Raw genomic sequence first — 115,343 nt, 5'->3', positions numbered from 1 at the left:
TCTCCCGAGTCTCGTGCCTGTTCCAGAGTCAGCAGACGCTCGGCACTGAAGGTGAGGTCGTAACCGAGCATCCAGCGTTTGCCCTCCATGGGATGCAGATAGGTCAATACATGATGCTCTGCCGCGTAGCGGTCAGCATCGGGTTTCAAGGTGAAATCAGGATAACCCTGGTCATCGATCGACCGGTCGCTGCGCACCGAGCGGATGAATTCGTGCAGGATATGGTGCGGTACGCGTGGCACCCAGCCAACAGCGAAAACTTCGGGGAAACTGTTCTCCAGATCGATCGATTCCAGGTACGCCTGGAAATCTCGCCTGCTGACATACTCCGCGCCTTCATGAAGAGAGCGAACACCTCTCAGCAGCAACTTCTGGTTCTCCAGTGCATCACCAATGCGCGAGGCCAGCACATCGCTGCGACGTGCGAATTCCTCCATCCGCTCTCTGTGGATATTGCGATACACGGTGTTCACGGCAAACGCCGTCAGAATCAATCCCACCAGACACACGGCAGCGGGCAAGGCCAGCTGGCCGTTGCCGTTAGTTCTCCATCTGAAGCCCGCATCGATCATGCGGGCATTACCGCAAGTAACGCACCAGGTGGACCCACCTGGAGAAAGTAACTGCTACGGCAGGCTTCGCATCTCTTCGCCGGTGGCCTGCACCACTGGCGGACTGCTCCACACAAGGGAGTACAGCAGCTTGTAGGCGGAATTCATCGCAAGATCATTTATGGTGACATCCGTGCTGATCGCTGCATCAGCCGGTGACAGCGCAAACTGTGCCGGATTGGTGGATGAGCTGATGGCCAGAACACACAACACACCGCCGACAGAGGACAGCATCAATGCACCCGGTACCGACAGCCGATAGCGCAGAAAGCGACGCACTTCCATACGCCCCCAGAAGGCGATCAGGATCAGCAGACACAGGAAGGCGGCAACCACCAGTGGCACGGCCTGTTCAGCCAGCAGTGTTTTCACGATACTGGCCGGCTGCTCGATGCTGCTCAGCAGTTGCACATCGGGCCGCAGCCCGCGGGTTTCCAGAAACCAGGGAGTAATCAGCTCTGTCAGCATCACCAGCAACAGCCCCCCCAGCATGAATCCGGTAATCAGGAACTTGGCCAGGGGGCGGGTCCGGGTCATCATTGCCAGCACGCCACCCAGAATCAGCGGCACGATACAGATGATCCCGACCAGTGCCAGATCAAACCTCAGCCCCTGTATGAACAGCGGCATGACCGTGGCATCCGTCACCTCGATTCTGGAGAACTGCCACAGCGCATAGGCTGCCCGGATCACGGTAAGCAGAAACACCAGTGTCAACGCGAACAGCAGAAATTGGCGAAACAGGTGCGACGCCGGCAACTTGGACTTCATGTTCTCCGCAAATGGCTGACTTTACCGCCCCGGATTATATCAGCCACTCAAGGGCAGAAGCGCAACACCACCACGCTCCGAGACTGGCAGACTTGATTGCCGCTGACTTCGATCGCTCCCTGTTCCGGCTGCGCCGTATCGATCTCGACAACCCACCGTGTACCTGCCAGCTGTTCGGCTTCGAGAGGAAAGTCCACTTCCTTGTCACTGCCGTTGAACAGCAACAGCAAGGTATCCGACGGTTCGATCGACTGCCCTGCCGGAATGGCGTCTCCCATCAATTGCAGTCCGACAAATCCGCCATTGAGACAATGCCAGTCCGCTTCGCTCATCGCGTTTGCCGTCTTGTTCAACCACACGACATCGGGAAGAGCGCAACTCGCAGAGCGATGTTCGCCATGCAGATACCAGGGTCGTCGCAGTACGGGCTGGTTTCTGCGCAAGGCAATCAGGCGCTGGGTAAACACCTGCAGCTGCTGCGCTTCCGGTGTATCCGTCCAGTCGATCCAGGTCGTGGCATTGTCCTGGCAATAGGCATTGTTGTTGCCACGCTGAGTGCGATTGCGCTCGTCTCCACCCAGCAACATGGGCGTCCCCTGAGAGAGGAACAAGGTGCTCAACAGATTGCGTTGTTGTCGCGCCCTGAGCTGATTGATGGCCGGATCATCGCTATCACCCTCAACACCATGGTTGTTCGAATGATTGCTGCTGTGACCATCGCGATTGCCCTCACCATTGGCCTCATTGTGCTTGTGCAGATAACTCACCGTGTCGCGCAGGGTGAAGCCGTCATGTGCGGTAATGAAGTTCACCGTGGCTGACGGAGTGCGACCCTGCCACTCGAACAGCGAACTGCTGCCCAGGAGACGATCGGAAAAATCCGGCAGAACGTCCGCTCCGGAATTCCAGAATCGCCGGGCTGTATCACGGAACTGATCATTCCACTCCGACCATCGTGGTGGAAACTGCCCCAGCTGATAGCCGCCCGGGCCGATATCCCAGGGTTCCGCTATCAGCCTCACATCGGCCAACTGTGGATCCTGTGCCACGGCATCGAAGAAGCCTGAGCCTCGTTCGAATCCATGCAGCTCGCGTCCGAGAATGGAGGCGAGATCGAAGCGAAATCCATCGACCTCCATGTCGTTGGCCCAGAACCTCAAGCTGTCCATGACCAGCTGCAGCACCCGGGGATTCTCGAGCGCAAAGGTGTTGCCCGTGCCACTGTCATTGACGTAATAACGCGGATTGCGCTCCAGGCGATAGTAGGACAGATTGTCTATCCCTCTGTAACACAAGGTTGGCCCCTGCTCGTTACCCTCTGCCGTGTGGTTGTAGACCACATCCAGAAACACTTCCATGCCAGCCTTGTGCACCGCCTTGACCATGTCCCTGAACTCGGCCACCGCATCATCGGTAAAGGCATAGCGTGAATCCGGAGAGAGAAAACCCAGACTCTGATATCCCCAGTAATTCACCAGTTCCTTCTTCACCAGAAACTCGTCGTCGGGAAAGGCATGCACCGGCAGCAGCTCCAGCGCGGTCACGCCCAGCTTTTTCAGATGCGACAGAACCGCCTTGCTTCCCAGCGCCTTGTAGGTACCACGACGTGCCGCGGGTATCTGCTTCTGCAGTGCGCTGATTCCCTTGACGTGTGCTTCATAGATGACCGAATCACACAGTGACGGTCGTTGCCGGCGTTCACCACTCTGGTTCAGGTGCGGTGCGTGTTTGCGATGGTTGCGTGCATGGGCAGGCACAACCACGCTCTTGGGTACGAAGGGAGAACTGTCTCGCTGGTCGAAGGACAGATCCAGATCTGCATGCCCTCGAATATAGCCGAAATTCGCATCGTTCCAGATCAGTTTCCCGTGCAACCGGCGGGCGTAGGGGTCCAGCAGAAGCTTGTGCGGGTTGAAACGGTGACCATTGGTCGGCTCATAGGGTCCATGCACCCGGTAACCATACAAGGCTCCCGGTCGGATGCCCGGCAGGTAACCGTGCCAGACGTTGTCCGTGCACGCAGGCAACTCCAGTCGCTGTACTTCCTGCTCCCCCGTACTGTCGAACAAGCAGAGTTCGACACGGCTCGCATGTCTCGAGAACAGCGCGAAATTCACGCCCTTGCCATCGCTGGTAGCTCCCAGCGGCCAATTGCACCCGTCAAGCATTGTCAGATTGTCTCCCGGTCTGGCAATTCGATGGGCTGCAGACGCCAGATATCCCGGTTGTAGTCCTGCATGGTGCGATCCGTCGAGAACCGGGCACTACAGGCAGTATTCATGATGCTCTTGCGTGTCCAGCCAGCGGTATCCTGCCAGGCGGCTTCGACCTGCTGCTGACTGTCCAGATAATCCGGCAAGTCGGCAACTGTCAGCCAGGCATCATGAGGGCTGCGCGCAGCGTCGATGACACCGCGTACCAGTTCCGCCTCACCGGCATCGAACAAACCGCTGTCAAATGCCTCGAAAATACGTGTCAGCCGTGCATCCCCGGCAATGATCCTGGATGGTGCATACCCCTGCCTGACACCATCCACCTGGTCTACCGACAATCCGAACTGGAAGAAATTCTCACTGCCGACAGCCTCCAGTATCTCGACATTGGCACCATCCAGGGTACCGATGGTCACCGCACCGTTCATCATGAACTTCATGTTGCCCGTACCGGAAGCCTCCTTGCCCGCGGTGGACACCTGCTCGGACAGATCGGCTGCGGGACAGATCACCTCCATGGCGGATACATTGTAGTCCGGCAGAAAAACCAGCTTGAGCCTGTCGGTAGTGCGCTTGTCGCCATTGATGACACTGGCAACATTGTTGATCAGCTTGATGATCGATTTCGCCATGTAATAACCGGGCGCAGCCTTGCCGGCAATCAGGACAAGCCGGGGAACATGATCCTGACCGTCCAGCAGATCCAGATAGACATGAACCGCATGCAGGGTACAGAGCAGCTGCCGTTTGTACTCATGCATGCGTTTTACCTGAACATCGAACAGCATGTCGGCGCTGACCTCAATGCCCGTGCGCTCGGCAACCAGCCTGGCCAATGCCAGCTTGTTGCGGTTTCTGACCTCGCGCCATCGTGCCTGTAAGGCCTGTTCATCCGCCAGCGGTACCAGTTGTTCGAGTAGCTCCATCCTGCCTGTCCAGGACTCCCCCAGAGTGCTGTCCAGCAGGCTCTTCATGCCAGGGTTGCAGTAAGCAAGCCAGCGTCGCTGAGTCACGCCATTGGTCTTGTTGTTGAACCGGGTCGGCCACAGGCGATTGAAATTGGCAAACAGGCCTTCCTTGAGCAACTTCGAATGCAGGGCTGCGACCCCATTGATGGAAAAACTGCCAACGATCGCCAGGTGTGCCATGCGCACCACCGGCTGTGCGTCGAACGAGACGATGGACATCTCGGCATGTTGTTGCAGCTGACCGGGCATGGCTTGTTCCACTTCTTCCAGAAAGCGCCGATTGATTTCCTGGATGATTTCGGTCGGCCGTGGCAGCAGAGCGCCAATCATGTCCAGCGACCAGCATTCGAGCGCTTCGGGCAACAGGGTGTGATTGGTGTAGGCCATGACCCGGGTCGTGATGGACCAGGCTTCGTCCCAGGACAGTCTGTGATCATCGACCAGCAGACGCATCAATTCGGCAACGGCAAGACTGGGATGTGTATCGTTGAGCTGGAAGCAGTGGGCGTCGGCAAACCCCTGAAAACCGTCGTTGTGCAACAACCAGATTCGCAGGGCGTCCTGCAGACTGGCCGATACCAGAAAGTATTGCTGGCGCAAGCGCAGCACCTTGCCGTTTTCACTGGCATCATTCGGGTAGAGCACCATCGTGATGTTTTCTGCCGCATTCTTGGCAGCCACCGCTTCGGTATAGCCCCCGGCATTGAATTCATGAAGGTTGAACTCATCGGTAGCGGACGAGTTCCACAGTCGCAAGGTATTGACGATGCCGTTGTCATGGCCCGGCACAGGTACATCGAACGGTACGGCGCGAACGTCATCGGTATCGACCCAGCGATGAATGATGTTGCCATTGAGCTCGGTGATCAGGTCGACGCGCCCGCCGAAACGCACCCGACAGCTCAGCTCCGGTCTTTCCAGTTCCCACACATGCCCCTCACTGAGCCAGCTGTCGGGGCGCTCTATCTGGAACCCCTTGTCGATGGACTGCCGGAACATGCCATAGCGATAACGCAAGCCGTAGCCGGTGACCGGCAGAGCCAGGGAGGCACAACTGTCCAGAAAGCAGGCGGCCAGACGCCCCAGCCCGCCGTTGCCCAGACCGGCATCGGCTTCCAGTTGTTCGGTCTGCTCCAGCGTGAGGCCGAGTTCCTCCAGTGCCTTCCCGAGTTCATCCTGCAGATCCAGATTGTGCACGGCGTTGCGCAGTGCCCGCCCCATCAGATACTCCATGGACAGATAGCAGGTATGCCGTTGAACGCCGGACTCCACTGCCTGGCGAGTTGCCAGCCAGCGCTCCATCATTCGATCACGCACGCTCAGCGCTACCGCCTTGTAGAGAAAGTGCGCAGCGGCGTGATCGATGTCTCGACCCAGCGTCCGACCGAAATGATCGATCACTGACTGCCTCAGGGCATCCTTGTCGTTCTCCAACGCAATCCGATCGTCTGTCCAGATATCGTCGACGGTTACCATTGCCTGAGCAGTACCCGGCAGTTCGGCGGCTGTACTCCTGTTTGTGGAATTCATGATTTTGTCAAGGCGGTTGGTTGAACACACTGTAAATGATTGGCTGCTGAAATGATCGGGTAAAGTCAGACAGATCCCGTATGCATTCTTTTCACAACAGCTTTGCCAAGAGGATGTCGAATTGGTTAAGCTGGGCCCAACGTAACCAGGGTGACGGAATGAGCATCATAGAGGAAAGACAGATATCACGGCTGACAAGAGACACGTTGGCTCTGATTCTTGCTGGTGGCCAGGGAAGCAGGTTGCATGAACTGACTCAATGGCGGGCAAAACCCGCAGTGCCGTTTGGCGGCAAGTTCAGAATCATCGACTTTGCCTTGTCGAACTGCATCAATTCGGGTATACGGCGCGTGGGGGTGGCAACGCAGTACAAGTCGCATTCACTGGTACGCCATATCAGTCGCGGCTGGTCCGGCTTCAAGGCCGAGTTCGGAGAGTTCGTCGAGATCCTGCCCGCCTCGATGCGGGTGGACGAAGGCTGGTACAAGGGCACTGCCGACGCGGTCTACCAGAATCTGGATATCATCCGCACACACCAGCCCAGATTCGTGATGGTGCTCGGTGGAGATCACATCTACAAGATGGACTATGGACCACTGATCTCTGCCCACAACAATCGTGAGGCAGACATGACCTTGTGCTGCGTGGAGGTGTCGGTTGAAGAAGCTGCCGGTGCGTTTGGCGTGGTGAAGGTGGACACCGAGGGGCGTGTTCTCGAATTCCAGGAAAAGCCGGCTGAACCCGCCGAAATTCCGGGCAAACCGGGACGCGTTCTCGCCTCCATGGGCAACTATGTGTTCAATACCGAGTTCCTCTATCAGGAACTGATACAGGATGCCGACGCGGAAGGCAGCTCGCATGATTTCGGCAAGGACATCCTGCCCCGTATCGTCGACTCTCATAACGTATTTGCCTTCAGACTCGGCGATGACCAGCCCAACAGTACGGCCCAGCCCTACTGGCGGGACGTTGGCACTCTGGATGCCTTCTGGGAAGCCAACATGGAATTGGTGGACTTCGAACCCGAGCTTGATCTCTACGACACCAACTGGCCGATCTACACCTACCAGATGCAGTTGCCATCGGCCAAGTTCGTGCACGATACCGCCGACCGTCGAGGCATGGCCATCAATTGCATCGTCTCGGGCGGCTGCATCGTGTCCGGCGGCAAGGCCAGCCGCTCGCTGTTGTTCAGCAATGTGCGGCTACGTTCCTACAGCAACGTCGAAGACTCGGTCATCATGCCCGATGTCGAGATAGGACGAAATTGCACGGTCAAGCGCGCCATCATCGACACTGGCACAATACTGCCCGAAGGCACCGAAGTCGGCGTGGATGCCGAGGCAGATCGGGCCAAGGGGTTTCGAGTGACGGACAGTGGCATCACCCTGGTCACGCCAGACAATTTCGGACAGAAACTGCATTTTGTTCGCTGATCGGACTCATCACCAGGACACTCGAGGTATGACTTTCTCATGACCCATATCTGCATGCTGGCGGCAGAAAACGACGTGATCCCCGGTGGCAAGGTGGGTGGTATCGGCGATGTCGTACGCGATATCCCGAAGGCACTGGCCAGACAGGGGGCCAGTGTGACGGTTCTTGTCCCGGCCTACGGTGCCTTTCACCAACTGCCGGGCGCGACGCTGCTGGGTGTGTGCACCGCCGTGTTTCGCGGACGCACCGAACGCATCGAGATCCATGAACTGTTTGCAGGACGAGACAAGGGGGTGCGCTACCTGGTGGCGCACCACCCCCTGTTCGCCGCGGGAGGCAAGGGTCGCGTCTATTGCAACGACGATGCCAACCAGCCCTTTGCCACCGATGCCAACAAGTTCGCACTGTTCTGTGTGGCCAGCCTGCAGGCACTGAAGGAAGGGTTGATTGCGTCAGTGGATGTGCTGCACCTGCATGACTGGCATACCGGTCTGGCGGCGGCGCTACTCAAGTATGACCCCGACTACCAGTCACTCAAACCACTCAAGGTCGTCTTCAGCATCCACAACCTGGCCCTTCAGGGTATACGACCGTTCGCCGAACACGAATCATCATTGCAAGGCTGGTTCCCGCACCTGCGGTACAACCCGGTCGATCTGGCAGATCCGCGCTGGCCTCAATGTGTCAATCCGATAGCCACCGCCATTCGCATAGCCGATGTCGTGCATACAGTCTCCCCTACCTACGCCAGGGAGATCGTGGAGGCCAACGACCATGCGAGAGGTTTTCATGGTGGCGAAGGGCTGGAGCGTGATCTGCAGCAGGCCGCCAGCCTGGGAAAACTGACCGGCATCATCAACGGTATCGACTACGACATCCCGGCTGCGCCACGTCTTGACTGGACCGGTTTCATGCGCAGCGCGGCAGATGAAATGCTCAGACTCATGGCGCGTCGTCCGGATCTGAGGTCGCTCGATTACGTGGCGCATCAGCGGCTGCTTCGCTGGCAACAGCAGACCAGGCCAACACACATCATCACCGGCGTGGGACGCCTGACCGATCAGAAGATGGCCTTGTTGCTGCAGCCTCTGCCCGATGGCCGGATACCACTGGATATCATGCTCGACTCCCTCGAGGGCCGCGGCATGCTGCTGCTGCTGGGTTCCGGTGATGCGGGACTGGAGCAGCATTGCCGAACCATCGCGGCACGACACTCGCACTTCCTGTTTCTCAACCAGTACTCCGAAACGCTGTCCAATCTGCTTTTCAGCAATGGTGATCTTTTCCTGATGCCCAGCTCCTTCGAACCTTGCGGAATCAGTCAGATGCTGGCCATGAGGCAAGGACAACCGGTACTCGCCCATGCGGTGGGCGGACTGTGCGACACCATCAGCGACGATGTGGACGGTTTCCTGTTTTCAGGGGATTCCATGCCGGCTCAGGCTACTCAGATGCTGGAACGTCTGAACAAGGTACTGGCGCTGAGAGAGAAAAAGCCTGACGATTACCGTGATATAGCCACGCGCGCCCGGGCGCAACGCTTCGAATGGCACGACAGTGCCTCCCGCTACCTCTCGGAACTGTACTCATGAATTGCATTCTAGGTCACGCCGAAGTCAATGCCATCGTCGAAGGCCGCCACCCGGAACCCTTTTCGGTACTCGGTCAGCACCCGATTGGCGAAGAGGCTGTCGAGAGTCTGGGGGGGCGGGCTGTCATCCGTACCTTTCAGCCACATGCCGATACCGTATCGGTCATCGACGATGAAGGTCAACGCATCCCCATGGAACGGGTCCATCCTCACGGACTGTTCGAGGTCGTCTGTGCAGACACCATCGGTCCCTATCGTCTGGAACTGTCTCGCGAAGAGAACGACTGGGAGATCATCGACGCCTACTCCATGACATCCCCCATGGGCGAGATGGATCGCTACCTGCTCAATGAAGGTACTCACCAGGAGCTCTACCAGGTGCTGGGTTCCAACCCCATGCAGTTTCAGGGGGTGGCCGGCGTCGAGTTTGCCGTCTGGGCACCCAACGCTCGCCGGGTCAGCGTGGTGGGAGACTTCAACGACTGGGACGGGCGACGCCACGTCATGCGATCGCACCCCGGCAGCGGAGTCTGGGACATCTTCATTCCTGCCGTTGGCAATGGTGCACTCTACAAGTTCGAGATCGTGGCCGCCGATGGTCGTCTGCTGCCGCTGAAACACGATCCCTACGCACCGTATTTCGAACAACCACCAGGCAATGCCTCGATCGTCTTCGAAAGCCGTTTCATCTGGAGTGACGATGACTACCAGGAAAACCGGAAGTCGCTGGACATGCGCCACCGCCCCATGTCCATCTATGAGGTTCATGCAGGATCCTGGCGCCTGAATCTGCATGGTGACTCCCTGACCTACGTCGAGATGGCCAAGACACTCCTGCCTTATGTCATCGAGAACGGGTTTACCCACATCGAACTCATGCCCATCACGGAGCATCCCTTCGACGGGTCCTGGGGCTATCAGCCCATCGGCCTGTTCGCTCCCACCTCGCGCTTCGGCAGCCCGGATGATTTCCGGCACTTCGTCGACGCCTGCCACGCCGAGGGAATCGGCGTCATCATGGACTGGGTTCCTGCACATTTCCCGACGGATGCCCATGGTCTGGGCGAATTCGACGGCACTCATCTGTACGAGCATGCCGACCCCAGACAGGGCATGCATCAGGACTGGCAGACCCTGATCTACAACTTCGGCCGGGCCGAGGTCTCCAACTACCTGTTGAGCAATGCGCTTTACTGGATACGTGAATTCCACCTTGACGGCCTGCGTGTCGATGCCGTGGCCTCGATGCTGTACCTGGACTATTCCCGCGAACAGGGTCAATGGATTCCCAATCGTTATGGTGGTCGTGAGAACCTGGAAGCCATCGAGTTCCTGAAGCGCATGAACATACTGGTTCATGCCGAAGGCGGCATTACCCTGGCGGAGGAATCCACCAGTTTTCCGGGCGTCAGCCACCCGACATACAACAACGGTCTCGGCTTCACGTTCAAGTGGAACATGGGCTGGATGCACGACATGCTCGATTACATGAGCAAGGATTCCGCCTACCGCAAGTATCATCACAACAGCCTGACCTTCGGCATGATCTACGCCTTCAGCGAAAATTTCTGCCTGCCCTTCTCGCATGATGAAGTGGTCTACGGCAAGGGCTCGATGATCAACAAGATGCCCGGTGATGACTGGCAGAAGTTTGCCAATCTGCGGGCACTGTACGGCATGATGTGGAGTTATCCGGGCAAGAAGCTCAATTTCATGGGCGGTGAAATAGCCCAGTATGGCGAGTGGCAACACAGCGGCAGCATCCAGTGGCATCTGCTGGATCAGGCCAAGCACCAGGGAATCCTGAAACTGGTCCGCGACCTCAACCATCTGTACAGCCAGCACCCGGCGTTGTACGAGACCGACTGTGACTCGGAGGGCTTCGAATGGATAGACTGCGATGATCATGAACAGAGCGTGATTTCGTTCTATCGCTACTCTGCCGATCGCAAGCGCAGTTGCATCACGATCTGCAACTTCACTCCGGTCATACGCACGCAGTATGTCATCGGAGTCAACGAGGCCGGCCATTATCGGGAACTGGTCAATACGGATGCGGAGATCTACGGCGGCAGCGGCCAGAGCAACCAGAGCGCAACGGAGACGGTGGTCAGCCCTGGTGATGCCGAGGATGAATCTGCAGACGAACAGCAGCCGGGGCAGGCCATCCAGGCGTATGAAGAACCGGCGCACAATCGACCTGCCAGCCTGAAGCTCACCTTGCCTCCCCTGGCTGTGCTGATACTCGAACATACCGGTCCGGGCTAGCACGACTGGCTAGCCCTGCGATACACTGCGCGGCTATGGAGACGAACCTGTACAGGCGGGCCATGCCCGGCTGTCGGTGGATCAGCGCGACTTCCAACCTCGACGGTTGCGAAGTCGTGTTGCGTTCAGCGATCCCGGGGCGTGTCCGCACCATCGGATACCGGTACTGCCAAACATGAAGAAATTGCTCGTTCTTGCCCTGCTGGGCCTGATTCTCGGCGCTGGGGCATGGAAAGTTCAGAATCCGGACGGAACGTTCGACGATGCCCGCAGCCAGGCCGTCGCGCTGGGAGAACGCCTGAATTCCGGCGTGCAGGCCGTTCTCCAGCCCGGGCAGACAGATACTCAAGCGCAGCAGCAGACACTGGAAGAGAGACTGGCGTTGCTGGAAGAATCGATTGTCGCTGACAGCAGTGACAATCTGCCAACCGCCGTGAACGAACTGACCGAAGTGGCACAGGATGCCGAAGCGGGCAACGCTGCCAATGTGGTCAGACTCGATGCCATCGACAGCCGCCTGGCGCTGCTGGTTCGCCGAATTGACGAGCAGGCTGTCGAGCAAGGTCTGCAACAGATTCGGGATACTGTCGACACGCTGACGGAGGATGTTGCCTCCCTGCGTCAATCGTCGGACGATCGTGAAGCCTCCGTCAGCAGCGAGCTGGCGACAGTCAAGGAGCAGATCACGGCGCTGGACCTGCGACTGGACACACTGGCAGCGACCCCGATTGCCGCGACATCAGAGGGCGATGTCGACGCCACCGGCAGCCCCGGACTGGCTGCCACCCTCGATGAAAGATTCCGGGCACTCGAGTCACGTCTGAGTACAGCCAATTCGGATTCACGCCGGATTGCCACGCTCAGCGAACAACTGGCAGCGGCTCGCGAGGAGATCAGTCAACTGCAGCAATCGACAGCGTCCAACAGACGCAATGTCAATCGCCTCGATGGGTCGGTGACACAGCTGCGTACCGCCGGCGAGTCCCTGTCCATCGATGCCGTGCAGGCCGAGATCAGCGATCAGCTGGCATTGGTACAGTCTCAGGTTGACAGTAGCGGCGCCATCGGTAATACCGCGGCCTTGCAAGGCCTGCTGGACAACATCCGCAAACGCATCGAGGAACTGGGTACACGTGTTCAGGAGCTGCCCGCATCATCACCCGAAGCCGGCAACGCCCAGGACATGCAGAGCACTCTGGAATCCCGGATGGTCTCGCTCGACGAGCGTCTGCAGGAGATCGGCGGTGCAAATCCCGATCTTGCCGATACCCTGTCAAGCGTGCAACAGAAGGTCGATCAACTCGCCTCCAGCGACTTCGTCACACGCGACGACTTGCGTGAGCAGACCGAACCACAGGCCGTTCAGTACAAGATCTATTTCGATCGCAACAGTGTGCAGATCACTGACGCTGCCGCCACCGTACTGGATTCCTTCATCACGCAGGAAAAGAACCGCACCACCGGCGTCTCCATATTCGGATTCACCGACAGACTGGGCTCGGCCACGTACAACCAGCAACTGGCTCTGCAACGTGCCACCAATGTGCGCTCCTACCTGATCCAGAATGGCTTCGATTACACCAAGATCAAGGCACTCAACGGATTGGGAGAAGACGCCGCAGCCGCAGTGCTGCCTGACAATGCCGACGACGCCCAGCAACGAGTCGTGGTGCTGTACGCCACTCAGCCGTAGCCAGCCGCGGCAGTATCGTCATGCCGGTTCCGTCGATGCGTGAACCGGACAGACCCGGCAGCTCGCCGATGGCTGTGGACTTTTCGGCCATCTGCCTGCCACTCACGCGCAACGAACGTCTCCGGAGAACCCCATGACGAGCATGAGCATTCAGGATAACGATTGCCTGCTGATCATCGATGTACAGAACGACTTCTGCAGCGCAGGCTCTCTGGCAGTTCCCGACGCCGAGGCCATTCTGCCGCTGATCAATGAACTGGCTCCGCAGTTTTCCACCGTGGTCCTGACCCAGGACTGGCACCCGGCCGGACATTCAAGCTTCGCCAGCAGCCACCCTGACAAGCAAGCCTTCGAGACGATCACCCTGCCCTACGGGGAGCAGACGCTTTGGCCGGATCACTGCATCCAGGGTAGTCGGGGGGCAGACTTTCATCCGGACCTGCAATGCAACAGTGCACAGCTGATCATTCGCAAGGGTTTTCGATCGGCAATCGACTCCTACTCGGCCTTCTACGAAAATGATCACACGACCACCACCGGGCTGACCGGATACCTGCGACAACGCGGTATCCAGCGGCTCTTCTGCGTTGGCCTGGCACTTGACTATTGCGTCCGCTATTCGGCACTGGATGCCCGACGCGAAGGGTTTGATGCCGTCGTGCTGGAACAGGCCTGCAGAGGTATCGATATCGAGGGTTCGAATGAGGCCGCGCGCGCAGCCATGCGCGACGCCGGCGTCATCATCGCCTCATGAACCTGCGTGGCAACTCGGCGTTCTGGGACAGGCGCCGATACGGGGACAGATCATGCGTGCCTGTTTCTCGATGCCCCGGTTGAGCCATTCGATATTCAGCAATTTGGCCGTCTGCTGCAGCTCCTTGCGGATCGCGGCCGGAATGGCCACCGACCCGCCATTTTCGTTGCAGGCCGCCCGGAGACTCGCAGCCAGGGATGCAGCATCGGCACCCTGAGCCTCCAGTGCCGGGTTCACATCGATGCCCGCACACAACACATGCTTGTTGCCGGACAGATCGCTGACATTGACCGACTCGCAGCAGAAGATACGCGGTTCCGATCCCACATCCATGACCGAGATCTGCGCTGAGGCCTCGTCGGTATCGGCATTGATCATGCGGAACACGGCCCAGTGCTGGCAGGGGTCCTGCACCATCCGCATGTTTCCCCAGGGCAACGGAATCCCGTTGCCACGATAGACAGCCAGCAGCTGGCCGGGGGGATAGGCATCGAAATAGTGCCAATGCGGGTATGAGGACACGACCGTCATGCGCCGCATGACCACCGCTGTCGTGACGTCCAGCATGTCCCCGACATTGATGTCGTGCGCCCGCTGTTCCAGCAGTCGGCGAAACGGCACCTTGGGACACAGCAAGGCACCCGCAAAGAAACTGCACTCGAAATCGCGCCAGGCATGCACGATGTCCTGTGTATTGACCGCACTGGATGTGTCGACATCGAGACCGGTAGCGAAACGCGTATCGATGGCACCCGGCCCGGTGGTGGCAACGCTCTTGACACCATCACCATCATGCAAGACCTTGTGCCCGATATACAGCGCCAGATCGTATTTGAGACGCGCCGGCTGCGATTGCATCAGCTTGTTGACGTGAATGGTGGAGGGTGCTTCGAAGAAGGAACGCACGACGGTCTTGTCCCTGAGCACCTTGGCACCGATGGCTGTCTCCGGCACCTTGGTGAACCACTTGATGCGCATGCCCATGTCCTTGCAGATATCGGTCAATGCGTCCAGGCTCAATGGCATCTGCTTCTTGCCGACCGCTTCTGCCGCACGTTCCAGCTCGGGGAAGTGATTCTGGTTGTTCTCCTGATGCGCCCGGATCAGCAGATGAGCGAACTGTCTGCCGGATACGCCAGTCTGCGACAGCATTTCCGGGATGGCGTTCTGCAGGATCTCCCTGGAAAAAAGAAATCCCGGCTCCAGTGCCATGCCCCGCATGCCGCCACGACTGCCCTTGTCAGGAACGATCGCCGCCTCGTCGGGAACATCATCGAGAAACCAGCGGATATCCTTCTGGAAGACTTCCGCAATCACGGACAGCATGCGCGCGCTGGGGTGACGCTTGCCACGCTCGATCATCGACAGATAGGAAACCGAGGGCGCCGATTCTGCATCGACCTTGACACAGCGAGCGGACAAATCATCCATCGTCAGATTGTTGCGCTTGCGCAGATTGCGAATCTTGGTGCCGAGAAAATGGGCATTCCGGATCGCAGAGGCGCTGGACATGGACTCACCTGTTTTGTGAAATTGACAATGTGAAATTTCTTTAGTGAAATTCTAGTTCATTTTTCGAGTCACTGCCGTTAAGGTTTACATGAGCGCAAGTCACAGGTCTCGTGACCTGAAAGAACCTTCACATCGTCGGAACAGCCATCATGGGCACACAACAGTCATTCAGAACGTCCACCAGCTGGGATCAGGCCGTCTCCATGCTGGACCTCAGTTTCCCGCTGGCCGACGGTTCCCACGGGAGTGTCGCTGCCTATCTGCTGCACTTCGACCACCTGGCGGCCATCATGGTCGATGGCAGCGTGACCGCCTTGCGCCGCCCCGCCCAGTTCATCGAAGCCAGCGGCAACCCGGAGGCACCACAGAGCATCCTGCTGGAGCAGCAGGGTATCCAGGTGGAAATCGAGACCGTCACCCGCAAGGTCACCGCCACAACGGATGATCCGCAGCACCGCCTGCAACTGCTGACCACGCTGGACTGACTCTGCCGCAGCAGGCCCGTGTGGGGAAACGCGACACTTTTCCCCACCGCTTGATTTCGAGGAGTTTAAGTACGACCATTGGGAGTTATCTCCTCGACTGTGAAACTCCCGATGACCGACCACAGGCCTACTGTGATTTACACACTGACGGACGAAGCCCCGGCACTCGCCACTCACTCGCTTCTGCCGATCATCCAGACCTTCACGGGTGCAGCTGGCATCTCGGTGGAAACCCGTGACATCTCGCTCGCTGCGCGTCTGCTCAGTCAGTTCAATGATCACCTGAACGAAGACCAGCAGACCCATGACGCTCTGGCGGAGCTGGGTGAGTTGGCGACCCGCGCGGAAGCCAACATCATCAAGTTACCCAACATCAGTGCCTCCATCCCCCAGCTCAAGGCCACGATTGCCGAACTGCAGTCAAGGGGCTACAAGGTGCCGGACTATCCGGATGACCCGCAGAGCGAGAAGGAGCGGGACATTCGACAACGCTACGACCGCGTCAAGGGCAGTGCCGTCAATCCGGTGCTGCGCGAAGGCAATTCGGACCGACGCGCACCGGCAGCGGTCAAGAACTATGCCCGCGCCAATCCACATGCCATGGGTGCCTGGTCGAGCGAATCCCGTTCACATGTATCTCACATGGACGGCGGCGACTTCTTCTCCAATGAACAGTCCGTCACGATCGCCGAGGCCGGCACGATTCGTATCGAGCACGTCGACGTCGATGGCAATGTCGCAGTACTGAAACCGGATTTCGCTGTCTCCGCCGGTGAAATCGTCGATGCCACCTTCATGAGCCGTGCCGCCCTGCAGTCCTTCTTTGCCGAGCAGATCAGACAGGCAAGGGAACAGGGAGTGCTGCTGTCCTTGCACCTGAAAGCCACCATGATGAAGGTATCCGATCCCATCATCTTCGGTCACGCGGTACGCAGCTATTTTGCCGATCTGTTCGAACAGTACGGAGACATCCTGGAAGCGGCCGGAGCTGATGCCTGCAATGGTTTCGGCAGCGTACTGGATGCCATCGAATCACTGCCTGCCGATCAGCGGGACGCCATCGGCCAGTGTGTTCGCGAATGCCTCGACCAAGGCCCGGCGCTGGCCATGGTCAATTCCGACAAGGGCATCACCAATCTGCACGTACCCAGCGACGTCATCGTCGATGCATCCATGCCCGCCATGATTCGCACCTCGGGGAAGATGTGGAACAGCGACGGCCAGTTGCAGGACACGAAAGCACTGATTCCCGACAACAGCTATGCCGCTGTCTATCAGGAGACCATCGATTTCTGCCGTGAGCACGGCGCATTCGATCCTGCCACCATGGGGACGGTACCCAATGTCGGCCTGATGGCACAGAAGGCCGAAGAGTACGGCTCGCACGACAAGACCTTCGAGATTGCTGCCGATGGCACGGTCCGGGTGGTGGATGGCAGCGGTTCGATCGTGATGAGCCATGCCGTGCAGACCGGAGATATCTGGCGCATGTGCAACGTCAAGGATGCTCCGGTGCGGGACTGGGTCAGGCTGGCCGTATCCAGGGCTCGTGCTACCGGCAGCCCCGCCATCTTCTGGCTCGACAATGCCCGCGCGCATGATCGCCAGCTGATCGACAAGGTCAGCCACTATCTGCAGGAGCACGATACCCAGGGCCTGAACATCAGCGTCATGTCGCCGGGTGAGGCCACGCGTCACACTCTCGACAGACTCAAGGCCGGCAAGGACACCATTTCAGTCACCGGCAATGTGCTGAGAGACTATCTGACCGACCTCTTCCCCATCCTGGAACTGGGCACCAGTGCCAAGATGCTGTCCATCGTGCCCTTGATGCAGGGCGGTGGCCTGTTTGAAACCGGTGCAGGCGGTTCCGCTCCCAAGCATGTCGAGCAACTGGTGGAAGAGAATCACCTGCGCTGGGATTCATTGGGTGAATTCCTTGCGCTGGCTGTCTCACTGGAACATTTCGCCAACACCGCCGGTATCGAACGCGCCCGCCTGCTGGCAACGACTCTGGATACTGCCACCAGTCAATTGCTGCTGGAAGGCAAATCCCCCTCGCGGCGAGTCAATGAGCTGGATAACCGCGGCAGCCACTTCTACCTGGCGCTGTACTGGGCCCAGGCTCTGTCACAGCAGGATGAAGATCCGGCACTCAAAGCACAGTTCAGCCCGCTGGCAAAGGCGCTGCAGGACAACGAGTCAGCCATTGTCGATGAGCTCAATGCGGCTCAGGGCAAGGCCGTGGATATCGGCGGTTACTACTTGCCGGACATTGCAAAGTGCGAAAGCGTGATGCGACCCAGCGCCACCTTCAACGCGCTGCTGGCCGACTTCTGATCGGCCGTCCCGTCCAGCCACGACGAGTGACGGGAAGCTGTCAGGCGGAAGGTGCTTCTGCCCTGCAGCTTCCCGGCGTTGGGGGCTCCAGGCGCTTTCGCGGTTTCAGCCGCGCCCGGAAATGCCTGCCCCGTTCGTGAGTGAGTCCGATGCTCAGGGCAGCAGAGCAAGCTCGGATTCCACATCCTTGAGTGTTGGCAAATCGGCTCCGTGTCGCGAGCAGGTGATGGCAGCCGCTACCGCTGCGAAGTCCACGGCAGACTGCAGATCGGCAGCTGCAACATCCAGCTTGCCCGCGTTCATGCAGCCATTGGCTTTCAGCCAATGCAGGCTGGCTGCCTGAAAGGTATCACCGGCGCCAACGGTATCGGCCACGGTGATCTTCAGAGGTCGGGACCGACACTGTCGCCCATCAGCACTGTAGATGGTCGCACCACTGCTGCCTTCGGTCACCACGACAACGCTTGCACCAGCCGAAATCGTGTCCGCTGCAAACGATTCCAGCGATTTGTCTTCACCCAACAGGGTTGCAATATCCTCGTCACTGGCCTTGACGAAATCGGCCACTGAAGAGAATACGGCAAATGTTTCACGCCAGATATCGATATCGGGCTCTACCGTGGGACGCAGATTGGGATCATAGGAAATGATCCGCTGACCCGCTTCCCGCCTGGCCAGCGCCTGCAGGGCGCGACTGGTGTCTCCCACAGCCGTCGAGTAGGAGGCAAAATGCAACAGGTCGAGCGACTCGGGGAAGCTCGAGGGCAGCTCGTCGATCTGCATGGACAGATCTGCGGTGTTGTCGGTGTAGAAGGCATAGTTCGCCGACCCGTCCGCATTGGTCTTGATCATGGCCAGGGTACTGTTGAGTTCGGTAGGCAGCACCCAGTCCGGTCGGATGTCATTGTCTCGTATATAGGCCGAGATCTGCTGACCAATGAAATCCGTGGAATTCTTGCACAGGAATCCGGCTTCGTTACCCAGACGGGACAGGCCCACGGCAACATTGAATGGCGAGCCCCCGACATGCCCTTGCAAGGCAACCTTGCCGGCACTGTCGGTTGCTTGATTGAACAGGTCGACCAGAATATCGCCACAGCTGATGAACATGACTTGTATTTCTCCAGTGATCTTGCAACAGGCCTGATGAACAAGGCCGGGGGTTTCAGGCTTGCAACAACTCGAATTCGATCATTTCCGCATCAGTCTGCTCTGGCGACACACCCAGGCACAAGACGCCTCGACCATCCAGCACGATGGAATCGCGCCGAACCAGAAACGGCAATAGCGAATCCTTGCGCACAAAAGTGCCGTTGGTACTTTCATCCTGCATCAGGAACTGGCCATTGCGAAAACGGATCCGGGCATGATGTCGGCTCGCCTCATCGTTGCTCACGGCAATATCATTGTCGCTTGCCCGTCCCAGGCTGATTTCAACTTGCTCGGCTCCAGCATATATTATCCTGTTTCCATGACGAATCTGCAGCCGTTGCTCGGGTGATGTCGATTTCTCGAACTCCTGCCTTGACGCCAGGCGGGTCACGGCAACGGGTTGATCCTGCCAATGCAGGCGGTGTACCGTGAGCAATTCCGCTACTCCCTTTACCTCGATGGAATCGGCCCCTGACAGAAAGGGCTGGTAGCAGTCAGAGAGCTGTTCAACGGCATCGGCCGTCGCCATGATCTCGTCCACTCGAGAGAATTCGGCGACTCTGGCAGCAATATTCACGGCATGGCCGTAGACATCGCCGTCATCGGGAATGACCAGACCGCTGTGAAAGCCGATACGCACCGAGACAGGCATGTCCCTGTGCACCCGCTGAATATCCCTGGCACCCAGAAAGGCCTGATCGGGCGTCTCGAAACTGGCCAGTACCGAATCACCCACGGTACGCAGCACGGTTCCCTGATTCTCGCTCACTGCCTTGCGCATGCAGGCCAGGCTCTCGGCCACCAGCCGATGCGCACGGGCATCCCCTTCACGCTTGTAAAGGGCTGCGCTGCCACCGATATCGGCAAACAGTATGGTCAGCGGACGAGGTTCGGTACTCATGTTCAGATCAGGAGTTTCTGGCTCATGCGGAATCCAGCGAACATGGTAGCGCAAGGGGCCCGCCAACGGGCGTAGCTGCTATCATGAACGATCCCACAGCCTGTATCGAATGGTCGTCAACATGGTTGAACTCGTTGCCGTAGATTACGCCGCTGCCGACGCCGAGCAGCAATTTGTCCAGTCCCTGCGAGATACCGGATTCGGTGTCCTGCGCAATCACCCGATCGAGCAGAGTGCCGTGCAGGATATCTACCGCCACTGGACGGATTTCTTCAACAGCGACGAGCCGGACAACTTTCTGTTCGATCCGCAGAAGTATGACGGGTTCTTCCCCAGAGCCATGGCAGAAACGGCCAAGGGTCACACGGTGCGCGATATCAAGGAGTATTTTCACTACTACCCCTGGGGTCGCTGCCCGGATGCACTGAAGGCAGAAATCGATGCCTATTATCAATCCACCATCGAGTTCGCGGCAAAGCTGCTGGGCTGGATCGAGAACCAGACGCCCCCCGAGGTGGCAGCCGGTTATCGGGAACCCCTGTCCAACATGATCAATGGCAGCGAACAGACCCTGCTGCGTATCCTGCACTATCCGCCCATCGAGGACGGAGTGATGCCAGGCGCCATCCGTGCCGGCGCTCATGAGGATATCAACCTGATCACGCTGCTGCCCGCGGCCAACGAACCCGGCCTGCAAGTCAAGGCTCGTGACGGCAGCTGGCTGGATGTGCCTTGCGACTTCGGCAACCTGATCATCAACATCGGCGACATGCTGCAGGAAGCCTCTGGCGGATACTTCCCGTCCACCACGCACCGCGTCATCAATCCCGATGGCCAGGACTCCCGTCGTGCCCGCATCAGCCTGCCGCTGTTTCTGCACCCACGACCCGACGTCGTCCTGTCCGACCGGTATACCGCTGGCTCCTATCTGCAGGAGAGGCTCGAAGAGCTCAGAAGCTCTGACAAGAAGTAGGCAGCAGTAGCACACTCCCCTGTCATCCCTGACCCTGGATCCGCCCCCATGGTCAGACGCTTACACCAGGGCCCGGCTCTTCGCAGGGCCTCAACCACCGAAGAAGAAAAATGACACAGATCGCACTCGTTACTGGAGCAGGTTCCGGCATCGGCCGGGCGTCCGCCGAAGCACTCGCCCTTGCCGGTTTTCACGTGGTCCTGACCGGCAGACGTGAGTCAGCCTTGCTCGACACGCAGTCCCTGTCGACAAAACCGGAAAACATGAGCGTCATCAGCTGTGATGTCACTCAGGAGGATTCGGTGAATGCCTTGTTTGCCACCATCGAGGCCAGACATGGACGCCTGGATGTCCTGTTCAACAATGCCGGTACCAATGTGTCCGCCATGACCATCGATGAACTGTCCGTCGAACAGTGGCAACAGGTCATCAATGTCAACCTGCACGGTGCCTTCCTGGCCGCACGAGGGGCATTCACGCTGATGCGCAAGCAATCACCACAGGGTGGCCGCATCATCAACAACGGCTCGATCTCCGCTTATGTTCCACGCCCCGGTTCCGTACCCTACACGGTATCCAAACATGCCATCACCGGCCTGACGCGGACCCTGTCACTCGACGGCCGTCCCTTCGGCATTGCCTGTGGTCAGATCGACATCGGCAACACGGCCTCCAACATGACCGAGCAGATGAATTCCGGGGTACCGCAGGCTGACGGCTCCATCAAGCCGGAACCTACCATGGACACACAACATGTCGCCGATGCCGTCGTGAACATGGCCTCCCTGCCGCTGTCTGCCAATGTTCAGTTCATGACCATCATGGCAACCAACATGCCGTTCATCGGCCGAGGCTGAATTCCTCCAGGGTATGCTTGGCGAACTCCCGGCCGACTTCCTCGTATCGGTAGAACGTCAGGCAGCCCAACGCTTCCAGATCCGCGCTTTCATCCCGAAAGCGTGTGGCCACGGAGATGGTCTTGTCGAAATTCAGCTCGCGGGCCAATCTGGCCACGCGCAGATGTTCACGATGATTGCTGAGACAGACCAGTATCAGATCGCACTGGGTCAGTCCGGTACGTTCCCAGAAGTCCCGGTCTGACGCATCGCCATGCACACAGGGCCAGCCGGCCTCTTCCAGCTCCTGCGCTGCCGTGTAATTTTCCTCGATGCCGACGATATCGCGATGACCGGCCTCCCTCAGCGCATCGAAGGCACTGCGACCGATGCGCCCCATTCCCAGAATTGCCACTTTGGCATCACCTATGGAACCGATGATCTCTTCCGGCAGCCGCTCGGGTTTCTCGAAGCGACGCAGGCGATCACCGTAGCGTATGTACAGCTCATGGGCCTTGCGGTTGATCGGAATCGCCAGCACATAGGAAAAGGCCATGCTCAATGCCAGCGTGGTCAGCCATTGTTCCCGCAACACACCCGCCTGCTGCGCGATGGCAGCCACGATCAGACCGAATTCGCTGTAATTGAACAATGCCAGACTGGTGAACCATCCGGTTCGAGCACGCAAACCGAAGAACGTCAGCAAGGCAAAATAGATGATGGGCCGCAGCGTGATCAGAATGCCCAGCACGATGGCAATGTAGAGCAACTCGAGGCGCGGTATGCCGTAATAGCCGATCTGCAGAAAGAAGCCAATCAACAGCAGGTTCTTCAGTCCGAGCAACTGGTCATACAGTTCCTTCGACTTGGCCTGATGCGAGCGGGCCAGCAGAACCCCCATCATCAAAGCACCCAGCCCACCCTTGAGCCCTACCCACTGGAATATCTCGGCGGCTCCGAAGGCAAACACCACCCCGGAGAGCAGCAGCAATTCACCATGCCCGATCATGCCCATCAGGTATCTGAACACCGGAATGAGCAAGGGCAGTGACAGCAGGGCCAGTGCCCAGGGAGTCGGCCAGTGGCCGGAGGTGGCCACCAGATAGACGACAGCCAGTACATCCTGCACCACCAGAATACCGATGGCGATGGAGGCGTAGAACGATGCAGTTTCGCCGCGCTCCTCGAACAGCTTGATGGCCAGTACCGTACTGGAAAACGACAAGGCGAAGGCCAGCGTGATCGGTCCCGCCGCATGCACGAATCCCAGAGGTTCATAGACCATGCCGATCAGGTAGATGACGGCCGTGGTCAGCGGCACGGCAATCACCATGTGCAGCACCGCCGAGCCCCACACGTAGCGGGGTGTCAGATCACGCAGATTGAGCTTCAGGCCGATGGTGAACAGCAGCAACAGAATACCGGCATCAGCCAGCGGCGCGAGCGCCTCACTGGAGCCATATCCCAGTGCATTGCCGGTAAAGCCTGCCATCAGGTAACCGAGCAAGGGGGGATAGCCAAGCTTGCGGAAAATCAGTCCCAGCAAGAAGGCCAGGGCAATGACAAGTGGCTCCATGAGGTCAATCTACTCCGTGGTCATGTCGGTATCGGCGCAGCAACCGCGGACATGAGCGAAGCGGATCACGAGACCTGCATGGGCATCGACTCTGACACCAGGGTGACCCAGTACTGACAGCCATAGCGAAGGGCGTCATCGTTGAAATCGTATTTCGGATGATGCAGGTTCGCAGAAGGGCCATTGCCCATGAAAATGAAAGCTCCCGGTCGTTCATTGAGCATGTAGGAGAAATCCTCGGCGCCCATCATCGGAGGTCTGTCCGGATCCACCTTGTCGCTGCCCACCACCTTGCCGGCCACCTCCACCACGAAGTCCGTCTGTCTGGCGTGATTGACCGTCGGCGGATATCCATCCCGGTAGTCGACTTCCGCCTCGGCATCGAAGGCCCGGGCCGTGCGAGTGGCGATATCGATGATGCGCTGCCTGGATACCGTACGAACCTCTTCATCGAAAGCGCGCAAGGTACCGCGCATGTGCACCGTCTGCGGAATGACATTGTAGGCTGCCCCCTCCACTTCCAGCGTCGTGACGGATACCACCAGCGGATCGGTCGGCTTGACGCCTCGCGACACAATGCTCTGCAGCGCCAGCACGATATGGGAAGCCACCACCACCGGGTCGATGCAGACATGAGGCATGGCGGCATGCCCGCCCCGCCCCTTGACCACGATATCGAATTCATCGGCACAGGCCATCAGAGGGCCCGGACGAATTGCGAACTCTCCTACCGGCAGGTTCGGCATGTTGTGCAGACCATAAACCTCCTGGATGCCGAAGCGCTTCATCAAACCGTCTTCCACCATGGCAAGGCCACCGCCACCACCTTCTTCGGCCGGCTGGAAGATCACGATGACGGTTCCGTCGAAGTTACGGGAATCGGCCAGAGAACGCGCAGCTCCCAGCAGCATGGCCGTGTGCCCATCATGACCACAGGCATGCATGTGACCCGGCGTCTCGGAGCTCCAGGGCGCACCGCTGTCTTCCACGATGGGCAGAGCGTCCATGTCAGCCCGTAGTCCGATGATCTTGCCGGAAGCTTGCGAACGACCCTTGATGATGCCCACGACGCCGGTACGTCCGACGCCTTCAACCACCTCATCCAGACCGAAGTCGCGCAGCTTGTCGGCGACAAAGCCTGCCGTGCGCTGCACCTCGTAACCCAACTCCGGATGACGATGGATATCACGACGCCATTGCGTGATCTCGGGAAGAAGATTGTCCAGTCTGTCAGTGCTTCTCATGATCGTCATACTCGCGTGCGTGGGAACGTGCCGGATCAGGACTTGGGCTGATAACGTCCGCCGTTGGCCTCGGACCACGCCAGGGGATCGTTCAGGAAGGCCTCGACGGCGTCGTGGGTCTCGTCGCTGAAGTGACCCGCCTTGCGCGAAGCTGCCAGCACATCCCACCAGGTTGCCAGATAATGAAGCTGCAGACCGGCCTTGTCCAGATTTTCAGGCGTCTGCTTGAAGATGTCGTAATAGAAAACGACCAGTGTGTGGTCAACCACGGCGCCGGCTTCGCGAATGGCTTCGGCAAAGCTCAGCTTGGAGCCACCATCGGTGGTCAGGTCCTCGACCAGCAGAATCCGTTGACCCTCACGGATATCCCCCTCGATACGCGCATCACGACCGAAACCCTTGGGCTTCTTGCGCACATACTGCATGGGCAATTGCATGCGTTCGGCGATCCAGGCTGCAAACGGAATACCGGCCGTCTCACCGCCAGCCACGGCATCGAAGGCCTCGTAGCCGACGTCTCTGACCAGTGTGGACACGGCAAAATCCATCAATGTGGAGCGGATTCTGGGGTAGGAAATCAGCTTGCGACAATCGATGTAGACGGGACTGGCCAATCCCGACGTGAAGATGTAGGGCTCATCACTGCGAAAGTGTACCGCCTGGATTTCCAGCAGCATGCGAGCGGTGATGGCTGCCATTTCCTCGGGCGAGGCATATGAAGTTGTAAACATGGTTCAGGGCGATGTCTGCGGTTGCAAGAGGTGGTTCGGAATGGCCATGCCGAGCCCGCCAACGATGGTCGAGCCTGCCGTGTCAGGCATCACGGTCGTGCAGCTGTGCCGGGTTCCGAACATGGAATCAGATCACTTCCCAGTAGATGGGACGGGCAGGATCGAACGGCATGACGCACTCGTCGCCGACCTGCACGGGTGGAGGCAAGGGACTGGCGTTGCCGGATTTGCGCAGGGTCATGCTGGCATCATTCGGTGCCAAGCCATACCAGCGCGGACCGTTCAGGGATGCGAAGGCCTCCAGCTGATCCAGTGCACCGGCTTCTTCGAAAACGGCTGCCAGGCACACCATGGTGTTGGCCGCATTGAATACCCCGGCGCAGCCACAGTCACTTTCCTTGGAGGAACGCGTATGGGGTGCACTGTCGGTACCGAGAAAGTAACGCTCATCACCACTGGTAGCCGCCTTGACCAATGCCAGCCGATGTTCTTCGCGTTTGGCTATCGGCAGGCAGTAGTAGTGTGGCTTGATCCCGCCAACCAGCAGATGATTGCGGTTGATCATCAGGTGATGGGTGGTCAGCGTCGCGGCCAGGTTCCTGTCATTGGCAGCCACGTACTCCACACCATCGCGCGTCGTCACGTGTTCCATGACCACACGCAGTTCCGGCAGCTCTTGGCGCAAGGGCTCGAGTACGGTCTCGATGAAACGCGCCTCTCGATCGAAGATATCCACCTCCGCGTGCGTCACTTCGCCATGTACGCACAGGACAATGCCATGCTGCGCCATGGCCTCGAGTACCGGCATGACTCTGCTCAGATCGGTTACACCCGATGCCGAATTGGTGGTGGCCCCGGCAGGATACAGCTTGACGGCCAGGATGGTGCCGTCGGCAGCCGCCTGCACGACATCGGCGGCCTCGGTGGTATCCGTCAGGTACAGGGTCATCAATGGCTTGAAGCCGGAATCGGGCAAAGCGGACTGCACGGCCTGCTCGATGCGGTTCCGGTATTCCCGGGCGGCTTCTCCGGTTGTCACCGGGGGTACCAGATTGGGCATGACCAGCGCACGACCGAAATGGCGTGCCGAACTGGCTACCACCGCTTCGAGCATCGCGTCATCGCGCAGGTGCAGGTGCCAGTCGTCGGGCTGTCTGAGGGTGATCTGCATGGTCCTAGGTCATATATCCGCTGTTTCAGGAGTCTGTGCTGGAGTCCAGCGATTGGCGCTCATTGATGATCTGTCTGAAGGCTTCCAGCGTTTCCGACGACACGTGATGCTCGACCCCTTCGGAATCGATCTTGGCCGTGGCCTCGGACACGCCGATGCACAGCAGGAACTGGTAAACCAGATCGTGCCGTTCGCGACTGCTGTCCGCCAGTGCCTTGCCCTTGTCTGTCAGGAATATGGAGCGATAGGGTTCGCTGGTCACGAACCCTTCACGCTGCAATCTAGCCAGCGTCTTGCTGGCACTGGGCTGGGAAATGCCGAGCCGTTCGGCAACTTCTACCAGACGCGCCTCACCCTGCGACTGGATGAGATCATCGATGAGCTCGACATAATCTTCCGTGGATTCCATCTGGTGTGCCTGACGCACCACCGCAAACACCTCGGCCTGCTCATCGGGCTCCTGCAGCGGTCGCTCCGGCGAGCGATGGGAGGATTGTGGGCTCATGTCGAGGTGTGGCATCCGGATTGATCTGACAGGCGACCGTCGCCTGCTCGAAAAGGATTATGCCATGTTCTTGATTTATTATTCGAGTGCTATAAACTAAGCCTAGGCTAAACAAATAATACACATGATGAAATCTCGTTTGCTCACCCTTCTGCTGCTTGTCCTGACGACCAGTGCAAGCTCGACACTCTGGAGCGACGATCGCCTGAAGGTCGTGACCACATTCACCATACTTGCCGACATGGCCAGCAATGTGGCAGGAGACGCTGCCGATGTCGTTTCGGTCACCAAGCCCGGCGCTGAAATCCACAACTATCAACCTACGCCGAAGGATATCGGCAGAACCCGCCAGGCCGATCTCATCCTGTGGAATGGCCTGAACCTGGAACTGTGGTTCGAGAAGTTCCTGGACCGGCTCGACGGTGTGCCCAGTGTGGTGCTCAGCGAAGGCGTTGAACCGATGAGCATCAATACGGGGCCCTACGATGGCAAACCCAATCCGCACGCCTGGATGAGCCCGAGCGATGCCCTGATCTATGTCGACAACATTCGCAATGCCCTGTCCGAGGCCGATCCGGCCAATGCCGAGGTGTATGCCGGCAACGCGACCACTTACAAGGAACAGATCAGGGCGCTGACCGACCCGCTGCGAGAAAAGATCAGCAAGCTGCCCGAGGACAAGCGCTGGTTGGTCAGCAGTGAAGGTGCGTTCAGCTATCTGGCACGGGATTTCGGATTGCAGGAGCTGTTTCTCTGGCCCATCAATGCCGACTCCCAGGGCACCCCTCAACAGGTACGCAACGTGATCGACAGGATCCGCAGCGACGACATCCCCGTGATATTCAGCGAAAGCACGGTCTCTCCCAAACCGGCCCAACAGGTGGCCCGTGAAACCGGAGCCCACTACGGCGGTATTCTTCATGTCGACTCGTTGAGTCAGGAAGACGGCCCTGTGCCAACCTATCTCGACCTGATCACGGTTACCATCGAAACCATCGTGCAGGGCATCGAAACAGGCGTGGAGCTGCAACAGTGATGGACGAGGCAACAGCGGAGACGGCCGCCCTGTGTCTCAAGCAGGAGCGCAAGCTGCTGCGTGAACGCCAGAGCCGGGAAGCACCGGGCAGTGGTATCCGGGCAAGCGGACTCAGTGTCGTCTATCGCAATGGCAATGTGGCGCTGGCGGATGCCACCTTCTCCATCCCCACTGCCACCATCTGCGCGCTGGTCGGTATCAATGGATCAGGCAAGTCCACCTTGTTCAAGGCCATCATGGGCCTGGTACCCGTGGCGCGAGGCGAGGTGTCGATCCTCGGTCAGACGGCCGGTCGTACTCTGAAACGCAATACCGTGGCCTATGTACCGCAGAACGAGGAAGTCGACTGGAATTTTCCGGTACTGGTCGAGGATGTCGTCATGATGGGGCGTTACGGGCACATGGGTTTTCTGCGCCGAGCCTCACGTCAGGATCGACAGAAAGTCGATGAAGCGCTGGAGCGGGTCAACATGAGCGCCTTCCGCCATCGCCAGATCGGAGAATTGTCCGGCGGCCAGAAGAAGCGCGTCTTTCTGGCGCGTGCACTGGCTCAGGAAGGTCAGGTCATCCTGCTCGACGAACCCTTTACCGGGGTGGATGTCACCACTGAAGACGCCATCATCGAATTGCTGAAGACCCTGCGAGATGAAGGCCGTGTCATGCTGGTCTCCACCCACAACCTGGGCAGCGTGCCGCAATTCTGCGACCAGGTGGTTCTGGTCAATCGACGAGTCCTGGACTCGGGCCCCACGGAGACGGTATTCACCCAGCAGAACCTCGAGGAAGCCTTCGGTGGCACCTTGCGGTTCCATGTTCTGGACAGCAGTGAACTGCATGATGATGATGATCAGCGCCAGGTCACCGTGATTTCCGACGATGAGCGGCCCTTCGTGCTGTATGGCGATGAAGGGGATGACAGCATCACATCGCCGGAGACCGACAAACGTGATTGACGCGCTGCTCGAGCCCTTTACCTACGACTACATGATCAACGCGATCTGGTGCAGCGCCCTGGTAGGTGTCATCTGCGCGTTTCTCAGCAGCTACCTGATGCTCAAGGGCTGGTCGCTGATCGGCGATGCGCTGTCGCATTCGGTGGTACCGGGCGTGGCCGGCGCCTACATGCTGGGCCTGCCCTACTCACTGGGTGCCTTTTTCTCCGGAGCCCTGGCTGCTGCCACCATGCTGTTCATTTCCCAGCGCTCCGATCTGCGCAATGATTCGGTCATCGGGCTGATATTCACCGGCTTCTTCGGACTGGGGCTGTTCATGGCCTCCCTCTCGCCCACCTCCGTGAAGATCGATACCATCGTGTTCGGCAACATCCTGGCCGTCACGCCGTTCGATTCGCTGCAACTGCTCATCATCGGCGTCATCACACTGGCCTGCCTGCTGATCTTCTGGAAGGATTTCATGGTCGTATTCTTCGATGAAATTCACGCACACTCCATCGGCCTGAGAACCGGACTGCTCAAGGTGCTGTTCTTCACGCTGCTCAGTGCCTCAACCGTAGCCGCACTACAGACTGTCGGGGCCTTTCTGGTCATCGCAATGGTCGTGACACCCGGCGCCACGGCCTATCTGCTGACAGATCGCTTCAGCAGACTCATCACCATCAGTATCCTGGTGGGCCTGTTCACCAGCTCGATCGGTGCCTATATCAGCTACTTTCTCGACGGCGCAACCGGTGCGGTCATCGTTCTTCTGCAGACAGCCATCTTTCTGCTGGCCTTCGTCTTCGGCCCCAAGCACGGTATCCTGGCCAGCAGAAGACGCGCCGCCGAACGACTGATCGAGCATGATGCCCAGCAGGCCACCTCATGAATTTCCTGACACTGTTGCTGGAACCCTTCACCCTGGACTTCATGCAGCAGGCCATGATCATTGCCCTGCTGGTCTCGGTGTCTGCCGGCGTACTGTCTTGCCTGCTGGTGCTCAAGGGCTGGTCCCTGATGGGAGACGCCGTGTCGCATGCGGTACTGCCCGGCATCGTCATCGCCTATGTGCTCAACATTCCGGTGCTCATCGGTGCGTTCGTCACCGGCATGCTGTGCGCGGTGTCCACGGGTTACCTGACTGACAACAGTCGCCTCAAGGAAGATACCGTCATGGGCATCGTCTTCAGCGGCCTGTTTGCACTGGGCGTAGCCATGTTCACCAAGCTCGACACCGGCCTGCATCTGCATCAGGTTCTGTTCGGCGACATGCTGGGCGTGTCATGGGGAGATATCCTGCTGACTGCCAGTCTGACGGTACCGGCTTTTCTGCTGGTCATTGCCAAGCGCCGCGATCTGCTGGTCTTTGCGTTCGACCCTCAGCATGCACGCGTGGTCGGGCTCAATACCACCGTGCTGCACTACGGACTGCTGGCCATCCTGTCGCTGATCATTGTCGCCTCCATCAAGGCCGTCGGAATCATTCTGGTCATTTCGGTCCTGATAGCGCCAGGTGCCATCAGCTACCAGCTGACACGCCAGTTCGAACACATGATCTGGTGGTCCATTGCCATAGCCATCGGCACCACACTGGCGGGCGTCGTTCTCAGCTATCACATCGACAGCGCGCCGGCACCAACCATCGTCGTGTTGCTGAGTCTGACCTTTGCTCTGGTGTTCCTGTTCGGCCCGCAGCGCGGCCTGCTTCGACAGCGGGCGCAACTGCAGTCTGACCTGAATCAGTAAATCGTCCTGCTCTGTAGGGTACAATCCCGATTGAAACAAGCATTGATAATAAGAATGATTCGTATTATCCTCTATGCTATTTTCTACAGAGCTGGAACATTTTCATGAAATCACCCCTGTTACGCACACTGGCAGCTGTAAGTACCGTGTTCTCCTTGTCCGTTGCCGGCCAAGCGGCAGCCGCTGAAGAAGTCAACGTCTATTCCTATCGCCAGCCGTTTCTGACGGACCCCGTATTCGACGAATTCACTCGGGAAACGGGTATCAAGGTCAATACCGTCTTTGCCAAGGAAGGGCTGATCGAGCGACTGGAGAATGAAGGGCGCAACAGCCCTGCCGACCTGATGCTGGTAGCCAATGTCGGCAGTCTTGGTGCCGCAGTGGAATCCGACCTGGCACAGCGCGTCGATAGCGACGTCCTCGAAGCCAATATTCCGGCCAACTTTCGCGACAAGGCCAACCGGTGGTTCGGCCTGACATCCCGCGCGCGGATCATCGTCACCTCGAAAGACCGTGTGGAACCCGGCCTGGTTGAATCCTACGCGGATCTGACCAAACCCGAACTGAAGGGTCGTATCTGTACCCGCAGCGGCAAGCACCCCTACATGGTAGAGCTGGTTGCAGCCATGATTACCCATGACGGCAAGGCGTCTGCGCAGAATTGGCTGGCGGGCGTGAAGGACAATCTGGCACGCAAGCCTCAGGGCGGCGACCGCGCCCAGGTCAGCGCCATTGCCGAAGGCGAATGCGATGTGGCCATTCTCAATTCCTACTACATGGGCGGTCTGCTGAGCGATCCCGAAACGAAAGCGACGGCCGAGTCCGTCAATATCGTTTTTCCCGACCAGAACGGCAATGGCACTCACATGAATATCAGTGGTGTGATCATGACCAAGGCCTCGCCCAACCGCGACAACGCCCTGAAGCTGATGGAGTTCCTGTCCAACGATGTTGCACAGTCCATCTATGCCGATCTGAACCACGAGTACCCGATCAATCCGGCTGTGGCCCCATCGGATCTTATCTCCAGCTGGGGGGAATTCAAACACGATGAATTGTCACTCAATGCGATCATAAAGAACCGGGCTCTGGCCTATCGTCTGGCTGACGAAGTGGACTATGACGGCTGACAAACCCGTCACCGGTCGAGTGAAGGCCCGCTGGGGATCCTCAGCGGCCTATCATTCGGCCATGTCTACCAGAGTAAGCTGGCCTGAGGACGAGTTGCTCAAGATCGCCGACAGTCAGTCTCTACTCAGCAACACTGCCGTACACCCCGGCCCGGGCGGCAGTGCCGCACCGGAAATCCAGTACCATCGACTTGTCCCGGGCCAGACTGCCACCCCGGGACATACCCGGCCCGGCGACATTACCGCAGGCCGGGTACCCGATGCCAGTGGTCGCAAGGTCAGTCACCGCTCCGCAGTACCGGCCTTCAGCGGCTGGTCAGCCGTGGCCCTGCTGATTGCCTTTGTGGTCTGCCTGCCGATCCTGTCGGTCATCTGGCTGTCCTTCAACCCCGAAGAGAACATCTGGCCTCATCTGGTCAACACCGTGCTGGCCAGTTATATCTGGAGCACCCTCGGCCTGATGCTTGGCGTCGCCATCGGCACACTGCTGATCGGTGTCAGTACAGCCTGGCTGATCACTCACTACGAATTCCCCGGACGCGCACTGTTCAATTGGGCATTGCTGCTGCCCTTTGCAGTACCGGCTTATGTCATCGCCTTCATCTACACCGATCTGCTGGAATTTGCAGGCCCGGTCCAGTCCGGATTGCGCGCCCTGTTCGGCTGGAAGCTGGCCAACGAATACTGGTTTCCCGCCATCCGCACGCTGCCCGGCGCTACCCTCATGCTGGTACTGGTGCTGTATCCCTATGTGTATCTGCTGGCCCGGTCTGCCTTCCTCGAGCAATCGGCATCGGTCCTGGAAGCGGCCAGAGTGCTCGGTGGCTCCTCACAGAACCTGTTCTTCCGGGTAGCACTGCCCATGGCCCGCCCTGCCATTGCTGTCGGCCTGGCCATGGCCCTGATGGAAACACTCAACGATTTCGGCACCGTCGATTACTTTGCCGTGCGCACGCTGACGGCAGGCCTCTACGATGTCTGGCTGGGCATGAACAATCTGGGTGGCGGAGCCCAGATTGCCACCTTGCTGCTGATGTTCGTCATGATGCTGATCGGCCTGGAAAAGATCAGTCGCCGTCACCAGCAGAACTTCCAGCCGACGGCGACCCGCTTTCGCCAACTGACCCGTCACCCGCTCACCGGCCGTCGTGCCTGGCTAGCCAGCGCCACCTGCCTGGCCCCCATACTGCTGGGATTTCTGATCCCGGCCTGGGTACTGCTGAACTATGCCATCACCTACTTCGCAGAATCCTGGACCGAAGACTTTCGCCAGATAGCACTCAACTCGGTGCTGTTGTCGGCAACCGCGGCAGGCACGGCTGTCACCATCGGTATCCTGCTCAGTTACAGTCAGCGGCTGCACCCCACTCGCCTGTTACGGACCAGTGTCAACGTCTCCAGCATGGGGTATGCCGTACCCGGCGCGGTCCTGGCCATCGGCGTCATCATCCCGTTTGCCACCTTCGACAACACGCTGGATGATTTCATGCGACGGCAATTCGGTTTTTCCACCGGCCTGCTGCTCAGCGGCACTGTCTTCGCGCTCATATTTGCCTACACGGTGCGCTTCCTGGCCGTCGCCTACGGCTCGGTCGACGCCAGCATGAAGAAGATCAGTCCTCACATGGACGATGCGGCAAGATCACTGGGGCATTCCTCCGGCAGCATTCTCACGCGAATCCACCTGCCTCTGATGAAGAGCGGCGTACTGACAGCGGCCCTGGTTGTCTTCGTGGACTGCATGAAGGAGTTGCCTGCCACTCTCATACTGCGGCCCTTCAATTTCGACACACTGGCCACCCACGTGTATCAATTCGCCTCCGACGAACTGATCGGAGAAGCCTCCCTGGGCGCGCTTCTGATCGTATTGACCGGCCTGGCACCGGTCATACTGCTCACCACCACCATCGATCGCTCCCGGGAACTCAAGGCAGCCGGAATTACCACCATTGATGCGTCCGGAGACACAGCGACTCCAGGTATTGCCGGACCTGCCCGCCCCGCGACCTGAAACGAGACCTGAAACGAGACCTGAAACGAGACCTGAAACGAGACCTGAAACGCCAACCGGGAACGGCGACCCTGCAGGCCTCATCCCTCGGGAGGCAGGCTTCCCCGAGGGATGAAATACCACATGGTTCAGCCTGTGGTATCGGGAGCCGGCATGGCTCCGGTCATCATCGCCACGGCATCCGACATCGAGTGGTCCTGAGGCCTGATCACACACAGACGCTTGCCGAGTCGATGGATGTGAATGCGATCCGAGATCTCGAAAACATGTGGCATGTTGTGAGAGATCAGCACGATGGGCAAGCCCCGATCGCGCACTTCCTTGATCAGTTCCAGCACCCGCCGCGATTCCTTGACTCCAAGGGCCGCAGTGGGCTCATCGAGAATGACCACCTTTGAACCGAAGGCCACAGCCCTGGCCACGGCCACACCCTGACGCTGCCCTCCGGACAGGGTCTCAACGGCCTGAGAGATATTCTGGATGGTCATCAGACCCAGTTCACTGAGTTTTTCCCGGGCAATCTTCTCCATGGCAGGTCGGTCCAGCGCCTTCAGCCACTTGCCCATGAACCCCGGCTTGCGCAATTCACGTCCCAGAAACATGTTGTCACCAATGGAAAGTGCTGGTGACAGGGCCAGATTCTGATACACCGTTTCGATGCCGGCACTGCGGGCTTCCATCGGAGAGCGAAAATCCACCTTCTTGCCATCGAGTTCCACGGTGCCACTATCGGGTACCACCGCCCCGGACAAGGCCTTGATCAGGGTCGATTTGCCCGCGCCATTATCACCGATGACAGCCAGTATCTCGCCGGCCCGCAACTCGAAATCGGCCTTGTCGATGGCAACCACCCTGCCGAAATGCTTGACCAATCCCGTGGCCTTGATGACCACCCGCGGTTCCGTTTCTGTCTGACTGGTGTCCATTGCTGCTGCCTGAGAACTCACGCTGAAACCCTCCTCAACCACTGATCGATACCGACCGCCAGAATGATCAGGCAACCGATGGCAAAACGCTGCCAGATGACATCCACACCGGCAATCTTCAGACCGGAGCTGAAAACCCCGACAATCAGGGCACCGAACAGGGCCCCCAGAATCGAACCTCGCCCTCCGAACAGAGACGTACCGCCGATGACCACGGCCGTGATGGAATCCAGATTGGCATCATAGAAGCTCTGCGGACTGACTGATCCCACTCGGCCAATGGACACCCAGGCAGCCACCCCGGCAATGAAACCGGCGACACCATAGACCGACAGCAACAAACGGTTGGTGTTGATACCACTGAGTTCAGCAGCATCGCGATCATCCCCCACGGCGTAGACATGCCGCCCCCAGGCTGTATTGTTGAGCACATACCAGAGAATCAGGAACACCAGGATCATCAGGAAAGAACCATAGGTGAATACGGCACCGCCCAGAGACACCCGCTCACCGAAGAATTTCAGTGACGGTGCAATCTTGTCGATGTCCTGGCTGCGGATGGACTGCGAACCGGAATACCAGATGACTAGAGCGAAGAAGATATTCCAGGTGCCCAGGGTGACGATGAAAGGCGGTAAACGCAAGCGTGTCACCAGAAAGCCATTCACCATGCCGCACAGGGTGCCGACCACAAAACCCATGGGTATTGCCAGAACGCTGGGCACACCCAGCATCACGGCCGCCTTGCCGGCAACCACCGAGGCCAGCACCATGATCGCGGCAATCGACAGATCGATACCTGCCGTGAGTATGATCAGAGTCTGCGCACAGGCCAGAAAGCCGATGATGGTGACTTGCTGAATGATCAGTGACAGATTGAAGGCGGTGAAGAAGCGCTCGCCGGCCACCAATCGAAAAGCGATCACGCTGATGATGAGTATGATCACCGGCACCATCGCCGGATTGCCGTGCAGGAAGTGCTGGATTCGCTGCAGAATCGTCTTGTGGTCTTCGTCGAACGCCGCCAGGCTGTCCGCCCCCGCGGCCACCAGACCGGACTCGGCACTGTCATCCACCGACCGAGTTGAATCGACCATAGTGTCTACCTCTTGTGTTTAGTGTATAGAAGGATGCCTGACGAGAACCGGGGCGCCAATTGGCGCCCCGGTTCCATGCCAGCAAATCCACAAATGGTTCCGTTACCGGCCTAACCCCAGCAGCGATCCAGGCCTTCCTTGGTATCGATGGATTCGACCCCATCAACCGGCTTGTCGGTCACCAGGGAAACACCCGTATTGAAGAAATCAAGGCCCGGCGTTGGCTCGGGCTTTACACCGTCTTCTGCCCAGGCCTTGATGGCCTCGACTCCCTTGGACGCCATCAGCAGGGGGTACTGCTGAGAGGTTGCACCAATGACACCGTCAGCGACATTGTTCACCCCCGGACACCCTCCATCCACGGACACGATCAGCACATCATTTTCCCGGCCGAAAGCCTTCAGTGCTTCGTAAGCGCCAGCGGCAGCGGGTTCATTGATGGTATAGACCACATTGATTTCCGGATCCTTCTGCATCAGGTTTTCCATGGCTGTCCGTCCACCCTCTTCGTTGCCAGCAGTCACTTCGTTGCCGACGATGCGCGGATCGGTTTCATCGCCCCACTTCTTGGGATCGTTCAGTTCGATACCGAAGCCTTGCAGAAAACCCTGATCGCGCAATACACCTACCGATGGCTGGCTGGCAGCAAGATCGAGCATGGCGATCCTGGCATCAGCCGCCGCGTCGCCCAGTTGGGCAGCGGCCCACTGACCGATCAGCTCACCCGCCTTGAAATTGTCCGTTGCAAAGGTGGCATCGGCAGAGTCGATGGGTTCTAGCGGGGTGTCGAGTGCAATGACCAGCAGACCGGCATCCTGGGCCTGTTGCACCACAGGCACGATGCCAGCGGTGTCCGATGCAGTAATCAGAATTCCCTTGGCACCAGAGGCAATGCAGGTCTCGACCGCCTGCACCTGAGTCTCGTGATCGCCATCCACCTTGCCGGCATAGGTTGACAAGGTGATGCCGAGTTCTTCCGCCTTGGCCGTGGCACCTTCCTTCATCTTCACAAAGAAGGGATTGATATCGGTCTTGGTGATCAGGCAGGCACCGATATCGGCAGCAGCGGCAGGCATGGCGGCGCCGGCACCGAGGATGGCAACAGCCAGGACAGATCGTGGGGTCAGGATTCGCATTTTTCGTCCTCTACAGTGGAATGGTGTGTCGATTTTCTAGCTGGCGACAGTCGCGAGAAACCCGCGCTGGCAACCTGAGTACATGAAAACGCAAAAAAGTATCGTTGTCAATAAATAAATTAATTTGATGTATCTATTGATCTGCACACCACCCTGAGGTAACTTGACCCGGCAGACGCAAGCTTCAGCGTCGGACGAACCCGCGCAAGTCATGACCAAAGAACGCTGTTCCAACACAGAGTTGGTAATGAAAGATGGACGATAAAGATCCGCTGACCGATCAGACAACCGACCCGGGGACCGGACTGGGAGGATCGAATCTGAGTCATGTGCGAGCCCACAACGAACGGCTGGTACTCTCTCTGATTCGCACAGAGACCTTGTCGCGCGCAGAGATCGCTCGCCGAACCGGCCTGTCACCACAGACCATCACATTGATTACCCGCTCACTGAGCAGCGAGGGCCTGATCGAGAGCGGAGAGCCGGTCAGAGGCAAGGTGGGTCAGCCTTCGGTACCACTGAAACTGAACCCGAACGGGGCGTATTTTCTCGGGGTGAAAGTCGGCAGGCGCAGCACGGAGATGATTCTGATCAACTTCATGGGCGAGATCCTGCAACACCGGCTGGAATACTACGCCTACCCCACGCCTTCCTGCATCATGCAGTTCCTGTCGCGTGAAATCCCCGACATCACTCAGTCACTGGCGCGCGAGGACATCCATCGCCTGCACGGACTGGGTATCGCCATGCCATACCAGCTGTGGAGTTGGAGCGATACCATCGACGCACCCGCCGCGGCTCTGGACCCCTGGCGTGAATTCAGTTTTTCCGATGCCCTGGCCGAAATCACCGACCTGCCGATCTTCATCGAAAACGACGTCACCTCGGCCTGTGGTGCAGAGCTGACATTTGGCGAAGGTCATCTCTACCCACATTACGGCTATTTCTTCATCGGCTACTTCATCGGTGGCGCACTCGTCATCAATGGCTCGGTTCACGCTGGCCACACCGGCAACGCCGGTGCGTTCGGCTCATTGCCCGTCATGGATGAGCACGCCCCGGGACGCCTGGTACAGCTGATCGACGCCGCATCGGTACACCTGCTGGAGAGCAACCGGGAATGCAGCGACCTGCTCGACGGAGATTACCTGGATTACAACTCGCCTTTCTGGTCCAGCGGCGCTGCCGTCATCGACGCCTGGACCCGCCGCACAGCCAATGCACTGGCCACGGCCATCACATCGGTCAGCAGTGTCACCGACGTCGGAGCCATCATCATCGATGGCGGTTTCCCCGCCCATGTTCGTGAGCGTATCGTGGAGCAGACCATTGATGCCCTGCAGCGAAGCGATACCAAGGGGATCAACCTGCCTCTCATCAGGGCCGGTGTCATCGGTCCGGAAGCGCGCGCCCTGGGCGCCGCCCGACTCCCGCTGTTTTCGCGCTTCCTGCTGGATCAATCCGTGTTGACCAACACCCGTGGCTGAGCGATGCCGGGATCGCTGCCTCGATGATCAGCGATCAGGCTGGCTACCCGGACTACCCGCATGACCTACCCGCATGACCTGCCTGTACGACCTGCCTGTACGACCTGCCTGTACGACCTGCCTGTACGACCTGCCTGTACGACCTGCCTGTACGACCTGCCTGAACGACCTGCCTGAACGACCTGCCTGAACGACCTGCCTGCACAACCTGCCCGCACGGCCGGATTGCACCGTCTGTGAGCCGGCGAACCCTGCCTTTGACAGGCAGGGCTCTGCGTACAGACGGCTCCATGCCACCCTACATCAGCCGCATGAAAGGCTGACGCGGCCGATACCGTCTCAGGAATAGATGGGAAAACGGTCCGTCAATGCGCGAACTTCCTGTTCCACGGCCTTCTCGACATCCCCATTTCCTTGTTCACCATTGCTGGCGAGACCATCGATCACACGCAGTATCAGCTTCCCCACGGTGCGGAATTCCTCGACACCGAAACCGCGAGTCGTGGCAGCCGGTGTACCGAGACGGACCCCGGAAGTGACAAAGGGTGACGCAGGATCGAAGGGAATGGCGTTCTTGTTGCAAGTGATGCCGGCTCGGCCCAGAGCGGCCTCGGCAGCCTTGCCGGTCACGGCCTTGGGGCGCAGGTCAACCAGCATGACATGGGTATCCGTGCCTCCGGACACCAGATCCAGCCCACCCTCGGCAAGGGTTTCCGCCAGCGCATGAGCATTGTCCTTGACCGCCTGCTGGTATTGCTTGAACGATGGCTGCAGGGCTTCGCCGAACGCCACTGCCTTGGCAGCGATCACGTGCATCAGGGGACCGCCCTGCAACCCGGGAAAGACCGAAGAATTGAATTTCTTGCCCAGCTCTGCATCGCGCGTCAGAATCATGCCGCCACGTGGGCCTCTCAACGTCTTGTGAGTGGTGGTCGTGACTACATGGGCATGGTCCAGCGGACTCGGATGCAGCCCGGCCGCCACCAGGCCAGCAAAATGCGCCATGTCTACCATGAACCAGGCGCCGACTTCATCGGCAATGGCTCTGAATCGAGCGAAATCGATGATGCGTGGGTAGGCTGAGCCGCCCGCGATGATCAATGCAGGCTTGCTCTCGCGTGCCTGTGCTTCCAGCGCTTCGTAATCGATCTGGTGCGTCGTGGCATCCACCCCATAGGTGACGGCATTGAACCATTTGCCGGACTGATTCACGGGCGAGCCATGCGTCAGATGCCCTCCAGCAGCCAGATCCATGCCCATGAAGGTGTCGCCAGGCTTCAGCAGAGCCAGAAACACGGCCTGGTTGGCCTGTGCCCCGGAATGCGGCTGCACATTCGCATACGTGCAATCGAACAGTGAACAGGCCCGCTCGATGGCCAGTGCCTCTGCGGTATCGACGTGCTCGCAGCCACCGTAGTAGCGCTTGCCCGGATAGCCTTCGGCGTATTTGTTCGTCATGACCGAGCCCTGCGCCTGCATGACGGCGGCAGATACGATGTTTTCCGATGCAATCAGCTCGATTTCGTGTTGCTGGCGACCCAATTCACTGTCGATCGCAGCCTGAATGGCCGGATCACACTGAGACAGGTCGGCACTGAAAAAGGCGGACATTGGGGATGCCGTGCTGGCCGGTACGTCATTACTCATTTGAGGACATCTCGAAGGGTTAAAGAAACGCATACAACTCGGAATCCCTCTATTATGCCTTCCACAGACCGGTCTTGCCGACCGGATTTAACCAAAGCATTCATTGCCCACCATGCCGAACGCCATACAGAGCTTTCCAGACGTCAAGTTGCACAACGAAATCATGGCCGCAGACGGCTCGGTACTGCCGAGCTGGCAAGCCATCACCAGTGTCATGGACCAACTCGATGCCACGCAGGTGGAGAGACGCCAGATCGATATCGCCCGGCAGCTCCGCGCCAACGGTATTGCCTACAGTCCCTTGTCGGAATCGGATGCAGCGCCGCGCCCCTGGAATCTGGACCTGTACCCCATGGTCATCGAGCCCGCGGACTGGGCCGCTCTGAGTGCCGGTCTGGAACAGAGGGCTCGACTCAAGCAGGCCATTCTGAGCGACATCTACGGCCATCAGAATCTTCTCAGGAAAGGCCTGATTCCTCCGGCCATGGTATTTGCCCACAAGGGCTATCTGCGTGATGCCGTGAACTGCGACGACTCGCAGTCGCTACCACTGTTCAGTGCCGATGTCTCGCGCTCACCGTCAGGGCGCTGGTACGTCGTCGACGACATCTGCCAGTTCCCGGAAGGTATCGGCTACTCGCTGGAGAATCGGCTGGTGCTGTCACGCACACTGCCTCGCCTGTTTCGCAATTCACGGGTCCTGCGCATTGCCGAGTATTTCAAGCATCTGCAAAGCTACATCGGCCATTTGTCCGAATACGACGGACGCTGCGTCATGCTGGCACCGGGTCCGACTCACCCGCACTATTTCGAGTACGCCTACCTCTCCAAATACCTCGGGTATACGCTGGTCCAGGTTGGTGACCTGACCATACGGGATAACAGGGCCTATATAAAGACGGTCTCCGGACTGCAAAGAGTGGCGGTCATCTTCCGCTTCATCAACGACACCGAGCTGGACCCGCTGGCCATCGGCCAGGCGGGTGTCAGGGGCATCACCGGTCTGTTCCAGGCTGTTCGTGCAGGCGGCGTGAAGGTGATCAACCCGCTGGGGGCCGGTGTCATGGAAAATGCAGCCCTCAACAGTTGCATGACCAGACTGTGTCGCGAATTGCTGGGAGAGGACCTGCGCCTGCCCGGACCACCCACCTACTGGCTGGGCGATGACAAACAACGCAACCATGTCCTTGGCAAACTGGACAAGCTGCTGTTTCGGAGCATCGACTCGCTGGGCCAGTTGCATGACCCGCGATTGATGACAGCCGCCGAGCTGGATCGCTTGCACATGAACATCAGGCGCACACCACAGCGCTTTGTTGCACAGGAAAGAATCGATCGCTCCTGCGCTCCCGGCTTTCGCGGCACAGAAAGAGTGCAAAGGCAGGTCACTGTCAGACTCTACATGGTGCGTCACGATGACGGTCAGACCAGTCACTACCAGACCATGCCCGGTGGCTTGTGCCTGCTCGACACTGTTTCCGAAGGTCGCCGCCCCCCTTTCAATTCACTGATAGGCAGCAAGGATACCTGGGTCATTGCCGACGGACCGGTCAAGCCCGTGACGCTGCTCGGCAAACGCTCATTGGAAAACCAGTATGTGCTCAATGGGGAACTGCCAAGCCGGGTGGCGGAGAATCTCTTCTGGATGGGGCGCAACGCTGCCCGTTGTGAGAACTCGGCGCGACTCCTGCGCTCCGTATTCCAGGTATTGCAGAATGATGATGTCGACAGCTCAACCGTCAGCCCGGTGTTGAGCGCCATTCTGCGTGCAACCACTCAGGCCACCGGCACGCTACCGGGCTTCATTGGCCGTGGCGGTGCCCGCAAACTGGAAAACCCGGAGAAGGAACTGCTCTCGTTACTGCATGATCCGGAACGTGTCGGCACACTGCCCTCGGCACTGTCAGCGTTGCAGAACAGCGCGTCCGCGGTACGCGATCGCGTATCGGACGAATTGCTGCAGATACTCAACCGCCTGGAAGACAGACGCACCAAACTCGTGCAGAACGTCAATACAGCCCTGTTCACCGAAGATACCGATGCTCTGGAACAGACCAGCGATCAACTGGACGATATATTGATGCTGTTGTCGGCGTTTTCCGGGCTTACTCACGAGAATTTCACACATGGGGATGGCTGGCGATTCATGATGCTCGGACGTCGCCTTGATCGTGTTGCACAATATTCGGTCATCATCGACACCATGTTGAGTCAGGAGCGCGATGACACCTTGCTGCTCGAGACCCTGCTCAAGCTGTTCGACAGCACCATGACCTATCGCAGTCGCTATCGCAGTCAGATGGATGCCAGTCTGGTATTGCAATTGCTGATGCTCGATGAATACAATCCTCGCTCGCTGGCATTCCAGCTCAATGAAATCGAGAAGACGATCAGGCGACTACCGGGAAGGCGCAACCTGTCTCAGGCAGATGATCTGTCGCGTCTGGTGATCGCCGGACTCAGCCGGATACAACTGGCCGATACCGACTCACTGATCAATGCGGCACGCGGCTCACGCCAGAACCTGGGCAAGTTCCTGAGCGTACTGTCGAAGCTGCCCAATGAAATGGCGGATGTGCTCAGCGCCACCTACTTTGCACATGTAGAGAGCAGTCAGCAGCTCTCTGACGTATCGGCCAACAGAACTTCGGTCAGAAAGGCCGAGCCGAACAATGCTGGAAGTGCATCATGAAATTGCAAGTCAGACACCGCACGCACTACGAATACACTCAACAGGCAAGTCTTTCACACAACCATATCTGCCTGCAGCCTCGCAGCACTGCCTCACAACAGTGCCTTGAAACACGCATCGATGTCAGCCCTGAACCCGGCAACATCCAGTTCGACACGGATGTATTCGGCAACGCCACCGCCCGCTTCAACCTGAGCCAACGGCACAAGTCCTGTGACATCGTGGTGACATCGCTGATCCAGACCCGGGATGTGCTTCCGCCTCTGCCACCGTCACGCAGCGTCAGTGACAATCTGCAACTGCTGCTGTCGAGCAACACTCAGGACGCTCTGATGGCGCACGACTGCCTGCTGCCCTCGCCCTATATACCGCCCAGCGACACACTTGATGAATTCATCAAGGAGCTGCCGCTTGGCAGCCAGAACGTCGTTGAATACGGTCAGAACATGATGGAGCACATCTTCACGACGTTCGACTACACCTCGGGTTTTTCCAACCTGGTCACCCCTCTGAGCGAGATACACGCAGCTCGCAAGGGGGTCTGCCAGGACTTTGCGCATCTGGCCATCGGTGCACTGCGGCGGCAGGGAATTCCTGCGCGATATGTCAGTGGTTACCTGGAAACACTGCCGCCACCCGGACAGAAAAAGTTACAGGGCGCAGACGCTTCGCATGCCTGGTATGCGATATTCGATGCACAACATGGCTGGATCGACTTCGATCCAACCAATAACAAACGGCCTGACAACCAGTACATCACAACTGCCTGGGGCCGCGATTACGGTGATGTTACACCGGTCAAGGGAATGGTATATGGTGGAGGCACGCATTCATTGACAGTGGAAGTCGATGTTCTGAGAATGGAAGACAGAGTTTTAACCTTAGCGGAGATCTGAAGCCAATGCCTGATCGCTGGAAACACTATGAAAGTCCGGGGTTCGATGAACTGATCAGTGATGATGGAGCCCCCCGAAATGCAGCCCAGCATCTCATCAACTGGCTCAACGAGCTCAGCGACGCAGACCTCTCTCACCGACAGCGTGCTGCCCAACTGGCCATCGAACAGATGGGCATCACCTTCACCGTCTACTCTGACAAGGGCAACATCGATCGCGAATGGCCACTCGATATCGTGCCCAGGGTCATAGATGCACTGGAATGGGGCAAGATAGAGGCAGGCTTGCAACAACGACTGCGCGCACTCAATCTGTTCATCAACGATCTCTACAACGATCAGGCCATACTCAAGGACAACATCGTTCCACGGGAACTGATCGAATCATCCAGCAACTTTCGTCCGGAATGTCTCGGCATGACACCCGCTCACGGTGTCTGGGCACACATCTGTGGCAGTGACCTGGTCCGAGGCGATGATGGCACCGTCTATGTGCTGGAGGACAATCTGCGGGTGCCATCCGGCGTGTCGTACATGATCGAGAACCGAGAGGTCATGAAACGCGCCATGCCGGAAGTGTTCCGCCAGTGCCATATTCTCCCGGTGGACAATTACACCGAGAATCTGCAATACATGCTGTCTTCGCTGAGCGAGGAGAAGGACCCCTGCCTGGTTGTCCTGACTCCGGGTGTCTTCAACTCGGCCTATTTCGAGCATACCTTCCTAGCACAGGAAATCGGTGCCGAACTGGTCGAGGGCAGAGACCTGGTCGTGCGGGACGATGGATACGTGTACATGCGTATCGTCGGCGGACTCAAGCGCGTCGATGTCATCTACCGCCGGGTAGATGACGCCTTCATCGATCCGGAATGCTTCAACCCCGATTCAACCCTGGGCGTCAGCGGACTGATGAAGGCCTGGCGCTCCGGCAAGGTTGCCATCGCCAATGCACCGGGTGCGGGAGTGGCAGATGACAAGGTCATCTATTCCTATGTCCCCGATATCGTTCGTTACTATCTGAACGAGGAACCGCTGATCGAGAATGTACCGACCTATCGCTGCGAAAACGAAGAAGAACGACAGTATGTGCTCGATAATCTTGCCTCTCTGGTGGTCAAGCCTGCCAATGAATCCGGCGGTTACGGCATGCTTATCGGCCCCCAGAGCACGGCCGAGGAACAGGCCGAGATGGCCGAGAACATTCGCACGAATCCGCGCAATTACATCGGCCAGCCAACCTTGACACTGTCCACTGCCCCGACCATCTGCGAGGGTCAGTTCAAGGCCCGCCACCTGGATCTGCGTCCCTTCGTCCTGCAGGGCGAGGAACTTACCGTAACCACCGGCGGCCTGACCCGGGTGGCAATGGTCGAAGGCTCTCTTGTCGTCAATTCCTCACAGGGCGGCGGGAGCAAGGACACCTGGGTGGTTCGCAGCAATACTGCAAACCCACCCCTCAATGACAGCCAGCGACAAACGCAGGAGCAATAAGCCATGCTTGCCAGAGTTGCCGAAAATATCTACTGGTTGAGTCGTTATCTCGAGCGCGCCGAGAACACGGTGCGCCTGATTCAGGTTCACAGCAATCTGCTGATGGACCTGCCGGGTCTTGATGACCACCAGAGCTGGATCCCACTGATATCGATCAATGGTCTGGATGATGAATTTGCCGAAATTCACGTCACGGCCACCGAATCGACGGTGAATCACTTCCTGCTGACCGACAAGGAAAATCCCGGCTCGCTGGTCAACGATTTCACGGCCATTCATGCGAACCTGCGAAGCTGCCGGGACATCATTCCCAAGACCAGCTACGAATCCATCAACAGCCTGTGCCGCCTCGTCAGCCGGGAAGTGGAAAGCGTGTACGCACAGCCTTCCCACCGGCTGGTCTTTCTGCGCGATGTGGAAGATCGGCTGCAATCGATTTCCGGCAGTCTCAACAGCAACATGAGCCATGATCTGGGTTATCGCGTCATGCGCATGGGCTGCTACCTGGAGAGAGCCGACATGACATCACGAGTCATCGATGTGCAATCCACCAGACTGTCAGCCAACCATACCAGTGGCGAACTCATCGCCATCCAGAATCAGCGCTGGGTAGCCGTCCTGCGTACGCTGGTCGCACACCAGATGTACCGCCAGCAATTGCGCCGCCCCGTCAACGGGCCGGACACCCTGGCGTTTCTGCTCTCGGATGCGAACCTTCCCCGCTCCTATGCATTCTGCCTGGATCATCTGGACGACAGCTTTCGCAAGGTTGGTGGAAGCTCTGCGCCACGCGATGCCATTGCCGCTCTGCGACAGAAACTCGATAGCGCCGTCTATCCGGTGCTTGCCAACAATCCCGATCAATTGCACGAGTTCCTCGACGATCTGCAGCTGGGCATGCTCGATGTCAGTGCCGCGCTATCCACCAACTACTTCAAATCACAAGATACGGTTGCCGGAGAAGATCTGCCTGCTGACCGTGCATCCGCCGAATTGGAAACTTCTGTATGAGTATAAAAGTCGCGCTGGATCACACTACCGTCTACAGCTACGACAAACCGGTCACACTTCATCCACATATCATCAGACTGCGCCCGGCCCCGCACTGCCGGACTCCCATTCTGAGCTACAGCCTGACGGTAGAGCCCGCCGATCATTTCATCAATTGGCAGCAGGACCCGTTCGGCAACTACCTGGCAAGAATCGTCTTTCCCGAGAAAAGCGACCGCCTGTCCGTACGGGTCGATCTGGTAGCCGAACTGACCGTCATCAATCCCTTCGATTTCTTCGTGGAGGAATCGGCGGAGAAATTTCCGTTCAGCTATAGCGAGGTGAACCGGGGTGAATTGGCGCCGTACCTGGCCACCTCCCAGGCATCTCCTCTTCTGCAAGCCTGGCTCGATGACAACAAGCCGGCGGCTGACACCCGGATCATCGATGCACTGGTTGAGATCAACCAGGCAGTGCACCGTGATGTGGCCTATCAGCTGCGCATGGAACCCGGCGTGCAGAGCAGTGAGGAGACACTGCAGCTGGCCATGGGCTCCTGTCGGGACAGTGGCTGGTTGCTGGTGGAAATCATGCGTCACTACGGCATTGCGGCACGCTTCGTCTCGGGCTACCTCGTACAACTGACGCCGGATGTCAAGTCCATCGACGGTCCCTCCGGAGCCGAAGCCGACTTTACCGACCTGCACGCCTGGACTGAAGTCTACATACCGGGAGCCGGCTGGGTGGGGCTGGATCCAACCTCCGGGCTGTTTGCCGGAGAGGGGCACATTCCCCTGGCATGTACACCTCAACCGGTCAGTGCAGCTCCCATCACGGGTGTCGCCAGCGAAATGGCCAGTGATTTCTACTTCCACAACCGTGTGGCCCGGTTCGATGAACGCCCGCGTGTCACCCTCCCCTACAGTGACAGTGAATGGCAGCGCGTCCTGGATCTTGGCGAGACGGTTGATCAGCGTCTGGAACAACAGGATGTGCGCCTGACCATGGGTGGCGAGCCCACGTTCGTGTCCATCGATGACATGGAAAGCCCGGAATGGAACAATGCCGCTCTGGGTGAGCACAAGCTGGAGCGGGCAGGTGTTTTTCTGGAGAAGCTCAGAACCGCGTTCTCTCCGAATGGCATTATTGCCTATGCACAAGGCAAGTGGTACCCCGGGGAACCCACACCGCGCTGGGCTCTGATCAGCCACTGGCGCACGGACGGCAAGCCCATCTGGAAGGATCCCGGCCGCCTGACCACCCCCGGCAGCCACCCTTCCACTCGGGAAGATGCCAGCTGTTTCATGCAGCATCTGTGCGAGGAACTGCAGGTATCCGACGAGCATATCCGCGGTCTGTATGAAGACCCTCTGCACCACCTGCATCTGGAAGCACTGCTGCCCGAAGGGGTCGAGCTGGATTCTCTGGAACTCAAGGACAGCCGCTCTCGTCGTCGCCTGGTCGAGCAATTGTCTCAGGGTATCGACGATCCGATCGGTTACATGCTGCCCCTGGCCTATGCGCCACCGATCAGCGATGCAACCGATCACCATGGACACTGGCTTTCCGGCAGCTGGCCATTGCGTCGCAAGAACGTTTTCCTGATCCCGGGTGACTCTCCCGCCGGCCTGCGCTTGCCGTTGGCCTCGCTACCGGATGACACCTCGGTAGACAGGGAAGCCAATGCGTTGCTGGAAGACAACTTCAATCCCGCCACACCGTTACCCGATCCGGTTACCGAGATCGCCTTCGGTAGCAGGACGTCAGGCGATGATGCCGGACAGACAGCGCCATCCATCATTCGCACGACGCTGTGCGCCGAAGTGCGCGACGGGTCGCTCTATCTGTTCCTGCCCCCCATGCAGAGCGCGCGCGGCTGGGTACTGTTGATGGGGTGCATCGAGCGAGCCTGTATCGCAGCGGACGTCTTTCCGGTCATCGAAGGCTACGAGCCACCGCGAGATGCCCGTCTGCAATCCTTCCGCATCACACCGGACCCGGGCGTCATCGAAGTCAACATTCATCCGTCGCGCACGTTCAGTGAACTGGTGGAACGAACCGAAACCATCTACGAAGCGGCGCGCGAGTCGCGACTGGGCGCCGAGAAGTTCATGGTTGATGGTCGGCACACCGGAACCGGCGGTGGCAACCATGTCACCATGGGCGGTCACACGCCGGCCGATAGCCCGTTTCTGCGACGTCCGGACCTGTTACGCAGCCTGATCACTTACTGGCAGCATCATCCCAGTCTGTCCTATCTGTTTTCCGGCATGTTCATCGGCCCTACCAGTCAGGCACCGCGGATCGATGAGGCTCGCTCCGAGTCACTGTATGAGCTCGAAATGGCCTTGTCCAGATTACCCGATGGTGACAGTGACAAACCCTGGCTGGTTGACCGCCTGCTCAGAAACCTGTTGATCGATCTCACCGGCAATACCCACCGCACGGAAATCTGCATCGACAAGCTCTACTCGCCGGATGGTCCTGCCGGACGACTGGGCATTGTCGAGTTGCGAGCCTTCGAAATGCCGCCGCATGCCCGCATGAGTATCGTCCAGGCCTTGCTGATTCGTTGCCTGATCAGCCGCTTCTGGGACAAACCCTATCAGGGCAAGCTGATTCGCTGGGGCACCGAGCTGCATGATCGTTTCATGCTGCCACACTATCTATGGCAGGATATCTGCGATGTCATTGACGATCTCAAGCGAAACGGACTGGCCTTCGATGCCGACTGGCTCGATGCCTTCTGGGAATTCCGTTTTCCGATCTACGGGGTGCGCCAGGTTGGCGATATCACATTGGAACTGCGTGCCGCAATCGAACCCTGGCACGTCCTGGGAGAGGAAGCATCAGCCAGTGGCATGGCGCGCTATGTCGATTCCTCCCTGGAGCGCCTGCAGCTGACGGTCAGCGGACTCAACGACGAGCGTTACAAGATCACCTGCAATGGCTGTGTCCTGCCCATGCGCAAGACCGCCACCGCCGGTCAATACGTGGTCGGTGTCCGGTATCGCGCCTGGCAGCCCACCTTCGCACTGCACCCGGACTTGCCGGTCGATACGCCCTTGGTGTTCGACGTCGTCGATACCTGGGCAAATCGCAGCCTCGGTGGATGCTCTTACCATGTCGCTGACCCGGGTGGCAGGAACTATGAGGATGTACCGGTCAATGCCAATGTTGCCGAGGCCCGTCGTCTGGCCCGGTTCGATGAAGACCACCACACCCCGGCACCTTCCGTCATCATGACACCGGTCACAGGTGGTGCAACGCGATTCGTACCAACAGAAGGCCGTCAGGATGTCATGATAAAGGACGTACTCAGCGAGAATCATGAATACCCGTGTACAGCAGACATGAGACAGCGAAGCCGCTGACTGCTCCGAACGTATCCCGGCAGCGGATCAACGCCGCCGGGCACGTCGCATCCAGACATCGCCCCAACGGGCCGTCTGCCCTGGCCGCACTGGATCAGCAGGGTAGCGCCCGAATTCGCCTGCCGAATTCCTTTCAGGGCCCATTGCAAGCCGTACTGATCAACACCGCCGGAGGCCTGACCGGTGACGATGACATCCGCTGGTCGGCCACCGCCGGTGAAAGCTCGAGACTGGTCATCAGTACGGCAGCCTGCGAAAAACTCTATCGAACACATGGACCCGCCGCACGCCAGCAGACGCGATTGACGGTCGAAAATGGTGCGCGTCTGGACTGGCTACCGCAGGAAACGATTGTCTTCAATGGTTCATCACTGGAACGCAGCCTCGAGGTGGATGTGGCTGGAGACGCAACAGCCCTGATCGTGGAGAGCCTGGTGCTTGGGCGCCACGCCATGCAGGAGTCCGTGGAGCGACTGCAACTGCACGACTGCTGGCGAATCCGTCGAGACGGCAGACTATTGCATGCGGAAGATCTGCGACTGCAACTGGACGACAGGCGACATGCCCGAAGACCGAGCATGCTGCATCATTACAGTGCGCTATCCACGCTGGTTCTGGTATCGCCCGAATCCAGCGATTCCCTGCATATGAAGGGCGAAAGCGTCCGCAGGCTGTTGCCTGACACGACGTCGACCCTGCAGGCGGCGACAACGGTCATGAAACACCGCCTCGTCATCAGAGTACTTGCCACGGATAGCCAATCGTTGCGAAAATTCCTGATACCCTGTATCGAACATCTGAGCGACCGGATGTCAATACCGCAAGTATGGAACGTGTAAGCTCATGCAACTGACCCCTCGCGAAAAAGACAAACTGCTGATTGCCATGGCGGCTGAAGTCGCCCGCAAGCGGCTTGCCCGTGGCGTCAAGCTCAATCACCCGGAGTCCATCGCACTGATCAGCGATTTCGTGGTCGAAGGTGCTCGCGACGGCAAGAGCGTGGCCGAACTCATGAGCACGGGCGCTCAGGTCATCGGCCGCGATGATGTCATGCCGGGAATCAGTGAGATGATCCCGGAAATCCAGGTCGAAGCAACCTTTCCGGACGGCGTCAAGCTTGTCACTGTCCATCAGCCCATCAGGTAATGCCAGCCATGATCCCAGGTGAAATCACGACCGCTGCCGGCGAACTGACACTCAATGAAGGCAAGGACAGCCTGACATTGCAGGTTGCCAATACCGGTGACCGTCCCGTCCAGGTAGGCAGCCATTATCATTTTGCCGAAGCGAATCCGGCCCTCGCATTCGATCGCGAGGTTGCACGAGGTTATCGGCTCGATATCGCAGCGGGTACGGCGGTGCGCTTCGAACCAGGGCAACAAAGAGAAGTGCAACTGGTCGCCTTCGGTGGTAATCGCAAGGTCATCGGTTTTCGTCAGGCAATCATGGGAGATCTGTAATGGCAAGGCAGATCAGCCGGCAGGCATATGCAGACATGTATGGTCCCACCACGGGTGACCGGGTTCGTCTGGCGGATACCGATCTCGTCATCGAAGTGGAACGGGACTTCTGCAGCTACGGCGAAGAGGTCAAGTTCGGAGGTGGCAAGGTCATCCGCGACGGCATGGGCCAGTCCCAGCAGACGCGGGCGCAGGGCGCCGTCGATACGGTCATCACCAATGCCCTGATCGTGGACTACACCGGTATCTACAAGGCTGACGTCGGCCTGGTCGACGGCCGGATTGCTGCCATCGGCAAGGCCGGCAATCCGGACACCCAGGACGGTGTCGACATTGTCATCGGTCCCGGTACCGAGGCCATCGCCGCCGAAGGCCGTATCCTCACCGCCGGCGGATTTGACAGCCATATCCATTTCATCTGTCCACAGCAGATCGATGAAGCGCTCTGTTCCGGCGTCACCACCATGCTCGGCGGCGGCACCGGTCCGGCACACGGCACTCTGGCCACTACCTGTACGCCAGGCCCCTGGCACCTGGCGCGCATGATCCAGGCGGCCGATGCCCTGCCGATGAATCTGGCATTTGCCGGCAAGGGCAATGCGTCACAGCCTGCGGCTCTGGAGGAGATGGTTCTCGCCGGCGCAGCGGCCCTGAAGCTGCACGAAGACTGGGGCACGACGCCAGCCGCCATCGACTGCTGTCTGTCGGTTGCCGACAATCTGGATGTGCAGGTCATGATCCATACCGATACGCTCAATGAAAGCGGCTTCGTGGAGAGCACCATCGATGCAGTGGCCGGTCGCACCATACATGCCTTCCACACCGAAGGGGCCGGCGGCGGGCACGCGCCCGATATCATCTCGGTCTGCGCCCTGCCCAACTTCCTGCCCTCCTCCACCAACCCGACACGTCCCTATACCGTCAACACCATTGACGAACATCTGGACATGTTGATGGTCTGTCATCATCTGGACAGCAATATTCCCGAAGACATCGCATTTGCCGAAAGCCGCATCCGCAAGGAAACCATTGCCGCTGAAGATATCCTGCACGACATGGGGGCCTTTTCCATCATTGCGTCGGACAGCCAGGCCATGGGGCGGGTTGGCGAGGTACTGATTCGTACCTGGCAAACCGCGGACAAGATGAAGAAGCAGCGTGGACGCCTGCCACAGGAAAGTGGCGACAACGACAACTTCCGCGTCAAACGCTATATCGCCAAGTACACGATAAACCCGGCCATTGCCCACGGCATCAGCAGTGACATCGGTTCGATAGAGGTCGGCAAACGCGCCGATCTGTGTCTGTGGCATCCGGCATTCTTCGGTGTCAAGCCTGAAATGGTTCTGCTCGGTGGCACCATCGTCGCTGCCCCGATGGGCGATCCCAATGCCTCCATCACGACACCACAGCCGGTCCATTACCGTCCCATGTTCGGAGCCTTCGGCAAGTCGCTGACCAACAGTTCAGTCACTTTCGTCTCACAGGCCGCACTGGACAATGGTCTGCAGCAGATGCTGGAAGTCGAGAAACGCATGCTCGCCGTCAGCAACACGCGCGATGGCATCAGCAAGTCCAGCATGCTGCTCAATGACGCAACCCCTGCCATTGAAGTCGATCCAGAGACCTACGATGTGCGGGCCAATGGAGAGTTGCTGACCTGCGAGCCTGCCAGTGAGCTGCCCATGGCACAGCGCTATTTCCTGTTCTGAGCCGACTTGCCGCGACAACTCTGGCAAACGCACACTGACCCGAATTTCCTACATGAACAATTTGCACTGTCACACGGTCGAGCGTAATGGCGAACAGGATCCACCAGAGGCAGTCGTTGACACGATTACACTGGATGAGACCGATCGGCACCGCCGCCGTTTTGCCTTGCAGTCCGACAACGGCATTGCCTTCCTGCTGGAACTGCCTGCGGCAACCCTGCTTCGGGAAGGCGACATTCTGCGTCTGAACGATGGCAGGGGTATCAAGGTGATAGCGCAAGCCGAAGCCCTGTACACCGTTCATGGACGCGATGCCCATCATCTGCTCAACCTGACCTGGCATGTGGGCAATCGGCATCTGGCCACGCAGATCATGGGTGACCATATTCGCATTCGGCGCGACCCCGTGATACGAAACATGCTCGAGGAATTGGGGGCAACGGTTGGGGATATCGAAGCCGGATTCAACCCGGTGGGCGGCGCCTACGACGGTGAACAGGGATCGTCGCATCGTCACTCGCACGATCACTCGCATGATCACTCGCATGATCACTCGCATGATCACTCGCATGATCACTCGCATGATCACTCGCATGATCACCAGCACGGCTGATGAGCAAAGAGGCTTCACTGCGACAGTTGCTGACACTGCAATCCTGGACCTCCGCCGCTTTTCCCACCGGCGCCTTCAGTTGCAGTCACGGTCTTGAAACGGCCATTCAGCACGGGAATGTACACGATCTTGACAGTTGTCACGACTGGATTCATGCCATCGTCACTCAAGGCAGTGGCTGGAACGACTCCATCATCATGGCGCAGGCACACCGGCTGAGTCAGTCATTGGTGTTCGACAATGCTGGCAGTCTTTCGTCGGCGCAAGCAGATCAACCATCCCTGCAAGCGCTGCGCGAACTCAATGACCTGGCGCTGGCTCTGCAATCCGGCGCCGAACGCCATGCAGAAACCACGCAACTGGCAGCGGCCTTTCTGGCCTCGGCGGCAGCCTGGCAGGCACCGGAGACGAGCCATTGGCATGAACCGGATGAGGACGTTGCATTGGCCGTTGCCTGTGGCTGGCTGGGGGCTCGGCACGCCATACCGGTTCAGCTGCTGATTGCATCCACACTGCAATCCATGTCCAGCAATCTTGCCTGGATAGCCACTCGTCTGGTACCACTGGGACAGACAAGCTGTCTGCAACTGATTGCACGGCTCGAACCGGTCATCGAATCAGTCAGCCTCGAAGCCAGTCTCGCTACCCAGGACGATCTCGGCAGCGGCACACTGCTTGCCGATCTGGCCTCCTTGCAACATGAACAACTGGCAGGTCGAGTCTGCCTCACATGAATACCGACACCATGCAAGACACAGCAGAACGCCAACCACTTCGAATCGGCATCGGAGGTCCCGTCGGTGCCGGCAAGACCAGCCTTGTGGCACAGTTGTGCCTGGCACTCAGAGAGCGCTATTCGATTGCAGTCGTGACCAATGACATCTATACACGCGAAGATGCAGATGCCCTGGTGAGATTGCAGGCCCTGAGCAGCGATCGCATCCTCGGGGTGGAAACCGGGGGCTGTCCGCATACCGCCATTCGGGAAGATGCCTCCATCAACCTGCGCGCCATAGACGCCTTGAAGCAGCGCCTCCCCGCGCTGGATATCATCTTCATCGAATCCGGTGGCGACAACCTCGCGGCAACCTTTTCGCCGGAGCTCGCCGATCTGACGCTGTACGTCATTTCCGTGTGTCAGGGCGAAGATATCCCTCGCAAGGGCGGACCTGCCATCACGCGTTCGGATCTGCTGATCATCAACAAGACCGATCTGGCAGTGCATGTCGAGGCTGATCTGCCCACCATGCAACGGGACGCGGCCAGCGCTCGCGCACAACGTCCAACCGTGTTTACCGATCTCAAACGCGGTACAGGAGTTGACGACGTCGTCACATTCATCCAGGCGAGCGGCGGACTGCACTGATCAGACAGTTCTCACCGTATCGTTCATAGCGAGGATTGCCGCACAATTCGATGGAAACCTGACCGCGCACCGGATCCAGCTCCAGTACAGTACGGAAAAAGAGGATCCGTCATGTCGTTCAGTCCAGCTCGATACCGGTCGGCACTGTCAGGACTGCTGATTGCAGCCAGTGTCAGCTTTCCGGCCTTGTCAGCCACCAGCTTCCCGCAGACTGCGCAATACCCGTTGCCACCCACCGACCCGCAATGCGGGGCCCTGTCTCCGCGCCTGCTTGCGATGGGTGACAACTACTACCGACTGGACACCCCTTCGCAGCAGAATCCCGACAGCCGCGTCTCCGAGGCAATTTCACACGAGGCATTGCAGGCCGCTCTGTTGTCGAGAGAATACACAAGCGGCATGGGACAACGAACGGATTGCTTCGGCTCTGGCGACTCTCTACAGCCCCGATCCAGACCTGTGATATTGCAGGACATCAGCCGAGAAACGGAAAACGGGTCACATTCCGAACGCGGACAACCACAGGCAGAAGCCATCGTTCTCAAGGCCTGGGAATACGATGAAAGACAGCGACGCGTCAAAGCCGAAACCATGGTTCTGCCCCTGACGGCCATCGCCGTTGAAACCTTTTCCGGACTGCTGATCAACAGTCATCAGCGGCATCGTCAGAAGACCCCGACAGGCTCCTACCTGCGAGAGACCGAATTGACCGCATTGCAGACGGACGATGAGCTGATACTGCAACAGGCCGTCTACATCAATGGGTCACTGGCTCAATGGAGCAGCTGGCAGATGAGACCATGAACCCGCTGAAACAACCATCAAAGTGCTGCTCGATCGTCACTTTCAGTATAAATCCATGTGGAATTGTGCGCTGATCTCTGGTGGACGTTGCTGAACGAGGTTTACTGATCAACCTATCCGATAACTTGCCAATAACCTGAGTTAACAACACTCAACATTCCGGCAAGCCATGATTCCCGCGAGTTTCGCATCCACCCAAAGCGAGCGCAAGGAAAAGACCAGCATCAAGCTGCTGCTGGTGGATGACGATCCCGGCTATCTGGACCTGTGCCGCCGCCAACTGGGCAAATCGGCCAGTATCGACTTTCTGATTGAAACGGCGGCTTCCACCAATGAAGCATTCCAGCGCTGTATCGCAACCGATTACGACTGCCTGCTGGTCGATTATCAACTGCCTGATGGTTGTGGCACCGATATCGTTGACCGCCTCAATGAATGGAACGAGCAGCAGAATGACTCTGCACGGCTTCCCCCTCCAACCATCATCGTCACCGCTGAAAGCGGTCAACACGCTCCCACTCAGGCCATTCGCGCAGGCGCTGTCGATTTCATTGCCAAACGCAATGTAACGCCGCATTCGCTGAGGCGTGCAATCACCAATGCGGTGGAACGATCGCGCCTCGAACTCTCCGTGGTGCAGCGTAACCTGGCGCTGGAACGGGCCTACTCCCTGCTGGAAACTGCCAATGGACAGCTCGAATCAAAACGCCGCGAGATACTCCACTTCTACCATACGGTGTCTCATGAGGTGAAAACCCCCCTGGCTGCCGCACGCGAGTTCATCTCCCTGATCAAGGACGGTGCAGCCGGAGAGGTATCGCCCGAGCAGCTGGTGTTGCTGGACCATGCGATGGAGAGTTGCGACCAGATACGGTCGCAATTCACGGAACTGCTGGATCTGGCCAGAATCGACAACAACAAGCTACAGCTGAGGCTCAGCGTCGTACCGGTCAGCACATTGATCGATCGTTCACTTGCCAGCATCGTGGAGACCGCCAGGGAGAAGCAAGTCGCAATGGTCACTACCGAATACGACACCACCACGAAAATACGATGTGACGCCGATCGCATCGTGCAAGTGCTGTCCAATCTGTTGAGCAATGCCGTGAAATTCACCCCTGCCGACGGAACCGTCACATTGACCTTCACCGATCCCGCACAGGGAGAGTCCGTCGAGTTTCTGGTCTGTGATACCGGCTGTGGTATCGCGGAAGAATATGTCGAGCTGATCTTCGAGCGCCTCTATCAGGTTGAATCCGAAGATGAAACCATACTGCGATCAGGACTCGGGCTGGGACTGAGTATATGTCGGGAACTCCTGCAGCTACACAACAGCCAGCTCAAGGTTTCCAGTGAAGTCGGCACCGGCAGCTGCTTCAGTTTCGAACTGGCACGATGAATCCACCGAATATTCAAATTGGAGGAATAGGATGAAAAAGGTATTACTGATCGAAGATGATGAAAAGCTCAGCCTGGCTCTGCGGCTGCGTCTGGCCCACATGAACTTTCAGGTTCACAGTGTCAGCGATGCCATCAGGGCGATGGACGAGGCGGTCAAGTCCAACCCTGATGTCGTACTGCTTGACATCAATCTGCCTGGCGGTGATGGCTTCATGGTAGCCGAACGCTTGCGCAGGCACCACGCCACCATGTCCACCCCCATCATCTTCATTACAGCCAGTGAACGCTCCGAGCTGGAGAACCGGGCCAGCCAGGTCCCGCGCAGCTTCTTTCTACAGAAGCCATTCGACGCCTTGCAGCTGCATGACACCATGGAGGCCTGCGAATGTCTCTAGCCAATCCAGACGCCGAACTAGAGCAGAGCTCAGGGAACGCTCCCGTGAAATCAACGCTGTCACAGCACATTCACGACCTTTCCGGCTCTGCCGTTACCGCCAATGGCTTCACCGGCGAATTGGAAATCGCGCGCAAGCACGTGCTGGAACTGATGGAGCGCTTGCCCGCTGACACCGATCCGGAACTGATGAAGGAAATGAAGTTTCAGCTCGAAGACGAGATGAAACACTGTCTGTTCCGGATCACGGAGTCATTGTCAAAACTCGATCATACGATAGATCGACTGAAGGCCGGGTAGGAACGGCACCACTGCCTCGAAAGGTGTCACTGCTTCAGCTTGTACCCGGTCTTGAACATCAGCCAGACCACGATCAGGCATGCCATCAGGAATCCGGAGATCATCATCAGGCTGAGCATGACACTGACGTCGGAGACTTCAAAGAAACTCCAGCGAAAGCCACTCACCAGGTATAGCACCGGATTGAGCAAGGTCACCTTCTGCCAGAACTCGGGCAACATGCTGACGGAATAGAAACTTCCACCCAGAAACACCAGCGGTGTGATCACCAGCAGGGGAATGAGTTGCAGTTTTTCGAAGTTATCGGCCCACAGGCCGATGATGAAGCCGAACAGACTGAAGGCGATACAGGTCAATACCAGAAACGCAATCATCCATACCGGATGGGCAATATGCAGATCGACGAAGAATGACGCAGTGATCAGTATGATGGTACCGATGATCAGGGACTTGGTAGCAGCAGCCCCCACATAGCCGATCAACACTTCGAAGAAGGAGATCGGTGCGGACATGATCTCATAGACGGTCCCCGTGAACTTGGGAAAGAAGATGCCGAAGGAAGCATTGGAAATGCTCTGCGTCAGCAGGGACAACATGACCAGCCCCGGCACGATGAAGGAGCCGTAGTCGACACCTTCCACCGATTGTATGCGCGAACCGATCGCGGAACCGAAAACGATGAAGTAGAGCACCGTCGAGATGACTGGAGAGGCAATACTCTGCATCAGTGTCTTGCGGGTTCTCGCCATCTCGTTGAAGTAGATGGCTTTGATGGCTTGCACATTCATGATGGTTCCTTCCCGCCTTCACTGTGTACCAGATTGACGAAGATGTCCTCCAGCGAACTCTGCCGGGTATTCAGATCCTTCAGGACCAGACCCGCGTCACTGACGGCCTGCAACAGCGATGTGATACCGGTGCGCTCACTTCGGGTGTCATAGGTGTATGTCAGCCTCTGTCCATCGGCGGAGAGTTCCAGATCGAACTCCGCCAGCGATTCCGGCAGTGCATTGGTCGCGCCTTTCAATTCCACCGTCAGCTGCTTCTTGCCCAGCGAGTTCATGAGATTGACCTTGTCATCGATCACCAGCAAACGACCATTGCTGATGACACCAACCCGGTCAGCAATCTCTTCGGCTTCTTCGATGTAGTGGGTCGTCAGGATGATGGTGACACCATCCTGACGAAGTTTTTCCACCAGTTTCCACATGTCCTTGCGAAGTTCGACATCGACACCCGCGGTCGGCTCGTCCAGAAACAGAACCCGGGGCTCATGCGACAGGGCCTTGGCAATCAGCACACGTCGCTTCATGCCACCCGAAAGCCGACTGACCATTGCCTCCTTCTTGTCGAGCAGGGACAGATCGCTCAGCAGAGCATCGAGCTTGCTCTCGTCCGGTGGCATGCCGAACAGCCCCCGGCTGAAGCGCACGGTATCCTTGACAACATCAAAGGCACCGAGCGTCAATTCCTGGGGCACCAGGCCAATCAGCGAACGTGTGGCTCGGTAATCCCTGATGATGTCATGCCCTCCCACAGTGACGCTTCCGGCAGTGGGTGTCACCAGACCACAGATGGTGGATATGAGTGTGGTCTTGCCTGCGCCATTGGGCCCCAGCAAAGCCAGGATTTCTCCTTCCCTGACCTCCAGGTCGATGCCTTTCAAGGCTTCGTGACCACCCTTGTAGATCTTGGTCAGACCACGAATGGAAATGATCGACTGACTTCCTGTCCTGCCTTCGGTCTGTACTGTCATGAGTTTTTCCTGCACCTTGGACGCAGCGTTGAATGCTGCATCAGGATTCTCGGGAAACAGGCAAGCTGAATCCGATACGAACCCAGCCATGGTCATTCCCGGCGATAACCGAACCATCATGCACCTCTGCAATCATCTTGACAACGTACAGGCCCAGACCCAGGTGCACGTCGTCGTCTCGCTCGGCATCATGACCACCTCGTTCCGAGTACATGGGTTCGAACAATTGCAGGCACTTGGCCTCGTCCAGTGGCAGACCCCGGTTGCAGACACTCAGGACCACTCGCCTGCCCCCATTCCCGCGCTCCGCCGACTGGCCGTCAATCTGCATGGAGAACACCACCGACGCGTCACTGCCAAAGCTCACCGCATTGTCCACCAGCTTGTCGAAAGCCTGGCTGAGCAGCTCTGGCGAGGCCTGAACGAAGATACTGACCGTCTCATCATGATCGGACTCGAACGCCATATCAGGGTACACCTGTCGATAGCGCGCCAGAGAACCGGCCAACCAGTCCGCAAGGTCGATCCGCTGCATGTCCGCCATCTGCACCGTCTGTTCGAGCCGGGTCGACTCCACCAGAGCCTTGATGATCGATCCCAGATGATCAGCACCACCGCTGGCGCGATCAATCAACATGAGTGACTGGCTATCCAGCCCATCACGCTCGATATTTTCGATAGAAGTTCTTACCACCGACAAGGGGGTACGCAACTCATGAGACAGTCGGCTGGAGAGTGCCTCCAGATAGTGGGTGTAGTCTGCAGAACGCGCCAGCAGCGTCGAGAGCTTTCGTGAGAGATCACCAATCTCGTCACGGGCATCGCTGCCCGGGAGCCCTTTCAATCGCCCGTCAACACCCACCGCATGTTGCGCCTCCAGCGACAGGCGTCGAATGCGTGAGGACAGGACCAGCGCAAAGGTCAGCAGTCCGCACCCCGCAAGCAGGCTGACAAGCAACAGCAGGCTGAACAGCCTCGCCAGCTCACTGCCGGCATACGCCGAGGCATGCTCTTCATTGCTCTCATACAGTAGATAGCCACGTCTCGGCGTGGATCCGACAGGTGCCAGGGTGCCCAGAACACGGTCATTCTCGTCGGTCACGTAACGCGAGGTGGAGGGGGCGTTCCCCGAAACGGCAGCCTGCCTGGACTCATCGAGAAACAATGACGCTGCCGTACCGGAATACTCGGGCAGCAAGGGCAGGTCGCCAGCGACGAAGAAGGCGAACACCCTGAGCAGTATGGCATCCCACAGGCCTTCGCTGGTGTAGTCCGCATGCTCGTCCTGATCGACAGGCGAGCCGCGCTCATAGAGCTTGTTGACATCTGCCAGCAGCCGCCCATGGATATCGTACAAACGAGACCGGCCCCCGGGACTGGTCCAGCCTTCAAGGCGTTCGCCAGCCATCTCGCTCTGGTAGAAAAGCAGACTCGATGGCACCCTGCGAGGATCTGCCTGTACCAGATGGGCGCGCCGCATCTGCGCCGGGTCCAGACTGCCGGCCCAGCGCACACGAGCCTCCTCGCGGTTGTCCACGTCCACCACGGCAATTCCCACCTTTGCGCCATTGGGAGGCAATGGCAGACTGATTTCCAGCTGATAACCATCCCGTGTCCGAACCCAGGCACTTTCCCATGAGCGTATCGGGCTGCCGGCCGGTTGAGGACGGCCATTGACTCCTCTGGTTTCCGACGCACTCAAGGCGTCGATTGTGCCCGGTGCGATCGTTCTGAACAAACCGTGCTGCCAGATCGGCCCCCGCTCTCCTTTCATGGCTGTCTGAATCAGCAATTCCACCGAATCCCCATTGACCAGACTCTCCTGCGGATCAGGTTGTTCGCCTTCAGCGGCATCTACCGGCAAGGTGGGCGGCACATGATATTCCACGACATCATCCAGCACCGAGACGAAGAGAAACAGTCGGTCGGCGTGACGAGCCACCCGCAGGGTGGCGGCATCGGTGTTGTTTCCCTCACTCAATGTGATCGAATCACTCACCAGCGTCTGCCAGTCATCCTCATAACCGTCCACGAATATCGGATACGGTGAAGTCTCGGCGTACCAGTCTTGCCGTTGTCCCGTCTGCAGTCCGCTGCGCAAGGCCGAATCGACGCCGGACACCTCCGACAGTGCCAGACGCATATTGGCGACCTTGAGCGTCTGCTCATCGATCCGGGTCTGCTGCAGCGTGCGGTACAGCTGCTGCACACTCTGCCACCCCACCAGAGGGACCGCCAGCGTCAGTCCGGCTGCCAGCAGCATCTGTGATCGTAGTTTCATCGCTCCCGGGCGTCCGTCGAATCGGTTTCAGCGATTTCTGGTCGTGGATTCATGTCTCATCGAGGCTAGTCCAGCTGACTGTCCGTCCAGCGATACCCGAGGCCATACACTGTCTGAATGCCGGCGAAGTCCTTGTCAATGCCATTGAACTTGGCACGAATACGCTTGATGTGAGCAGTGATGGTCTGATCATCCAGCACCAGGTTTGCTGCATCCATCAACTGTTGCCGGCTGCGAACCTGACCCGGATTGCGTGCCAGGCAATCGATCAGCCAGTACTCGGTGACGGTCAGATCAACCACGTCTCCTTGCCACTTGGCCACCAGACGGGACTGATTGAGCTCCAGTCGACCAACCGAGCGTATCGGTTCTTCATCCTCTGGTTGACTGAAAGCCTCGACGCGCCGTAACACCGTGCTCACCCGTGCGACCAGTTGAGCCAGACTGATGTCCTTGGTGAGATAGTCATCGGCTCCCAGGCGCAACCCGGAGATCACATCCAGTTCGCTGTCTCTGGCAGTGAGGAACAGGATCGGCAATCGTGCCGACAGCACGCGCAGGTTGCGACACAGTTCGAAGCCTGCTTCGCTGTCACGCCCCAGACCGATATCGATGATGGCAACGTCGGGCAGTTTCTGTCTGACGGCTGCCAGAGCCGACGCCGGATCTGCAAAACCGTGCACATCATAGCCCGCCTTGCTCAGCGCCAGTGTGTAGTTGTCACGCAGCGCCGGTTCATCCTCAACCAGCACGATGCGTCGAAGTGTCGTCGGCTCAGTCATTTTCAATCACAATTGATCTGTATTGCTCCAGAGTCCATCGCTGTGATGTCCCCCGGGGAGTGTCTACTGGGAACCTGACAATCTACAGCAGCCAATCCGGACATGCATCCTTTTCAAGACCACGCCGACATGCCCATCGCGCAAGATGGCCATCGTTTGACACCTACACTGAGGGCGACTGCAAGGAGTGCAAGAGCGCGGGGCAGACTTCTGCCAGCCTTTGTGGGCTGGGCCTGCCTGTTTTTCAGCATGCCGGGTCAGGCCGCCCCTGAAGTTGCCCGCCAGGCAACCGATCACGGCAGCGGCGCTCTTGTCCTGCACCACCAGGAGGGGGATGCAGATGCCCTTTTATTGAATGCGGACATGGACCTGCAGGTACAGGGCCTGTTGGCGAACATGACACTGAAGCAGACCTTCCGAAACACGAGCAAGCTGTGGCTGAATGGCAGTTACCTGTTCCCTCTGCCCGAGGACGCAGCCATTCGCGGACTGCGAATCCACGTGGGGGAACGCACCATACTCGGTAGAATCAGCCCCCGTGACCAGGCCAGATCCGATTTCGAGCAGGCCGTGCAGGCCGGTCAGGTAGCCAGTCTGATGGAACAGCAGCGACCCAATCTGTTCACACTACAGATCGCCAATATCGCGCCCGAACAGGACGTCAGGGTAACCCTGGATGTGATGCTGCCAGTCCAGCTGTCCGCACAAGGGATGTCCCTGATCATCCCTACAACTCTGACCCCTCGATACCTGACTCACGACACGGTCCATGCACAGGCCCTGCAACCGGACTTCATTGCACCAGAGCAGAAGAGCGGACCGACACTCGATGTCACACTGAGCATTGACCCACTGGAGGACTTTGACAGCGTGACAGGCACTGTCAGCCTTGTGCCAACTTCCGACCAGAGATTCCGGATAGACGACATGCCCATGAATCAGGATCTGATCATCAACTGGCCGACACAGTACGACCCGGCGACGCGTGCACAGGCTTTCGTCAGTCTTCATGAGGGAGAGCGCTATGTGCAATTGCTGATGAACCCACCCGAGCAGCTCGAGATCGACGATCAGCGGGCTCGTGAACTCATCATCGTGCTGGACAAGTCAGGTTCCATGGCTGGGGTTTCCATGCGCGCCGCCATGGACGCACTCGTCTACGCCATCGACAGGCTGACAGAGGACGATCTGCTCAACATCGTGGCTTTCGACGATCTGCACTACCCGCTGTTCGAGCAGTCACTGGCTGCAACACAGCAAGTCAAACAACAGGCGAAGCGATTTGCCGCCAGGCTACAGGCGGAAGGCGGCACGGAGATGGATGCCGCATTGAACCATGCCCTGCGGGTAACGGACCGTCACACGACTGAAGCGGAGCACGGTGTCGATCGGCTGAAGCAGATCGTGTTCATCACCGATGGCAGTGTCGGCAACGAAGACGCGCTTCTGCGAAACATTCGCAGCAATCTGGGTAACAGCCGACTGTTTACCGTTGGCATCGGTTCGGCACCCAACCGCTGGTTTCTCGACAAGGCGGCCGAGGCGGGTCGCGGAGCCAGCGTCAGCATTCGCAACGAGCATGAGGCGGCGGATGCCATCAGTGAACTTCTCGACAAGCTGCGTTATCCCGTGCTGACCGACATTGCCGTCCACTTCCCGCATGGCCAGGGAGAAATCTACCCGCAACCGGTGCCGGACTTGTATGCCGACAGACCCGCCATGTGGGTAGGAAAGCTCAGCGATGAGGTTGATGAAATCGTCGTGACAGGTGTCCGCAGGGAGGAAGCATTCACCCAGACATTGACGCTGGCCCAGGCCGCCACTGCACCTCAGCTTTCGATCCCGACAAGCGCGCCATCCGTGGCAATGCACTGGGCACGTCAGAAGATTGCGGCTCTGGAAGACGAACAACGTCATGCAGCGGACCCGGAAAGCAACCGAGAGGCCATCACGCAGCTGGCGATCCACACCGGGCTTGTCACGCCCTACACCAGCCTGATAGCCGTGGAACAGACACCCAGCCGCCCATTGACAGATCCGCTTGCCGCTGCGAGCGTCGCCAACCGTCTTCCGCACGGCAGTCTGATGATGGGCATCAAGCTGCCACAGGGTGCTGCCGGTGTCGATACGCTCTTGTGGGTCAGTCTGTTTCTGTGCCTGACGGGATGTTCCCTTCTGCCACTGTCTCGGAAAATTCACTGACTCATGAGCAGCAGACGAATACTCCGGATAATATCCTGGCTTGCATTATCGGCAGCCTTGATGAGTGCAGCCTCTGCTGTCTGGATGGCAGGCAAGGCCAGGCTGGCCCAGCACCTGCTGGACATTGCATGGCAATCCAGCCGGCACCTTGAAAGAGCCGTCAAGCCCTGGCAATGGGCCGATGTCAGTACGGTGGCTCGCCTGACGATTCCGGCCATGAACGAGTCACTCATCGTCCTCAGCGACGCATCCGGGGAAGCCATGGCTTTCGGACCCGGCCTGGTCGCCGGCGATCCGGCTCGGGCAGGCTCAACCACGCTCGCCATCGGCGGTCACAGGGATACGCATCTTGCCTTCCTGCAACACCTGGAGCCCGGTGAATCGATTCTGCTGGAGACGCTCGACGGCGGCACACACCACTACCGGATGCTGGACAGCCAGATCGTGGATACACGCCGTCAAAGCCTGAGCATTGCAAGCCAATCCCCGGGCCTGGTACTTGTAACCTGCTACCCCTTCAACGCCGGGCAGACCGGTGGACCACTGCGGATGGTGATACGCGCCGCCTACTTGCCGGCATGACTGTCTCGATTGGCAAAGATGGCCCGTGAGCGTGCAACAGCCTTATACTGGAGAACATGAAATATTCCTCCCTGACTCGCCGAATCCTCAATGACAACCCTGCCGGAGAGACACCGGTGGATCCCTGGGCCGTGCACAGCCTCGCCATGCAACGCGTGGCGCAAGGGGACAGGATAACCATGCTGAGCATCGGTCAGGAGACGGATGAGACCACACCCCAGCTCGTGGTGGACAAGGCCATCGATAGCCTGCGAAAAGGCAGGCATCATTACGTCGACATGAAAGGCGAACTACACCTGCGCCAGGCCATCGCCGGCTATCACGAATCACTGACCGGTCAGGCCGTTGGCAGCGATGAAGTCACGGTATGTACCGGTGCCCAGAACGCGTTGTATTCCGTCGCTCAGGTCTTGCTGGAACCCGGTGATGAAGTTGTACTCGTTGCTCCCTACTACACCACCTATGCGGCCACCTTCGGCGCCTCGGGTGCGACTGTGGTGACCGTGCAGGTGAGCGCCGGCAATGCCCATGAGCTTGAGGTGCAGGAACTGCTCGACGCCATCAGCCCGCGCACCCGTGCCGTGGTACTCAACGCACCGAACAACCCCTTGGGAAGTTGCTATTCGCAGGACCTGATCCGACAATTGGTGGAACGCTGTCTGGCAGACGATATCTGGCTGGTATTCGATACGGTCTACCTGGACACGGTCGCTCAGGGCTCGGTGGCCTTGCCACATCATGTCCGCGGGGCAGAATGTATACTGATTACCGTTGGCAGCCTGTCGAAGTCGCATCGCATGACGGGTTGGCGGGTGGGCTGGGCCATCGGGCCCGGCGAACTGTCCGAACACCTGGCAAGGTTGTCGGTGTGCATGCATTACGGTCTACCGCCGTTCATCCAGGACGCCGCAGCCGTTGCCATTCGCGACGCCGCCAGTACGCCGCAGACGGTACGCTCGGTCATGCAACATCGACGGACACTGCTGCTCGAGCACCTTCAGGACACGGCACCGGCCACGCTGCTGGATTCAGGGCAAGGCATGTTTGTCCTGCTTGACGTGGAGGCCCTTGGCACAACGGCTCACGACTTCGCCATGGGACTACTGGCAACGCAGAACGTGTCTGTGCTGCCCTGCGATGGCTTCGGCCCCGGCGGACGCTATCTGGTGCGGATCGGTCTGTGTGTCGACGGCCAGCAACTGGTCGAAGCCGGTCGCCAGATCTGCAACTACATCAGGCAATTCCGGATGGCATGACCGGGAAGTCCGAACGGACCACTCGACACGTACAAGAGAACATATCCAGTCGCCTGACATTCACGCCGGAGGTTCCGTCTTGATGCCCGCATACTCCCTGCAAACGATCGCGCCTTGCGCTCGGACAACCACAGGACAGATTCTCATCGCTGTTTGCGTGACTATTCTGATGGCTCTGCAAGCCTCGCTGGCCACTGCCGATACCGCCATCGCCGCACCGGACAGGGAGCATGCACCTGAACAGGTGGTCAGTATCATCATCGGAGCGCTGCAATCGAACGACCCGGCCAGCGACTCCGGTATCGCCACGGTTTACCGCTTCGCCTCCCCCGCCAATCGGGCGAGTACCGGTCCCCTGGCCCGGTTCAGCAACATGATCAAACGCGGGTTTCCTGACATGCTCAATCACGTTCGCGCCCGTTATACGCCCATGCAGGTGCAGGACGATCAGGCTTTGCAGGCAGTCTGGCTATCCACACCCGACGGCCGGGAAAACGGATATGGCTTTCAGTTGAGCCGGCAACGCGGCGGGGAATTCGATGGCATGTGGATGACCGATGCCGTCATTCCCCTGGGGCCCGGTGCGCAGAGTGGTATTCGCATCTAGTGATGGCATACGATCACTGACGCGTTAACCGCCTCGGCGCATTCGGGCATTCGGGCATTCGGGCATTCGGGCATTCGGGCATTCGGGCATTCGGGCATTCGGGCATTCGGGCATTCGCCAGTGTGCCGGACACCGCCTGGCCCGTGGGCAATGCCCGGCACTGCCTGTTTGTCTCAGTCTTCCGAAATTCCTGCTATGCGCCGAGCCTGCTGCACCGTATTGTGAAGCAGACAGGCAATGGTCATCGGGCCCACACCGCCCGGCACGGGCGTGATCGCTCCCGCGACAGGTTCCGCTGAGGCATGGTCGACATCACCCACCAGGCGCGTTTTCCCGTCTTCCTCTATCCGGTTGATGCCGACATCGATGACCGTGGCACCGGGCTTGATCCAGTCACCAGGCACCATACGCGGCCGCCCCACGGCCGCCACCAGAATGTCGGCGCTTCGGCACAGGGATTCCAGATCCCGGGTTCGTGAATGGGCGACTGTCACGGTGCAATTCGCTTGCAGCAGCAAGGCTGCCATCGGCTTGCCGACGATATTGGATCTGCCCAGAACCACGGCATGCAGACCGGACAGATCACCCAACTGCGACTTGAGCATCATCAGGGAACCCAGCGGTGTACAGGGCACGACACCACCGCCATCGGTATTCAGACGTCCGACGTTGATCAGATGAAATCCATCAACATCCTTGTCATGACTGACGGCATTGATGACCCTTGATTCATCGATGTGCCCGGGCAAGGGGAGCTGAACAAGAATACCGTGTACCGCATCGTCGTCATTGAGTTGCTCGATCAGATCCAGCAGGGTCTGCTGATCGGTATCCGCATCCAACCGGTGTTCGAAGGACTGCATGCCGACCTCCACCGTCTGCCTGGCCTTGTTACGTACATACACCTGACTGGCGGGATCTTCTCCAACCAGCACCACAGCCAGCCCGGGCGTCAGTCCGTGTTCGGCCTTCAGCGCTGTTACTTCATCCTTCAAGTCGTTGCGGAGTTGCTGCGCAAATGCCTTTCCGTCGATGACTGTTGCCATAATCTGAGTGCTGCTCCCGAGCCGTGTTACCTGCGGTAAAGTTCACATAACTGCCTTGCGCATTAGACCATCAGAGCCTTTGACGCGCCAGCACATGCTAGCAATTGTGATAGCGAGTGTCGTTACATGTACAGATAAGGCGTTGTGGCGTATCTTTACTCAATCACCATACATCGTTCCGGTTGTTTTTATGAATCTGTCGAATTCCAGACTCCTGTTGTCGACCGTATTTCTGGCGGCACTGCTCAGTGGCTGTGGTGGCTCCTCCACCAGCTCCGACGGTGGTCTGCTGGACGATCCGTCCGGTACCGATGGATCCGGCACCGACACCGGCACCGACACCGGCAGTGATACCGGCTCGGATACCGGCGGCACCGACACCGGCAGCGATACCGGCGCGGATACCAGCGGCACTGACACCGGCAGCGATACCGGCTCGGATACCGGCGGCAGCGACACTGGCAGTGATACCGGCTCGGATACCAGTGGCACCGACACTGGCAGCGATACCGGCGCGGATACCAGTGGCACCGACACCGGCAGCGATACCGGCGCGGATACCGGCTCGGATACCGGCGGCACTGACACTGGCAGTGATACCGGCTCGGATACCGGCGGCAACGACACCGGCAGTGATACCGGCTCGGATACCAGCGGTACCGACACCGGCAGTGATACCGGCTCGGATACCAGCGGCAGCGACACTGGCAGTGATACCGGCTCGGATACCAGCGGCACTGACACCGGCAGTGATACCGGCTCGGATACCAGCGGCACTGACACCGGCAGTGATACCGGCTCGGATACCAGTGGCACTGACACCGGTGGCGATCCGGGAACCGATGACCCTGACATGCTGAAGCCGATTGTCGAGGCCGGCAGTGATCTGGAGCGGCTACTGAACGATCTTCATCTGCACGTCGGAAACACGCTTCTCGATCTCAACGAACGCTTGAGCTCCGGTATCGAACTGACTGAACAGGAAGAAACCTGCCTGGGCGCTTACGATCCGGCTTTTGGTGAACAGCTGACTGCCATCGACTGTGCAACTCCATTGGCCATCAACGACATTCCCTTGCGCCTCGCCGAGGCCGCCTTTTACGACATGGACAGCTGCCACGCCAGTCTGTCCGCAGGTAACAGCAACAACTGCCTGCTACAGAGTGCCTCGCTGATGCTCAACTCTGAATGGGTCTTGCCCGAAGGTGAGCGACGTCCGGTTCTGGTTTACGCAGGAGCCGTTCTCCAGTACGCCATTGACGACACCCTGTTGCACATCGACAACGACGAAAACGCGCTTGCCGGCTTTTTCAGCTGCAGCGTCGACCTGCAAACCGGAGCAACAAGCTCCACCGAGAATGGCGGGTCATGCTCCAGCATCATTTCAGCAACCGCAGATCGGCTCGACGCACTACTGAAGAACTGAGACAGAGGTCCAGACTGCCCGGTCCAGCCAGTTGGACCGGGACTTGTCTTGCAGGCAGTGACTACACGTTCACTGTACCTGACGAACCGTTATCGTGGCACTGTCAATGACTTCGGCCTTCAACTCGGTTGCATCGAACAGGGTCCTGAACCGATCAACCGCATCGAGATCGGCATCTTCAAACAGATCCTGAATGTGGCCAAATGCCAGCGGCTGATAGACCAGCTCGGCAATCACCGTGTATTCGCCATCGGCAGGTAGCACGACCCGATAGACGATTTCATCGCCCCCGGCCTGGAAATTGTCATCCGTGTTCGCCTGACCCACTGTCATGATGTCATCGGGAGCCGATGCCTTGTCGAAGCCGCTGGGCAGCAGACGATTGTCCTTCACATACCGCGTTGCCTGCATCAGGGTGTGAGTAACCTGCTCCGCCGAGTCGCCCATGATGGCCTCATAGACCTGGACCTGGTCGGGGGAGTCGATCAGGTCATGATGCAACTCATACTGACTGCTGTCAGCGTCCGACACCAAGCCATCGATACTTCCATCATCGTTCAAGGCACCGGACTCGAATACAGCATCACCGGCCTCATTCAGGACCAGGAAATGGACATGAACACGCCTTGATGGAAAGCCACTGGGCAATTTGTGTCCCGTCTGGTTGCGAATCACAAGGTGGGTCTCCAGAATTCCGCCGCTTATCGAACTATCGGTGATCTCCACCTCGCCCGCCTCCTGCAGAAAGGCGCGATTGCGCTCGATGGATTCTGCGAATCGGGCCGCGGGCACGGCAATACCCAACGACTCTCGATGGGTCATGAGCATGCTCTGCATGACCGTGTTCGCGCCAAGAAACGTATGCCTTGACACCCCTTCTCTAGGCACACCGCCGCCTCGATTGGCCAGTAACATCTCACCCGGTACGACCGGCATGTGACAGGCCTGACACGTCCGCCCGGAGTCTCCTTCGCTCGCATACACACTGTTTCTCCATTCGGAGAACACCATCTGCTCCGGGAAGAAGGTAACCGCCGCCCCCGCCTGATGGCCCCCCGCGGGTGTCACCAGATCATGGCAGGATGCGCAGACCGCGGAGTCGCTCATGTGGGCCCCGAATACCGGATTGAACCGTACCTGCGATTGCATGAGTACTCCGTTCGGGTCCGAGTAGGGGCCGTAGGCGGGACGCTCCGCCGGGTTGGCCTGCACCAGCACATTGAAGTTACCCGAATGCCCTTGCGGTGTGCCCAGAACGGCATCGTCATCGATCTGATGGCACAAGGTGCAACTCACCCCGTCCATGGCATGATCGAACAGGGGATTATCCTCATCCAGCAGCCCCCCATCCCCCAATGATGGAGTCAGGCCATCCTTGCGCGCCGTGTCATTGGCCATCGGGGCGTGACAGCGCGAACAGGTGTCACCCAGTGAATCCTGCAAATGCGGGTTGCGCCTGGCCTCGGCTGCCACCTTGGCCATCCAGTAAGGATCACGTGCGGAGTTGGCCATCATGCTGCTGGACCAGTCACTGGCCATCGAGACAAGGTTACCGCTTGCATCCGGCAGATCATCGTGACAGCTGGCACACTGCTCTGCGCCGGAATAGTAGGTGCCGGTAAAACCAGCGTCGTGAACGGCCAGCTCCGGCAACGCCCCTGTCCCTCCATCCGCATCGCTGCCATCGCCATCCGTGCCTCCACCGCCGGCAACATCCCCGCCATCGAAATCACCGGTATCGGCTCCATCCGCAGAGGTTGTTCCACCGCTTGCCTGCGAGTCCACCCGCACACCGTCACTACACGCCACCAGTGAGAACAGCAAGCATGCCACCACTGACCATCGGCAGAACAGGAACGAGGTCACGACCTGAACCACACCCTGGCAGCACCCTGCCTGCTCAATCGTCGGCAGCCATGGATCAGGGCCAGCAGGAACACCCATAGCATCGACAATGCCCCGACAACCACCGGTTTGACAGTTTCAGCGCCATTGTCGGCATCGCCGTCAGAATCACCTCCCGTCGAGCCACCCTGCTCACCGTCCGCCCCATCATCGGTTCCGACATAACGAATTCGCCGAATCTCACCTGTGGTGATGCTGGCGTAATAGATGGCACCATCATCCCCCACTCGGATTTCGGTCATCGGAAGCATATCGGTGGCAAAAGCGGAGCTGCTCACGTTGTCTGCATCACTCACATCGGCCACGCGCATCCAGCCCTGGATGAAATCGCCATAGAACAATTGACCGGTATATTCGGCAGGAAATACTTCGCCGAAATAGAAATCACCCACCATGGCACTGTTGCCGGTCTCTGCATGTTCCCAACTCAACAGAGGCGCCTCAATGATCTCACTGGACTGATAGAGATCCTGGCAGAAGTCCAGTGGCTCGAACCCCGATTGGCGCTCGTTACCATCACGCCCACCCTCGAAACAGGGCCATCCGAAATTGCGAGCTGCTCCACCATTGATCTCCTCCCAGGCCTCCTCGCCCACCTCACCCACGTAAGGCTCACCGGTCAAGGGGTGAATGGTCATGCTGTAAGGGTTGCGCAAGCCATACGCGAGTACGCGCGAACGGTTACTGGCAGGGTTGCCATCGTAATAGGGGTTATCCGGCAAACCTTCGCCCGTATCCGGATCCACCCGCAGGATCTTGCCACGCAGGCTGTCCAGATCGAAGGTCATCTGCGTGAATGGTTCGTAGGTGCGGTAACTCGCCCCATCACCGTTGCTGACATACAGGGAACCATCTGCAGCAAAACGCAGCGCACCAATGGTATGCGAGTCCTCGTCCACGGGCAGGCAATCCTGCACCGGATTGCCTATGTCTCCACAGGAGGGTGTCAGCGTGTCGAAACGATCTTCCGCATTACCGATGTTTTCGAACGTACTGTTCTGACCCAGAATGATCTTCTCACTACCCGGCAATGCAACATTGTAGTCACTGTCGGCATCGGCCGTATATCTGACCAGTCGCGAGACGCGATTGCCATTACCATCCTGCACTCCCGGCCCGGTCAGCCCTTCGCTGACCAGTTCCGGTGGATCGTAGGTATACAACACGTACACATACGGAGTCATCGGAAAATCCGGATGGACGGCAACTGACAGCATGCCGCGATCGACCCGGTCGTTCACGATCTCATTGATATCCAGAAACGGCTCGGCGAGCAACTGCCCGTTGCGCACAACGCGTACGACACCGGCCTTTTCGCTGATGTAGATGCGCCCGACCGCCGAAGCATCAAACCCGGTAATCTGCCCGTCCAGACCAGACAGAAAGGACTCATCAACGAAGCCATCCGGTAATTCGATGGCCTGCGCTGGCGTCAGAAACAAAAGCAGCAGGACATGGGTTACAGCTTTCAATCTGATCAGCATCTGACAGAGGATTCCCGGTTGAAGAGACAGTGAGTGTCTGTTGTGAAAGGCCCCTTCAGGTTTGCCAACACCCACCTCGGATTGCCTGCATTATTCTAGCCTGTCACCAACCGCTGGACACATCGTGACTGCCATCCATTGCCTGATTCGTGAAACGCAGCGAGGCGGATCAGCCTGAAAACCGGAAATGGGAGAACCCGGTGTCGAACTCGCGTGTCCGATCAGCGACACGAGCCTTCGGTTTTCGCCGATATCATGATGGGCGTCCGATTCTTGCGCGGACTCTCGAAGGGAGAGGCGGAAAGACAATGGACAGATAGCAGGCCAGACATCATAGGGTGTGCACATCTCAACAACGTGGGTCATGATCGAGATGGGCAGCTCACTGCTCGATGTCTAGATCAGTTGAGCCGCTCCAACCAGTGCAGGGTAAGGTGACTGGATGACAAAACTGGGAACTCTCTCGAGATAACCCTGCATTCGGCCCTTGGCTTCGAACTGTTCACGGAAGCCTGATCGGACAAAGAACTCACCCAGTCGCGGCACGATACCGCCGCCGACATAGACACCACCCTCGGCGCCAAGTGTCAGGACGAGATTGCCGGCACAGGAGCCCAGTAGCTGACAGAAGATCGCGAGCGCCTCGGCGCAGGCCGCATGCTCCGAATCCGCGCCGGCTGCCATGCCATTCGTCGTGATGTCTGCCGGTGAATAATCGCGCTCCGGTAAACCATCGATGTCGCGTAACGCTGCAACGATGTTCACCAGGCCCGGACCTGACAGAAACCGTTCTGCCGACACATGCCTGAAACGCTTGGCCAGCACCTGGTACACCGCCTGTTCACGTGCGGTACGAACACTCAGGGATACGTGGCCACCCTCGCCTTGCAGGGCCGTCCAGTGCTGTCCACAAGGTATCAGACCGGAGACACCCAGACCCGTTCCGGGACCGATGATGGCTTTCGCGTGATCGGGAACTTCATTGCCACCACCAATCCTGAGCAACTCCGTTTCCGGCAAATGCGGTACGGACAAGGCCAGAGCGGTGAAATCGTTGATGACATGCAGTGTGTCGATACCCAGCTGCCTGCGCGTCTCTTCGATGGAGAAAGACCAGTGGTTGTTGGTCAGCTTGACAGCATCGCCAGTGACCGGCGTTGCCACGGCCACGGCAGCGGCCGTGATCCGATCGATGTCATGATCTGCCAGATAGGTAGTTACAGCAGCGCCGAGACTGGGAAAATCACCGGTGCTCAAGGTACTGGAGGATACCGGTTGATTATCATCATTCAGGAGTGCGAACCGTGCATTGGTTCCACCCACATCGCCGACTAATCGAGTGCCGCTCATGGCTTTACGTACCGGGTATCTAATGGCGGAGAGAGAGGGATTCGAACCCTCGATACGCTTTAAAACGTATACTCCCTTAGCAGGGGAGCGCCTTCAGCCACTCGGCCACCTCTCCGAATCGATGTCTGCCAGACGCAAAAGCTGCGAAACGCAGCTTGGCATGACAAATAAATCTCTTGAAAATCTGGGCAACGGTAAACCCGGAACAGCAATGATTGCAGCAAACCTTCGAACTTGACGAACAAACTGCAATGACTCAAAAACTGGCGCGCCCGGAAGGATTCGAACCTCCGACCGCCTGGTTCGTAGCCAGGTACTCTATCCAACTGAGCTACGGGCGCGTTGTTTTTGCGACCTGCGAATTATGGTTGGAGAATGATCCCTCGTCAACCTATCGCGACAACTATTTTCAACTTTTTCTTCAACAATTTCCGAATGAGCTGCAGACTGCCAATCACTATCACAATTACGTGATCGTGATTCAACCTTCCACGGCAAAGGACTTGGCATCAGTGCTCACGTCTCCCGACGCCGCTGATCCTTCCTGCTCTTTCTTGATACGGGCGTAGATCTCTTCCCGATGGACGGCAACCTCTTTGGGCGCATTGACACCAATGCGTACCTGGTTGCCCTTCACCCCCAGAACGGTGACTGACACTTCATCACCGATCATCAATGTTTCACCCACTCTACGTGTCAAAATCAACATACTACAAGCTCCTGTGCAGCAGCGGATCTGACGAGATGCCAGCGCGCTGTTTACGTTTTCCTTGCGCCAAAGAGACAATGCAATTGCCTTTCGGTTCATCGGAATTATCTCAGCTCATAGAGTGGTTTCTACGTGGTGGCCCCGATACCTCCTCACATTTAACAGTTGCGCAACGAACGCACGTGAACATGAATATCAGCGCGTCAAAACAGCGCTCGAATCGAGTCACACACACGTCACCATGTAAAACCTTGCAACACCCTTCGGCATCGAGAAACGTGAATCAGGACTCCACCACGTCTTCACCTGCCAGACCGAACTCCTCATGCAAGGCACGCACCCCGAGTTCGATGTACTTTTCGTCGATCACCACACTGATCTTGATTTCGGACGTCGTGATCAGACGCAGATTGATACCGGCATCTGCCAGACTCTTGAACATGCGACTTGCAATACCGGCGTGAGAACGCATGCCAACCCCCACTATCGATAACTTCGCGATCCGATCATCACCGGAAATCGTGGCCGCACCCAACACCTCGTTGTTGCTCTTCAGGTAATCAATGACCCGCTGGTATTCGTCGCGATGCACGGTAAAGGTGAAGTCGGTCATACCGTCAGCACCAACATTCTGAATGATCATGTCCACTTCGATATTCAGATCGGATATCGGTCCAAGGATTGCGTAGGCTGTCCCCGGGCAATCGGCCACTCCGGTTACCGTGATCTGCGCTTCATCCCGTGCGAACGCTATACCGGACACTAGCGCCTGTTCCATCGTGTTTTCCTCATCATCGTAAGTTATCAGGGTGCCGTCACCCGGCTTGAAGCTCGAGAGCACGCGCAACGGTACATTGTATTTGCCGGCGAACTCCACGGCTCGAATCTGCAACACCTTGGATCCGAGACTGGCCATTTCCAGCATTTCCTCGAACGTGATCCTGTCCAGTCGACGGGCGCGACTCTCGACCCGAGGGTCGGTTGTATACACACCGTCCACATCGGTGAAGATCTGGCATTCATCGCATTTGAGAGCGGCAGCCAGGGCAACGGCCGAGGTATCCGATCCACCTCGACCCAGGGTCGTGATGTCACCATCCTCATCAACACCCTGAAAGCCGGCCACGACCACCACTCGCCCAGCCTCGATGTCCCCCATGATGCGGTCAGTATCGATATCCAGGATACGGGCCTTGCTGTGACTCTTGTCTGTCAAAATGCGGACCTGAGCCCCCGTGTAGGAACGGGCATCGACACCCAGCTCCTTCAGGGCCATGCACAACAGTGCGATGGTGACCTGTTCACCCGTGGCCAGCAGTACATCCAGTTCTCGCACATCGACCACGGCAGGCATGACCTCGCGTGCCAGTCCGACCAGACGATTGGTTTCACCGGACATTGCCGAGACCACCACGACCACATCATCCCCGGCGTCACGAGCCTGTTTCAGACTCTGAGCCACATGCTGAATGCGTTCAACACTACCGACGGATGTGCCGCCGTATTTCTTGACTAGAAAAGCCATATTGAAAAATGCACACCTCTAACTGTGAACGGTTGAAGCTGGCCTGTCGGCATGCTCCGGCGTCCTGCCCGAGCAGATTGCTTCGTTTCGATCGACTGGCAGACAAGCAGCCAATCCGTTTGAAAAACTCTCCGCCTCTGGCCGTCAGGCCGAGAGACGAGACTCGATCATTACTCGCGCTGCAGCAAAGGCTTCATCGATCTTCTGCAGGGAGTCTGCGCCACCTTGCGCCATATCCGCCCGGCCGCCCCCACGACCGCCCATCACGGCAGCCACTTCCTTGAGCAACTCACCAGCCTTGATCGAGTCATGTCGGGATTCGGCAACCGTGGCAATCAGGGCTACCTTGCCATCCTTTTCACTCGCCAGCACGACAATGCTGTCACTGAGCTTCTGCCGCAACTGGTCCATCAGGGTTCGCAGGGCCTTGGCATCTGCATCGTCCACCACTTTCAGCAACACACTGGACTGTCCGATGGATTCGGCCTCGGCTGCCAGATCACTTCCGGCACTGGCAGCCAGCCTCGCCTGCAACTGCTCGACCTGGCGAGACAATTCACGATTGCGGGTCTGAAGCTGCTTGAGTTTGGGCAGCACATCGCTCTTGGGCGACTTCAGAACACCGGCGACTTCCTCGAGCTGATGTTCCAGCGATTGCGAGTACTCCAGCGCGGCCTCGCCACTGACGGCCAGGATACGGCGAACACCCGTGGAAATTCCCCCTTCGGTCAGCACCTTGACGCCGCCCAGTTCGCCGGTTGCCTGCACATGGGTTCCACCGCACAATTCAACCGAGCGATCGCCAAGTCTGACCACCCGTACCACATCACCGTATTTTTCCCCAAACAGGGCCATGGCCCCCTCGGCAACGGCATCCTCCATCGACATCTCACGGGTGTCGCAAGGACTGTTGGCGCGGATTTCCCGGTCTATCCACTTTTCGATACTGACGCGCTGTGCATCCGTCACAGGCTCGTCGTGGGAAAAGTCGAAGCGCAGATGCTTTTCATTCACCAGCGAGCCTTTCTGCTCGACGTGAGTACCCAGTACCGATCGCAAGGCACCGTGCAGCAAATGGGTTGCCGAGTGGTTCTGTCTGATGCTGTGCCGGCGAGTCGAGTCGATGCAGGCGTGTACCTTGTCGCCCACTGCAACAGCTGCCCCTGACAAGGTGCCCGCGTGTGCATGAGCCTGACGCTGTTTTTGTGTGTCGATGACATCGAACACTGCCTGCTCACCACTTGCACTACTGGACTTCAGCGTTCCGACATCACCGACCTGACCACCGGACTCACCGTAGAAAGGTGTTCTGTCCAGAACTATCCAGCCGTCCTGACCCGGTTCGATACGTTGTACGGACTGACCATCCACGAAAATCTCGGTAATGCGTGCTTCGCATTCGTTCTCGCTGTATCCGACAAACTCGCTTGCTGTCGTGGTCTGGAAATCAAGCCCCTGAGAGGCGAACTTGCTCGCGGCTCTTGCCTTGGCCCGCTGCGCCTCCATGCAGGACTCGAAGCCTTCCATATCGACATCCAGCTCGCGCTCCCGAGCGATATCACCGGTCAGATCGGCAGGAAAACCATAGGTGTCATAGAGTTTGAAGATGACCTTGCCCGGAATGGTCTTGTCGGGCAGGCCGGCAATCTCGTCATCCAGAATGACAAGCCCATCCGACAGAGTCTTTGCAAATCTCTCTTCCTCGCGCAGCAATTGCTGTTCGACTTCCGCATGCATGGCAGCCAGTTCCGGATAGGCCTGCCCCATTTCCCGGACCAGTGATGACACCAGTTTGTGGAAAAACGGCTCTGAAGCACCAAGCTTGTTGCCGTGACGTGCCGCCCTGCGAATGATTCTGCGCAGTACGTAGCCGCGGCCTTCATTGCTGGGCAGCACGCCATCGACAATCAGGAATGAACAGGATCGAAGATGGTCGGTTATGACTCGCAGCGAAGGATTTGCCAGGTCCCGACAATTCAGCAGGCGAGCGGTATCCTTGATCAGGTTCGCAAACAGGTCTATTTCGTAGTTGCTGTGCACATGCTGCAGGACGGCGGCTATGCGCTCCAGGCCCATCCCTGTATCCACGCAGGGTTTTGGCAGCGGCGTCAGAGTGCCATCGGCCGAACGGTCGAATTGCATGAAAACCAGGTTCCAGATCTCGATGTATCGATCGCCATCCTCTTCCGGTGAGCCCGGCGGACCGCCCCAGACGTCTTCGCCGTGATCGTAGAAAATTTCCGAACAGGGACCACAAGGACCGGTATCACCCATCATCCAGAAATTGTCTTTCGCCCCGATGCGTATGACCCGCTCGGCCGGCACACCGATATCGTTGATCCAGATGCTCTCGGCTTCATCATCTTCTTCGAAAACCGTGACCCAGAGTTTTTCGGCAGGCAACCCCAGCGTTCCGGTCAGGAATGACCAGGCAAAACCGATGGCGTCATGCTTGAAGTAGTCTCCGAAGCTGAAATTGCCCAGCATTTCGAAAAACGTGTGATGCCGGGCCGTATAACCGACATTGTCCAGATCGTTGTGCTTGCCGCCAGCACGCACACAGCGCTGCGACGTCGTCGCGCGACTGTAATCTCTGACCTCCTCCCCGGTAAAGACATCCTTGAACTGCACCATGCCGGCATTGGTGAACAGCAATGTCTTGTCATTACCCGGCACCAGAGAGCCGGATGCCACAATTTCATGCCCTTGACTGGCAAAGAACTGCAGAAATTGTTCTCGAATCTGGGAGGTAGTAACGGGTAATGAAGCTGGCATGACGGGCCACGGACAATCAAAAGGATCGATAGTGTAGCCGGAGCGCGGCCTCTCGTGTACCGCGCGGTGTCATCGGTCATGCAAAACCGGGCATGCGATCAACCTGCAGACGATCTTGCCTGCTCTTTGCGCAGTTTTCTGAGCCCTTGCAGAGCGTCGCTGGAGGAATAGCCGCGTCGTTGCAGGAAACGCGCGATTCGCGATACAGCCTGCTGATCCGTATCGGCAATGTCCTGAGGCGAAAAGCGCCTGGCGATGGCCATTTCCGCCTGCTCGCTCCAATCCACCTGCAATGATCGAAGTGCTCGCTGCACCAGATGTGAGTCGATCCCGCGTTCCGCCAGTTTTGACCGTATGGACAAAGGCCCATAACCATGATTCATGCGCTGCTCGGCATACAACTCCGCGTAGCGTGCATCATTCAGATAGTTTGCACTGACCAGATCAGCCAGTGCCTCCTCGATGGCCTGCTCATCATGCTCACGCTGCTGCAACTTGCGAGTCAGTTCTGCCGTCGAGTGATCGCGCTTTGCCAGCAGACGAATGGCCGCTACATACGCCTGATGAGCAGCCTTCCGTGCCAACTCCTCAGGCGTTTCCGATTGGCTCATCAGTCGCTAGTGAAAATAAACGATTTTCGAATGACGATGCGTGTCTTGCAGATCACGCTTCGGCTTCGATTTCTTCCTCGCTCTTGTCGCGCTTGATGCTATCCGGCTTGGGTAACAGGATTTCACGCAATTTTTCGTCAATCTCGTTGGCAATATCAGGGTTTTCAATCAGATGCCGGCGAACGTTTTCCTTGCCCTGCCCGATGCGATCACCGTTATAGCTGTACCAGGCCCCAGCCTTGTCGACCAGACCGTTCTGCACTCCCAGATCGATCAGTTCGCCCTCCCTGGACACACCTTCCCCATAGAGAATCTCGAACTCGGTCTGACGAAATGGTGGAGCCATCTTGTTCTTGACGACCTTGACCCTCGTTTCGTTGCCGACAATCTCGTCACCACGCTTGATGGCACCGATGCGGCGAATGTCCAGTCGAACCGAGCAATAGAACTTCAGCGCGTTACCGCCCGTTGTGGTTTCCGGACTTCCGAACATGACACCGATCTTCATGCGGATCTGGTTGATGAAGATGACCAGTGTGTTGGTGCGCTTGATGTTACCCGTCAGCTTGCGCAGCGCCTGCGACATGAGTCGTGCCTGCAAACCCACGTGCGAGTCACCCATGTCGCCTTCGATCTCGGCCTTGGGTGTCAGCGCTGCAACCGAATCGACCACGATGATATCGACAGCACTGGAACGAACCAGCATATCGACGATTTCCAGCGCCTGATCGCCAGTATCCGGCTGCGAGATCAGCAGTTCGTCGACATCGACACCCAGTTTGCGTGCATACACGGGATCCAGGGCGTGCTCGGCATCGACAAACGCCGCTGTACCGCCGGCCTTCTGGCATTCGGCGATGACTTGCAGCGTCATGGTCGTCTTGCCCGAGGACTCGGGACCGTAGATTTCGCAGATGCGGCCGCGTGGCAGACCACCTATGCCCAGTGCAAGATCCAGCCCCAGCGAACCGGTGGAAATGACATCGATATCTCGAGAGACGGAATCGTCTCCCATGCGCATGATGGTGCCTTTGCCAAACTGCTTTTCAATCTGGCCAAGCGCCGCAGACAGCGCCTTTTTCTTGTTGTCGTCCACTGGTTTGTTCTCCGTTCGATACGATTGCGGAACTGCCACTCCATGGCACCTGTCCGATGAACGGATTATTTCACAACTGGGAAGCGTATTGGGCCTTCAGACCGTTAAAAGACTGTAAATATTTTCAGTTACCGTGCTGCCGTCTGCATTCTTCGTAGCTGCCCGCCTGCAACTCTTCCTGCTCCTGGCACAGGGTCTCCAGCTCCTCTTCGACCAGAGTCTTGCGAGCTTCCTGCTCTGCCAGTGCCTGACGCACCTGCTCGGCCTTTTCGGCCGTTGCGTCGCGATTGGCAAGCACCTCTTCAAGCAGCTCCTTCTGTTCGGCGATGTACTTCTCCAGCTCGTCCACCGACAGTTCTTCCGGTTGTGCCCAGGCCGCACCGGACAGACACAGCGATAGTGCCAGCAGCATGGCCGACACCAGCGAGCCGGAACGTCTTTCCAGTATTTTCATGCTATTCACGTCACTCCCGATTCCGGATTCGCGCGATGGTACCACGCAAGGCGTGCAGAACCGCCTGTTCGCGCACAGCCAGACGGTCACCCTGCAGATGCAACAACTCTGCCGATAACTGTTCTCCGACCGCCCAACCCAGCCATACGGTACCCACGGGCTTGCCCGGTACCGCCCCGTCCGGACCGGCAATCCCGCTGGCCGCCACGGCCACGAAAGCGCCACTGCGCTGTTGCGCCCCCTGCGCCATTGCCAATACGCAGGCTTCGCTGACAGCACCGTCCTGCTCGAAGATGAGCTCGGGCACACCAAGCAACTGCTGCTTGGCATGATTCGAATACGTGACAACCGACTGTTCGAACCAGGCGGAGCTGCCCGGCATGTCGGTCAGGGCCCCCGCGATCAGTCCGCCTGTACAGGATTCCGCCGTTGTCATCGTGGCCTCATACTCCATCAGCAACCCGGCCAACTCGGCGACCAGCCGACTTTTCTCTGTGTGTGTGCCAAAAACGGCAGGCTGATCGCCCTGTGTTGAAATTTCTTTCATTGTCTCGTTCCGGTGTCTCTGTCAGCAGCGCAATCACTGAGTACACTACGCACCATGACGCAGAGCACACATACCCCCATGATGCAGCAGTATCTGGGCATCAAGGCAAAACACCCCGAATCTCTCCTCTTCTATCGAATGGGTGATTTCTACGAACTATTCTATGATGATGCGCGACGCGCTGCCGAATTACTGGACATCACCCTGACAGCTCGCGGCAAGAGTGGCGGCGAACCCATCCCCATGGCAGGCATCCCCTATCACGCTGCCGACAACTACCTGGGCAGACTGGTTCGCATGGGCCTGTCGGTCGCCATCTGCGAGCAGACCGGATCCGTCACCAACAAGGGACCGGTCACGCGCGAAGTGGTTCGCGTGGTCACGCCCGGCACACTGACCGAGGAATCGCTGCTGGCAGCCCGTTCGGTTGCCATGCTGGTATGCGTCTGTGAAGGCTCTGCAAAGGATGGATACGGCATTGCAGCGCTGGATGTCGCAGCCGGCGACCTGGCGGTCATGCAGGTACCTGACCTGACCGGTCTGCAAGCGGAAATCTCGCGACTGGACCCCGCCGAACTGTTGCTGTCGGAAGACAGTCGACTGCAGAGCGAATTTGCCGCGCTGACCTGCCGAAGCCGTGCGCCCTGGCTGTTCGATCTCAGCGCATCACGAAAAATGCTGACCGGACACTTCAAGGTGCGCAACCTGGAAGCCTTCGGCTGCGATGATCTGGAGCTGGCCATCCGGGCAGCGGCCGTGGCACTGGGCTACGCCCGGGAAACACAGCTCAACAGCCTGGAGCAGGTCAGCAATCTGCGCGTGGAAAACGCCTCGGAGACGGTCATTCTCGACCCGGGTACCAGACGCCATCTGGAACTGGTCGAAAATTCGCGTCAGGAAGAATCCAACACACTGTTCAGCGTCATCGATCGAACCGCCAACCCGATGGGAACGCGAAAGCTGCGTGCCTGGCTGCAACAACCGGTCAGAGACCGGGCAAGAATAGCCGATCGGCAGGATCGGGTAGCGGCACTGATGCAGGATGAGATCTGCAACGACATCGCCTCCATACTGTCCGGCATGCATGATATGGAGCGCATCCTGACTCGTGTATTACTGGGCAGCGCGCAGCCCAGAGAACTGGAACGACTGCGATTGAGCCTGGAATATCTGCCTGAGCTCGTCACCTTGCTGGAAAACGCCAATGTCGGTACGGCCGGGTCAGCACTGACTGCGACACTGGAAACCCTGCAGCAACCTGTCACCACAGATGAGTTTCTCAAACGCGCCGTGAACGAGAACCCACCCGTTGTGCTGCGCGACGGCGGAGTCATTGCCGATGGCTTTGATGCCCAGCTGGACGAATTGCGCTCACTCAGTGGCGATGCCAGCGATTACCTGACGCAGATGGAACAACGTGAACGGCAGGCAACAGGCATCAGCTCGCTGAAAGTCGGATACAACCGTGTCCATGGATTCTATATAGAAACCAATCGCCAGAGCGAACCCCCGCCTCATTACATACGCCGCCAGACGCTGAAAAGCACCGAGCGCTACATCACCCCCGAACTCAAGGAACATGAGGACAAGGTGCTCGGCGCCCGGGAAAAGGCGCTGGCCAGGGAAAGGGAATTGTACTCGGGGATCCTGGACACAGTGAAACAGGAACTCGACACACTACGCGGCATGGCGCGGACAGTCGCCGAGCTGGACGTGCTCAACAGCTTTGCCCGTATCGCCGTGGAGCATGACTGGTGCCGTCCCGAGCTGACCGAAGAGACGGGCATTCGCATCGATGCGGGTCGACACCCGGTCATCGAGGCCTTGATCGACGACCCCTTCGTAGCCAACCCGACGCATCTGGATGAACACTGCCGCATGCTGCTCATTACCGGGCCCAACATGGGGGGTAAATCGACCTTCATGCGCCAGACCGCACTGATAGCCCTGCTTGCCCATACCGGTAGCCAAGTACCGGCATCCAGGGCGGTCATCGGTCCGATCGACCGTATCTTCACCCGTATTGGCGCATCCGATGATCTGGCTCGTGGTCAATCCACGTTCATGGTGGAAATGACCGAAGCCGCACATATACTGCGTAACGCCACCGCCAACAGTCTGGTGTTGATGGACGAAGTCGGGCGCGGTACCAGCACCTATGATGGCTTGTCGCTGGCCTGGGCCTGTGCAGAACATCTGGCGGAGAAGAATCAGGCACTGTGCCTGTTTGCCACGCACTATTTCGAGTTGACAGCCATGGCTGAGATGCACCCCCATATCGAAAACGTGCACCTCGACGCGGTTGAACACGAAGGCAGGATCATTTTCATGCACAGCATCAAGCAGGGTGCAACCGATCGAAGCTACGGCCTGCAGGTAGCAGAACTGGCCGGCCTGCCCGAAGCTGCACTGGGGTATGCTCGCCAGCGGCTGGCGTCCCTGGAGCAGCGAGCCGGCAATGCGGATGAGAGCACGCCAGACCAGCCGGAGGCCGCCACACCGAACACCGACCTCAACGAGAAGGTAACCCTGCAGAAAAATCGGCCAAGCCCTCAACTGGATCTGTTCGCACCGGGTCATGCATTACAGGAATACCTGTCGGGACTGGATATCGACAGTCTGTCGCCACGCCAGGCCATCGAGCACCTCTATGCAATGAGTGAGCTGGGCAACTGGAAATCCTGACAGTAATTAGCGCCATTCCATGGCACCTATCAACTTGGCATGCTACTTTACAGCGATGACAAAATTCACACGGGCAGGCCTCATCGTCAAGTTCAACGATGAGAGCGTCGCCAATACTCTTGCTGATGTCGTTGCGTGCCTCGAGGCGCTCGACGTGGAAGTGGTGCTGGATAACAGCACGCGTGGACTGATGGACGGTGGCCAGACCGTCGATACCAGCGAAATCGCGCAGAACTGCGACCTGGCAGTGGTCATCGGTGGCGATGGCACCCTGCTCAGCGCGGCGCGCTCTCTGGTGGATCATCACATCCCCATCGTGGGAATCAACCGCGGACGTCTGGGTTTTCTGGTCGATGTCTCTCCGGATGGCGGTCTGGATGAACTCACCCAGATCATCAAGGGGCAGAATATCCAGGAAAACCGCGCCATGTTGCAGACCCGCATCCTGCGCGACGGCGAATGCGTGGCCAGCTCCTATGCCTTCAACGACACCATCATCCGCGTCAAGGATGTGCTGCAGATCATGGACTTCGACGTCATCATCGACGATGTCCTGGTGACTCACCAGAGAGCAGATGGGCTGATTATCGCCACCCCTTCAGGCAGTACGGCCTATTCCCTGTCCAACGGCGGTCCGATAGTGGGTCCTACCATCGACGCTCTGGTCGTACAGCCCATTTGCCCTCACACATTGACCAGTCGTTCTCTGATGGTCGATGCAGACTCCACCATCCGGGTGCACCTGTGGGACGACGATGTTGCCAGTGCACAGATCATCTGTGATGGCCAGGTCTACATGGATGCCATGCTGGGCGACATGATCGAAGTCAAGCGCAATGCCAATCGTGTCAGGCTGCTGCATCCTGAAAATTACGACTATCACCGCATACTGCGTGAGAAGTTGAACTGGGGCTGACCTTCGGAATCTGATCAGTGCTTACCCATCTTCATATTCGCCATTTTGCCATCATCGACTCCTCCGAACTCGAACTCGATGCCGGCATGACCGCTCTGACGGGGGAGACAGGGGCCGGGAAATCCATTCTGCTGGACGCACTGAGCCTGATTCTCGGGGCCAGGGCCAGTGCCGACACGATTCAGCAGGGGGCAGACCGAGCGGATATCACGGCAACCTTCAATCTCGACAAGCTGCCAGCCGTCAGTCAGTGGTTGGCAAGGCATGAGCTGGACGCGGACAATGAATGCCTGATTCGCAGAACACTCTCCAGTAACGGAAAATCCCGGGCCACCATCAACGATGTGCCCGTGTCCGTACAGACCCTCAAGGCCCTCGGTGAGCAACTGGTCACGATCCACGGACAGCATGCCCACCAGACCCTGGGAAAATCCTCGCAGCAGCGAGATCTACTGGATCGGTACGCCGGCGGCGCGCAGTATCAGCGCGTCGCCAGAGCCTACGATGCCTGGCATGCTGCCCACGAAGCGGTCGAACATCAGCAGCGATTTGCTCATGAGCGCCTGCAACGTATCGACCTGCTGAGCTTCCAGCTACAGGAATTCGATGAACTGGATATCGGCAGCGCTACGGTGGCAGACATCGAGTCGGAACATCGCTGGCTGGCCAACAGCGACAGGATACTGGCACTGGGCGAGCAGACACTGAGCGCCATCGATGACACGGCCTACCCGGCACTCAACAAGGCAACGCCCCCACTGGGCGAGTTGGTACAGATCGATGAACAACTACGCGAAGCGCTCGACCTGGTGGAATCTGCCACCATTCAGATAGCCGAATCCGCACACCTCATCCGCAGCACGCTGGGCAAGCTGGATCATGATGATGCACGCCTGGCGTGGCTGGATCAGAAACTCGCTGCCCTGCACTCCCTGGCACGCAAGCACCAGTGCGACATGGATAGCCTGCCTGAAGTGGAACAGGCGCTGCGTGAGGAGTACGAAACCCTGACCGATCCCGGCAAGGCCGGTGATGAACTTGTTCGCGAGCGCGATGCCCTGCGCACGGTATACGACGAAGAGGCCGCAAAGCTGACTCGCCACAGACGACGCCATGCCGGGAAACTGGCCAAGACCATTTCCGCAACCATGCAGGACCTCAGCATGGCCGGTGGTATCTTCGACATTCAGATAGACACTGACGACACCCAGCCTCACCGTCTGGGCAACGACACCGTCCATTTTCTCGTCAGTCCCAACCCGGGTGTCGATCCGGGGCCATTGTCCCGTATCGCCTCCGGCGGCGAACTCTCACGCATCAGTCTGTGCATGACACTGGCAGCCCTGGACTCTCACGCGGTACCGACACTGGTGTTCGACGAAGTCGATTCCGGCGTGGGGGGCGCAGTGGCCATCAAGGTCGGACAGATGCTCAGGCAGGTGGGAAGCCAATCCCAGGTGCTCTGTGTTACACATCTGCCCCAGGTTGCCTCACAGGCACACCATCACCTGCTGGTGGCCAAGGATGTCGCCAAAGGCAAGACGCGCACTCGCCTCGAAGCATTGCACGGCAAGGCCGTCAGGGATGAGATTGCACGAATGCTGGGTGGTGAAAAGATGACGACCAAGAGCCGTCAGCACGCTCAGGAGATGCTGGACTCCGCCTCGTCGTCTCCGTGATGAACGCCGTACAGGATGATCTTGTGATCCGTCAGTGAGTAGCCCAACTCCCGGGCTATTTCATGCAGACGCTTCTCGATCAGCTCATCCTTGAATTCGGACACCTTGCCTGACTTGACGCAGACGATGTGATCATGATTATCGCCGGTATCGAGTTCGAAAATTGCCTGTCCACCATCGAAATGATGTCGCGTGACGAGCCCGGCTGCCTCGAACTGCGTCAATACCCGATACACCGTCGCCAGGCCGACATCACTCCCCTGCTTCAGCAAGGCCTTGTAGACGTCCTCGGCGCTCATATGATGTTGTTCGGCACCTTCGAGAATTTCAAGTATATTCAGTCTCGGCAGGGTCACCTTCAGACCGGCTTTTCGCAGGTCATGTGAAATGGTCTGATTGTGAGTCATTTTATGGCCACTGCAGTTGATGGAGCTGTTGGAATTAACTGTGAAAGTATACGACAATCTCCCCTTTGTTCTCATGGACTTTACCTATGCGTAGTGCAGCCTGCCTGGCCGTCATGATGTTTCTCTTGTCAGCCTGTGGCGGAGACCCCTTCTGGTTGCCCAGAGCTCACAAGATCAGCATTCAGCAAGGCAATCTGCTCAATGAGCAACAGCTTGCGCAGATAACGCCGGGAATGAATCGGCAAGAGGTCAGCAATCTGATTGGATCTCCGGTAGAGAAGAGTCCCTTCAGAGGCGATCAGTGGAATTACGTGTATACACGTGCACCCGCAGGTTCTGCTGTCAAGGCACGCCGCGCCTCGATCATCTTTGAAAACGACGTCGTGATCCGGATCGACACCACTGACATGAAAGTGTCCGGTGAATTACCCGAAAGGCGCTATTTCTGGGAGAAGAAAGTGGACAAGACCTCAGAGGATGTTCCCTATCAGGAAATCGACTGACGCGCGCGCTGCCGGCGCAGCTCCTTCGGATCTTGCAGCAGGGGTCGGTAGATCTCGATTCTGTCGCCCTGCTGACAGCAATAGTCATCATCGACCTTTTCGGCAAAGACACCCAGCGGTGCGTGCATCGGACTGATGTCCGGTTCAGCTCCCGGTGGCAGCAAACCGGCTTCCAGTGCCAGCCTCACGGCTTCGCGAGCACGCGTTCCCCGCGGGACATCCAGAACCTGTCGATACTGAACAAGCGGCATCGCCAGAATCACTTCGATTCTCAGCAGATCGCCGGGTGTGTGCGTCATGCTCATTGCCGCGCTCCCGGGCGCTGATCAGGCCGGATAGACGATATCGGCCCGTTTCACGAAAGCCGCTACCATCGTGTCGCAGATCTTCGAAAAGGCAGGCCCCATCAGTGCGGCGAACAGACGGCTCTTGAATTCGAAGTTCATTTCCAGCTCCACCCGACAGGCCGCATCCTCGATGGCCTTGAAACGCCAGACTCCACTGAGACGCTTGAACGGACCCTCAACCAACTGCATGCTGATGGTCTGGTTCTCTTCCAGTCGATTGCGGGTGGTGAATCGGGTGCCACGCATCCGCTGATCCATCGTCAATGACGCCAGCTGTTGCATGTCATCCTGTTCTGCCACGGAGGCCGCCTGACACCAGGGAAGAAAGGCCGGATAGGATTCGATATCGAGTACCAGTTGGTACATCTCGGAGGCTGAATGGGAAACGAGTGCTGAACGAGCAATGATTGGCATGACTATGTCGTTTATGTTCTGCAGCGCCGGAGCGCATTCGAGCCGTATAATGGGCCCATGGCGAAAAAGAAAAAAGGCAACAGGATTTCAGGTGATGCACTCATTGCCAGGAACAAGCGTGCGACCTACGACTACAAGATCGATGAAAAATTCGAGGCTGGTCTGGTTCTGCAAGGATGGGAGGTCAAGAGCCTGCGCGAGGGCCGAGTGCAGCTGGTGGACGGATACGTCCAGCTGTTTCGTGGTGAAGCCTGGCTGTATGGTTGCAATATCAATCCCCTGAATTCTGCCTCCACCCATTATGTGGCAGAAAACCAGCGACGACGCAAACTACTGCTCAACCGCCGGGAACTCTCTCGACTGATCGGTGCCGTGGAACGCAAGGGATACACCATTGTCGCCATGTCCATGTACTGGAAAAACGGCAAGGTAAAGCTGGAAATCGGCATAGGCAAGGGCAAGAAGGAGTTTGACAAGCGTGCTTCCATCAAGGACCGGGACTGGCAACGTGACAAGGCGCGGGTAGTTCGAACGCACTGAGGCTCTGCCGCCCTGCGCCTGCCGGGTACAGGGCGGTCAGACGTCTCAATGCACCACCACCTTGTCCCAGGCACAGCCGTCTTCGGACTTGCGCAACTTCTCCAGCCATTGCTCGTGTGCCGCCAGCTCTTCGCCACTGGCATCGACCACACGCAGCTGACTGAGGTCAAGACTGGCTGCCAGGTCCACCTTCACATCGGTACCGGAGACTTCCTGGTCCAGTGACAGGGCGGTCTGCCCGCCAGTCATGACCAGATAGACATCTGCCAGAATCTCGGAGTCGAGCAAGGCTCCGTGCAGAGTCCGGTGGCTGTTGTTGACTCCCAGCCGCTTGCAGAGTGCATCCAGAGAATTGCGCTGACCGGGAAACTGCTTGCGCGCCATTGCCAGGGAATCGGTCACCCGACAGACCTCCGACAACACCAGAGGCTCGTTACACAAACGAAATTCGTGCTCCAGAAAGCCGACATCGAAGTCGGCATTGTGAATGATGAGCTCTGCGCCGGCCAGATAATCCCTGAGCTGTGCCGAGATGTCGGCAAACCGGGGTTTGTCGATCAGGAATTCATTACTGATGCCGTGTACTGCCATGGCACCGGGATCTATCTCGCGATCCGGCTGCAGATAGAGATGCAGATTGTTGCCCGTCAGACGGCGCTCCCGCATCTCGACGCAACCGATCTCGATGATGCGGTGACCGGTCTTCGGGTCCAGACCCGTTGTCTCCGTATCAAGCACTATCATACGGTTACTGCTGTTTCGTCCACTCATGTCAATCAGAGGTCATATCCTGGTTTCTTCTCCATCTGTAGAGATGGAACATCATGCGACGTGACGATCCGGCGGGTGAAATGTCAGCGCCGGTCCCATACCGAACCCTGATGTCACCCTGCCCTGCAGGATCATGTCCTTCATCGGGCAAAGGTAACACCGCTTGTTCACCACGCCATGATACAGAAGGTCTCTCGCGACTCTACCATGTGGGAGAATCTTCGCGGGACCACACCAGAAAACCATTCGCCACGTCGCGATGCCGTTGATGTTTCGGGAATCGACCATGCACGCATGCAAGGATTGGAGCTGCACTCTCTCCCACCGCCCATCGCCAATTTCACCGCCCGTGCTGGACGCGCCAACCAGGCCATTGGCTCTACCAGTACACGAGCAACATATTCCATGGCTCAGCCAGCCCGGGCCGCCTGCTCGACGTAACGTTCGTGCGAGTGCAGAGTACGCTGGCATGGGTCTGCCACCGGTACGGCGGACAGCAAGGAGCGAGTGTAAGGGTGCTGCGGCTGTGTACAGACTGCCTCGGTCTCACCGGTCTCCACGACCTTCCCCCCGTACATGACCACGACTCTGTCACAGAAATATCGCACCAGACCGACGTCATGGCTGATGAAGATATAACTGAGATTGAGGCGAACCTGCAGGTCCAGCAACAGATCCATGATATGCGTTCGAATACTGACATCGAGCGCCGAGGTGGCCTCGTCGGCAATGATGATTCTCGGTTTCGGAGCGATTGCCCTGGCGATGCTGATGCGTTGTCGCTGTCCGCCGGAAAACGCATGGGGATACCGTTGCATGGATTCGGCAGGCAAACCCACGAGTCCGAGCAATTCGCGAATACGATCCCGACGCTGCCTGCCATCCTTCATGCCACTCAGCAGCAATGGCTCGCCGATGATCTGCTCGACGGTCATGCGCGGGTTCAGGGATCCGAATGGGTCCTGGAACACGACGCGTATGTCGCGCCAGGCTGGCGCCAGTTCCGTATTGCTCATTTGAGCCAGATCGAGCGATTGTCCGGACTTGTCACGATAGAGGATCTTGCCGCTGTCCACCGAGTGTATGCGCTGGATGCAGCGCGCCAGGGTTGTCTTGCCCGAACCGCTTTCACCAACGATTCCCAGATTTTCACCCTCGTACAATTCGATATTCGCGTTGTTGACGGCAAGCAGCGACTGGCGGTTTCTTCCCAGAAACCCTGAACTGAGCACAAATTCCTTGCAGAGGTTCTCGGTGACCAGTATCGGACGACCCACCGGGTTTTCCTGGCGCATCTGAAGACGTCTGGGAGAAGGAGACTCGGTGTCTCTGGCGGCCTCCAGCAATGATCGGGTATAGTCATGTTCGGGTCTGGAGAAGATATCGTAGACATCACCTGTCTCCAGCAACTTGCCAAAACGCATGACTGCCACCTCGTCGGCCACCTGCGCCACCACCCCCATATCATGGGTGATGAAGAGCACAGCCATCTGTCGGGTTTCCTTCAGTGTGCCGATCAATTCGAGGATCTCCGCCTGAATGGTCACATCAAGCGCGGTGGTCGGTTCGTCGGCAATCAGTACCTTCGGATTGCAAGCCAGAGCCATGGCAATCATTGCCCGCTGGCGCATGCCTCCGGAGAACTCGAAAGGGTAGCGATCCACCGCCAGCTCCGGGCGAGGTATCTCCACCTTACGCAGCATCTCGATTGCCCGTGCTTTCGCCTCCTTCTTGCCGATTCCTTCATGCAGTCTGATCGACTCACCGATCTGATCACCGATTGCATGTACCGGCGAGAGTGAGCTCATCGGTTCCTGAAAGATCATTGCGATATCACTGCCACGAATGCCTCGCATGACGTTTCCGCGAGGGGCCAGAGCGGCAAGATCGATGACATCCCCCTCTGCCATCTGATTGCTTTCACCGCGTCGCATCAGAATCTGGCCCGACTTGATCTTGCCCGGTCGATCCACGATCTGCAGGATCGAGCGTGACAAGACACTCTTGCCACTACCGCTCTCACCTACGAGACATAGAGTGCGGCCGGGATAGAGTTTCAGGGAAACATCATCGACAGCCGTGAAGACCCCCTTGTCGGTTCTGAACTCGGTAACCAGGTTACGGATGTCCAGGATTGGCCGCATGGCAGGGTCTGACTTGTCATTTTTCGTCGAATTCATGAGTGTGCATCCTGTGCGTAGGGGTCTGCCGCATCCCGCAGCCCATCGCCGAGAAAATTCAGTGCAAGAACAGCCAGCACCACAAACAGACCGGGAATGAACAACCAGGGCGCCTGGGCGATAGAACGAATGTTCTGAGCCTCCTTGAGCAACACCCCCCAGGAGATTGATGGCGGCATGAGGCCAAGCCCGAGAAATGACAGCGAAGTCTCGGCCAGAATCATGGCGGGAATCGCCAATGACACCGATGCGATGATATGGCTCGCCAGCGACGGCATCATGTGACGAAAGATGATCCGTGGGGGTCTGGCCCCATCCAGTCTTGCCGCAATGACAAAGTCTTCGGTTCGCAAGGCCAGGAAACGCCCTCGCACCACCCTTGCCAGTTCCGTCCAGCCTATCAGCGACAATATCACCGTAATGGCAAAGTAGCGGGTCATCGGATCCAGGCTCTGAGGAATCGCTGCGCTCAGACCCAACCAGACCGGAATCGTGGGCATCGCCATGATCAGTTCGATGATGCGCGTCGAAATCGTGTCGAACCAGCCTCCCAGATAGCCGGCAACACCGCCGATCAGCATGCCCAGAAACAGACTGAGTCCCACACCGATCAGACCGATAGACATGGATATGCGGGTACCGGCCATCACACGACTGAACATGTCCCGACCCAGTCGATCTGCACCGAACAGATAGAATCGTTCGGTACTCACCGCAGGTCCGATCAAGGTGCGACTCATCGGAATCAATCCTGCCAGATGATAGGTCTCCACCTCTGGCAGCAATGCCAGGAATATCTTCTCTTCCGGATCATCTTCGTAATGCGTTGCCAGCGTCAGCCTGTCTCGCGTGAGCTTCTGGCCCAGCACATGCGGTCGGAAAACGCGATCTCCCACCGAATCCGTGTCGAACCAGTGAATCTTCTGTGGCGGATGGAACACGTCATTCACCGACGTCTCGTTCGGATCAAACGGTTGGAAAAACTCGGCGAACAGCGCGAGAATGTAGAGAAGGACCACGATATACAAGCCCAGCACAGCAACCTTGTGTTTGCGGAATCGTCGATAGACCAGCTTCCATTGCGAGGCTTCGGCAAAATCGGGATCCAGTCGCGGATCGGTCGTGACAGAAGAATCCGACATGATTATCGATACCTTATTCTTGGGTCAATGAGAGCCAGCAACACATCTGAAACGAGCATGCCGCTGATCGAGAGAATACTGAGCAGGAGAATGAAGGCCCCGGCCAGGTACATGTCCTGGGATAGCAGCGCATCCAGCATCAGCGGATCAGCTGTTGGCAGTGACAGCACCACAGCAACAATCGTCGAACCGGAGATGATCTGTGGAAAGGCCCAACCAATGGTTGATACGAAAGGGTTCAAGGCCAGTCGGACCGGATACTTGAGCAACAGACGAAACTCGCTCAGCCCCTTGGCGCGAGCGGTGGTGACATAGGGTCGGTAGAGTTCATCCAGCAGATTTGCCCGCATGATCCGAATGAGGCTGGCGGTGGATGCCGTACCGATGATCAACACGGGAATGATCAAGTGCTTGACCAGGTCGACGAACTTTTCCCAGGACCAGGGAGCCGCTTCGTACTCAGGTGAGAAAAGGCCGGTCACGTCAGCCCCCAGATGCACGACTCCGAAATACATCAGCGCGATGGCCACCAGAAAATTGGGGGTCGCCAGACCGATGAAACCCAGCACACTGACAACATAGTCACCCACGGTGTACTTGCGCACCGCCGAGTAGATGCCGATCGGTAATGCCACCGCCCAGGTAAACAGCATCGTTGCAAAGGCCAGTGTCACTGACAAGGCCATTCGTTCGCCAATCAGATCTGCAACCGGTTGCTGCCACTGGAAGGAGACACCGAAGTCACCGCGAAAGATGGCGCTGATCCATTTCACGTACTGATGTAGAAACGATTCATCAAGCCCGAAACGTTCACGCAGGCTGGCCAGTCTCGCCGGATCCACCTGTTGCCCATCAGCTTCCAGCTTGGCCGCATAGGTCGTTACGAAATCTCCCGGCGGTGCCTGAATGATCGCAAATGCCAGCAGAGAAGCTGCCAGCATGAATGGGATCGCCCAAAGTACACGCCTTGCAATATACTCCAGCACTGAGAATCTCCTGATAGTGGGTTTTCACGGAAACTGCTGGTCGTTACAGATGACCAGCAGTGCTCAACAGCTCGACTTGGTCATTTCCGCCAGTACCAGGCTTGAGGCATGAACACATTGGCAGGACTCGGAAACTGTCCGGTGCTCTTCATGCCTTCCATCACGTTCATCAGACCTTCTTTGCGCACACCATAGGTTGACGCATTCTTCGAGATACCGAAGGCCTCGAATTGTTCGGCGGCAACATCGGCCAGAGCGTGGTAGCGCCGAATTCTCTCAGCCGGATCTGCCGTAGCAAAGATGGACTCCCAGATTCGATAGCGTTCCTTGACATGGTCGGGAGGCTCCACGCCATCCTTTCCTCCGGTTTCATACCAGACCGTCCACAATGGCGCATGGCGGGAGCTGCTGTCGATTGGCAGCAGTGCCGAAGGCAGCTGTCCGGGCATCCATGTCGCATTGCCACTATCGGTGGTCATGTCATGATCCCCTTCGCGGGATCGCAAACGGTGCAGCGAGCGGTCCACGACATTGACGTCGATCTGAATACCGAGCTTGCGCCACTGTGGGCCCAGTACCTGCATCATGTCGATGATGTGCGGAAAGGAATTGCGGACATCCATCAGAAACCTGGCCGGTCTTCCGTCGGACAGGAGACGTACCCCCTCCTCATTGCGCTCGGTCAGACCGAGACCATCAAGCAGACGATTGGCCTCCTCCAGGTCATATTCCAGGTATTGAGTCGCCACTTTCCGGTGATGGAGTGGTGAGTCCTCGAACGGCCCGGTCTGCCAGGGCGTACCCTCTCCCAGCAATGCGGTATCGATGATTTCCTGCCTGTCAGTGCCGATGGACAAGGCCACACGGAAGTCACGCTCATTGAACAAGCGGTTGATGACCGGATCCTTGTGGTTCAGGTTGGGCTGAATCCAGCCGTAGTTTCCACCGGCAGCAGTGACTTCATACAATTCATAGCCACCTTTCTCCCGGTTCTGTGCCAACACAGGGCGATTGCCCGGTGCATCGATTCGTCGATACTGAAAATCGAACTGACCGGCTATGGCCGCCAGTGTCATGGCCTCGGCATCCTGAAATACCCTGGCTTGCAATGTTCCGATATAAGGCAGTTGATTCCCCTGTTCGTCCACTTGCCAGAAGTACGGGTTGCGCCGGAAGGTGACCCTGGTCGCCCCGCCACTGAGTGGCTCGTCCAGCACCCAGGGATCCAGTACCGGCCTTTCCGGGTTGATCCATCGAAGGGCATCCCGCACTTCACCACACTTCGTGATCAGCAGTGTTCGCCAATCGGGAGCTCCCTCCTGCTTCACCAGGTCTTCGATATCAGGGTTGTAATCCGGATGAAAAGGCTTGCAATAATGTGCCGCGTAGAAGTTGAGGGCAGCCCCCTCTTCTCTGGCCATCTGTCCGAGAAACTCGCCGTTGGGGTGCTCGAAAAAGATTCTGAAGGTATGCTGGTCGATGACCTCGAACTGCATCGGCTCACCACGAGACTGGAAGCGTGTCGACAACTCTCCGAAATCGGGGTTCAACAGGATGTCTTCGATGCTGAAGGCAATGTCTTCTGTATCGAACGAGTCGCCGTCAGACCACTTCATGCCCTTGCGCAGATGAAAAACGAATTCGCGCGCATCGTCGGACACCTCGACCTTCCTTGCCACATTCGGTGTCAGCTCGGACAGATTGTGATGCCAGCGAACCAGGCCGTTGGTTCCGACGGCCTGGCGCAAGGTCCCCTCATCCGAACTGCCTCCCATGCCGAACCGGATGACTCCCCCATAACGACCGATGTCACCGTAGTTGATGACCTCTGGCTCCAGAGACACACGCTCTGAAACCGGTGGCAGCTCTCCTTTGGCCACAAGATCGGCCAGCTCCGGAGCCTGCCCGTTCGCCTGGGCAGCAACCGGCTGCGAAAGAAGATGACTCAGGATGACAAGCGCACTACAGCGCTTGAGTGACCTGATGCGGGGAAAATTGGAAACAGACATGCATTTCTCCAGTACCGAAAGGGTTGAACGCAATTTCTCTCGGCATTGACCTGACAGGTCACCCACGCAGCTTGTGCGATATGCCGCGATGCCTGGTTGAGAAATCACTGTGACAACAGTTGTACCAGAAATATTGGCTTTTGTAATCTATAAATACAATATAGTTGTTCCTGAATCGCCAAAATCTCCTCTCGTTGGGCAACACCGAGCCGCATTCCTGCATCGCAACCCCTGCGTCGCAATCACACACCACAACCCGAAGCACTGCGATCACGCACTGCAATCTCGCAACGCAATCTCGCAACGCAATCTCGCAACGCAATCTCACGCCACGATCCCGTTCGGCGAATCCTCATTTCCATACCGTTGGAGCGATACCCTCAGGAAACGCGGGCGCGACGTTCCACATGGCATTCAGTTGCCGATCAGGTCCTTGAGCTTGTTGATCGCGCAATCCGGGCTGGTCAGTACCGGAATGCGGGTCTGTTGCCTGACTGCCTCTGCCGCTCGAGTGGTGGAGAAGTGAGCCAGCATGATGACGTCCACATCCTCAAGCCGAGCAGCCTGCGTGGCGACCAGACGATTGTGCGTACCAGGGTCAGCACTGCGTAGTGCATCCATGGCACCCGGCACGTAATGACTGCTGAACGACACATGCGGTCGATTGGATGGAACCATCTCCCTGAACTCCTGCTCCATGCCGGCTCTGGCAGGTTCGAATGTGTACAACATGGCAATTCTGTCGCCGCTGTCCAGCGCCTGTTCAAACATCGCTTCATTGGGTTTGAGCACCGGAATGCTCAGCCGCGATGCTGCCTTGTCGATGGCAGAACCGAACGCCGAGCAGGTATAGAGAACACCGTCTGACCCCAGACCCGCGGCATAATCGGCAATGGCAACGATGCGATCCGTCAATGAGTCGGACAAGGCCCCCTTCTGTACGGCGCGATCCGCGGACAGACTGTCGTCGAGCAGATTGACCGCCTGACAGTCAGGCCAGAGTGTCCGCATGGCATGGTGAATGGGGTCGATGGCAACCTGGGTAGCATGTATCAAGGCAACTTTGCGGGACATGATGAATTCCTGAGTGTGTATGAGCCATCCCCGGCAATGGCCTGAGGGCCTCAACCCCGTCGCATACCCTCGACTGACGACGGTAGTCAGACGCCTGTTGACCGGGTATACCGAATGTCGTCACATTCAAGGGGAACAGGTGCTTCGGTTCAGTTTCGAGGAAATGCCGGAGATATCCATTTATTGCACATATTCACATAAAAATGCAATAAAGATATTGTTCACCACAACAGCTTCCAATCGCGGGATTAAAGAGAATGCCAACAAGTATCGGACTCGCAACATGCGTCGAGTCGTTCCGGCCACCCGGACTCGAACAGCTTCCCGCCCCGCCAGCGACCTGCCGATCAACCGGCCGCACTTCGCCACCCGGGCCCAGCGGGCGCTCCGGCCCCACAAGCTTGGTGTTGACACAGCAGAGGCTGCCACAGACCTTGCAGCCACACCGGGCTACGGGCTACGGGCTACGGGCTACGGGCTACGGGCTACGGGCTACGGGCTACGGGCTACGGGCTACGGGCTACGGGCGGTGAGCGGTGAGCGGTGAGCGGTGAGCGACCATACCAGTTGCCATATTGTCCCGGCTCTGTATCGCTGATGCAGCAGCCCGGATCATTCGAGGTTCACACCCCTGCAAACCGTTGACTCAAGAATTTTTACAGAATACCTGCTCTTTCGCACACGGCGAAGTCAGCCGGCTTGCAACTCATCAATACCACGGTTGGCCAGTTCATCCACCCTCTCGTTCTCGGCGTGCCCACTGTGGCCTTTCACCCAGCGCCAATCGATCTTGTGCCCAGCCGCAAGCTTGTCGATTTCACGCCACAAGTCGGCATTCTTGACCGGTTTGCCTGCCGAGGTTTTCCAGTTCTTGCGTTTCCACCCGGCAATCCATTCAGTGATGCCCTTGCGCACGTACTGCGAATCCGTGGTCAGGATCACCTCGCTCGGGCGTTTCAGTGCCTTGAGCGATTCGATGACGGCAGTCATCTCCATGCGATTGTTGGTGGTGTCTGCCTCACCGCCCCACAGTTCCTTTTCGTGCTTTCCCGAGCGTAGCAACGCCCCCCAGCCGCCCGGCCCCGGATTACCTCGGCAGGCGCCGTCAGTATAGATTTCGATCATGGATCACTCGGTTGTTGCGATGAACCAGCCAGTGCATGAAGCCCGAATTGTCAAACGCCGGCAGACAGCCGTGTATTGTACCGCGTCACGACCGATATCGACGAATGGAAAGCGTTGCTGTCCTGCCCCTGCCTGCAATGATCAGCGCGGCCGGTTATCGATTCGCGCGACGGTGGCTCGCGGTCGGGCAGCAGTCTTTTCACCCGTACGGGCAAAGCTGGCAGCCGCCATGCCGGTTCTGCCACGACGCCATTGCCTCATCATCGTCATGGGCAGAGTCTGCTTGCGAGCCTGCATGATGTACAGCCCGCCGAGACCACCTATCCAGCGCTCCAGTGCATCCATTCGGCCCAGCCTGCGTAGCACGCGCTCACTGTTGACAGGCGGTCTGATGAACATCGCCGAACTGTCAAGAACCCGGTAATCGAGTACCGAAAGCCAGTCCGACACCCGGTGCCGTGCATAGAAGCGGCCATTCCAGGGTTCCCGTCGTCGCCATCGCGTCAGCATGTGCCGTGCACCGAATGTACTGTAGGGATTGAATCCGATGATGATCAGTTGACCGTCTTCGGTGAGTACTCGGTCGGCCTCACGCAGTGCCTGATGAGGGTTGTCACAGAAATCCAGCGTATGAAAGAACGCAACGGCTTTCATGGTATCAGACGCTACCGGCAGTGACAGAACGTCCGCATGTATGTCGGCCTGGTTTCCCGGAGCGTCCAGCATCAGGTGACGCTGCAGCCCGGCACCAGCCAGCAGGTGCAATCCGGGTACCAGATTACCGATTTGCAGCCCCTGATAACCGAAGACATCGCCCAGTCGCGTGCTCAGTTCACTTTCAAGGCGCGCGGCGATGGACTGACCAAGGCTGCTTGCGTACCATTGCGCAAGCGGCGCCTGTGCGTCCAGCCAGACGGGGCCTTGACGTACCGTTCGTGTACCTTTCATATGCAAACCGTTTAATCGTACTTCCGATGGCCTCAGACCAAACTGGATACCGCAAGCAATTGCCTGTATCCGCTGTTCACGACTCCAGTATAGCCTTGCAACTCCCGACCGTCGTGGCTTTCCTGCTCACCATCCTGTTATCGACCGTCGCCTGGGGCCAATCCAGCAGCAGTACCGATGACACCCCTGCCATGCAGTTGCCTTCACTGGCCAATACGGCGGCAATGGATCGACTGTTGCTGCGTGAAATCGGCGATACCCATATCTTCGACGCCAGCAGTCTGAGCGAACCGGCAACGCAAGGCTGCTGCCAGCAAGGCGGCGCCAGCAGCTCCGACGCCACTCCCGGGCGAGCTCCTGCCGGCACCGTGTGGCAGTTCGTGCAGCAATCCCGACGCTTGCCGATTCCCGACAACGAGGCGATTGCGAACTACCGTCAACAGTATCAGCGAGAAGCGTTGTGGATCAGCAAGATTCTGCACCGGGCAACACCGTTCGCCGGTCATATCGTCGAATTGCTGGATGCGCGCTACATGCCTGTCGAACTGGCTCTGCTACCCGCCATCGAAAGTGGCTATCAACCCAGTGTTCACAGTGCCGAGCATGCCGTCGGTATCTGGCAGATCGTGCCTGCAACCGCCCGGGAAATGGGCGTGATTCACAATTCCTGGTACGACGGACGGTCCGACCTGGTCGAATCAACCAATGCTGCGCTGGAATACCTGAGCTATCTGAATGCGGAGTTTCATGGCGACTGGCTGCTGACACTGGCCGCCTACAATGCCGGTCCGGGTCGCGTACGCAGTGCCATCAGGCGTAATCGCGCCAGGGGTCTGTCACAGGACTTCTGGTCATTGCCACTACCTCGGGAAACGCGCGAATACGTCCCCAAGTTTCTGGCTCTGGTTGCCATGATGCGCCACGATTCTCCTCCCGATCTGGATATTCCCCTGATTCCGCGTGGCAACGCCTTCGAAGTGCTCGAATTTGCACACCGTACCAGCCTGGACAAGGTGGCCGCTGTCAGCGCGATATCCGAAACCACGCTGAAAGGTCTCAATGCCGCTCTGGTGCATGGCGTCACACCACCGGATGGTCCGCATCATGTCTACGTTCTCAAATCCGAATCGGCTCGAGTCGTCGAGGCCGTATCGAACCGTACACCGAGCGAGCTTTATACGCTGCCTGCCACCCATACCGTGGTCGCTGGCGACAGCATCAGTGCTATCGCTGCCACTTACGGGCTGCAACAATCCGACCTGATGGCAATCAACGAGCTGGAAGGCTCCATGATCAGGGTCGGTCAGAAGCTTGCTGTCAGGTTCAGCGGAGATGATACGGATAGCAGTATCGAATACGTGGTGACCATCGGCGACACCTTGTCCGACATTGCCCAGCAATTCTCCGTCGGACTCGATCATATCCGGGATGAGCACGGCCAGAGCCTTCAGGGAGACGTGATTCACCCTGGAGAAAAACTGTCGATCGTGCAGTCTCGAGACAAGACCGGCTGAGCGTGCGGGCAGGTGGTCCGTACCCTCCAACAATGACACGGAGCCACACTTGACGAGCAGAAAGTATCATAATTACTGCTAGTTGACGTGACCAGTTCGATTGAGAATAATCATTGGTTTTCATCAATCCAACCACCGTACCTTAGCCGGCTTGCGGCCCATAGAACGCATCAGGGATATTCAATGACCACCATCATCGTGACTCACGAAGACAACGAGGTTGACGAGTTCGATTTCAACGACGGTCAGGACACCATCTCTATCGGTCGACGTTCCAGCAACGACGTGTGCATCCCGGACCTGTCCGTCAGTGGCAACCACGCCCTCATCACGCTGGAAGGTGGCGAATTCTGGCTGGAGGATCTCAACAGCACCAACGGCACTTACATCAACGGACAAGTGGTGCAGCGCCAGACCATAAGGAACAACGACGAGATCATCATCGGCAAGATTCGTATCACCTTTCACGGATCGGACAGTCTTGCCGCAAATGTCGCAACCACTGACGCTCATGCGGCAAGTGCGCCGGTCAGCAGCGATTTCGGCGACGGACATGTGGAATCCATCGACGAAATCGATGCACTGGCAATGAATGAAGCCAGTGAGGGTATCGAGGATCATCGAATGTCAGCAGGACCGGCCGATCGGCAAGACGTTTCCAGCCAGCCTGCTCATCCGATGGAAGGTGTCGACAACCCCGCTGCGGCATCCACCACTGCAACCCCGGGCCCATCTTCTTCCGCTTCGGCTGCGACGGCAGACACGACACAGGCCCCCATGCTCGAGCTCGAATCTGCCCCTGCCAACACATCCAGAGGCGCGGTGATAGAGATCAAGAATGGGGCGAAATCAGGTCAGATTCTGCCCATCGACAAACCCGTAACCACCCTGGGCAGACCCGGTATCCAGATAGCCGCCATCATGCGCAAGCCCGATGGCTATTTTCTGATGCACATCGAAAGTGACGACAGCGTCGAGCGCCCCACGCTGAATCGCGATGCCATTGGCGACGAACCCGTGCTGCTGCACAGCGGCGACGAACTGAACGTCGCCGGCATCGATGTGGAATTCATGCTGTCCTGAACAGGACTACTCCGCCGGGAACAGACCGCTGGACAGATAGCGGTCCCCGCGATCACACACGATGGTGACGATCACGGCGTCCTGCGTGTCGGGCAACAGACGAACAGCAGCCTGCAAGGCACCACCTGAGGACACGCCGCTCAATATGCCTTCTTCACGGGCCATGCGACGGGCCATGTCTTCGGCATCTGCCTGGTTCACATCGACGATCCGATCAACACGCTCCGGCTCATAGATGGCCGGCAGATAGGCTTCAGGCCAGCGACGGATTCCCGGAATGCTGGAGCCGTCCTCAGGTTGAACACCGACGATGCAGATATCCGGATTCTTCTCCTTCAGATAGCGTGACACGCCCATGATAGTGCCCGTGGTTCCCATCGAACTGACGAAATGCGTGATCCTGCCTTCGGTCGCCTCCCAGATCTCCGGTCCCGTGGTGCGATAGTGAGCCCCCCAGTTGTCGGGGTTGGCAAACTGGTCAAGGACAATCCCCTCACCGCGTTCCGCCATGGCAGCCGCCTGATCGCGCGCATATTCCATGCCCTGCTCTTCGGTGACCAGCACAAGTTCAGCGCCATAGGCCGTCATCAGAGACTTCCGTTCGTCCGTCATGTTGTCCGGCATCAGCAATTTCAGCTTGTAACCCATGGTTGCCGCGACCATCGCCAGCGCAATTCCGGTATTGCCGCTGGTCGCCTCCAGCAGTGTATCCCCGGGTTTGATGGTGCCCCGGGCCTGTGCCTGAACGATCATGTTGGCTGCAGGTCGGTCCTTGACCGAACCCGCCGGATTATCGCCTTCGAGCTTGCCGAATATCCGACTGCCGCGATCGTTGGCGGCAATGCGCTGAATGGGCACCAGGCGCGTATTGCCAATCTGATCGACAAGTGATGGAATCTCGGGGCCCATTGCTGACTGACTCATGTTATTTCCGGTTACGCTGTTTGCTGGCGGCCATCAGGCTGCCTCATTGATGACTGATTGCATGACCTGCTCCTGCTGTGCAACGGACAGGGCATCACAGGCGATGAGGTTCACATTTTCCATGCCGCGCAGCCAGGTCAGTTGCCGCTTGGCCAGTTGTCGCGTTGCTGCCACTGCCCGTTCCACCCAGGCGGATTCGTCAATGGTACCGGCAACTGCCGTGTGGACACGCAATTCATCCAGGTGTTCCCAGGCCTGACGATACCCGACGCTGCGCATGGCAGGCAATTCTGCATGAATGGCAGGGTTTTCCCGCAAATGCTGCATCTCCTCGAGAAAACCGCCTTTCACCATCTGACTGAATCGCTGCGCTATGCGTTGGTGCAACCAGGCTCTGTCATCCGGAACCAGAGCGAACTTCAATGGCGGCTGGTCAAGCGGAGACACAGTATCTGCCTGAAGGCGGCTCATTGGAACCCCTGTCAAGCGGTACACCTCCAACGCTCTCTGCAACCGTTGTGGATCATTCGGATGAATACGTGCTGCGGCCTGTGGATCGATTTCCCGCAACTGTTCGTGCAGGCCGTCCCAACCGATTCGAGCGGCCTCCTCCAGCAGGGCCCGGCGAACGGTGGCATCTGCATCCGGCAACCTGGCAAGGCCTTCTTCCAGTGCCTTGAAATACAGCATCGTGCCGCCGACCATCAACACCTGTTTGCCGCGTGAACGAATGTCAGCAATCGCCTGCAGGGCGTCATCGCAGAAGCGTGCCGCCGAATAGACCTCCCAGGGCTCGCAGATGTCGATCAGATGGTGTGGTACCAGAGCACGTTCTTCTCTGGACGGTTTTGCCGTACCGATATCCAGACCGCGATAGACCAGCGCCGAATCAACACTGATGATCTCGGCATCCAGCTTCGCCGCGATGGACAGGGACAGATCGGTCTTGCCACAGGCCGTGGCTCCCATCAGAAAGATGATTGGCAGTTCGTCACTCATGGAATGCGCCGGTCACTGCAACTAGCCCTCTCATGCACAAGGTGACCTCAACGACCACGCAGGAACAACTTGTCCAGCGCCGCCATATCCAGCGCCGTCCAGGTCGGTCGACCATGATTGCATTGACCACTGTTGGGGGTCGATTCGATCTGGCGCAGCAAGGCGTTCATCTCGGACGGACTCAGCCCGCGATTGGCCCTGACCGAACCGTGGCAGGCCATTGACGATAGCACTTCATCCACTGCTGCACGCAGGCGCTCGCTGCTGTCGTGATTCATCAGATCCGACAGGACATCTCGCAGCAAGGCACTGACATCGGCCTGCCCGAGAATGGCGGGAACTTCGCGAATACACAACTGTTCCGGCGCCATGCGGTCCACCAACAACCCGATACCCTGCAGCCAGTCACGCTCGGCCTCGCAGCGATCCGCCTCCGCTTCACTGACATCCAGGGTCACGGGCACCAACAGGGCCTGTCGTTTCAGCGCGCCATCGTGATAGAGCGCCTTGAGACGCTCGTAGGTAATGCGCTCATGCGCGGCATGCGCATCGACAATGATCAGACCATCCCGGTTTTCAGCCAGTATGTAGACCCCGTGCAAATGGGCTCGTGCAAACCCCAGAGGAGGAATGACTTCGGTGTCGTCCGACTCATTCATTCGTTCGCGCAAGCCGTCTCCACTACGGGCATAGGGGCTGATGGGCTCGGGCGCTCTCGCACCGGCACCCGACCCGCTGGCAGCGCCCGAATGAGTGCTCGGCGCACCGAGTCGGTTCATGGCATCGAGCTGTTCCTGCACCTGCAGGGGCATCGGCCGCTGAAAAGGCGTTCGCGAATACGCGCCGGCCGCCCCCTTCCCGCCGCCAGTCATTTCCTGTTCGGCAGATCGACCGCCATTGCCCGGAAACGATAGCCCATTATCGAGGACACCAGCCGCCTCGCCATCGGTCAGGGAATCAGCCGGCGTCACAGCAGCCAGAAATTCCTTGATGGAACGACGCACGAATCCGTGCACCAGCTGGCTTTCGCGAAATCGCACTTCCTGCTTGCCCGGGTGCACATTGACATCGACACTCGTCGGATCCATCCGCAGGAACAACACGAAGGCTGGGTGACGCTGGTGATAGATCAGATCACTGTAAGCCTGCTTGACCGCATGTGAAATGACCTTGTCCCGCACCATGCGCTGGTTGACGTAGAAATACTGCATATCTGCCTGAGAGCGTGAGAACGACGGGTCAGCGACCCATCCGCTCAAATGCAGGCCGGCACCCTCCAGACTCACGGCTCTGGCAGCTTCCCCGAACCCCTTGCCCAGAATACGGGTAATACGCGCATTGCGTGACTCTGCGTCCTGCGCCACCTTGCATTCGAAACTCGTCTTGCCATTGTGGTTCAGGGTGAATGCACACTCCGGCTCGGCCATGGCCAGAGTCTTGACAACGGTTTCGCAGCGCGAGAATTCCGTGCGCGGCGTCCGCATGAATTTGCGACGCGCAGGTACATTGTAGAAAAGACTGTTGACATCCACAGTGGTGCCCACCGGGTGCGCCGCCGGTTCCTGCTGCATGGGGGTATTCGGTTGATAGTCGATTCGCGCACCATGCTCGCACTGCGCAGTACGGGACGTCAGCGTCAGACGAGAGACCGAAGCGATACTGGGCAAGGCTTCACCACGAAATCCCAGTGTTGCCACCTTCTGCAGGTCGTCCATCGACAGAATCTTGCTCGTCGCGTGCCGACTCAAGGCCTTGGGCAGGTCATCGGCATCAATGCCGCAACCATTGTCCCGGATGCGTATGCGATCAAGACCTCCCTGATCGAGATCGATCACGATCCGTGTCGCGCCGGCGTCCAGTGAGTTCTCTACCAGCTCCTTGACGATGGAAGCCGGGCGCTCGACCACTTCACCAGCGGCGATCTGATTGATCAGGTGATCCGGAAGCTGCTGGATACTGGGCATGGAGAACCGTTACGGGGTCGTTGGAAGCTGGATGATCGCGAAACGAACAACCCGTTATTATGCGCCTGTTGGGGCGACCCTGTACAGCTGCCGGACGGCAATCAACACCCTGCACCGCTCAAGCGCACACTCACTGTCCGGGAGTGTGAACTCTCACCGAGCGAGTCCGCTTTCAGGACCCCTGCCGTCGCCGCTCTGCCGCCAGAATCGTGCCCGCCGGCGCGCGCTTGCTCAGATACCGGGCGACACCATTCTCGATGGCTTTTGCCAACTGGTCCTGGTATCGAGGGTTCTTCAGGTTTTCCTCTTCCTTCAGATTGGAAATGAATGCGGTTTCAATCAGAATCGAAGGAATATCGGGGGCCTTCAGCACCGCAAAGGCTGCCTGCTCGACCGTTGGCTTGTGCACGTTTCCAATCTTTTCCAGCTCGCTCAGCACGTCAGCTCCGGCTTCCATGCTCTGTTCCATCGTCGCACTCTGGGTCAGAGACAGAATCGTTTGCCGCAGCCTGTTCTCCAGATCGCCCAGATCCACATTCCCGTACAGGGCTGCTGCCTCGTTTTCACTCTTGGCAAGCCAGGCGGCTGCCTCGGAACTGGCTCCGTCCAGTGACAGCGCATAGACCGAGCTGCCCATGGCATCATTGTGGTTGATGGCATCGGCGTGTATCGACAGAAACAGGTCCGCCCCACTTTCCCGCGCTATATCCATGCGCTTGCGCAAATCCACATAGACATCGCTGTCACGAATCAGCACCGGGGTGATGCCCGGGCGAGCTTTCAAGCGATCGTGAAGCTTCAGGGCGACCGCCAGGGTGATGTCCTTCTCCAGTGTCTTGCGCTGCCCGATCGCCCCTGGGTCACGACCTCCGTGCCCCGCATCAATCGCAACAACGGCATCGCGTAACTGTGCCGCGGCGGCTGCGGGCGCGGTGCGATAGACCGGTGGCATCGCCTGCTCGTGACTCTTCACACCCAGATCGACTATCAGTCGTTGTCCCCCCTGACGCGGGACGAACCTGTATACCGGACTGACCTTGCCACGAAGATCCAGCACGACTCGCAGGTAATCCTCACCATGCTGTGCATAACGAATGGCCTTCACCACCCCTTCCGGAAAGTTCTTGTCCGGCATCTGCGTTGCCAGAATGGTCCCCGGGAGATCGATGACCAGACGATCCGGTTTGCTCAGACTGAACATGTCCGCCGAGGCATCGACCGAATCAAGATCGAAATGCAGCATCACGTTTTCCTGCTGCACCATGCGAAAGCCATTGAGCTTCCCACCCGCATGCAGTATCGCGCTGTTGCCAAGCAAGGCAAGACCTACGCAACACACCAGCAGTGAACGTGGCAGCCGCCAGACCATTCGAGAAAACATTGCTATCGTGCCTTTCAGCATCACACCCTCACATCGGCGATTCTTGACCAGTCACCTGTCCTTTGATGCGTGTATCTGCCTGTTGTTCGGATTGAATGTACACGGATCGGATGTCATATCAGCGAACAGGCTCCGCCGACATAAGCATAGAAGAGCGATCGGGAATGTCCAGTGGACAGACCCGCGTGCCATGGCTTGCTGGCCACGACACCGATCCATGGTCGAGAGTCGGGGTGTAATCCGCCCAGCTGCGGCGATGATCAACCGATACCGTGCACGACCGGCGTCGGTGAGCGTTCGAACACCTCGTCCGGCACAAAGAAATCGGCCATCAGGCGCGTCGCCCCCTCCAGTTGATATGCCGAAAAATCACTCACCCCTTCCTGACGCAGCACCTCTTCGTCAATGAAGAAATTACCGGTACAACTGGCCGGGTCGCGACCCAGAATGGCCATTGCCGCATCCGCCATGATCTCCGGCTTGCGACACATCAAGGCCATCTGATCATCACCGATGACATTGCGTACCGCTGCCGTGTCGATTGCTGTCAAGGGCCAGAGTGCATTGACTGCAATGCGCTGGTCACGAAATTCCTCCGACATGCCCAGCACACACAGGGACATGCCGTATTTGGCAATCGTGTAGGCCACATGGTTCTTGAACCACTTGGGATTCATGTCCAGCGGGGGCGACAGGTTCAGGATATGGGCATGGGTCGATGCCTGCAGATATGGCAAGGCTGTCCGTGACACCAGATAGGTGCCTCGGGTATTGACCTCGTTCATCAGGTCATAGCGCTTCATGGTCGTGTCGGCGGTGCCTGTCAGAGATACCGCGCTGGCATTGTTGATACAGATGTCGATACCACCGAAAGCCTCGACGGTCTTGCCGATGGCCTCCTCCACCTGGCTCTCTTCTCGAATGTCACACACCAGACCGATGGCCTTGCCAACGCCAGTGGCGCTGATTTCATCGGCTGCGGTGAATACCGTACCGGCCAATCTGGGATGCGGCTCGGCCGTTTTTGCCGCGATGGCAACATTCGCCCCATGGGCAGCTGCGGCCTTGGCGATGGCAAGACCGATTCCCCGGCTGCCGCCGGACATGAAGACTGTTTTTCCTGCAAGTGACATGCTTGAACTCGAGTTGGAAAGCCTGTCTGCAGTGTACTGGAATCAACAGCGCCTTCAGACGAAAGCGAAAAACCCCGCAACGGAGCGGTTGACGGCAACCGACACGATGAAGCCGAATACCAGCAAGGCGGAAACCAGAGACAGGCCGCGGAAGAACAAGGTGTTCTGCTCACGCATGACCTGGGTGCCCAGAACAATATAGATCAGCAGCCCCAGGATCTTGACCGCCAGCCAGGGTGTGTTCCAGGGTGCAAGACCCGACAGTACCGCCAGACTCAATGCGGATAGAAGCAGACAGCTGTCATTGACATGCTGACTGATGCGAAGTGCCGGTCGCTTCGGCCAACGTGCTCCTGCCAGGCTGCCGAGAGCGCGTAGCGTGAACAGGCTGACTGACAGGGTGACGGCCAGCTGATGCACGGACTTGACGATCAGGTAATCCACACCACAGGCCTCAGGTACTGAACACGAGCTTTCGCCCACTACCCTCGGTATAGCTGATTTGCACCTGCAGATCTGCCTGCGGCACTCTGTCGCCTCCCTTTGCCGGCCACTCGATCAGTACCAGCTGATGATCGCTCAGAACATCATCGAATCCCAGATAGTCGAGTTCCGACGGATCTTCCAGTCGGTATAGATCCAGATGCGCGATACGTGCAATGCCGCGCTTCGGCATGGGGACGTCATAGGTTTCGATCAAGGTGTAAGTCGGACTCTTCACTCGACCCGTATAGCCCAGGCTGTGAATGATGGAGCGCACCAGTACACTCTTGCCCGCCCCCAATTCTCCCGACAGGCTCACCAGCGAACCTGACGGCAGCAGTTCCGCCAGTTCACGACCCAACGACTGCATGGCAGCCTCATCGTCCAGGTGACGAACAGGGGCTGCGATCAAGCTCGCCAATTGACTGGATTTCGTTGCCGTATTCATGCGAGGCAAGATTAGCATGGAGACCGGGTCGACAGGCAGTTCGTTCCACTTCGGGCAACAGATACCGGCTGCACCTGTTGCCCTGTCCGCCTCTCGAGCTTGACAAGGTAAACATGTAAACGAAACGCATATTAATGCCCCGCCACTTGATCCAGGTCAATGCAGCCTGCAACGCAATGATTATGATCAGACTTGGCATCATGCTCTTGCGAATATCATGGAAACGACGTCAGACGACAACCACCCGAATCAGCGCAAGACGGAGCGCAATGTGTTCCTGTTGCTTACGGTTGTGCTCGCTCCCGTACTGGCGGTAGCCATTGTCGGTGGCTACGGCTTCATCATCTGGATTTACCAGATGTTCGCCGGCCCACCGACGGCCTGAGTCGTGATGAATATCCATGCCGACTCGGAACCCGGCAAACAGCGCCCCTCGGCCGAATTGCATATCGCAAGCCTGGTGATATTCGCTCGCCCGGATTGTCGCAATGACACCATCGATTATCTGAACAACATTCCCGCGTGCACCCTCTACACCGAAGAGTCCAGAGCTGCCCTCGTCGTGGTAGTGGAAGTCGATCACCAGCAACAGATCAATTCGCTCATGGACGAGCTCAATGCCCGGACCGGCATCCTGTCCGTCAACCTTGTCTATCACCACGTTGATTCTGAGCATTCCATGAAACAGGAAATGAATCCATGAAAATAACTCGGCGCGAATTTGTCCATATGTCTGCGGCGACAACTGCAGCGGCAGTTGCCGGAATTTCCATTCCTGTCAACGCCACCAACCTGGTGACGGATGCGCAGCATACACAGCTGAAATGGTCCAAGGCCGCTTGCCGATTCTGCGGTACCGGCTGCAGTGTCAATGTCGGCGTCAAGGATGGACGAGTGGTTGCCACGCATGGTGACATCAAGTCGGAGGTCAACAAGGGCCTGAATTGCGTCAAGGGCTATTTTCTGTCCAAGATCATGTACGGTTCGGACCGCTTGACTCAACCACTGCTACGCATGACTGATGGAAAATATGACAAGAACGGTGAATTCACACCAGTCAGCTGGGACGCTGCCTTCGACATCATGGAAGAGAAATTCAAGAAGGCCCTGAAGGAAAAAGGGCCCACCGCGGTGGGCATGTTCGGTTCCGGACAATGGACCGTCTGGGAAGGTTATGCTGCGTCGAAACTGTTCAAGGCCGGTTTCCGCTCCAACAACATCGACCCCAATGCTCGCCACTGCATGGCCTCGGCAGTCGGTGGTTTCATGCGCACGTTCGGCATGGACGAACCCATGGGTTGCTATGACGACATCGAAGCCGCAGATGCGTTCGTGCTTTGGGGTTCCAACATGGCAGAGATGCATCCCATTCTGTGGACACGAGTAACCGATCGTCGCTTGAGCGCCCCCCATGTCAAGGTTGCAGTACTCTCCACATTCGAACACCGCAGTTTCGAATTGGCCGATGTTCCCGTCGTGTTCAACCCCCAGACCGACCTGGCCATGCTCAATTACATCGCCAATTACATCATCCAGAATGACATGGTCAATCGGGACTTTGTCAACAAGCACACTCGCTTCAAGGTCGGCAATGCCGATATCGGCTATGGCCTGCGTCCCGAGCATCCACTGGAACAGGCAGCCAGCAATGCCGATGATGCAAATGGTGCCAGAGACAGCGACTTCGAGGAGTTTGCCGAATTCGTCAAGGACTACGATGCGCAATACGTCTCCAGGCTGTCGGGCGTTTCTGTCGAGAAGCTCGAGGAATTGGCCAGACTGTACGCAGACCCGGACATCAAGGTCACCTCATTCTGGACCATGGGATTCAATCAGCATACGCGTGGAGTCTGGTGCAACAACCTGATCTACAACATTCATCTACTGACCGGCAAGATCGCCACCCCCGGCAATTCGCCTTTTTCCCTGACAGGCCAGCCATCAGCCTGTGGAACCGCTCGCGAAGTCGGTACGTTCTCGCATCGTCTGCCCGCCGATCTTGTCGTGACCAACAAGGATCACCGTGACATCGCAGAATCCATCTGGAACATTCCCAGCGGCACGATTCCGGACAAGCCGGGCTATCACGCTGTCCAGCAGAACAGAATGCTGCGCGATGGCAAGCTCAACGCCTATTGGGTTCAGGTGAACAACAATATGCAGGCAGGCCCCAACATCAATGAAGAAGGTCTGCCCGGTTATCGCAATCCGGAGAATTTCATCGTCGTCTCCGACGCCTATCCCACCGTGACAGCCCAGGCTGCCGATCTCGTCCTGCCAACAGCTATGTGGGTTGAGAAGGAAGGCGCCTACGGCAATGCCGAGAGACGCACGCAGTTCTGGCACCAGATGGTGGATGCACCCGGCGAAGCACGGTCGGATCTTTGGCAGCTTGTTGAATTCTCCAGACGGTTCACCACCGAGGATGTCTGGCCCGCCGACATTCTGGAGGCCAATCCGGAATACAAGGACAAGACCCTTTACGACATCCTCTTCGCGAATGGAACCGTGGACAGATTCCCTGTGTCCGACGCCGACAGCGAGTATGCCAATCAGGAATCGAACGAATTCGGCTTTTACCTGCAGAAAGGCCTGTTCGAGGAATATGCCAGCTTTGGCCGGGGTCACGGTCACGACCTGGCCGACTTCGATGCCTACCATGAAGCACATGGTCTGCGCTGGCCGGTCGTCGATGGCAAGGAGACCAGGTGGCGTTACCGGGAAGGCAGCGACCCTTATGTCAAACCTGGCAGTGGCTACGACTTCTATGGCCACAAGGATGGCAAGGCCATCATATTTGCCCTGCCCTACGAGCCAGCCGCCGAATCCCCCGATGATGATTTCCCATTCTGGTTGAGCACAGGACGTGTACTCGAACACTGGCATTCCGGTTCGATGACGCAGCGAGTGCCGGAGTTGTACAAGGCATTTCCGGATGCGGTTGTCTTCATGCATCCCGATGATGCCAGAGATCTCGAGTTGCGCCGAGGCACCCAGGTAGCCGTTCAGTCCCGGCGAGGGCAGATAATCACCCGCGTTGAAACCCGCGGACGCAACAAGCCACCTCGTGGCCTTGTGTTCGTCCCCTGGTTCGACGCCAGTCAGCTGATCAACAAGGTAACGCTGGATGCAACAGACCCGATCTCCAAGCAGACGGACTTCAAGAAATGCGCTGTTCGAATCGTGAGGGCCTGACCATGAACTTCTCTGCCATTCGCAAGCTAGTGCGACGCAGCCTTCTGTTGCTGCCCGTATTACTGGTCACCGCCCTGTGGGCCGCAAGTCCGGATGAGCTGGCCACCTTGCGCAAAGCGGACATCGCTGCCGACACCGAGCCTCAGCGCATGCCTGAAATCGAGAACAAGGACATCAAGAGGGCTCGCAACTACCCCATGCAGCCTCCCACCATCCCGCACAAGATCGACAACTACACGGTCAATCTCAATGCCAACAAGTGTCTGAGTTGCCATGATCGTACGTTGACCGAGCAATCCCAGGCTCCCATGGTCAGCGTTACCCACTTCATGAACAGAGACGGCAATTTCCTCGCACAGGTATCGCCCAGACGCTACTTCTGCAATCAGTGCCATGTGCCCCAGGTTGAAGCTCAGCCACTGGTCGGCAACGACTTTCAGGATGTCGACAGCCTGCTGTCAAAACCCGAATGAGGCGGGCTCAGTCATGATCACATGGGTAAGGAAAATCTGGAAGGTCGCCGCTCGCCCCAGCGTACACTACAGCCTCGGCTTCCTGACACTCGGCGGATTCATCGCAGGCGTCATCTTCTGGGGCGGATTCAACACGGCATTGGAGGCAACCAACACGGAGGCCTTCTGTACCGGCTGCCACGAGATGGAAAACAATGTCTACCAGGAGCTGAAAACGACAATCCACTACACCAACCGTTCCGGAGTCAGAGCCACCTGCCCTGACTGTCATGTTCCTCACGAATGGACCAACAAGATCGCACGAAAGATGCAGGCCTCCAAGGAGGTCTGGGGAAAGGTCTTCGGCACCATCAGCACGCGAGAAAAGTTTCTGGACAAACGGCTTGAGCTGGCACAGCATGAATGGTCACGGTTGAAGGCCAACGACTCTCTGGAGTGCCGTAACTGCCATGATCTGGAGTACATGGATTTCACGGTGCAAAGTGCCAGAGCAGAGCAGGCACACTCCACCCTGTTGGCCAGCGGGGACAAGACCTGTATCGATTGTCACAAGGGGATTGCCCATCAGCTGCCGGACATGCAAGGTGTGGAGGGCTGGGCAGCCAGTGCGCAATAGACGTACCCACCGAAACCCGCTGCAGGGCGCTGTCATGAAGTACCAGCCTTGCAGCGGCAAGCTGCCTTCCCGAGCCGCATTCGTCAACGATGCGGCAATTTTGGCGTGACTATTTGATCAACTGTCGACATTTGTCAAGGTCCAGCTGCTCAGCGCCGGCATCAGCCGATTCTTCTTCATCGGATTCCTCGGCGTCGTCAATCAAGGCCTCACAGTCTGCCACATTGTAGGACGCCTCGCCGGGCTCAGCGCCATCCTCAGCTTGCAGTGCATCACCCTCTTCCGCATCACCACTTTCCTGAGACTCCTGCACAACCTCCTCGACCTTGTCCTCGTCGACAGCATCGGATTCCTGAGCCTGCGCTACCGCCGTGACAGCTGTCAGGGACGCTGCCAACAGCAGAGAGGTGGTGTAACTGATAACGGTCTTGCTCATTCATGGACCTCCATGGTTGCAATATTCACACGGTATCAGCGCAGATCGGTAACGTAGTCTCGCTGCAAATGTTACACGACCGCTCGTTCACCCTCCAGGCATCGACTTGAACCGTTATCGGGCAAAAACTACATGGTCCGATCGGTGTGAATTTCCACGGTTACCATCCGGGTACATGTTCATTCCCTGTCCCGCTTAGGACAAGGCCTTCCCGAAAATCTGTTTGACGAGGGATGCACCGAAATGTCCCCTTGCTCAAGCCATGGAGATTCAGCATGCCAACCGACAAGCAACTCGCCAATGATCTCGTACATACCAATAACGAGTACCAGAAACTGAAAGGTTCTCGTCTGGACAGCGACAAGACACCGAGAGAAACCCCAGCCGGCCAGGGTGCGGGAAGGCGTGGTTACAGCAAGCAACTGTTCGACGAATGGACCCGTGAAGAGCTCGTGACGCATGCCAGAACCCTCGGCCTCCAAGCCGACGAATCCAGTAGCCGGGAAGATCTGATCGAACAGATCGAGAGCAGAGATGCCACGATTGCGAGAGGCTCTGGCAGCTGAAGACTCCTTCACCGTAGCCAGGGCGACCAGCCCAGCTAGCGTTTCTTAAAGCACGTTGCCCGACTCCCGACTTTTTTGCGACCATATGCAAAAATCGGGCTTG

100 protein-coding genes and 2 tRNA genes (1 of these 102 only partly in view) are annotated in these 115,343 nt (G+C 58.0%); 50 read left to right on the top strand and 52 right to left on the bottom strand.

The features are described from left to right. The 4 genes in view from ACUNV4_RS07265 to ACUNV4_RS07250 are tightly spaced (at most 54 nt apart) and all read right to left on the bottom strand, a layout consistent with a single transcriptional unit that may run on beyond the window. Positions 1–572: the start of a sensor histidine kinase gene (locus tag ACUNV4_RS07265; protein ID WP_430877841.1), read on the bottom strand. Its footprint begins 1,237 nt before the window's first position; the window shows 572 of its 1,809 coding nt (coding positions 1–572); its start codon is at positions 570–572; the stop codon falls past the left edge of the window. Between the two features lie 54 nt (positions 573–626). Then, on the bottom strand, positions 627–1,382 hold the full coding sequence (locus ACUNV4_RS07260) for a hypothetical protein (RefSeq protein ID WP_430877840.1): 756 nt from the start codon (positions 1,380–1,382) through the stop codon (positions 627–629). Between the two features lie 47 nt (positions 1,383–1,429). Next, the gene (gene glgX / locus ACUNV4_RS07255) at positions 1,430–3,550 is read right to left on the bottom strand and encodes a glycogen debranching protein GlgX (protein WP_430877839.1); all 2,121 of its coding nucleotides are present in this window, start codon (positions 3,548–3,550) and stop codon (positions 1,430–1,432) included. Positions 3,551–3,552: 2 nt separating this feature from the next. Then, positions 3,553–6,093 carry a glycogen/starch/alpha-glucan phosphorylase gene (locus ACUNV4_RS07250; protein WP_430877838.1) on the bottom strand — a complete coding sequence of 847 codons (2,541 nt, stop codon included), beginning with the start codon at positions 6,091–6,093 and terminating at the stop codon, positions 3,553–3,555. Positions 6,094–6,251: 158 nt separating this feature from the next. On the opposite strand from ACUNV4_RS07250, the gene glgC reads away from it, so the two are divergent. The 5 genes from glgC to pncA all read left to right on the top strand — a co-directional run bounded on the left by glgC (position 6,252) and on the right by pncA (position 13,836). Continuing rightward, the gene (gene glgC / locus ACUNV4_RS07245; protein WP_430877837.1) at positions 6,252–7,529 is read left to right on the top strand and encodes a glucose-1-phosphate adenylyltransferase; all 1,278 of its coding nucleotides are present in this window, start codon (positions 6,252–6,254) and stop codon (positions 7,527–7,529) included. 39 nt (positions 7,530–7,568) lie between these two features. Next, positions 7,569–9,122, top strand: coding sequence for a glycogen synthase (locus tag ACUNV4_RS07240; protein WP_430877836.1), 1,554 nt, complete (start codon positions 7,569–7,571; stop codon positions 9,120–9,122). After that, positions 9,119–11,389, top strand: a complete 2,271-nt coding sequence (gene glgB / locus ACUNV4_RS07235; protein ID WP_430877835.1) for a 1,4-alpha-glucan branching protein GlgB — start codon at positions 9,119–9,121, stop codon at positions 11,387–11,389. The genes ACUNV4_RS07240 and glgB overlap by 4 nt, the downstream gene beginning before the upstream one ends. 175 nt (positions 11,390–11,564) lie before the next feature. After that, positions 11,565–13,082: an OmpA family protein gene (locus ACUNV4_RS07230; protein WP_430877834.1), complete on the top strand. Its 1,518-nt coding sequence runs from the start codon at positions 11,565–11,567 to the stop codon at positions 13,080–13,082. A 133-nt stretch (positions 13,083–13,215) separates the two neighbouring features. After that, a complete protein-coding gene (gene pncA / locus ACUNV4_RS07225) occupies positions 13,216–13,836 on the top strand; it encodes a bifunctional nicotinamidase/pyrazinamidase (protein ID WP_430877833.1) in 621 nt (206 codons plus the stop codon). On the opposite strand, the gene ACUNV4_RS07220 is transcribed toward pncA, so the two are convergent. Then, entirely contained in the window at positions 13,831–15,348 is a 1,518-nt protein-coding gene (locus ACUNV4_RS07220) for a DUF3612 domain-containing protein (RefSeq protein ID WP_430877832.1), read from the bottom strand. The two genes, pncA and ACUNV4_RS07220, sit on opposite strands and share 6 nt — an antisense overlap. 149 nt (positions 15,349–15,497) lie before the next feature. Between ACUNV4_RS07220 and ACUNV4_RS07215 the strand changes: the two genes are divergently transcribed. Next, a complete protein-coding gene (locus ACUNV4_RS07215) occupies positions 15,498–15,833 on the top strand; it encodes a hypothetical protein (RefSeq protein ID WP_430877831.1) in 336 nt (111 codons plus the stop codon). A gap of 111 nt (positions 15,834–15,944) precedes the next feature. Continuing rightward, positions 15,945–18,173: an NADP-dependent isocitrate dehydrogenase gene (locus tag ACUNV4_RS07210; protein ID WP_430877830.1), complete on the top strand. Its 2,229-nt coding sequence runs from the start codon at positions 15,945–15,947 to the stop codon at positions 18,171–18,173. Between the two features lie 153 nt (positions 18,174–18,326). On the opposite strand, the gene ACUNV4_RS07205 is transcribed toward ACUNV4_RS07210, so the two are convergent. Then, positions 18,327–19,283, bottom strand: coding sequence for a PfkB family carbohydrate kinase (locus ACUNV4_RS07205; protein ID WP_430877829.1), 957 nt, complete (start codon positions 19,281–19,283; stop codon positions 18,327–18,329). A gap of 55 nt (positions 19,284–19,338) precedes the next feature. Next, positions 19,339–20,226 carry an adenylate/guanylate cyclase domain-containing protein gene (locus ACUNV4_RS07200; protein ID WP_430877828.1) on the bottom strand — a complete coding sequence of 296 codons (888 nt, stop codon included), beginning with the start codon at positions 20,224–20,226 and terminating at the stop codon, positions 19,339–19,341. A gap of 121 nt (positions 20,227–20,347) precedes the next feature. Between ACUNV4_RS07200 and ACUNV4_RS07195 the strand changes: the two genes are divergently transcribed. Both ACUNV4_RS07195 and ACUNV4_RS07190 read left to right on the top strand, forming a co-directional pair. Next, positions 20,348–21,199, top strand: a complete 852-nt coding sequence (locus tag ACUNV4_RS07195) for a 2OG-Fe(II) oxygenase family protein (protein ID WP_430877827.1) — start codon at positions 20,348–20,350, stop codon at positions 21,197–21,199. A gap of 110 nt (positions 21,200–21,309) precedes the next feature. Beyond that, a complete protein-coding gene (locus ACUNV4_RS07190; protein WP_430877826.1) occupies positions 21,310–22,056 on the top strand; it encodes an SDR family oxidoreductase in 747 nt (248 codons plus the stop codon). Here the strand turns inward: ACUNV4_RS07190 and ACUNV4_RS07185 are convergent. The 5 genes from ACUNV4_RS07185 to mntR form a co-directional block, all read right to left on the bottom strand. Continuing rightward, positions 22,040–23,611 carry a cation:proton antiporter domain-containing protein gene (locus tag ACUNV4_RS07185; protein ID WP_430877825.1) on the bottom strand — a complete coding sequence of 524 codons (1,572 nt, stop codon included), beginning with the start codon at positions 23,609–23,611 and terminating at the stop codon, positions 22,040–22,042. The genes ACUNV4_RS07190 and ACUNV4_RS07185 overlap by 17 nt on opposite strands. A gap of 65 nt (positions 23,612–23,676) precedes the next feature. Then, positions 23,677–24,855, bottom strand: coding sequence for a M20 aminoacylase family protein (locus ACUNV4_RS07180; RefSeq protein ID WP_430877824.1), 1,179 nt, complete (start codon positions 24,853–24,855; stop codon positions 23,677–23,679). A gap of 35 nt (positions 24,856–24,890) precedes the next feature. Then, complete coding sequence (locus tag ACUNV4_RS07175; protein WP_430877823.1) at positions 24,891–25,586, bottom strand: orotate phosphoribosyltransferase; 696 nt, start codon at positions 25,584–25,586, stop codon at positions 24,891–24,893. 127 nt (positions 25,587–25,713) lie between these two features. Further along, the gene (pyrC, locus tag ACUNV4_RS07170; protein ID WP_430877822.1) at positions 25,714–26,757 is read right to left on the bottom strand and encodes a dihydroorotase; all 1,044 of its coding nucleotides are present in this window, start codon (positions 26,755–26,757) and stop codon (positions 25,714–25,716) included. A gap of 25 nt (positions 26,758–26,782) precedes the next feature. Continuing rightward, on the bottom strand, positions 26,783–27,262 hold the full coding sequence (mntR, locus tag ACUNV4_RS07165) for a manganese-binding transcriptional regulator MntR (protein ID WP_430877821.1): 480 nt from the start codon (positions 27,260–27,262) through the stop codon (positions 26,783–26,785). A gap of 124 nt (positions 27,263–27,386) precedes the next feature. On the opposite strand from mntR, the gene ACUNV4_RS07160 reads away from it, so the two are divergent. From ACUNV4_RS07160 to ACUNV4_RS07135, 6 genes are all read left to right on the top strand, one after another. Next, a complete protein-coding gene (locus ACUNV4_RS07160; RefSeq protein WP_430877820.1) occupies positions 27,387–28,298 on the top strand; it encodes a metal ABC transporter substrate-binding protein in 912 nt (303 codons plus the stop codon). Further along, complete coding sequence (locus ACUNV4_RS07155; RefSeq protein WP_430877819.1) at positions 28,298–29,251, top strand: manganese/iron ABC transporter ATP-binding protein; 954 nt, start codon at positions 28,298–28,300, stop codon at positions 29,249–29,251. The genes ACUNV4_RS07160 and ACUNV4_RS07155 overlap by 1 nt, the downstream gene beginning before the upstream one ends. Continuing rightward, on the top strand, positions 29,244–30,122 hold the full coding sequence (locus ACUNV4_RS07150) for a metal ABC transporter permease (RefSeq protein ID WP_430877818.1): 879 nt from the start codon (positions 29,244–29,246) through the stop codon (positions 30,120–30,122). Before ACUNV4_RS07155 ends, ACUNV4_RS07150 begins: the two co-directional genes overlap by 8 nt. Next, positions 30,119–30,979, top strand: coding sequence for a metal ABC transporter permease (locus ACUNV4_RS07145; protein WP_430877817.1), 861 nt, complete (start codon positions 30,119–30,121; stop codon positions 30,977–30,979). The genes ACUNV4_RS07150 and ACUNV4_RS07145 overlap by 4 nt, the downstream gene beginning before the upstream one ends. Before the next feature lie 104 nt (positions 30,980–31,083). Next, a complete protein-coding gene (locus tag ACUNV4_RS07140) occupies positions 31,084–32,109 on the top strand; it encodes an extracellular solute-binding protein (RefSeq protein WP_430877816.1) in 1,026 nt (341 codons plus the stop codon). A gap of 322 nt (positions 32,110–32,431) precedes the next feature. Further along, positions 32,432–34,120, top strand: coding sequence for an ABC transporter permease (locus ACUNV4_RS07135; protein ID WP_430878296.1), 1,689 nt, complete (start codon positions 32,432–32,434; stop codon positions 34,118–34,120). A gap of 128 nt (positions 34,121–34,248) precedes the next feature. Here ACUNV4_RS07135 and ACUNV4_RS07130 read toward each other — a convergent pair whose 3' ends face one another. The 3 genes from ACUNV4_RS07130 to ACUNV4_RS07120 all read right to left on the bottom strand — a co-directional run bounded on the left by ACUNV4_RS07130 (position 34,249) and on the right by ACUNV4_RS07120 (position 37,279). Next, a complete protein-coding gene (locus ACUNV4_RS07130; protein WP_430877815.1) occupies positions 34,249–35,067 on the bottom strand; it encodes an ATP-binding cassette domain-containing protein in 819 nt (272 codons plus the stop codon). Next, a complete protein-coding gene (locus ACUNV4_RS07125; RefSeq protein WP_430877814.1) occupies positions 35,064–36,143 on the bottom strand; it encodes an ABC transporter permease in 1,080 nt (359 codons plus the stop codon). The genes ACUNV4_RS07130 and ACUNV4_RS07125 overlap by 4 nt, the downstream gene beginning before the upstream one ends. A 110-nt stretch (positions 36,144–36,253) precedes the next feature. After that, a complete protein-coding gene (locus ACUNV4_RS07120) occupies positions 36,254–37,279 on the bottom strand; it encodes a sugar ABC transporter substrate-binding protein (RefSeq protein WP_430877813.1) in 1,026 nt (341 codons plus the stop codon). Positions 37,280–37,533: 254 nt separating this feature from the next. Between ACUNV4_RS07120 and ACUNV4_RS07115 the strand changes: the two genes are divergently transcribed. After that, positions 37,534–38,766 carry an ROK family transcriptional regulator gene (locus ACUNV4_RS07115; RefSeq protein ID WP_430877812.1) on the top strand — a complete coding sequence of 411 codons (1,233 nt, stop codon included), beginning with the start codon at positions 37,534–37,536 and terminating at the stop codon, positions 38,764–38,766. 339 nt (positions 38,767–39,105) lie between these two features. Here ACUNV4_RS07115 and glyA read toward each other — a convergent pair whose 3' ends face one another. Further along, positions 39,106–40,413, bottom strand: a complete 1,308-nt coding sequence (gene glyA, locus ACUNV4_RS07110; RefSeq protein ID WP_430877811.1) for a serine hydroxymethyltransferase — start codon at positions 40,411–40,413, stop codon at positions 39,106–39,108. Positions 40,414–40,525: 112 nt separating this feature from the next. Here glyA and ACUNV4_RS07105 point away from each other — a divergent pair, with 112 nt between their 5' ends. The 16 genes from ACUNV4_RS07105 (at position 40,526) to ACUNV4_RS07030 (ending at position 57,905) form a co-directional block, all read left to right on the top strand. Next, entirely contained in the window at positions 40,526–43,105 is a 2,580-nt protein-coding gene (locus ACUNV4_RS07105) for a circularly permuted type 2 ATP-grasp protein (protein WP_430877810.1), read from the top strand. After that, complete coding sequence (locus ACUNV4_RS07100) at positions 43,102–44,001, top strand: transglutaminase family protein (RefSeq protein ID WP_430877809.1); 900 nt, start codon at positions 43,102–43,104, stop codon at positions 43,999–44,001. The genes ACUNV4_RS07105 and ACUNV4_RS07100 overlap by 4 nt, the downstream gene beginning before the upstream one ends. A gap of 5 nt (positions 44,002–44,006) precedes the next feature. Continuing rightward, positions 44,007–45,491, top strand: coding sequence for a circularly permuted type 2 ATP-grasp protein (locus ACUNV4_RS07095; protein WP_430877808.1), 1,485 nt, complete (start codon positions 44,007–44,009; stop codon positions 45,489–45,491). Positions 45,492–45,494: 3 nt separating this feature from the next. Further along, the gene (locus tag ACUNV4_RS07090) at positions 45,495–46,502 is read left to right on the top strand and encodes an alpha-E domain-containing protein (protein ID WP_430877807.1); all 1,008 of its coding nucleotides are present in this window, start codon (positions 45,495–45,497) and stop codon (positions 46,500–46,502) included. Beyond that, positions 46,499–49,855 carry a transglutaminase family protein gene (locus tag ACUNV4_RS07085; protein ID WP_430877806.1) on the top strand — a complete coding sequence of 1,119 codons (3,357 nt, stop codon included), beginning with the start codon at positions 46,499–46,501 and terminating at the stop codon, positions 49,853–49,855. The genes ACUNV4_RS07090 and ACUNV4_RS07085 overlap by 4 nt, the downstream gene beginning before the upstream one ends. Next, positions 49,822–50,694, top strand: coding sequence for an urease accessory protein UreD (locus ACUNV4_RS07080; protein ID WP_430877805.1), 873 nt, complete (start codon positions 49,822–49,824; stop codon positions 50,692–50,694). Before ACUNV4_RS07085 ends, ACUNV4_RS07080 begins: the two co-directional genes overlap by 34 nt. 4 nt (positions 50,695–50,698) lie before the next feature. Next, complete coding sequence (locus ACUNV4_RS07075) at positions 50,699–51,001, top strand: urease subunit gamma (RefSeq protein ID WP_430877804.1); 303 nt, start codon at positions 50,699–50,701, stop codon at positions 50,999–51,001. 8 nt (positions 51,002–51,009) lie between these two features. After that, the gene (locus tag ACUNV4_RS07070; protein ID WP_430877803.1) at positions 51,010–51,315 is read left to right on the top strand and encodes an urease subunit beta; all 306 of its coding nucleotides are present in this window, start codon (positions 51,010–51,012) and stop codon (positions 51,313–51,315) included. Further along, positions 51,315–53,027, top strand: coding sequence for an urease subunit alpha (gene ureC / locus ACUNV4_RS07065; RefSeq protein WP_430877802.1), 1,713 nt, complete (start codon positions 51,315–51,317; stop codon positions 53,025–53,027). Before ACUNV4_RS07070 ends, ureC begins: the two co-directional genes overlap by 1 nt. 52 nt (positions 53,028–53,079) lie before the next feature. Then, positions 53,080–53,640: an urease accessory protein UreE gene (locus ACUNV4_RS07060; protein ID WP_430877801.1), complete on the top strand. Its 561-nt coding sequence runs from the start codon at positions 53,080–53,082 to the stop codon at positions 53,638–53,640. Next, entirely contained in the window at positions 53,640–54,374 is a 735-nt protein-coding gene (locus ACUNV4_RS07055) for an urease accessory protein UreF (RefSeq protein WP_430877800.1), read from the top strand. Before ACUNV4_RS07060 ends, ACUNV4_RS07055 begins: the two co-directional genes overlap by 1 nt. Before the next feature lie 11 nt (positions 54,375–54,385). Beyond that, positions 54,386–55,006: an urease accessory protein UreG gene (gene ureG, locus ACUNV4_RS07050; RefSeq protein ID WP_430877799.1), complete on the top strand. Its 621-nt coding sequence runs from the start codon at positions 54,386–54,388 to the stop codon at positions 55,004–55,006. 111 nt (positions 55,007–55,117) lie between these two features. Next, positions 55,118–55,810 carry a hypothetical protein gene (locus ACUNV4_RS07045; RefSeq protein ID WP_430877798.1) on the top strand — a complete coding sequence of 231 codons (693 nt, stop codon included), beginning with the start codon at positions 55,118–55,120 and terminating at the stop codon, positions 55,808–55,810. A gap of 169 nt (positions 55,811–55,979) precedes the next feature. After that, the gene (locus ACUNV4_RS07040; protein ID WP_430877797.1) at positions 55,980–57,209 is read left to right on the top strand and encodes an ATP-binding response regulator; all 1,230 of its coding nucleotides are present in this window, start codon (positions 55,980–55,982) and stop codon (positions 57,207–57,209) included. Between the two features lie 31 nt (positions 57,210–57,240). Then, positions 57,241–57,606 carry a response regulator gene (locus ACUNV4_RS07035; protein WP_430877796.1) on the top strand — a complete coding sequence of 122 codons (366 nt, stop codon included), beginning with the start codon at positions 57,241–57,243 and terminating at the stop codon, positions 57,604–57,606. 44 nt (positions 57,607–57,650) lie between these two features. Continuing rightward, complete coding sequence (locus ACUNV4_RS07030; protein WP_430877795.1) at positions 57,651–57,905, top strand: hypothetical protein; 255 nt, start codon at positions 57,651–57,653, stop codon at positions 57,903–57,905. 26 nt (positions 57,906–57,931) lie between these two features. Here the strand turns inward: ACUNV4_RS07030 and ACUNV4_RS07025 are convergent, their stop codons facing one another. The 4 genes from ACUNV4_RS07025 to ACUNV4_RS07010 all read right to left on the bottom strand — a co-directional run bounded on the left by ACUNV4_RS07025 (position 57,932) and on the right by ACUNV4_RS07010 (position 62,724). Then, on the bottom strand, positions 57,932–58,693 hold the full coding sequence (locus tag ACUNV4_RS07025) for an ABC transporter permease (protein WP_430877794.1): 762 nt from the start codon (positions 58,691–58,693) through the stop codon (positions 57,932–57,934). Then, positions 58,690–59,661: an ABC transporter ATP-binding protein gene (locus ACUNV4_RS07020; protein WP_430877793.1), complete on the bottom strand. Its 972-nt coding sequence runs from the start codon at positions 59,659–59,661 to the stop codon at positions 58,690–58,692. The genes ACUNV4_RS07025 and ACUNV4_RS07020 overlap by 4 nt, the downstream gene beginning before the upstream one ends. Positions 59,662–59,701: 40 nt before the next feature. Further along, positions 59,702–61,942 carry an ATP-binding protein gene (locus ACUNV4_RS07015; RefSeq protein ID WP_430877792.1) on the bottom strand — a complete coding sequence of 747 codons (2,241 nt, stop codon included), beginning with the start codon at positions 61,940–61,942 and terminating at the stop codon, positions 59,702–59,704. A 65-nt stretch (positions 61,943–62,007) separates the two neighbouring features. Further along, positions 62,008–62,724: a response regulator gene (locus ACUNV4_RS07010; RefSeq protein WP_430877791.1), complete on the bottom strand. Its 717-nt coding sequence runs from the start codon at positions 62,722–62,724 to the stop codon at positions 62,008–62,010. A 129-nt stretch (positions 62,725–62,853) separates the two neighbouring features. Here ACUNV4_RS07010 and ACUNV4_RS07005 point away from each other — a divergent pair, with 129 nt between their 5' ends. From ACUNV4_RS07005 to ACUNV4_RS06990, 4 genes are all read left to right on the top strand, one after another. Beyond that, positions 62,854–64,926: a VIT domain-containing protein gene (locus ACUNV4_RS07005; protein WP_430877790.1), complete on the top strand. Its 2,073-nt coding sequence runs from the start codon at positions 62,854–62,856 to the stop codon at positions 64,924–64,926. A gap of 3 nt (positions 64,927–64,929) precedes the next feature. Continuing rightward, a complete protein-coding gene (locus ACUNV4_RS07000; RefSeq protein WP_430877789.1) occupies positions 64,930–65,508 on the top strand; it encodes a class GN sortase in 579 nt (192 codons plus the stop codon). A 56-nt stretch (positions 65,509–65,564) separates the two neighbouring features. Continuing rightward, complete coding sequence (locus tag ACUNV4_RS06995) at positions 65,565–66,764, top strand: pyridoxal phosphate-dependent aminotransferase (protein WP_430877788.1); 1,200 nt, start codon at positions 65,565–65,567, stop codon at positions 66,762–66,764. Positions 66,765–66,933: 169 nt separating this feature from the next. Beyond that, positions 66,934–67,371, top strand: a complete 438-nt coding sequence (locus ACUNV4_RS06990; protein ID WP_430877787.1) for a DUF4864 domain-containing protein — start codon at positions 66,934–66,936, stop codon at positions 67,369–67,371. 173 nt (positions 67,372–67,544) lie between these two features. Here ACUNV4_RS06990 and folD read toward each other — a convergent pair whose 3' ends face one another. After that, positions 67,545–68,417, bottom strand: a complete 873-nt coding sequence (folD, locus tag ACUNV4_RS06985) for a bifunctional methylenetetrahydrofolate dehydrogenase/methenyltetrahydrofolate cyclohydrolase FolD (protein ID WP_430877786.1) — start codon at positions 68,415–68,417, stop codon at positions 67,545–67,547. A gap of 190 nt (positions 68,418–68,607) precedes the next feature. On the opposite strand from folD, the gene ACUNV4_RS06980 reads away from it, so the two are divergent. Next, positions 68,608–69,843: a hypothetical protein gene (locus ACUNV4_RS06980; protein ID WP_430877785.1), complete on the top strand. Its 1,236-nt coding sequence runs from the start codon at positions 68,608–68,610 to the stop codon at positions 69,841–69,843. 69 nt (positions 69,844–69,912) lie between these two features. Here the strand turns inward: ACUNV4_RS06980 and ACUNV4_RS06975 are convergent, their stop codons facing one another. The 12 genes from ACUNV4_RS06975 to ACUNV4_RS06920 all read right to left on the bottom strand — a co-directional run bounded on the left by ACUNV4_RS06975 (position 69,913) and on the right by ACUNV4_RS06920 (position 82,299). Further along, positions 69,913–71,667 (bottom strand): hypothetical protein, encoded by a 1,755-nt coding sequence (locus ACUNV4_RS06975; RefSeq protein ID WP_430877784.1) that lies wholly within the window; start codon positions 71,665–71,667, stop codon positions 69,913–69,915. Positions 71,668–71,705: 38 nt separating this feature from the next. After that, on the bottom strand, positions 71,706–73,232 hold the full coding sequence (locus tag ACUNV4_RS06970; protein ID WP_430877783.1) for a PQQ-dependent sugar dehydrogenase: 1,527 nt from the start codon (positions 73,230–73,232) through the stop codon (positions 71,706–71,708). A gap of 396 nt (positions 73,233–73,628) precedes the next feature. Then, positions 73,629–74,582 (bottom strand): glucokinase, encoded by a 954-nt coding sequence (locus ACUNV4_RS06965; RefSeq protein ID WP_430877782.1) that lies wholly within the window; start codon positions 74,580–74,582, stop codon positions 73,629–73,631. Between the two features lie 23 nt (positions 74,583–74,605). Further along, positions 74,606–74,697, bottom strand: a tRNA-Ser gene (locus tag ACUNV4_RS06960). Between the two features lie 149 nt (positions 74,698–74,846). After that, positions 74,847–74,923, bottom strand: a tRNA-Arg gene (locus tag ACUNV4_RS06955). A gap of 140 nt (positions 74,924–75,063) precedes the next feature. Then, positions 75,064–75,291 carry a carbon storage regulator CsrA gene (gene csrA, locus ACUNV4_RS06950; protein WP_430877781.1) on the bottom strand — a complete coding sequence of 76 codons (228 nt, stop codon included), beginning with the start codon at positions 75,289–75,291 and terminating at the stop codon, positions 75,064–75,066. Between the two features lie 283 nt (positions 75,292–75,574). Then, entirely contained in the window at positions 75,575–76,816 is a 1,242-nt protein-coding gene (locus tag ACUNV4_RS06945; protein ID WP_430877780.1) for an aspartate kinase, read from the bottom strand. 144 nt (positions 76,817–76,960) lie between these two features. Next, on the bottom strand, positions 76,961–79,591 hold the full coding sequence (alaS, locus tag ACUNV4_RS06940) for an alanine--tRNA ligase (protein WP_430877779.1): 2,631 nt from the start codon (positions 79,589–79,591) through the stop codon (positions 76,961–76,963). A 98-nt stretch (positions 79,592–79,689) separates the two neighbouring features. Then, positions 79,690–80,202, bottom strand: coding sequence for a regulatory protein RecX (locus tag ACUNV4_RS06935; RefSeq protein ID WP_430877778.1), 513 nt, complete (start codon positions 80,200–80,202; stop codon positions 79,690–79,692). A 52-nt stretch (positions 80,203–80,254) separates the two neighbouring features. Continuing rightward, complete coding sequence (gene recA / locus ACUNV4_RS06930; protein WP_430877777.1) at positions 80,255–81,298, bottom strand: recombinase RecA; 1,044 nt, start codon at positions 81,296–81,298, stop codon at positions 80,255–80,257. A 124-nt stretch (positions 81,299–81,422) separates the two neighbouring features. Further along, on the bottom strand, positions 81,423–81,761 hold the full coding sequence (locus ACUNV4_RS06925) for a hypothetical protein (protein WP_430877776.1): 339 nt from the start codon (positions 81,759–81,761) through the stop codon (positions 81,423–81,425). A 1-nt stretch (position 81,762) separates the two neighbouring features. Then, positions 81,763–82,299, bottom strand: coding sequence for a CinA family protein (locus ACUNV4_RS06920; protein ID WP_430877775.1), 537 nt, complete (start codon positions 82,297–82,299; stop codon positions 81,763–81,765). A 54-nt stretch (positions 82,300–82,353) separates the two neighbouring features. On the opposite strand from ACUNV4_RS06920, the gene mutS reads away from it, so the two are divergent. The 3 genes from mutS to recN are packed head-to-tail and all read left to right on the top strand — an operon-like array spanning position 82,354 to position 87,579. After that, the gene (mutS, locus tag ACUNV4_RS06915) at positions 82,354–84,984 is read left to right on the top strand and encodes a DNA mismatch repair protein MutS (RefSeq protein WP_430877774.1); all 2,631 of its coding nucleotides are present in this window, start codon (positions 82,354–82,356) and stop codon (positions 84,982–84,984) included. 55 nt (positions 84,985–85,039) lie between these two features. After that, the gene (locus ACUNV4_RS06910; RefSeq protein WP_430877773.1) at positions 85,040–85,900 is read left to right on the top strand and encodes an NAD(+)/NADH kinase; all 861 of its coding nucleotides are present in this window, start codon (positions 85,040–85,042) and stop codon (positions 85,898–85,900) included. 17 nt (positions 85,901–85,917) lie between these two features. Next, positions 85,918–87,579: a DNA repair protein RecN gene (recN, locus tag ACUNV4_RS06905; protein ID WP_430877772.1), complete on the top strand. Its 1,662-nt coding sequence runs from the start codon at positions 85,918–85,920 to the stop codon at positions 87,577–87,579. On the opposite strand, the gene fur is transcribed toward recN, so the two are convergent. Further along, entirely contained in the window at positions 87,543–87,986 is a 444-nt protein-coding gene (gene fur, locus ACUNV4_RS06900) for a ferric iron uptake transcriptional regulator (protein ID WP_430877771.1), read from the bottom strand. The genes recN and fur overlap by 37 nt on opposite strands. A gap of 86 nt (positions 87,987–88,072) precedes the next feature. On the opposite strand from fur, the gene ACUNV4_RS06895 reads away from it, so the two are divergent. Continuing rightward, entirely contained in the window at positions 88,073–88,489 is a 417-nt protein-coding gene (locus ACUNV4_RS06895) for an outer membrane protein assembly factor BamE (protein WP_430877770.1), read from the top strand. Here ACUNV4_RS06895 and ACUNV4_RS06890 read toward each other — a convergent pair. Together ACUNV4_RS06890 and ACUNV4_RS06885 are read right to left on the bottom strand one after the other, a co-directional pair. Beyond that, positions 88,474–88,794, bottom strand: a complete 321-nt coding sequence (locus ACUNV4_RS06890) for an RnfH family protein (protein ID WP_430877769.1) — start codon at positions 88,792–88,794, stop codon at positions 88,474–88,476. The genes ACUNV4_RS06895 and ACUNV4_RS06890 overlap by 16 nt on opposite strands. A 21-nt stretch (positions 88,795–88,815) precedes the next feature. Further along, positions 88,816–89,250, bottom strand: coding sequence for a type II toxin-antitoxin system RatA family toxin (locus ACUNV4_RS06885; RefSeq protein WP_430877768.1), 435 nt, complete (start codon positions 89,248–89,250; stop codon positions 88,816–88,818). Between the two features lie 57 nt (positions 89,251–89,307). On the opposite strand from ACUNV4_RS06885, the gene smpB reads away from it, so the two are divergent. After that, positions 89,308–89,790, top strand: a complete 483-nt coding sequence (smpB, locus tag ACUNV4_RS06880; RefSeq protein WP_430877767.1) for an SsrA-binding protein SmpB — start codon at positions 89,308–89,310, stop codon at positions 89,788–89,790. Positions 89,791–89,835: 45 nt separating this feature from the next. On the opposite strand, the gene dnaQ is transcribed toward smpB, so the two are convergent. The 8 genes from dnaQ to ACUNV4_RS06840 all read right to left on the bottom strand — a co-directional run bounded on the left by dnaQ (position 89,836) and on the right by ACUNV4_RS06840 (position 100,025). Next, positions 89,836–90,534 carry a DNA polymerase III subunit epsilon gene (gene dnaQ / locus ACUNV4_RS06875; protein WP_430877766.1) on the bottom strand — a complete coding sequence of 233 codons (699 nt, stop codon included), beginning with the start codon at positions 90,532–90,534 and terminating at the stop codon, positions 89,836–89,838. 437 nt (positions 90,535–90,971) lie between these two features. Next, complete coding sequence (locus ACUNV4_RS06870; RefSeq protein WP_430877765.1) at positions 90,972–92,741, bottom strand: ABC transporter ATP-binding protein; 1,770 nt, start codon at positions 92,739–92,741, stop codon at positions 90,972–90,974. After that, positions 92,738–93,883 (bottom strand): ABC transporter permease, encoded by a 1,146-nt coding sequence (locus tag ACUNV4_RS06865; protein ID WP_430877764.1) that lies wholly within the window; start codon positions 93,881–93,883, stop codon positions 92,738–92,740. Before ACUNV4_RS06865 ends, ACUNV4_RS06870 begins: the two co-directional genes overlap by 4 nt. Positions 93,884–93,885: 2 nt before the next feature. After that, the gene (locus ACUNV4_RS06860; protein WP_430877763.1) at positions 93,886–94,869 is read right to left on the bottom strand and encodes an ABC transporter permease; all 984 of its coding nucleotides are present in this window, start codon (positions 94,867–94,869) and stop codon (positions 93,886–93,888) included. A gap of 80 nt (positions 94,870–94,949) precedes the next feature. Further along, positions 94,950–96,878 (bottom strand): ABC transporter substrate-binding protein, encoded by a 1,929-nt coding sequence (locus ACUNV4_RS06855; RefSeq protein ID WP_430877762.1) that lies wholly within the window; start codon positions 96,876–96,878, stop codon positions 94,950–94,952. Between the two features lie 414 nt (positions 96,879–97,292). Continuing rightward, positions 97,293–97,952: a hypothetical protein gene (locus ACUNV4_RS06850; protein ID WP_430877761.1), complete on the bottom strand. Its 660-nt coding sequence runs from the start codon at positions 97,950–97,952 to the stop codon at positions 97,293–97,295. 690 nt (positions 97,953–98,642) lie between these two features. Beyond that, positions 98,643–99,077 (bottom strand): ribonuclease HI, encoded by a 435-nt coding sequence (gene rnhA, locus ACUNV4_RS06845; protein WP_430877760.1) that lies wholly within the window; start codon positions 99,075–99,077, stop codon positions 98,643–98,645. 141 nt (positions 99,078–99,218) lie between these two features. Continuing rightward, positions 99,219–100,025: a class I SAM-dependent methyltransferase gene (locus ACUNV4_RS06840; protein ID WP_430877759.1), complete on the bottom strand. Its 807-nt coding sequence runs from the start codon at positions 100,023–100,025 to the stop codon at positions 99,219–99,221. A gap of 95 nt (positions 100,026–100,120) precedes the next feature. Here ACUNV4_RS06840 and ACUNV4_RS06835 point away from each other — a divergent pair, with 95 nt between their 5' ends. Then, positions 100,121–101,539: a transglycosylase SLT domain-containing protein gene (locus ACUNV4_RS06835; RefSeq protein ID WP_430877758.1), complete on the top strand. Its 1,419-nt coding sequence runs from the start codon at positions 100,121–100,123 to the stop codon at positions 101,537–101,539. Between the two features lie 183 nt (positions 101,540–101,722). Next, entirely contained in the window at positions 101,723–102,622 is a 900-nt protein-coding gene (locus ACUNV4_RS06830; protein WP_430877757.1) for an FHA domain-containing protein, read from the top strand. 6 nt (positions 102,623–102,628) lie between these two features. Here ACUNV4_RS06830 and cysM read toward each other — a convergent pair whose 3' ends face one another. The 7 genes from cysM to tsaE form a co-directional block, all read right to left on the bottom strand. Further along, positions 102,629–103,546, bottom strand: coding sequence for a cysteine synthase CysM (gene cysM / locus ACUNV4_RS06825; protein ID WP_430877756.1), 918 nt, complete (start codon positions 103,544–103,546; stop codon positions 102,629–102,631). A gap of 33 nt (positions 103,547–103,579) precedes the next feature. Then, positions 103,580–104,545: a tRNA (adenosine(37)-N6)-dimethylallyltransferase MiaA gene (gene miaA / locus ACUNV4_RS06820; protein ID WP_430877755.1), complete on the bottom strand. Its 966-nt coding sequence runs from the start codon at positions 104,543–104,545 to the stop codon at positions 103,580–103,582. A 47-nt stretch (positions 104,546–104,592) separates the two neighbouring features. Next, on the bottom strand, positions 104,593–106,509 hold the full coding sequence (gene mutL, locus ACUNV4_RS06815; RefSeq protein WP_430877754.1) for a DNA mismatch repair endonuclease MutL: 1,917 nt from the start codon (positions 106,507–106,509) through the stop codon (positions 104,593–104,595). 172 nt (positions 106,510–106,681) lie between these two features. Further along, positions 106,682–107,890: an N-acetylmuramoyl-L-alanine amidase gene (locus ACUNV4_RS06810; RefSeq protein WP_430877753.1), complete on the bottom strand. Its 1,209-nt coding sequence runs from the start codon at positions 107,888–107,890 to the stop codon at positions 106,682–106,684. Between the two features lie 260 nt (positions 107,891–108,150). Further along, complete coding sequence (locus tag ACUNV4_RS06805; protein ID WP_430877752.1) at positions 108,151–109,023, bottom strand: SDR family oxidoreductase; 873 nt, start codon at positions 109,021–109,023, stop codon at positions 108,151–108,153. A 54-nt stretch (positions 109,024–109,077) separates the two neighbouring features. Continuing rightward, the gene (locus ACUNV4_RS06800; RefSeq protein ID WP_430877751.1) at positions 109,078–109,467 is read right to left on the bottom strand and encodes a SirB2 family protein; all 390 of its coding nucleotides are present in this window, start codon (positions 109,465–109,467) and stop codon (positions 109,078–109,080) included. A 10-nt stretch (positions 109,468–109,477) separates the two neighbouring features. Next, positions 109,478–109,954 (bottom strand): tRNA (adenosine(37)-N6)-threonylcarbamoyltransferase complex ATPase subunit type 1 TsaE, encoded by a 477-nt coding sequence (gene tsaE / locus ACUNV4_RS06795; RefSeq protein ID WP_430877750.1) that lies wholly within the window; start codon positions 109,952–109,954, stop codon positions 109,478–109,480. Between the two features lie 217 nt (positions 109,955–110,171). Here tsaE and napE point away from each other — a divergent pair, with 217 nt between their 5' ends. Genes napE through ACUNV4_RS06770 form a run of 5 tightly spaced genes read left to right on the top strand, consistent with a single transcriptional unit; the run spans position 110,172 to position 114,238 of the window. Continuing rightward, positions 110,172–110,339 (top strand): periplasmic nitrate reductase, NapE protein, encoded by a 168-nt coding sequence (napE, locus tag ACUNV4_RS06790; RefSeq protein WP_430877749.1) that lies wholly within the window; start codon positions 110,172–110,174, stop codon positions 110,337–110,339. A 6-nt stretch (positions 110,340–110,345) separates the two neighbouring features. Next, positions 110,346–110,657 (top strand): chaperone NapD, encoded by a 312-nt coding sequence (locus ACUNV4_RS06785; RefSeq protein ID WP_430877748.1) that lies wholly within the window; start codon positions 110,346–110,348, stop codon positions 110,655–110,657. After that, the gene (napA, locus tag ACUNV4_RS06780) at positions 110,654–113,149 is read left to right on the top strand and encodes a periplasmic nitrate reductase subunit alpha (protein WP_430877747.1); all 2,496 of its coding nucleotides are present in this window, start codon (positions 110,654–110,656) and stop codon (positions 113,147–113,149) included. The genes ACUNV4_RS06785 and napA overlap by 4 nt, the downstream gene beginning before the upstream one ends. A 2-nt stretch (positions 113,150–113,151) precedes the next feature. Beyond that, on the top strand, positions 113,152–113,622 hold the full coding sequence (locus ACUNV4_RS06775; protein ID WP_430877746.1) for a nitrate reductase cytochrome c-type subunit: 471 nt from the start codon (positions 113,152–113,154) through the stop codon (positions 113,620–113,622). Positions 113,623–113,635: 13 nt separating this feature from the next. After that, positions 113,636–114,238 carry a cytochrome c3 family protein gene (locus ACUNV4_RS06770; RefSeq protein WP_430877745.1) on the top strand — a complete coding sequence of 201 codons (603 nt, stop codon included), beginning with the start codon at positions 113,636–113,638 and terminating at the stop codon, positions 114,236–114,238. A 109-nt stretch (positions 114,239–114,347) separates the two neighbouring features. Here ACUNV4_RS06770 and ACUNV4_RS06765 read toward each other — a convergent pair whose 3' ends face one another. Further along, a complete protein-coding gene (locus ACUNV4_RS06765; RefSeq protein WP_430877744.1) occupies positions 114,348–114,674 on the bottom strand; it encodes a hypothetical protein in 327 nt (108 codons plus the stop codon). 275 nt (positions 114,675–114,949) lie between these two features. Here ACUNV4_RS06765 and ACUNV4_RS06760 point away from each other — a divergent pair, with 275 nt between their 5' ends. After that, on the top strand, positions 114,950–115,240 hold the full coding sequence (locus ACUNV4_RS06760) for a hypothetical protein (RefSeq protein ID WP_430877743.1): 291 nt from the start codon (positions 114,950–114,952) through the stop codon (positions 115,238–115,240). Positions 115,241–115,343: the final 103 nt, after the last annotated feature.

This window comes from Granulosicoccus sp. 3-233 (genome assembly GCF_052681095.1).
The sequence above is the reverse complement of the archived record's forward strand: the minus strand, read 5'-3'. Positions and strand labels throughout refer to the sequence as shown.

Bases quoted from the DNA above. Each gene is read 5' to 3' on its own strand.
- glyA (WP_430877811.1), bottom strand. From the start codon at position 40,413: ATGAGTAATGACGTACCGGCCAGCACGGCATCCCCAATGTCCGCCTTT.
- ACUNV4_RS07120 (WP_430877813.1), bottom strand. From the start codon at position 37,279: ATGCGAATCCTGACCCCACGATCTGTCCTGGCTGTTGCCATCCTCGGT.
- ACUNV4_RS07260 (WP_430877840.1), bottom strand. From the start codon at position 1,382: ATGAAGTCCAAGTTGCCGGCGTCGCACCTGTTTCGCCAATTTCTGCTG.
- ACUNV4_RS06935 (WP_430877778.1), bottom strand. From the start codon at position 80,202: ATGAGCCAATCGGAAACGCCTGAGGAGTTGGCACGGAAGGCTGCTCAT.
- ACUNV4_RS06865 (WP_430877764.1), bottom strand. From the start codon at position 93,883: ATGTCGGATTCTTCTGTCACGACCGATCCGCGACTGGATCCCGATTTT.
- ACUNV4_RS07210 (WP_430877830.1), top strand. From the start codon at position 15,945: ATGACCGACCACAGGCCTACTGTGATTTACACACTGACGGACGAAGCC.
- napA (WP_430877747.1), top strand. From the start codon at position 110,654: ATGAAAATAACTCGGCGCGAATTTGTCCATATGTCTGCGGCGACAACT.
- cysM (WP_430877756.1), bottom strand. From the start codon at position 103,546: ATGAGTCAGTCAGCAATGGGCCCCGAGATTCCATCACTTGTCGATCAG.
- ACUNV4_RS07025 (WP_430877794.1), bottom strand. From the start codon at position 58,693: ATGAATGTGCAAGCCATCAAAGCCATCTACTTCAACGAGATGGCGAGA.
- napE (WP_430877749.1), top strand. From the start codon at position 110,172: ATGGAAACGACGTCAGACGACAACCACCCGAATCAGCGCAAGACGGAG.
- ACUNV4_RS06775 (WP_430877746.1), top strand. From the start codon at position 113,152: ATGAACTTCTCTGCCATTCGCAAGCTAGTGCGACGCAGCCTTCTGTTG.
- ACUNV4_RS07045 (WP_430877798.1), top strand. From the start codon at position 55,118: ATGTCGTTCAGTCCAGCTCGATACCGGTCGGCACTGTCAGGACTGCTG.
- ACUNV4_RS07145 (WP_430877817.1), top strand. From the start codon at position 30,119: ATGAATTTCCTGACACTGTTGCTGGAACCCTTCACCCTGGACTTCATG.
- ACUNV4_RS06760 (WP_430877743.1), top strand. From the start codon at position 114,950: ATGCCAACCGACAAGCAACTCGCCAATGATCTCGTACATACCAATAAC.
- ACUNV4_RS07180 (WP_430877824.1), bottom strand. From the start codon at position 24,855: ATGAGAAGCACTGACAGACTGGACAATCTTCTTCCCGAGATCACGCAA.
- ACUNV4_RS07215 (WP_430877831.1), top strand. From the start codon at position 15,498: ATGGGCACACAACAGTCATTCAGAACGTCCACCAGCTGGGATCAGGCC.
- ACUNV4_RS07010 (WP_430877791.1), bottom strand. From the start codon at position 62,724: ATGACTGAGCCGACGACACTTCGACGCATCGTGCTGGTTGAGGATGAA.
- ACUNV4_RS07100 (WP_430877809.1), top strand. From the start codon at position 43,102: ATGAAATTGCAAGTCAGACACCGCACGCACTACGAATACACTCAACAG.
- ACUNV4_RS07090 (WP_430877807.1), top strand. From the start codon at position 45,495: ATGCTTGCCAGAGTTGCCGAAAATATCTACTGGTTGAGTCGTTATCTC.
- ACUNV4_RS07240 (WP_430877836.1), top strand. From the start codon at position 7,569: ATGACCCATATCTGCATGCTGGCGGCAGAAAACGACGTGATCCCCGGT.
- pyrC (WP_430877822.1), bottom strand. From the start codon at position 26,757: ATGCAGATCACCCTCAGACAGCCCGACGACTGGCACCTGCACCTGCGC.
- ACUNV4_RS06920 (WP_430877775.1), bottom strand. From the start codon at position 82,299: ATGAAAGAAATTTCAACACAGGGCGATCAGCCTGCCGTTTTTGGCACA.
- ureG (WP_430877799.1), top strand. From the start codon at position 54,386: ATGCAAGACACAGCAGAACGCCAACCACTTCGAATCGGCATCGGAGGT.
- ACUNV4_RS07115 (WP_430877812.1), top strand. From the start codon at position 37,534: ATGGACGATAAAGATCCGCTGACCGATCAGACAACCGACCCGGGGACC.
- ACUNV4_RS06965 (WP_430877782.1), bottom strand. From the start codon at position 74,582: ATGAGCGGCACTCGATTAGTCGGCGATGTGGGTGGAACCAATGCACGG.
- ACUNV4_RS07095 (WP_430877808.1), top strand. From the start codon at position 44,007: ATGCCTGATCGCTGGAAACACTATGAAAGTCCGGGGTTCGATGAACTG.
- ACUNV4_RS07185 (WP_430877825.1), bottom strand. From the start codon at position 23,611: ATGGAGCCACTTGTCATTGCCCTGGCCTTCTTGCTGGGACTGATTTTC.
- ACUNV4_RS06970 (WP_430877783.1), bottom strand. From the start codon at position 73,232: ATGCTGATCAGATTGAAAGCTGTAACCCATGTCCTGCTGCTTTTGTTT.
- ACUNV4_RS07190 (WP_430877826.1), top strand. From the start codon at position 21,310: ATGACACAGATCGCACTCGTTACTGGAGCAGGTTCCGGCATCGGCCGG.
- ACUNV4_RS07060 (WP_430877801.1), top strand. From the start codon at position 53,080: ATGAACAATTTGCACTGTCACACGGTCGAGCGTAATGGCGAACAGGAT.
- ACUNV4_RS06945 (WP_430877780.1), bottom strand. From the start codon at position 76,816: ATGGCTTTTCTAGTCAAGAAATACGGCGGCACATCCGTCGGTAGTGTT.
- ACUNV4_RS07020 (WP_430877793.1), bottom strand. From the start codon at position 59,661: ATGACAGTACAGACCGAAGGCAGGACAGGAAGTCAGTCGATCATTTCC.
- ureC (WP_430877802.1), top strand. From the start codon at position 51,315: ATGGCAAGGCAGATCAGCCGGCAGGCATATGCAGACATGTATGGTCCC.
- ACUNV4_RS07070 (WP_430877803.1), top strand. From the start codon at position 51,010: ATGATCCCAGGTGAAATCACGACCGCTGCCGGCGAACTGACACTCAAT.
- ACUNV4_RS07035 (WP_430877796.1), top strand. From the start codon at position 57,241: ATGAAAAAGGTATTACTGATCGAAGATGATGAAAAGCTCAGCCTGGCT.
- ACUNV4_RS06785 (WP_430877748.1), top strand. From the start codon at position 110,346: ATGAATATCCATGCCGACTCGGAACCCGGCAAACAGCGCCCCTCGGCC.
- ACUNV4_RS07160 (WP_430877820.1), top strand. From the start codon at position 27,387: ATGATGAAATCTCGTTTGCTCACCCTTCTGCTGCTTGTCCTGACGACC.
- ACUNV4_RS07195 (WP_430877827.1), top strand. From the start codon at position 20,348: ATGGTTGAACTCGTTGCCGTAGATTACGCCGCTGCCGACGCCGAGCAG.
- ACUNV4_RS06885 (WP_430877768.1), bottom strand. From the start codon at position 89,250: ATGCCAATCATTGCTCGTTCAGCACTCGTTTCCCATTCAGCCTCCGAG.
- ACUNV4_RS07175 (WP_430877823.1), bottom strand. From the start codon at position 25,586: ATGTTTACAACTTCATATGCCTCGCCCGAGGAAATGGCAGCCATCACC.
- ACUNV4_RS06980 (WP_430877785.1), top strand. From the start codon at position 68,608: ATGAATCTGTCGAATTCCAGACTCCTGTTGTCGACCGTATTTCTGGCG.
- folD (WP_430877786.1), bottom strand. From the start codon at position 68,417: ATGGCAACAGTCATCGACGGAAAGGCATTTGCGCAGCAACTCCGCAAC.
- ACUNV4_RS07140 (WP_430877816.1), top strand. From the start codon at position 31,084: ATGAAATCACCCCTGTTACGCACACTGGCAGCTGTAAGTACCGTGTTC.
- ACUNV4_RS06895 (WP_430877770.1), top strand. From the start codon at position 88,073: ATGCGTAGTGCAGCCTGCCTGGCCGTCATGATGTTTCTCTTGTCAGCC.
- glgX (WP_430877839.1), bottom strand. From the start codon at position 3,550: ATGCTTGACGGGTGCAATTGGCCGCTGGGAGCTACCAGCGATGGCAAG.
- mntR (WP_430877821.1), bottom strand. From the start codon at position 27,262: ATGAGCCCACAATCCTCCCATCGCTCGCCGGAGCGACCGCTGCAGGAG.
- fur (WP_430877771.1), bottom strand. From the start codon at position 87,986: ATGACTCACAATCAGACCATTTCACATGACCTGCGAAAAGCCGGTCTG.
- ACUNV4_RS07055 (WP_430877800.1), top strand. From the start codon at position 53,640: ATGAGCAAAGAGGCTTCACTGCGACAGTTGCTGACACTGCAATCCTGG.
- ACUNV4_RS06765 (WP_430877744.1), bottom strand. From the start codon at position 114,674: ATGAGCAAGACCGTTATCAGTTACACCACCTCTCTGCTGTTGGCAGCG.
- ACUNV4_RS06855 (WP_430877762.1), bottom strand. From the start codon at position 96,878: ATGTCTGTTTCCAATTTTCCCCGCATCAGGTCACTCAAGCGCTGTAGT.
- ACUNV4_RS07085 (WP_430877806.1), top strand. From the start codon at position 46,499: ATGAGTATAAAAGTCGCGCTGGATCACACTACCGTCTACAGCTACGAC.
- alaS (WP_430877779.1), bottom strand. From the start codon at position 79,591: ATGCCAGCTTCATTACCCGTTACTACCTCCCAGATTCGAGAACAATTT.
- dnaQ (WP_430877766.1), bottom strand. From the start codon at position 90,534: ATGATAGTGCTTGATACGGAGACAACGGGTCTGGACCCGAAGACCGGT.
- ACUNV4_RS06770 (WP_430877745.1), top strand. From the start codon at position 113,636: ATGATCACATGGGTAAGGAAAATCTGGAAGGTCGCCGCTCGCCCCAGC.
- ACUNV4_RS06805 (WP_430877752.1), bottom strand. From the start codon at position 109,023: ATGTCACTTGCAGGAAAAACAGTCTTCATGTCCGGCGGCAGCCGGGGA.
- glgC (WP_430877837.1), top strand. From the start codon at position 6,252: ATGAGCATCATAGAGGAAAGACAGATATCACGGCTGACAAGAGACACG.
- smpB (WP_430877767.1), top strand. From the start codon at position 89,308: ATGGCGAAAAAGAAAAAAGGCAACAGGATTTCAGGTGATGCACTCATT.
- csrA (WP_430877781.1), bottom strand. From the start codon at position 75,291: ATGTTGATTTTGACACGTAGAGTGGGTGAAACATTGATGATCGGTGAT.
- glgB (WP_430877835.1), top strand. From the start codon at position 9,119: ATGAATTGCATTCTAGGTCACGCCGAAGTCAATGCCATCGTCGAAGGC.
- miaA (WP_430877755.1), bottom strand. From the start codon at position 104,545: ATGAGTGACGAACTGCCAATCATCTTTCTGATGGGAGCCACGGCCTGT.
- ACUNV4_RS06995 (WP_430877788.1), top strand. From the start codon at position 65,565: ATGAAATATTCCTCCCTGACTCGCCGAATCCTCAATGACAACCCTGCC.
- ACUNV4_RS06840 (WP_430877759.1), bottom strand. From the start codon at position 100,025: ATGAAAGGTACACGAACGGTACGTCAAGGCCCCGTCTGGCTGGACGCA.
- ACUNV4_RS06810 (WP_430877753.1), bottom strand. From the start codon at position 107,890: ATGTTTTCTCGAATGGTCTGGCGGCTGCCACGTTCACTGCTGGTGTGT.
- ACUNV4_RS07205 (WP_430877829.1), bottom strand. From the start codon at position 19,283: ATGTTCATCAGCTGTGGCGATATTCTGGTCGACCTGTTCAATCAAGCA.
- mutS (WP_430877774.1), top strand. From the start codon at position 82,354: ATGACGCAGAGCACACATACCCCCATGATGCAGCAGTATCTGGGCATC.
- ACUNV4_RS07250 (WP_430877838.1), bottom strand. From the start codon at position 6,093: ATGAATTCCACAAACAGGAGTACAGCCGCCGAACTGCCGGGTACTGCT.
- mutL (WP_430877754.1), bottom strand. From the start codon at position 106,509: ATGCCCAGTATCCAGCAGCTTCCGGATCACCTGATCAATCAGATCGCC.
- ACUNV4_RS06910 (WP_430877773.1), top strand. From the start codon at position 85,040: ATGACAAAATTCACACGGGCAGGCCTCATCGTCAAGTTCAACGATGAG.
- ACUNV4_RS07230 (WP_430877834.1), top strand. From the start codon at position 11,565: ATGAAGAAATTGCTCGTTCTTGCCCTGCTGGGCCTGATTCTCGGCGCT.
- ACUNV4_RS07105 (WP_430877810.1), top strand. From the start codon at position 40,526: ATGCCGAACGCCATACAGAGCTTTCCAGACGTCAAGTTGCACAACGAA.
- ACUNV4_RS07125 (WP_430877814.1), bottom strand. From the start codon at position 36,143: ATGGTCGATTCAACTCGGTCGGTGGATGACAGTGCCGAGTCCGGTCTG.
- ACUNV4_RS07005 (WP_430877790.1), top strand. From the start codon at position 62,854: ATGCCCATCGCGCAAGATGGCCATCGTTTGACACCTACACTGAGGGCG.
- ACUNV4_RS07220 (WP_430877832.1), bottom strand. From the start codon at position 15,348: ATGTCCAGCGCCTCTGCGATCCGGAATGCCCATTTTCTCGGCACCAAG.
- ACUNV4_RS06990 (WP_430877787.1), top strand. From the start codon at position 66,934: ATGGCTCTGCAAGCCTCGCTGGCCACTGCCGATACCGCCATCGCCGCA.
- ACUNV4_RS07075 (WP_430877804.1), top strand. From the start codon at position 50,699: ATGCAACTGACCCCTCGCGAAAAAGACAAACTGCTGATTGCCATGGCG.
- pncA (WP_430877833.1), top strand. From the start codon at position 13,216: ATGACGAGCATGAGCATTCAGGATAACGATTGCCTGCTGATCATCGAT.
- ACUNV4_RS06870 (WP_430877765.1), bottom strand. From the start codon at position 92,741: ATGAATTCGACGAAAAATGACAAGTCAGACCCTGCCATGCGGCCAATC.
- ACUNV4_RS06830 (WP_430877757.1), top strand. From the start codon at position 101,723: ATGACCACCATCATCGTGACTCACGAAGACAACGAGGTTGACGAGTTC.
- tsaE (WP_430877750.1), bottom strand. From the start codon at position 109,954: ATGAATACGGCAACGAAATCCAGTCAATTGGCGAGCTTGATCGCAGCC.
- ACUNV4_RS06850 (WP_430877761.1), bottom strand. From the start codon at position 97,952: ATGTCCCGCAAAGTTGCCTTGATACATGCTACCCAGGTTGCCATCGAC.
- rnhA (WP_430877760.1), bottom strand. From the start codon at position 99,077: ATGATCGAAATCTATACTGACGGCGCCTGCCGAGGTAATCCGGGGCCG.
- ACUNV4_RS07015 (WP_430877792.1), bottom strand. From the start codon at position 61,942: ATGAAACTACGATCACAGATGCTGCTGGCAGCCGGACTGACGCTGGCG.
- ACUNV4_RS07040 (WP_430877797.1), top strand. From the start codon at position 55,980: ATGATTCCCGCGAGTTTCGCATCCACCCAAAGCGAGCGCAAGGAAAAG.
- ACUNV4_RS07000 (WP_430877789.1), top strand. From the start codon at position 64,930: ATGAGCAGCAGACGAATACTCCGGATAATATCCTGGCTTGCATTATCG.
- ACUNV4_RS07200 (WP_430877828.1), bottom strand. From the start codon at position 20,226: ATGAGTACCGAACCTCGTCCGCTGACCATACTGTTTGCCGATATCGGT.
- ACUNV4_RS06890 (WP_430877769.1), bottom strand. From the start codon at position 88,794: ATGAGCATGACGCACACACCCGGCGATCTGCTGAGAATCGAAGTGATT.
- ACUNV4_RS07155 (WP_430877819.1), top strand. From the start codon at position 28,298: ATGGACGAGGCAACAGCGGAGACGGCCGCCCTGTGTCTCAAGCAGGAG.